The following is an 81,438-nucleotide window of genomic DNA, read 5'->3' on the forward strand; positions in this document are numbered from 1 at the left end:
CCCGGTTGATGGTGCGGCGCAGGCAGCTTTAACCAACTCCTGGATTAAATCATTATCAACATTTATGGTGTCTGCTTTAGCCTCAGGATTATAGTCCTGTACCAATAACCGCAGATCATTTTCCTGTAGCGGCAAAAACGGATTAGCCGGTACTTGTGAAATAAAAGGCTCCGGTATTTTATCTGCAATAATTTCGTCCAGGTCAACATAATACCTTCCCGAATCATGAAACTGATCAAGCAGGATCCGCCGGCATACATCGGCGCCTACAGCACCGCCCAACACAACAGAACTGGCCAGCTGAGGCCATGTATTAATGGTTTGCTCTACCTCAATCATAGATGCTTTTATACGTAATGAAACGTTTTCGATGCCCAGCATTTGCAAAACAATGGGTATTTTTTCTTCATTAGTTAAGCCTTTTATGGTGGTAGTATCTACATCCTCAACCGTTCCGTGGAGTATTGGCCTTAGTGGTGCCAGGTCAAACCGTTCCACATCCAGCATACCGCGGTCACTGGTATCCATTACTACCGGTATTTGAAGTTCCCTGGCTTTAAAACGCGATATTATTTTCATATCAAGCCCGTCGCATTCATCCACCAAAAGATCAAGCTTTCCATCTTTCAGGAAAAAATCGTCCATATTCTCCTCTGTCAAACCCTCAAAAAAGCAGGTCACATTTAAAAAGGGATCTATTTCAGCAATCTCACGGGCTGTAATCACCACTTTAGGAATACCCAGGTTATGCACCCCGGCCCTAATGCGGTTTAAATTACTCAGTTCCAATTCATCAAAATCGGCAAGGCGAAGCTCACCAAATCCACGCTCCATGGCTAAAGTTAAGGCAATGGACTGCCCTACTGAAAGACCAATAATTCCAATCCTCTTTGTGCTTAATATATTCCGTTCGGCCTTAGTTATCTTATATTGATTTCTGTTTGTACGCACCTCCGTAAACTCCTCTTTATCGAGCAAGTGCACCAAACGCTGGTTCCATGGATAATAAACCCATACGCCGTATTCCCGGATATCTTTCCCGGCTAAGTGCTTCTCAATAAGTTGCGGATATTCATCCTGCTTAATTTTAATTGATGGATTATAACACTTAATAAGTTCCTGCAACTGACCATAAATTTCATCACAAACGAATGTTATTTTTGAATCTTCAAATAGTTTTTGAAAGGTTGCTTTATCCGCCTCATTATTCAATCTAAGTATGATTGGTTCATGAACGTTTTTTGTTTCTTTAAAACTTGCCAGAAAATCTGCTATATTATTATCCATTGGTTAAGATTATAAACCTCTATACGAAGTGAAGTGAAAATAGTTAATCTTTTAGTAAAACTCAGGATCTTTTCTTTCCGCCTTTGCTTTTAAAAAATTTTCCTGGGCTGATGCTATAGTTGCCGATAAATCCCATTGGTCAAGATGCGGGATCTGCAGTTCAAAATGTATGGTTATTTCCTTTTGCTTTAATTCGTCAATCTTTAACGAATTGGGATGAGATCTCATGGCAAGCATAGAAAGTTTATCCTCTTCGCCGGCTTTTTCTAAAGAGGAAACATCTTTTAAAATCATAGCTGTAGCTACAAGGTCAATCTTTGGATAGTAAAAGGTTCCCTGATTACCAATGCTTGCTACCAATTCCATACCGCAATTAACTACTGGTTTTACGGTATACGGAGCGCATAATGCAAAAAGCGATTTTAACCCTATTTGAGATGAAATGGCGATACCGGTGCGTATCAATAACGGGGTTCCTATCCCATATCCAGAAAGTTCCTGCGAGTTCCACAAACCGCATATCTCGCCGGTACCATATTGTGCAAAATCATTAACCAGTGCAAACACCCTTGAGTCCATTGCCCCGGTAGCCTGTTCAATAGGTAATAGCTGCGATCCGCCGGCTACATGAACCCGGGCGCCACCATAAACCTTTTTGCCATCCAGTGATTCCACAATGATTACAAAAGCGGCGGGGTTAGTTGTCCATTCATTTTTGGACGATGTTACTTTTGTAACCCCAATGCTGGTTAACACATTGGTATGCCCTTCAATAAATAGTTCGCAGGTTTCAGGTTCGTTAATTGCCCTGAACGCTCTAAGTCTTACGTTCGGTACTTCTTTAGTTACACTATGCTCCATTAATAGCTTTTTTCACAATCAATAAATTTAATCTGATAAGATTATCATTTAATTAGGGGTGGATTGACGGGCGCAAATTTAGATAAATTATCGGTCGGTTTGACGTTTTTAGCTAAAGGCCTTAACTAAAAAGCTAACAAAATGACAGGGATGGGGTTCAATCATCGTAAAACAAATCGCGAACTAATTAATAGGAGAATATAATAACTCATACATTATCCCTGTCCATAACTGCCCTTTCGGTTAAGTTAAAATACACCCAATAACAAGAAGGCTTTACAGATTCTATATCCCAAAAAAGACCTTGAAATTTTAAACCAACACAGCGGGTAAACTGTTGCCGCCAATACAACCTATTACTGGCGGATAGTTACTATAGATGCAAACGGCAATATATCAGATTTGGGCACGTATAACTTTTTCGTAAAATAGCCCCGGAAGCTTTTGGCCTGGGCTGCGGCAACAAATTTTTCGTTAATTGACTAAAATAATCCTTTATAGTAATCATAATTAGCCTAAATGAACAACCTCTGGTTTTATCAAAATAACTAAAAGTTAATTTAATAAAGTTATTTTTAAGTTTCTTTAAAAAGCATTTTACTGCTTAAACATGCCTTTACGGCATTTGCAGAGGATATAAAATTAAAACCTCCACACATGCTTTTTATTTGAATTTGTTTTTACTGACTAAAAAAACATACAGGCACTTGCTTTGCAACTGGCAGGTACGATGAACCTCTTTATAAAAAACATGGTTAGCATCCGTTGCAAACGGATTGTTGAATCAGAACTTGCAAAAGTTGGAATTAAATGCACAATGATAGATTTGGGTCGGGTTCAGATAACCGGGAGCATTACACAACTGCAAACTCAAGAAATCGCGATAGCTTTACTTGACTACGGATTGGAGCTTTTAGATAACAAGAAAAGCATCTTAATTGAAAGAATTAAGCAGGTGATAGTTGATATGATCCATCATTCAGAAATCCCCCTGAAAACAAACTTCTCTGATTACCTGAGCAATAAACTAAACCTTGATTACACTTACCTGGCCAATATATTTTCAGATGTGCAGGGTATAACTATAGAACAGTTTATCATCCTGCATAAAATTCAATTTGTAAAGCAATTGATACGGCAGGATGAACTAAACCTTACCGAAATTTCCTGGAAAATGCACTACAGCAGTGTAGCGCACTTATCTACCCAATTCAAAAAAGTTACGGGCTTAACCCCCTCGCAGTTTAAACACTTTACTTTTCAAAACCAAACCGCGCTGGTAAATGTGTGAATTATATAATTTATAAAAAAAGTTATGTAACATACGGGCTACAATCTTGCACCACATTTGTACCATCCTGAAATCTGACCCAATAGGACCCCGGGAATAACAATAAATATTTCAAATACATATTCATGAAAAAAACTTTTACTATGCCTATGGATGTCACCGGTATGCGTCAAAGCAGCGGTTATTCCAAAACATTTAAGGCCATTTGGTCGCTCATATTGCTCATTACGGTTTTAGCCTCCGGTTGTAAAAAAGACGATTATAAAGGAGAGATCAAAGGCGTATGCCCGGTTGTTGTTTCAACCGATCCGGCTGATAAGGCTGCAGACATTGTTTTAAACAAAGCGATATCTGCAACTTTTAATACTAGTATGGCCCCATCAACCATCAATGCAAAAACATTTATTATAAAACAAGGTGCCACAGCTATAGCAGGAACTATAACTACTGCCAATAACGGTACTGTATTTACATTTACACCAACCCAGCCATTATTGCCTTTTGTAACCTATACGGGTACCATTACGGCTGCAGTAACTGATACCTTACGCACTGCCATGGTGAGCGATTATTCATGGACCTTTACAACCATTCCGCAGGTTACATTAACATCAACCCCTACCCTGGGCGGTGTAACTGATGGTGCAGGAACATTTGCACAGGCATCTGTAGTAACCGTAACAGCAACACCTAACGCAGGTTATATATTTACTAACTGGACAGATAATGGAGTTATTGTTTCAACAAGCTCAAGTTATCAGTTTACCATGGCCGGTAACAGAGCATTAGTCGCCAACTTTAAAGTTATACCTGTATCACAATTTGCAGTGGTACTTTTATCAAGCCCTATTGCAGGCGGCTCAACAGATGGTTCCGGAGCTTATAATGCCGGCACCAAAGTAACTGTAACCGCCGACCCTAACGCCGGTTATACTTTTGTTAACTGGACAGATAATGGCAACATAGCATCTACAAGTTCAAGCTACCAGTTTACTTTGGCCGCCAACCGCAAATTAGTGGCCAACTTTAAAGCAATACCTGCATCGCAATTTGCATTGATATTGTCTTCAAGTCCGGCAGCAGGTGGCACAACAACAGGGTCTGGCGCGTACAGTGCAGGTTCATCTGCAAGTGCAACAGCAACTGCAAATCCTGGTTATACATTTACATCATGGAGTGGCGATGCAACGGGCACCAACAACCCGCTAACCATTACCATGAATGGAAATAAGCGTGTTACCGCAAACTTTACGCTTAACGTAGTTATAATACCTCCTATTTTGGGTAATGCCGCAAAATTTGGCGCCTTTGGTGGCAATGCGGGTGTAACCAACCAGGGCTTAAACACCGTAATTAATAACGGAAGCATTGGTACAACGGCTGCATCAACCTTAGTTACAGGGTTTCATGATGGCTTAACTGCCGATATTTATACAGAAACACCGCTTAATAAGGGTAATGTAACCGGTGGAATATTTACAGCCCCTCCGGCTCCCGGCACTGCTACCTCTTTTGCAGTAGCTTCGCAGGGACTGCTTGATGCAACCATTGCCTATAACAGCATTTCTCCGGCTTCTAAACCAGGTGGTATTGACCCGGGTGCAGGTGAATTAGGTGGATTAACTTTAGCCGCCGGCGTTTATAAAGCGGCAAGCGGTACATTTAAAGTAACCAATGGCGATTTGACCCTTGACGCCAAAGGCGACCCTAACGCAGTATGGATTTTCCAAACAGCTGCCGGCCTTACAGTAGGCACCGCCGGACCAGCCGGAGCCAGGAATGTGGTATTGAAAAATGGCGCTCTTGCTAAAAATGTTTACTGGTATGTAGGAAGCTCGGCCGTAATTAACGGCGCAGGCGGCGGTATCATGACCGGTACTATCATATCATCTGCAGGCATCACCTTCTCTACAGCCGGCAACGCGGTACAAACGGTATTAAATGGCCGGGCAATTTCGTTGGTAGCTTCTGTTACCATGGTAAACACAACTGTTAACGTACCTCAATAAGCACAAATCGTATTACATCCCCTTCGGGGGATTTTACTACCGTGTATCACCTAAAATATTAAAGAAACATCTTATGTTACCAATCAATAAAATATTTCAAAAAGTCATCATCTGTTGTTTGATGATCATCATGGCCGGCACAACGGTTAAAGCGCAAACTACAATACCAACCTGGTGGTTCGGTGTATCTGGCGCCGCAAATTTTAACTTTAATGATGGCACAACCCAAAGGTTAAATAATTCACTAATTGCCCCCACTGCTTTCCATAAAGGCCATGATGTGCGCCCTTATGCATCCATACTTACTGAATATCGCCCGGCGGGTATTTGGGGCGTTTCATTAAATATAGCCTATGATGGCCGCGGCGGTAAATTTAAAGAAGTGGAAGCGCCTTGTAATTGCCCCGCTACTTTAGAAACCAACACCAGTTACATTGCTATTGAGCCAAGTTTACGCTTAACAGTGCCCTCAACAGGCCTCTACTTTTTTGCCGGCCCAAGGGTTGCTTTCAATATAAATAAGGATTTTGAATATACGCAGCTTAAACAACCTAACACCAATGGCGAGCTAAGCGCTATGCGCAAAACGCTTGTTTCGGGTCAGGTTGGCGCTGGTTATGATATTATGGTATCATCAGCAAACAGCACTACCAAGGTTAGTATTTCGCCATTTGTTTCTTTTCACCCATACTTTGGGCAGGAGCCACGTAGTATTGAAAGCTGGTCGGTTACTACAGTGCGCGCAGGTATAGCGCTTAAATTTGGTAAGGCATCAAAGGTTGCCCCTAAAGAAGTAACCACCACACCTGTACCAATGCATGATTTTGTATTTAACGTAACCGCGCCAAAAGCAGTGCCGGCAAAACGCCAGGTAAGCGAAGCCTTACCATTACGTAATTCTGTATTTTTTGATGAAGGATCAAACCAAATTCCGGGCAGGTATATAACGCTTTCAAAAGATGCGTCGGCAACTTTCAGGGAAGACCAGTTACAAAACGAGCAATCTGATAACATGACAGGTCGCTCTGCAAGGCAGTTGAGTGTTTACCATAATATACTTAACATTTTGGGCGATAGATTAAGATCAAACCCAGGTGCTACTATCTTACTTACCGGTGCTGCTGCTAAAGGCCCGGGCGAAGGTAAAGCACTGGCAGAAGCAGTAAAACAATACCTGGTTACTGAATTTGCAATTGATGCATCAAGGATAGCTATTGCAGGCCGTACCAGGCCGCTTATCCCATCTGAACAACCGGGTGGTACAAAAGAGCTTGTATTGCTGCGTGCCGGCGATCGCAGGGTAGATATTTCAAGTAGTTCGCCAGAATTATTAACAGAAGTAGGCGGCGATATGATGAAGCCTGTTCAAATAAACGCAACACAGGCCGATCCACTTGATAGCCATGTAATTTTTAATATCGACAGTGCCAAGCAACTGCTTAAATCATGGTCGGTTGATATTACTGATGAAAAAGGAACAGCTCAACATTTTGGACCATTTATAAACGACCAGGAAAGTATATCAGGAGCCACTATCTTAGGTAACAATCCCGGCGGAGATTATAAAGTTGTAATGACCGGCGAAACCAGGAAAGGCTTGCCTATCAGAAAAGAAAGCACCGTGCACCTGATACGCCAGGACGAAACAGTTAGCAAAGGATTGCGCTATAGTATCCTGTATGATTTTGACAAATCAAACTCTATTGCATCTTATGATAAGTTTTTAACAGATGTTGTATCAGCTTCAATTACCGATGGATCAACAGTCATTATCCACGGCCATACTGATAATATTGGCGATGAGGAGCATAACATGAAATTATCAACAGAACGTGCACATGATGTTCAGCATACTTTAGAACTTGCTTTAGCTAAAGCAGGTAAAACCAATGTTAAGTTTGAAACAATAGGCTTTGGCGAAGATTTGAGCAAAGCCCCTTTCGAAAATAATTTTGTGGAAGAGCGTTTTTATAACCGTACCGTTATAATAGATATTATCCCCGTTAAGTAGTAAATTTTAATTCAAGTGTAAAGGAAAAGGCGGGAGAGATCTCGCCTTTTTCATTTTACCCCCCTTAGCTTTTTAAATGATGGAGGCCAAAACCAATTTCACATTGCGGATTTATAACAATGCGTGGAAGATTCCGTTAAGTAAGTTATAACATTATAAAGCTTCAGGGTCGACGAAAATCTTTTATTTTTTTTGGAACAATGTTTATAGTTTTTTGTTATCTATAATTGCATGTTACTAAATAGGGTGCATTCTTTAGGAATATCCTAAGGAGCTCTTTTTTTATTCTTTTGTACTAATCCGGTTTTTTTAAGCTTAGCAACTCAAAATCAGCTTACGATAATTGTGTAGATCTGCCGTTCGGACGGTTATGATATACCCACTTAAAAATGATAATTGTCAAGCCGTATTATGGACAAAATGAATCTATCAGACCAATTAATTATTGCAAATAGAGAGTTGGTTATTCAAAATCAGGAAAAAGAAAAGCTTGCTGCCCAATTAAGCCATGCTAACAGCCTGCTGTTAATTCAAAATAAAGAAAAGGGAAAGCGCGAAGCGGAGTTAATTGTTGCCAACATCGAGCTTGATTTCCAAAACGAAGAAAAACTTAAACGTGCGGCAGAATTAATTAAGGCAAACGGGGAGCTGGATTTTCAAAACGAAGAGAAAGAAAAACGCGCCGCTGAATTGATTATCGCCTATGCTCAACTCAGTCTACAAAACGAGGAAAGGGAAAAACGTGCTGCCGAACTGATATTGGCCAACACCGAGCTGATATTCCAAAACCAGGAGAAAGAAAAACGCGCCGCCGAGTTAATAATAGCAAACACCGAACTCATTTTTCAAAATTTAGAAAAAGAGAAACGGGCTGCCGAGTTGGTAATAGCCAATGCGGAACTCATTTTTCAAAATTTAGAAAAAGAGAAACGGGCTGCCGAGCTGGTAATAGCCAATGGGGAACTCATTTTTCAAAACCAGGAAAAAGAAAAAAGGGCCGCAGAACTGGCAATAGCCAATGCAGAACTCATTTTTCAAAATCAGGAAAAAGAAAAAAGGGCCGCAGAATTAGGCATTGCAAACAAGGAGCTCGTATTTCAAACCCAGGAAAAAGGGAAGCGCGCGGCCGAGTTGATATTGGCTAATATTGAGCTTGATTTTCAGGATGAAGAAAAAGAAAAACGGGCTGCCGAATTAATCATAGCACTTAAAGAACTGGGCTTCCAGGATGAAGAAAAAGGGAAACGTGCGGCAGAGTTAATTATAGCCAATAGAGAAGTACAAATTCAGAAACAGGAAAAAGAACAACAGGCCGCGGCCGAAGCAAAGAAAAATGAGTTCTTTAACATGGTAAGTCATGAATTTAAAACGCCATTGACTAATATAAAAGCCATTAATCAACTACTGGAAAAAACCGCCGACAAAACCGACAAAACGTATGCCTTTATTTTAAACGCCAACAATAGCATTAAACGCCTGGAAAGATTAATAGAAGATTTGCTGGATGTAACCCGGATAAACGCGGGGAAAATAGAACTGGACATTTCTAAGTTTAATTTTTCTGACGCGCTTACCAATAGTATTTCCAAGGTACAACAGATGGTTTCCACAAACCATGAAATCCTCCTTGAAAACTCGGTTGATATGCCTTATACCGGCGATCAATTTAAAATAGAACAGGTTTTGATCAATCTCCTTAAAAATGCAATAAAATATTCGCCGGAGGCTAATAAGGTAATTGTAACAGCTAAAATTACTGCTGGGCACATTGTGGTTACTGTAAAAGACTTTGGAATAGGAATTGCAAAAGAGGATATGGGGCAATTATTTCAGCGTTTTTACCGGGTAAGTAAAATATCAATGCTTTACCAGGGCGTTGGCCTTGGGCTGTACATCGCATCTGAGATTATAAAAAAACACCAGGGAAGTTTCGCCGTAGAAAGCGAAACAGGGAAAGGAAGCAGCTTCAGTTTTAGTTTACCCCTAATTTCGTAATCATCAATTGATAAAACACTGTTTGCCCCAGGGGCTTAAAATTATGACAATCAATACAACAGTAATTACGTACCTTGTTTTCCAAACTTCCTCTTTCTCCAATTTCCGATACCTATGCCTTTAGCTTTAGCCTACCAGGAACACTCCATTCAAGTAACCCAGGATCATTTTAAGATAGCGCTTGATCAGGTACAGTTAGGTTTTTGGGAGCTTAACCTCAGTAACTATGCATTAAACTGCACTTCAAAATGTAAAACCAATATTGGTATTTCCATAAACGATGTATTGGACTATGATAAACTGCTGGAATGCATATTGCCCGAAGACAGACCTTTAATGCCCGACGAAATTATAAAAGCCACACAATCAACAGATGGTATTTATAGTTTACAGTACCGTGTTAGACATGCCGACCAAAGTATCCATTGGATTGATGCCAAAGGCACTGTTCTTTTTGAAGGAGCGGTACCTGTCCGCATTATTGGAACCATGGTTGATATTACCGAAAAGAAGGATTTGGAGTTGTTAAGGGACGAATTGTTTAACGTAACCACACACGAGCTTAAAACGCCACTTTCGGCAGTTAAGGGTTACTTGCAACTGTTGGATCGGTTTATTGCCAGCGTTGGTAACGAAAAGATAAGCCAGGTAGCTAAAAGAGCCTTAGGTTCCGTTGAGCGCATTACAAGGTTATTAAATGAAATGGCCGACCCGATTAACCTGTATTCCAATCAAATCCGTTTAGCCAAAGATTATTTTGATTTAAACGCGCTTGGTGAGGAAATAGCAGGAAACACCATGCTCATTAATCCTGACTACAGGATACAGGTACTAACTACCAATATTGATAGCCTGGTATTTGCCGATAGATACCGCATTGGGCAAGTTTTAACCAACCTTATTAATAATGCCGTTAAATATTCTCCGGAGTGTAAAGATGTAGAAGTATCCATAGGAACCTACAACAACGAGATTAAAGTGCAGGTTAAAGATTACGGCATTGGTTTACCCAAAAGCGAACATCATAAAGTATTTAAAAAATTTTACCGGGCCTCCTCCACGCCAAAAAACATCCCAGGATTTGGCATCGGCTTATTTTTAAGCGCCGAAATCATCATCAGGCACGGCGGACTTATCGGGGTAGAAGAAAATGAAAACGAAACTGAAAATGGAACTTGTTTTTATTTCACTCTTCCAATATATCCGTTCAGGTAACCCTGGCGTTAATAACTTATTTAATTAACAGCACAGCCAACCATTTGCAAAGTGGATGGTTTAATTTTTTTATAGCAAAGCTAAATGCATTCATTAATTTAGCTTTATCAACAACTAACACACCCAATAACGGATGCGAAATATATTTAAAGTCATTTGTATTTTTTTGATTTTAATACAAGCCTCAACCCTAACCCAGGATTGTTCTGCCCAGGTCAAAAAGAAAAAGGGCCATTTATCAATAAGAGACTCTTTACGACAAAAGGTTTTGCACAGGGATTCCGTGATCCGTTCCTTTAAAAACGCCAATGGCTCAGTAAATATCCTGCTTGGTAAAATTGAGGATTATACCACCGCATATGTAGAAACCAATTCCGATCTGTCTCGCGGTTTTGATACTTTAGATATCAGCGAACGCTTACCATCCTTAGAAAAGAGGATGGCTTTAATGCGCAATACCATAAACTCCTCCAGTACGCTGGGCAACCTGGTAACTATCCGCAGTATGATTGATCACCTAAAAGACCAATTGGGTGATTGGGAAGATCAGCTCACGATATACAATGACCAACTTGATAAAATGCGCGATCAGATATCTGAATTTAAAACAGATACGGCGCTGCGCACGGCTCCTGCCGATAGTAGTTTACGGGACAAGTTTTTTAGCCAGGTACAGATTTTAGATGCTAAATGGAAAACCCTGGACAAGGCCACGCAAAAATCAGTTATCAGGATAGGGCTTTTACAAAACAGGGTATCTTCACTGTCGGTATTAGTGATTGACCTTGATGACCGGATCGACCTGAAAATACACGAGTTTACCATTAAAGCCATGGATAATGAATATGGTTTTATATGGGAGATGAATGAACACGGCAAAACTGCCAGGTTAGATACCGCGGTTGTTAAAACCTACAAATTAAATTCACGGCTATACAAGTATTTTTTCACCAGTAAATCAAATTATTGGGCACATTTTGCAAGCGTGTTGCTACTCATTGCCTTTTTTACATGGATATATACCAGCAAAAGAAAAATCGCCCGGCTTAATGAAGGGCATGCAAGCATATTTGAGCAAACGCATTACATCATAAAGCACCCATATCTATCTGCCTTAACAGTTTTCAGCATACTATCGCCATACTTTTATGATCATCCGGCACAAGTGTTTGCAAATACAATGCTTTTGATCATGATGGGCAGCATTGGTCTTTTAATAAAAGACAACTGGCCTAAACCTTTATTCAACTTTTGGCAGATACTGTTTATTGCCGCTTTATTTTTCTGTTTAAGTAGCTTACTGATATTGATAACCTATGTTGACAGGATCGTTTTGCTGTTGATATCCGGATTTATCATTTATTACTCGTTTAAATTTTTAAAAACCTTAAAAAACGCTGCCGATAAATACCCTCCTTACATGGCAGTTATTTTAAAAGTATTTATTGGCTTGCACGGACTTTCTGTTTTATTAAACATATTAGGAAGGTTTAGTCTGGCTAAAATAGTGGGTACTACCGCAACCTTAAACCTTTGTTTAGCAATGGGATTTTATCTGCTTGTGCAGATATTGATGGAAAGTTTGTTTTTACAATTAGAAGCCAATAAAAACAAGGATAATAATACCGACATCACTTCATTTATTGATTTTAAGGTATTGCAAAAGAAATCCAAAAGCATCCTGGTTAAAATCACCGCTATATTGTGGTTGGTTGCTTTAACTAAAAACCTGGCGATCGACGATTATTTATATGATCAGGTTAATGATTTTTTAAATCATCCTTATAAATTTAGCAGTACTGCTTTCACCTTCCGTAGTGTGCTGGTATTTATTATTGTGATCTGGATCTCGGGTCTTTTAGCACGAATCATTAGTTATTTTTATGATTTTGCCGGCCAGCAAACTAAACTTACCCCGCAGGCTAAAAAAACAAGATCATCTATATTACTCATCAGGCTAACTGTTTTTGTTGTAGGTTTTTTTGTAGCCATAACTGCAGCAGGCATACCTATGGATAGGGTAACCATTATTATTGGCGCATTAGGAGTAGGTATTGGTTTTGGCTTGCAAAACATAGTAAATAACCTGGTATCGGGCATTATACTGGCGTTTGAAAAACCGGTGCAGGTGGGTGATATTATTGAAGTAAGCGGTAAATCTGGTACCATTAAGGAAATAGGTATCCGGTCAAGTAAAATAGAGTGTGGCGATGGATCGGAGCTTATTGTACCCAATGGCGACTTGATATCGCACCACGTGGTAAACTGGACCTTAACCAATAATAACCGCCGTGTAGAGCTTATTATTCGTGTTACTTACGGATCAGATGTGGTGAAGGTTGAAAATATACTTAAAACCATTATCCAGAGCCATGACGATATCATGAGCACTCCCGCGGCATCGGTTTTTCTATATAATTTTAGTGATACCGCCGTTGAATTCAGAGTATGGTTCTGGGCTGCGGAAATTACAAAATGGCTAAGTTTAAAAAGCAACGTAATGCGTGCTATATACATTGAATTTGCTAAAGAAGGCATAGAAATACCACAGGGCAAAAATGAGTTCCTTTTAAATTTCCCGGGTAATACTCCGCAGGAAGATAAACCCAGGGAGCCTTTAATTCCGGGCGATACGCCTGCTACAGAGAAGTAACGGCTCAAATGAAGTAAGTACCTGGTTATTGCATTTAGGGTTTGGCTCCGTTTGAAATTTAATTTTCATTCGTTGCCTCAACCCCATAGCGTATGGCCGCTTCAAGTATATCAATGTTTATATCTTTTAGCGTTTTAAACTTAATGCAATACCCGGTTACGCTCGCCTTGCCTATTGCTTTTCCATATGTTTGGGGTAAGTACGTCTTATCTTTGATACCCATGATATAGACAGAGATCCCGACGGTGTTTGCGCTCAAACCAATTTGAAAAAAATCCCTGGTCTTTCCGTCAGCATATTTTATGGTGTATAATCCATAGCCTATATTGGGGTTACTAACAGTTTTACCTTCGCTGTTTTTACCGTTATCGAACCATAATTTACAACCTGGTATTACTTGAAGTGTGCGATGGTGCAACTCTTGCATTTCATTGCGCTTTGGTTCAGGTTGGCTGGTAATATACTCGTTGATTTGTTCCTGTACGTTCATATGAAATATTGAATTAAGGATCATTTACTTTGGCTTTTCAAATTTCGCTTTATTTTTAGTCATCCACCAATTCTTCGAAAGTACTTTTTCTTGTTTTCAATGGTTCATCATTCAAACTTAGAGACTATAGCATTTAGTAACGATGTACTTATATTAAAGCCTGTTACCTATAGCAATATCATCTTTATCTATATATATCTTCAGAAACCCGCAATTGCACTTACCTTTGCCATTTAAGCTATCATAATATAATGGCAGGAATTGAATTTACAACTGTATTACAATTAGTTACATTCAAAAAGTAACAAATAAGTAACACTACTATAGAAGATTTATCGCGTGGGCTTTAAAATGAAGAATTAAATTTTAACTCGATACTATGGCATTCCTCCTTATTTTTACAACATGCCATTACACGTCAATATTGAAGATTTATCAAACGTCCGTTCTGTTGAATCAGAACGGCTCGAATTTAAAGAGGGATGGAATCCTGATGCCATATACCGTTCAATTTGTGCTATTGCGAATGATTTTCGGGAAGCAAGCGTGCCCAACCGGTTCTTTTTAAACTATTGCACATTTGGGTATACCATGCACTGGTGGAAATGGGAGGACTGGGAACATTTGATCGACTGGATGGCGCTTAAGGGTGTAACAATGCCATTGTCTATTACAGACCAGGAAGCGCAGCGCCAAAATCTATAGTAATTTGATGTGGTACTGTAGTTGAATCAGCACACCGGTAAATCTGGTTGTCGGCATAAAAAGCCATCGTTTTTGTATGGGTATCTATTTCGCTATCTGCATCTAATAATTTCCAATCTTTTTTACAATACCGAATGTTTCTTTTGCAACCGGCCCCTTTTCTTTTTTAGCGATAGCTACGTCTTTTACCTCCCCTGTAGCAATCTGTACAGAGCCTGTATATTTTTTTGATGTGGCATCAGGCTCAGTTCCATATGTTATATAATAAACTTCGGTTCCTCTGTTCAAGTTTGCCGTAGCACCTTGTCCGCGTTGTTTCGAATCAAACTCCTCTTTTTTGGCGATATGGTTACTGAACCGTTAATATCTCCGGCAAACTCCAGCTGAGGCGGTCTTGTGCGGTAATAATAAGCCCCTATGGTAGCAATGGTAGCTTTGCTATCAGTTGGTGCTACTGCAATTGTATTTTGCGGTTTTATAGCATCGCTCTGCACATTTGCATTCACATAAAGCAGGGCCATTAATGCTGATAGAATAATTATTTTTTTCATTTTGCTCTGTTAGAAATTAATTTGTGTTATTACAATGCCATGTCAACGATATACAATATGAGTAAAATGACATTTTACCTTATTTTGAACCAGATTAATGTGTTGATTAAACATCCGTTTAAAAATCAATAAGCGTATTCTGTCTACAGCCATTTCTATAAAAACGTGACCTTCTCCTTCCTTCATCTCTAATTAATTCCGGTTTGATAAAAAAGCAAATTTTTTTTAATATGCCTGATTAGGTGTGTAATGCGGAAAATTATCTCCCATCAAAATAGATTTTTTCTGAATTTGCAGCTTGCCATCTTTTACCCAGTTTTCTCCACGAACTATAAGTTCTGACGCAAGCGCGTCATACAGGTTTTTATAAATAGTAGTTACCGACGGATCGGATACAATATTATTCAATTCATAAGTGTCCTGTTGCAAATCGTATAGTTGCTCAAGACCTGTCAATGTATAATATATATATTTGTAACGGAAGTCCCTTATGGCTACCCACGCATTATCCGGCTCATAACACAGGCTATGCTCTAAGCACAAAGTTGTTCTCCAATTGCCAGTTCCGTTCAATATTTTCAAAATGCTTTCGCCGTCTATTTTGGATGGAAGGGTAAAATTGCAAACATCCGCAAATGTGGGGAATATGTCTCTTAACTCTACCAACTCGTTCTTTGTTTGCCCGCGTTTGTAATGAAAGTTGCCAATACCGGCAGGCCACCTAACCACCAACGGAACCTTGGCCGAAGGCTCGTAAGGTCTGGTTTTGCGCCACATATATTGGTCGCCCAACATTTCTCCGTGATCCGAGCAAAAAAGTATGAATGTATTTTCATATTGCCCTGTTTCTTTCAATGTTTTTATTACCCTTCCTATTTGTTCGTCCACAAAAGAAATAGAGCCTGCATAGGCAGCACGCGACGACTTTATTTCTTTCTCGGGAAAAATAGCCGAAGATGCCTCAGGCATTTGCTCCATCGAGACAGTTTTATCTTTATATTTTTCTTTAGCCCATTGGCTTACATGTGGCACAGGAATATCAATACTTTCGTAATAATCCATCCAGCGCTTTGGCGGATCGAACGGTGGATGCGGACGTTGAAAAGAAAGTTTTAATAGCCACGGGCTTTCTGATACACTTTTCTTTAAAAAATCAATAGCTCTGTTGGCCGTCCAGTGTGTAGCATGCAGTTCATCGGGATACGGAAAAGGGATACCCCCACGGTTATCATTATAGCTTAAATGTGTTGCATTGATGTCTTTCTCGGGAGCAACTCTTTTAAACCATGCTTCATAATCGCAGATAAAGCCATTTTTATTTTTGGAATACCACCCTTCTTCCAAATTAATGGTTTTATAGCCCTGGGTATTTCGCGGCGGCCCGAAATGGTTTTTTCCCGTTACAATAGTTTCGTAACCCATTTCCGAAAAAAACTGCGGCATGGTAAGCTTATAGTATTGCGCAATATTATTCATATACCCCAGCATGCCGTGGTTCCATGGGCTAAGGCCTGTAAGCAAACTGGTACGCGCAGGCGTACACGACGGAACTGCACAGTAAAAATTGGCAAATCTTGCGCCCTCTTTTGCCAACGCATCAATGTTGGGTGTCTTGATCCAGGACGCTCCGGCGCAACCCAGATAATCGCCCCGATGCTGGTCGTCCATGATAAACAGTATATTCGGGCTTTTTATACCTTTATTTGATTTTCGTACAGATGCAGTTACAGGGTTTTCATCCCAATCATCTTTGAAATTCCCTATCGGAGATATGGCTAACGGAAACATTGCAAAAGCTCCAAGCCGCCTGACCGCATCTTTGCGGGAGATTTTATTTTTATCGTCTTCTGGTTTCATAATTTGTTTTAATGCATTCTATTTGACCGGATTTTGTTTTAGGTTAATATTGATAAGAAGTTCCTGTAGGGGTAGCGGCTCTAAATAATATTTATCGTTCAGCCTGTAGCAGGATCGTTAAAGTATTTAACATAACCGGTAGCCAAACCTCCATCAAGGGTAAGTTCATTGCCATAATCAGCATTTTTAACAAAACGCCTAACGGGTAATTGTTAAGATAAGTTCCTTTATTCCATCGCTTTAAATCATTAAGGCGGAAACTATCGGCAAATAACCCGATCCTTCGTTCTCGTCGTCTCTCCCAAATAACTTGGGCAACAGATGGGTCATTGGCCGGATCAATTATTGTTAACATCCCGAATACATAAATCTACCCTACTCATCATCAAAAGTTTGAATTTACTGCTATATATAGCTTTTTTCTACATAGTTATCTTACACGAATATCAGCGGCATTTGTGGTGAAAGAAATACATCCCCCTGGTTTTGCGGTAATCTCCATAGTTCGGGGCTTACCAAAGCTTCTACCTGGGCGGGTAACCTATCGAAAGTTTTCTTTAATCCTTTTGCCAATACCTTCCATGCACTACCGGGGATGCTGGCTCGGCAGGGTTGTGCCACTGATAGGTTTGGGTGAAACAAAAAATGCTCAAACAGCTAAAAAAAATCGCTATGCCTAAATAAATTTCCATGCTTTTAGTGTTTTTAAAAAGTCCTGTCTTACTCATTGGTTATCTTTTAAAAGTTTTTTTATAATGGGCGCAATGGCACTTGCCCAAGCTTTATAACCTTCTGGTAGTAAGTGAATGCCATCTGTACCATATTTAGTTGAATCCAACTTGCCATCCGGTAATATGAAACCATCAGTCAGATTTAAATAAATAACAGATTTCAGGTGGCTTTTGGCCAGCAGTTGGTGTATCTCCTCATAGCTTTTCCTTTTGGGGTCATCTTTTTTTAACCCGGTAGGCAAGGGACCTAACAGGAGTAATTTGGTATGAGGCATATTTCTTTTTGCCCATTTTGTAATCAACAAAATCCCTTCTGTAATTTCCTGCGGACTATCGCCCGCTATAATATTGTTTACCCCAACTGTTACTACCATTACCTTGGGTTGAGCTTTAGCATAATTCCCATTTTGCAGGCGCCAAAGCAGGTTTTGGGTTCTATCACCAGAAATACCTGCACATTCCCATCTCAGATTTACAAATACGCTGTCAAAAGATTTTAGACCCGGTTTGTAGGTTACATAAGTTCTGTGTCCCCCGATTCCTTGTGTAATCGAATTGCCCAAAAATAAAATATCAAGTTTTCTCTCTACAAGCTGTAGGCTATCAATGTTTTCAAACTGTGCCCACCAGTCTTTTTCGGGTGTCCAGCCAGCGCCATCGCGATACTCGTTGCCGGCGGCAGGTATGGCCGCAAAATTGACTTTATAGCCGGTGTTTGACAGTATAAAATTGGTGATAGGCGTTGGGTTTGGTAAACTGTGCGGATGATGGTTTACACCGGGTTTATGTATAACTGTTATGTTTCCGCCTGCTGCTTTTACACGCTGTTCGAACAGCGTGGTATTTTCTGCAATAGGTACCACATCATCGGCATCGCCCACTACATGCAACATCGGGAAACCCAATTTTGCAATATCTTCGGCATGATCTAAGGGGCTATCCTTAAAGTTTATCGACTGCTCTTCCGTTAGGTTGTAGTCTCTTTTAAAGATCTCCCAATCCTCTTTACTACCTGCACTTTTTCCTTTACCTCCGGGCCAACTTTTCAGATCTAATACCGGGGCATCGGCATATACGCAGGCTACATTACCGGGATTGGCTAATGCCCAGTTGTACACATAAACCCCTCCCCGGCTCATGCCTTCTAAGGCAGCCTTTTTGGCAAGGCCGCATTGCTGCGTCAACGTGTAAAACTTGTTCCATAAGTCTATAGCGTCTGCATTGCCAAACAACTCGGCCACATCACAATACACTACATGAAAGCCTCTTTCTAACAAGGAGATATCTGTTTGAGGCTCATGCCCCCAAAACCTTGCCCGCCAAACCCAGGGCTTACCGGGAGCAGCTATTTTGGGCTTAACAACTTTGCACTCTCTGCCTTTAAACGTAAAGCTTGCACATTCAAAACCATAAAAACTACTGATGCGTTTTTCTTCCTTTATTTTTGAAAAAATATCGAATTTCTTATCACCCTTTTGAGTGATTGCTTCATATATACGCGATGCGATAATACCTGCACCGATAGAAGTGGGGTGTACTCCATCGGGCAGCAAGTCTGGTTTATCGATAAACAAAGGAAATAGGTTAATTACCTCCAATTTTTGCTCAAAAGCCACATGTTGGGTCATGGGGATAATGTTTTTTATCAACACCGGGTTGTAAATTTGGTTACTGTCAGTAAAAAATGAGGGCAATGGCAATAACACGATAACCCGCGGCTTGGTAGGCAAAGTGCTAAATGAATTAATCAATTCTTTATAAGTGCTTTCAAACTCATTGTACATAGGACGGGTGGGTGCTTTGCTATCATTGGTGCCCAGTTTTATAAGCACAATATTTGGACGGCTGGCCAATGCTTCGACGTACTCTTTCGTTTTCCAATAGGGATTAGTAGTATTTTTTAACAATGTGGCTCCACTATGGCCAAAATTCATTACTTCGTAATCATCACCCAGCATATTTTGTAATTGTGCCGGGTATGAATTTTTTTCCCGGTTCGCAATACCCAATCCGTAAGTTATGCTATTACCTACGCAAACTACTCTGATCTTTTGGGCTGACAGTGATAATGATATAATGCTAAATAGTAGAAAGATTACACTAATCCTGGTTTTCATATGCTGTTTTCATAGTTATTGATTTTTGAACGCTATTTATTTCAACCTGATCACCATTTGATATTTTTATCTATAAAAGAAATAAGATCCTTCGCCATGGTTTGTTGTTCGATGCGGTTTGGGTGTCCGGGTGTGTTTTTAAAAGGGAAAAAAAGTGTATGTATATTTTGGTCATTCAGATTTTTGACTGCCTGAGAAATATAACCAGGCCAATTTGAGCCGGCTTCTGTTGCATTCATATTACCCAGCACACAAATAATGGAGGCATGAGGGTATTTGCTACGGATGGTTGATATGAAGTTTTGATACGACTTAATTATAAACTCATCAGTGGGCGGGGTAGTACCAAATCTTATTTTAAACTGGGCCTTCTCGGGAAGTTTAACCAACCAATAGTCATACTGAAAAAGATTTACCACAACAATGTCCGGCGTGTAATTCGAAAAGTTCCATTTGCTTTGAGGATTTGTTGGGTCCAAGCGGTCGTATATGTCTGGCATGATCTCAGGAAAACCGCTTATCATAACACCAATACCGCTCCGGGCAATGCAGGAACACTGAGCACCGAAATGCCTCGCTGTTAACGCATCGTAAGTATAGTAATTGTTAAAATATTCTGGTGCGCCCGGATTCTGGACACCTGCCGGCGCATCCACACCATTCCCGGCAGTAATAGAATTACCATAGAACTCAATTTTACGGACCTGAGCTTTTGACCGGGGTAAAATCTTTCCTTTTCCTTCGATCTCAAATCCGTAGAACCTCGTTTCGGAGGTATTATTGGTCAATTTATAAATTTCGACCGAATGGATTGCATCAGTTAATCCGGATGCCACGATGAACCTCTTTTTAGTACTGTCGGAACTTATCTTTATAATTTTAGTTTGATCTCGGTCAACTATTGCATAGAAATAGTCTTTCTCCCGAAAAGATTGCATGGTCGTATTTAATCCAGTTCCCTTAAAATTAATGGTGACGGCAGAACCCGGCCAGTAAAGAGATACGGAATCTTCCGCTACCTTGGTACGTCCGGCATAAGATATATTGATATTAGAAACCTTGATCTGAACCTGACCATAACTTTTGACAGCAATCGTCAAGCTACTTATTAAAACTAATCTTAAATATCGTTTCATTTATTATTGCTTCTGGTATAATTTTTTTTCAGATTGTAGGTGATGTGGTTTAAAGGGCTGTGTTCTATCCAAAGGGTGACGACGTATCTCGTCAGTTCAAATTATCAGCCCCCAATAATTCTGGGCCGCTGGCTTTGCGCTTTTGCATTGAAACAGTCATTTGTACAGCACCTAAAAACCTTCACTTTTTTGTTTTCTCATCTGTTATATCATAATGTTAGAGCTCTTGCTGTGTGGCGATGTAACCGTTTGGCCTTACAACTGTTATGACTGCTTTACCTGTATAGTTTTTCTCCAATTGAAGGTTTAGCTTTTCTCCCGGGTGCAACGTTGGAAGCTCCTGTGGCTTTTGCATTGCGTAATTACTTGTACTGCTGGACATATATATTTTATAGCCCCGGCAAATGTGTTCTGGTAAGCCCACGCTACCAAAAATAGTTACCGGGATAGGTGCCATTTTGGTGGGGTTTATGACATTGGCCACTTGTACTTCAACCGGCGAAGAAAGTTCGCGGAGCACTTTCATAGACGGTTTTGGATTGCCATACATGTCATAAACACCATGTATTCTTCTTTTAAATTTGGTAGTATCACTGGTGCCTGGGTAATGGGTGCGGTAGTCGGTTAAATCAAAATAAATGGCCCCTTGTACAAATGGCTTGCTTTCAAAAACCGCCATATGATAAACCATGTCCCTGATCCGTCGTTCGTCACCTCCTGTAAAATTAGGCTCGCATAAACCAAACTCCGAAATAATAAGGGTTTTGTTAGGATAGCTAACGTGGATACTATCAAGGTAACTGCTAATCTTGGCTACTGGTACTTGCCACCAGCTACCGCCATATTCATTCATCATCAAATAATCGCCCTGGCTGGCGCCATCTGGTACAAAATTTGGCTGGTTTGAAAAACTGCTGGTTAAAGTGTTGCTAACATATGCCTTCATGCGTGTATGATCAAGCTCACTGGTACGTTTCATCAGGCTATCAATCATCGCCTTCACTTCATTATCGCGCCCACGCAATTCGTTGCCCACAGCCCAGGAAAAAATGCTGGTATGATTATAAAGATTATTAACCATGCGCTCCAGCTGTTTGGTGGCGATATTAAGAATGTCTTTATTGGCCGGTGTTTCAGGCCCCCAAAGGGGTATTTCCTGTTGTATTAAAATGCCGTTACGGTCGCAAAAATCGTAGAACACCTCATCTTGCTGAAAGTGCATTCGGGTGAAAATGGTATTCACCTCTTTTAGTAATTTGCAATGGCGAATGATCTCCGAATCGGGTTCGGCAAAGCCGTAGTTTGGGTTGGAGCCAGCTGTCCATTCTGTACCCATCAGTTTTACAGGCTCGCCATTTAAAATTATCTGGCCATTTTGCATTTTCAGGTCTTTAAAGCCAACAGTGGTAGTAACAACATCAACAGCTTTGTTGTTCAGCATCACTTTTACCCGCACTTTGTAAAGGTTTGGAAAATCAAAGTGCCACGGGTTTACTTTGGTAAGGTCAATATCGGTTACGGCTTCGGTGCCCTTCCAAATTGGGTTGTTTATTTTTGAATATACTGTATTATGCGTAGGTTGATTTTCTTCGGAGACGTCAACAGCGTAGCGTAAATTGTTCGACTGCTGATCGAAACCCAATTTTATTTTCAGGTGCCCGCTATCATTTGTTAAATCTAATTTAGGTTCTACATGAATATAATTCGCAGCGGGTTTGCCACTTACAATCAAAGCAACTTTTCTGATAATCCCCCCGTCATTCGGCCAATCGAAAGATGTGCCAAACGGAACCTTGTTTTTTGTATAGGCGTTATTAACCGCTACCGTGATCTTATTTTCAGCCCCATATTTAAGCTTATTATTAAGATTGATGCTGAACCTGTTAAATCCATCTCCTATGTTTTCAAAAACTTTTTTGCCGTTAATATAAATTTTTGAGGTATGGTTTACAGCGCCAAATTGTAATACTACGTTTTTGTTTTTCCAATTAACCGGCACTTTCAAGGTATAACTGTACCAGCCCCAGCCGTAATGATTTTGGGTTGCTTCATCTATATTCCAGGTGTGGGGCAGGTTTACGGTTTTGGCATTGGTCAGTTCTTTACTGAACCAATGCTTATCTATGCCTTCTCCCTTTATATCAATAGCAAATTTCCAATTACTATTGATGGGTATGGTATCACGTTGGGCAAAAAGGGTATTACTAAGTAGCAAGGAGTAAAATAGTGTAATCAGGCTGATTTTTTTTTTCATTTTAACTCAGTTCTTGTTGTTAACAATCTTTCGGTTCCTTATTTGTGGGACAATTTCTTTGCCGGGAACTCCCATTGTTTCATCAACATAATTTAATTGTTCTGGCGATTGACCTACCCAATTGCTGTTTCGCGCATCGATATGTATCATGCCGGATGCAGGACTAATGGTTAGGGTGGTAAATAAGGCATCCTGATATGGACACGTATAACATATATAGGGATGAGATTGATGAATTTCTTCTGAATAACTGTAGTGTTTGTGCTTATCCCCAACCCAGTAATAGGAGGCGGAATTGATATGAACGTAATTGATGTTTTTTATAAAAAGTTGGCTATCAATGTGTGAATGGCCGTTCATGGCCACTAATACCTTATCAGAATATGCACTTAATATTTCCTGAATTTCTTCTGCATTATCTATAGCTATAGCCCCGGCAAGTGGCTGGTGACTAAAAACAACTACGGGTTTGTTAACTTGTTTTAATTGTTGTTGTAACCATACTTTTTGCTCGTCGTTAATATAAGAAGGATACCCCCCTTTGCGCGTGGGAGATCCTTTATCGTTGCCATCCAAAACTATAAAGCACACGCCATTGATTTCTTTGGTGTAATATCTTGCCGGCATTTTCCATGAATTAACACATTGTTCTTTAGTATATCCAGCGTCGGTATCGTGGTTACCTATCATATGTAAAGCTATCTGATGCGCGTTATTAAAATCATCAACAAGTTCTTTGTTCTTATCATTGGGATAGGCAAAGTCGCCCATTTGCATGATAAAATCAGGCTTGATTTTTTTCATGTAACTTAAAAATGACTGTAACCGGTCTTTACCGTTATGTATTACGTCATGATGCAAATCGGTAATAAGCCCTGCTTTAATCTGCTTCGCTTTTGGCGGAAACATGGCGAGTGCTGTACGCGGGATTTGCAGTGCAACGCCAGTAGTTAGCATCCCGGTTATAAATTTTCGTCTGTTTATCATTTTTATATCTTATAGTATAGTTTAAAAAAGCAGGACTTTTTAAAAATTTGGGTATTTGTTTGCATTGATTTCTAAATACCTATAATTATTTCATCATTGAAAATATCGTTATTGATAAACCTTCACCCAATCTACGGTCATTTGTACAGGTAATTGACCTGGGTCTATTTCCCCAACCCAATTACCACCTAATTGCTGATCAATCATAATATAAAAGGGCTGGTCGTATGGCCACTGAATGGTGCCTGAATCCTGTTTGCGCGGATAAGTAAATGTTTCTTTTCCGTTTAATGTAAATATTAATTTATCCGGGTACCATTCCAGTCCAAATACATTAAAATCATTTATATTCAGTTTGGCTGTTCCAAAATGGGGAGGATTCTTGTCCTGCTTTAAATTAAGCGTATAGTAGGAATGAGTGGTTTGATAGATAATAGAATCTCTATTAAGATGCTCCATGATATCGATCTCCCCGTTCATTGGATATTTGCCATACTTGTTTTTTTCAGCAAGCATCCAGATAGCCGGCCATGCACCCTGTGCGCATTCCAGCTTTGCGCGAATTTCAATTTTACCATATTGAAAGGCAAACTTGCCTTTAGTATAAACGCCCCCAGTAAGGTATGGCCTATGATCGGCTAAAGTATCCGGGTTTTTAATGCCTTTTAGGTACAGCTTTCCGTCCGATTGTTGATAACAATCAGTATAACTACTCATGTGTTTATTCCAGTCGGCCGCCCCTGGCGCAATTTTGCTCCATTTATTACTGTCCAGAACGTCCCCGTTAAACTCATCTTTCCATACCAATTCCCATTTTTTGTTTACCCTTCCTTCTTTTTGCAAATAGATGTAATGACCATCTCTTCCCCGATGCAATATTTTACAAGAAGAAAATAAAATAGCGCCGAAAGCGATTGTCCACCTCAATTTATTCATAATAATCCTGTTTCACTGATTTGTTTTACATGCCGTTTTTTACATTTCACTTGCTTTAAACGGGCATCAAACCAATACTTAGAGAGCCGGGGTAAAGGGGAAGCCCTCAATGCTTCCCCTTGTATCCCGGAGATATGGTTCAGGTGAAGGTCTTCGACTAAATTTTTATCATTATTTAAATTTTGTTACAGATTACGTTCCAACTCAATCTGTTGAGTTCTTTGCGAAAACTTAACAGACTGGCAGAGAACCATGTCATTTTATTGACCAGTAATTCCTATTTTTTGGCAAATGATTAGGCGCGCACTATGTGGGAGCAGTGATTTGATGACATATTCTTTTTCAAAAACGCCTAACTTTTCTCCCGTCCATTTGTTGATGAGCTTATATTTACCTTCAGGCAGTTTTATCCGCCGTTCTACGGGCATATCGCCCCAATTAAAAACAGAATAGACTGTTTGATTTCGTAAACGGGTTATACCAATTTCAAATTTTTCATTTTTAAACCTTGCCGCAGTTCCGGTTGGAGGCATAAGTTTTTTTAATATTTTCAATCTTGCCGGTGTAATCTTAGTTAAATCATCACCACTTAATAACATGCCTCCAGATGCATATACTGTGGTCGCATGAAACAGATATTCATTTTCGCTTAATTTCGGAGTTTGATTTTTAACATCCGCAGCTTTCCCTGCCTGATCCATTATATCGGTAGCGCCACCATCTGTTAATAAGATACAATCAGGATCATTCCACCATAATCTTCCATTTTGCCATCCTCTGAGCAAATTTTCACGACCTATATTCCTAAATGATTCCCATTTACGCCAAGTATCCATAGAACTCCGTGAACCATGAATTAAACCTAAAGAAGCCCAAACCGGATGATTACAGCCTACTATAAATGCATCACCGGCCCCCTTTAGTATTGCCTGCATACCTCGACGATAAGCCTCAATACGGGTAGCCTTTTTATCGTAATGAACGCCGCCATGTATTGCTCCCCAATAGTTTGCATCCAGTTTAAAGTAGGTGCAGCCCCATTTTTGCCGCATCGTTTGGAAAAGTTCTGTAAAATACTTTTGTACCTCCGGATGTGTCCCATCCAGAACGTACCAGGGACCTAAACGCCAGCCTCCAAAACCCACTTTATCTGAACGAAGAGGTTTCCCAGCTTCATCTTTGACAAACCAATCCGGATGATTTTTAAATAACGCCGATTCTGGGCTGGCTACAAATGGAGCAACCCAAATAGCTGGCTCCAGCCCTTTGGCTTTAATTCCTTTTAGTACTTCTTCCACATCGCCACCGAATGCTTTACCTTTTTCCAGCCAATCTCCCATCCAGGGCTGATACCCATCATCAATTTGTATATATTTTAGTTGAGGCAGGTTACCGGCGATCCAATTTGTGTTATCGGCAACATTTTTTGCCGTAACCCCGGGACCGAAACAATACCAGGAACACCAACCCATAGGTACAGGATCATGCTTTAAGCGCGGGTGATGCTTGGCGATAGCTGCAGTCAATCTGTCATAAAGTATTTCCCGGTCATTTCCCGATATAGCCATAAACTCTTCAAGATTCCAGGATTCACCTGGCTGTAACTTAAGGTTTTCGCAATCTAAAGAAATGCGAAGACGTTTTGCATCGAAAGAAAATCTGGAAATAAATTTATTGCAGGAAGTGGTGGCCAGTAACACCCTGTTGTTATTTTGCAACTGTAGCGTAAACATGCCATAGGCGGTACGCATATCTTCTGGCTCCGGAATTTTGTAATGGTTGCGGTCCGTATATGTACCCCAATCTTCTGGTTTGCCAAGCGTTCCTCCCATTTGCCCAAGTTTCTGGAACCCTTCGCCATACAACTTAGTAGTATCTGGGAGCTGATGTTGAAAATCGAAAACAACAACTTCCCGAATAGTCACCGGCGACGTTGAATTGTTTTTAACGGATAGTTCACATAAATCGCCTTGCCATTTACGTTCAATAGCAATTAACGACGAAGCACTGGAACCATCAGACAAAATAACCTTGGCCGGCGCCTTTCTTAAAGCGGTCAAAAAACTATTATCTTTTTTTTGACCGTAACCAGATTTGTAAAAAAATAAGCAAGTTAACAACAGCAATGCGGCAAAAACGCCCGGAGAATATTTCCTTTTCAATATAAATGAATTATTTAACAACATGAGTCACGTGAACTTAAATATTAAAAAAACTAAAGAGAGTTTTAAGTGCAAAACTCTCTTTAGTAACAAGTTTTATAGTTTTTCCAATACCCATTGCTGGTTATAAGAACCATTTGCCGGATTTTGAACAACAGATGCACCAATCGCGGTAGAACTACCTAATATTTCGATAGCCTTGCCGCTATTTACACTGGTTATTACATAATTACCTAAATCATTCGGCGATAAGGTATACATTTGATTTAAACCTGAACCATAAGGCCATTGCGCCAGAGGGGCGTTATTAGCAGTTGAGGCACCGGTAACATCAAGTGCCTTACCGCTGTTCACATTCAGAATACTAAAGTTAGCACCGCTCACAAAGTTGATATTCCACATGTTTGCATTTGCAGGGCTGGCTGAACCTTGTACAACGGCAGCTCCATTTGTTAAAGAACCTCCCGAAACAGAAATGATATTACCACTGTTGGTATTGGCAAGTATATATTTGTCAGCCGGATTAAAACCATTAGGGTTAGCAAAACAATAGCTGATAAGTTTCAGTAAAGAAGTGCGGTCATCTTTTGTATCGCAGGTAAGATGAAAAAACATAACTCCTCCCAGGTTTTTAGATAACGCATATGCTATTTTCTTCCTGATAACAGGATGCCCGTCATAAAACCATTGTTCAGTAGCGGAAATTGTTGCATGGTTCACAAAGGCCAGATTAACATTAACTGCCACAGCAGAATTAAATCCAACCTGGTTTGTCGGCTGATTGTTTACATAGGTCCATGCATAGGCCGGGATACCGGCATTCATTTTGGCCGCGGGCACTTTGGTAAGAAAGAAATCCACATCGGATTGAAACTCGGCTAAAGTAGCATGAGATTGAGGGCTTCCCGGATGCGTATAATCATAAATCATAGGATTTAGGAAATCAACCCGTCCGTAGGCAGCGGTAGAGATCGAATTACCTTGGTAGCTGGCAATTGCCATCGATAACAACTTTGAGTGCACCTGAAGCGAATCAGATAACTGCACCACGAAGTCGTTATAGTTTGAGGTGATCTGGCTTCCCTCATAGTCAAGGTCTATTCCGTCAAAATTATTACTTACAAGATAGGTAACTAAATTATGAATATAATTAGGCCTGTTTGCCGGTTGCAGCAATGTAGCTCCATAAGTATAAGCACCGCCTATAGCTATAAAAGTACGAAGGCCTTTTAGGTGCGCCTTTGTAATAAACGTGGTAATACTTGGGGTTGTAGGTAACACGCCCTGGCTGTCATAAAGCTCGCCAATAATGCAAATATCGGTGATCAAATCCGTATGTGTAGAATCTATCCATTTACCATAATCATGATCGTTCTCGGCAAAGTAGGCAAAAACCCTTTTGCCGCCGGGTAGGGATGATAGCTTTAGGTTGCTTCCTTTTTTTGCGATCGTCAGCGACTCATTAAGGGCCTGGATAGATTTGTCTTTCTTGCATGCGCCAGAAAGAAGTACAGCAATAGCCATGCAGCTAAATACTGCGCAATTGAAAAGTTTGTTTGTTCTCATTTTATTTTGATTTTAATGGTTTCTTAAAACAGTTCTGGCAATCCTATTGACATTTTTTTGAATCAAAGAAATTAAATCGGCGCATATCTCTTAAGGAGAAAACGACCTGGTTACCTCTTTATTCAACTAATAGCCAAGTATTGCCGTTTGCAGGTATGGAAACCTGCAACGTAACATTACCTTGATTATCAAGTTTAAAAAGCTTCGGACTATCACCCTCAACCGCTATGCTGGCGTTATTTTTTAAACCAGTGTAATAAAGTGGTAGCTTTACTTCCCTGGTAATAGCAGTATCCAGCGGATTAAAAAACATTGCATAAGCTTTCTGTTTAAGCTGTGGATCTACATGTATAAATCCATCCCAGTCCCTTCCCGTTGGGCGTTGCAAATGAACAATGTCTGCATTCAAAATGTCACGGTATTTCTTGTAGTGCGTAATTTGAGCTGTTACCAGGTTGCGGGTGGCATCGGTGTCATATAACCTGTTACCGCGGTAACAAGCCTGTATACCCGCACCATAATTCTGAACCATATGTGCCTTATAGGTATCCAGGTGTTCAGAGAGCGGCTCAAGCGTAGCGGCTTTGCCCCCGCCATGGTATTCAACCAACGGTACAAATGTCCAGTTCATACTTGGCGTGCGGGTCCAAGTGCCATCATAATTATTTTGACGTCCTAAAACCAGTTGTTGTTCGCGCGGAAGTGACCAGTTAACTTCTTTGTAGCCAATACCAGTTTTGTTACTTCCTGAAAGAAAATAAAAATCAGGAAGGTTCATATAAATCCCCTTAGCTCGAAGAGATTCATAAAATATTATGCTTTGTTTCCACTGATTCCATTGCGAATCGCCGTAACCTTTATGACCCGGATGGTTTATAGAAGCACAAAAATCACCAGGATAGGGACCATCGTGCTCTAACATATCAAAGCCTGTATAAGAAAAGAAGTGGTTGAGTTTTTTGAGATAATCTATCCCCCATTTACTGCCTAAACAAGGCGCATTGCCAAATTTGGTACCGCCGGGCTTACCAGTATTAATGTTAATTGCATCGTTGTCCGCATCTATACTACGGCTGGAAAAAAGTGAATATCCGCCTACTTCAATTCCTTTTGAATGCGCATAATTGGTCAGTTCTTTAAATTTGTTGAGGTTGGCTGTTGTGGTGTCTTCCATATTTAAGCCACTCCCGAAACTAAAGATCACCATTTCATAACCGGTTGCCTTGCATTGATCTATAGCCTGCTTTACTACCTTGGGATCTGTTGAAGTAAGATGCAGGAATATAGGATTTTCGGTAGCCCATGGCGCAAGCGTGCGATACATTTTACGTTGACTAAGCCCATTTCTTTCCCGGTCGGTTCCATCAAGTGCAAGCACATATGTACGAAATGTATTTAGCGTTTCATTTTGGGCTAATTGTTGCTGAGGGCCAATTTTAGGCATACTTTTCACTACACATGGTGTTCTCATGCTATAATCAGCCTGTGAAGTATAGGTTTTATCGGTTTGCCAGAAAATAGATTGATCTGAGCTTTCATATGTAAATCCTCCAAAGGCGTATTCATTTTCAATATAAAAATTTGGTTTAAGCCATTCACCCTCTGCCATAGGGGAGTTCAAAGGTTCATGATAAGCTATGATTTCACTTTCGAAATGATTTACAGTAATTTTCGCCGCGCCCTTATTGGTTATTTCGAGCCATTTAGCTATTAGCGGTAACCCATCAAAAAGCTGGTAGTGAACACTTACTGAAATATTTTTCAGCGCAGGGTGTGTATAATGAAATATTACTTCTTTACCTGTAGAATGCCATTGGCTACTTGCCTCCCATCTTTTTACCGGAGAATACAGCTGTGGTTTTAAATCAATTGTTTCAAATGAGGTTAACACAAACGCATTTGGTATCGGACGCATCTTAGGAAGCCATTTCGGCAATAAGTAAGCCTTATCTACCTGCCCTGTAAGCCCACCAACCGGATAATTTATACTATCAATAAGCAAATTAGCCTCAGGCTCCACGTCCCGGAGATATTCCTCACCGCTTACTAAATTCTTTATGCTGGTACACGCCAAATTTCCCGAAAGGTAAAATGTACGGCTCACCAGCCCGTTGCTCATCACAATCTGGTTTTCATCAAAACGCGAAATTTGAGCTTTTTCGGCAGGTGGTTTAAGCAGCCAGTCTGTTTTTGTTACTGCCGGATGGTAAACAGGTAGCTTTAACAAAGCTGACGTTAGTTGTTTGCTTGCCATAGGCACGCTTTTGGTGTTACCTGCATAATTTTCATCTACCAGCGTAGGTTTAAAGTATTGTTTAACAGTAACTGATGCATTTGCCCAGTTCGCTACATCACCGCTAATACCATCACCAGCATCGGATACCGAAAAACCAAGTGTTTGTACACCCGATATATCAACATCAACATGTACGGCTTTTTGACCTTGTTTTATTACCCCGCTATTCCATATTTCCTTTCCATCTGCTTTAAGGATAAAAACTACACTGCCAGGTGAAATTTCTTTTAATGAGGTACCGATGCCTACCAATATTTTTTTATCGCCGGCTTTTTGCAGTAAATAATAGGTTTGTGTTCCATCGCTATTGGCAATTGATTGAATGTTTTTAGCGCTCAGGTTACGGTTTTCTTTATCATCTACCCCAACATCGGCCACAAACCTCAGCCCTTTTCCACCCAGATAAAGAAATCCGGAGAAAGGAGCATGCACGCTTATTCCATCATTGAAAACCTTACCGCCAATTTTCATTCCCTGGCCCGTCATGGATTGGTTAACAGCAGGCGAAAATACTTGTTGTGTAAGCACATCTGTATTTAATGCCGATAGTGGGAAATTTTGCCCTTGTGCCTTCGCTAAGTTTTCACTTATGAGCACGATAAACAATAGCAAAGCGTATTTTTTGATCATATAGATAATTTTCCAGGATAGATACCGGCAGCACCTGAAATTTCAGGCACTACCGGTATAAAAAATTTATTATTGAAGAGGATCAAAAGTTCCCCCATCCCAGCCATTGGTTTGCTGAAGATTCTTGTTTTGTTGCAGATGCGCTAAAGGGATAGCATAGAAATAATACTCATCTTTAAAATTGATTGCAAGGCTTTGATCAAGTAGCTTTGGTGTTTCGCTGAAGTAATCAAAATAATTGGTACTGAGATTAATCCCCCCAGCCGCATAGGCCGCAATAAAATCTGCAGCTTTACCATTATATTTGATCAAATTCACATCTATACCAGTACGTCTTTTTCCATTCAGTAACGATGCATACAATCTGCGTCTTCTCAAATCCTGATCTCTTTTACCTTCGAAAGCCAGCTCCAACCTGCGTTCTAACAGGACGGCCTCTCTCATTTCTGCCTGCGACATACCAGATTTAAGACCATATAGCCCGTTTGCCCCGGCATCTATCCCGGCACGCTTTCTGATCGCTTCAAGCATTGTATAGCTCAGCTGAGTGTTATTTACTTCATTGGCAGTTTCGGCGTAATTCAGCATTACTTCGGCCAGGCGTATTTCAATCCAGTCAGTTCCACTATGTTCGGCATCATACGGTTTGTATCCTTCAAATATTGTTTTACGGGTATAATAACCGGTAAAAGTTCCACCTACGGCCTCTCCTCCCTTAAATGTCCATTGTATTCTGCCGGTTTTTCCAGACAGTGCCCATGTATCACCATTATGTACAACAGTAGTTGCAAACCTTGGATCGCGGTTTAACCAGTATGCAGAAGCATTATATCCGGAACTTGGATCAGTAATAGATAACCCATTTTTCATAGGAAATGCGTTGACAAGTTCTGTAGATGGCTGATCTCCGCCAACAAAATTTTGCGATTCTTCCAGCGGTCGAACGGTAGCATCGTGGGTTTGTACACGACCGGGATTGTTGAAACGGGTAACTAAAATGGCCTCGGTATTGGCGCTACCCTCTACAAACCAAAGATTTCTGAAATCGGGCATCAGCGCATTGCCGTACTTTGTAAGTGAATCCATGGCTGCTTTGTTTGCATCAAAAGCAGTCTGCCACCTCGCTTGCTGCTGCGATGGATTGAATTGTTCAGATGCATAGTGCAGTAACACCCTGCCTTTAAAAGCTAAAGCTGCACCGCGGGTTATTCTGCCCGCGTTATCTGCATTCCAGGTGGTGGGTAGTAAAGTTATAGATTGGTCCAGATCTTTAAGGATCTGAGCAATACACTCTGAAGTTTTGTTCCGCTTTACATTCAAGTCGTCGGTAAGACTTTGAGGGGTAAGTACAAGAGGCACCCCACCATAGCGGCTAACCATTTGAAAATAAGTCCACGCCCTTAAAAAAAGCGCTTGTCCCTGAAGTGAGTTTTTATCACTTTGAGGATATGGGGCTCCGGGGACTTTTTGTAACAGCAGATTTATGCTTCTGATATTGGCATAAGGCCAATAATCTATAGAATTTACCGTCAGGTCGCCATACATTCCGGTGCCGCCAACGCCTTCCTCAGAAGCGTGGTTGGTAGCATCCGGCCATCCTGGCAGTGTATTAACATACAAAGCATTTAAAAAATTGGTGCTCAGGTTAACATCGGTCCAAACTAAATCTTCGGGTATGGCATTCAAATCGGGTTTATCCAATACCTTTTTACACCCTTGCAATCCGATAAAAGCCATCAGTATACACGATAGTATGGCAATTATATTTTTTTTATTATATATTATTTTGTTCATAACAGTTTTTGTTAAGAAATTTAAAGTGTAAAATTAACTCCAAAAGTGTAATTGCGGTTCAGTGGATAAGCCACTATAGAGGCTGCCTCAGGGTCATAATCCTTAATATTTCTCTTGAAAAAGAAAAGGTTAGAGCTGTTTAAAAACACCCGAACTTGTTTAAATCCGGATTTGCCAAGCAAGTGGGCAGGAATGGACCAGCCTAAATTGACATTTTTCAGACGTATAAATGAGGCATCCTGTAACCAAAAGGTAGATGTACTACCATCGGCATAGATAGGGTATTTACCATTTGGGGTTTCTGGTGTCCAATGATCTGCCCAAAATGCAGCGCTACCGGCTTCAGGTACTGCATACTGTGCAAAATTAAGCAAATTGGGCATTTTATAAAATTTACCTACTCCCTGTACAAGCACATCAATACTAAAAGATTTCCACACCGCGCCAAGGGTTAGTCCATAGGTAGACCGGGGTACTGAATTACCGATAAATTGCTGATCGTTGCCATCAATTTTTCCGTCCGGGGCATCGCTGGTGGCACCACGTACATCCTTATAATTAATCATACCAAGTTTCGGAATGGCGCCGTTGATGGTATATCCGGCTGGTAAAGCATTAAGTTCGGCTTGTGTACGAATGATACCTGTAGATACAAGGCCTAAGAAATCTCCTACAGGCCTGCCTACCTGATTAAGGTATGACCTGATGTTGGAAGCCTGGTTAATACTAAGTTGCTTGTTTATAGCATAACTATAGTTTACGCCAGCACTAATGGTAAGGTTATCATTCAATATTTTTCTGTAATTTACAGCAGCCTCATACCCATGCGATTCGACTGCCCCAAAGTTGACGAGCGGATAGATCCCTCCCCATGTATCTGGTACATTAGCGCCTATATTTCCTAAAATATCCGTTCTTTTGTTCATATAACGGGTGGCTGATACCGTTAAGGCATTATTTAGCAAACTGGCGTCAAAGCCGATATCAATTGATCGCTTTTTGGCCCAGGTAATATCTGCATTTGGATAGGTACCCACTGCTACGCCGTTTGTTACGCCTCCAAAAATTGCACCGGCAGCTGCACGATAGTATTGATTCCATTGTATTGCACCGCCATCCGGTTCTTCACCAGTAAAACCTAACGAAGCCTTGAATTTAAAATCATTGATAAACTTAATGTTGTCTTTAAAAAAGGATTCATCGCTGATGCGCCAGCCTGCAGATACCGCCGGAAAAGAAGCATATCTTTTATTGGGAATAAAATATCTCGAGCCTTCATAACGTAGTGAGGCCTCTAAAAGGTATTTGCCGTCGTAGTTATAATTTACACGGCCGAAACCTGCAAGCCGGCCGTCATCAAATTCACTTCCGCCTATACTATAATTTGTTGGGTCGCTGCTGGCCAGGCCAATTTGATCAAGCTGTGGCGACAACACGAACTGATTCTGCGCATTAAAGCTTTGGTTCTTTGTTTCGCTCTGTTCATATACCGCTGTTGCAGAAATATTATGCTTACCAAAAGACTTGTCATAGTTAATGGAAAAATTGAGCTGGTAAAAATTACTTGCCGTGTAGCTTTCACCAATCGTATTACCGTCGTTACGAATCTTCGTTTTAGTAAAATCGATCTGATCGCCTACTATATGATTGTTACCACCTGTCCTGTTAGAAACATAAAGGCTATACGGCAGGTTAAGAGCCTTTCTGAAATCGTGGCGGGAATAGTTTGCAAATGATCCATGCAATTTCAATCCATCGACCAAGGATGAAAGATTGTAATTTACATCTACCAAAGCCTGGTAATTGCTCCAGTTCTTACGGTTGTAACCATTGTCGCCATTAATAACCTCTCCCGGATTCCAAGCCAATAATGTGCCTGAAGGATATTCTTTACCATTATAATTGATATATGCCGGGGCCATTTTCCCTCGCGTGAGTAAACCTTGATAAAGGTTGGGCACATCGTCGTTATCATAATCGTACAACCAAAAAGGTTTTTGATCATTCCTGATATCGGTGGTTAGCTTAAGCGAAACATCTAAATTGTTAGTGATCTTTGCATCCACATTTGCCCTGATATTGTATTTTTTATAATCGATATTGTCGAATGATCCGGTACCTTTATAATAGGAGCCACTTACAAAATAATTAATTTTTTCGCTACCCCCTGAAACGTTTGCGGTTGTGCGGTATTCGGTTGGCGTTTTATAAAACTCCTTAAGTATATTATAATTAGTTGTTTTAAAGTAGGCCAGTTCATCGTCCGTATATCTCCTGGAATCTGTCAGGTAACCTGTAGGATTAGTTTGTTTTAAAATATCATTCGTAAATGTGGCCTCATCATAAGCACTAAGTGATTGGGGCTGTATAGTAGCCTTATCCGTACTATAACTGGATATAATATTGATTTTAGGCAATCCGTTTTGACCTTTTTTAGTAGTCACTACAATCACCCCATTAGCTCCGCGTACACCATAGGCCGCCGCAGATGCGCCATCTTTAAGCACAGAAATATTTTCTACTTCCGAAGCGTCGAGGCCATCAAATGCAAATTGATCCGAAATAATACCATCAATAACAAAAAGGGGGGGCTTGGCAGTACCAAATCCGTCATAGGCTCTCACCGTAATGGTTGATGATTTGCCTGGCTTTCCGCCAGATTGGGAGATTACCAAACCCGGAACACGCCCGGCCAGACCTTGAGACAAGGTAGCTGCCGGTATCTCTACAATATCCTTTGCCTTTACCGTACTAACGCTTTGTAAAATATTTCTTTTGGTGTTACTACCATAGCCAACAACTACAACCTCATTTAGGGCTGAATTTGATTCAAGCTGTACGATCAAAGAAGATTGTTCTGCTTGTTTAAGAATAAAATTATCAATGTTTTTGGTTTTGTACCCTACGTAAGATATTGTAATCAGATAAGGGGTTTGCGCATTCAAACCTGCAAAGAAAAATTTCCCCGCTTCATTTGTTAGCATCGCTTTTTTTTGATCGGGGTTTTTAGCTGTAACCACGACGGTGGCACCCACCATTGGCGCCCCCTTTTCATCTTTTACGATCCCGGTGATTTCTGCATTTTGCGCTTTTAATGTACTCCATGTACATAGTAGCAAAATGAAAAATAACATTCGTTGTGTAATTTTTTTTAACATAACTTGTTGTTTTAGTTGGTTTTTTTTGCAAATAGAGTCCCATACCAGTATTTACAGACTGGTTTAAAAAATAGTGGGTTGTCTTATTTTTTTATCAAGTACCCCTTGCGTGATTTAATTGTTGTGAGTTTGTTTAGTTCTGTAATTTCTGCCAATAGTGTATCAAGCGGCGTCTGTAAGTAAAGTGTTCCCGTAAAAAACTTGCCTTTAATGTCCTCGTCTTTAAAACTGATCTTTTCGCCATAATGCTTTTCGAGTTTCTTGAAAACTTTATCAAGAGAAACCTGAACAAGGTTTATGGATAATGCCGTTTCTTCAAAAGCATGCCTTTTACTGTCGGATATATTTAATGTATTATTAAGCTTATTTACCGTTAGTACATCCCCAGGCTTAAGGATGCTGCTGAATACAGGGGTTTCTCTATCAGAGGATATATTCCTTACCCACACTTTTCCGGTATGCAGCGCAACCTTTACCAAAGAACTGCCTTTTGTTGCGGTGATTGTAAAAGATGTCCCGAGCGCCGTGGTAGAAACCCCGTTTGCATATACAACAAAAGGATGTTTTTTATCTTTTGTTACATGGAAGTAGCTTTTACCATTTAAGAAAACTTCTCTTTTTTCTTTAATAAAGGGCTGTGCGTAGTATATTTCTGCCCCAGGATACACTTTTACTTCCGAACCGTCGGGTAAAACTATTTTTTCATAATTGTTGGCATAATTAACTGTCGACTTCCACTGGATTACGGGGGAGGGTGCATTTTGTTTCTTCTCATTTAGCGTAAAATTAGGTTTTGAATTGTTGGTGGTTAAGGCAAAATACCCTAACCCTACCGCCATGACAATAACCGCTGCCGCTGCAATATTTCTAACCCAATGTGTAAACGGGAATTTTGCAAAAGTTTTTGATTTTATCTTTCCAAAAAGTTGATCACTCTTTATTTGAGATAAATCTTCCTCCACTACGCTGTCCCACTCATTTTGCGTCAGTAAATGATCCGGAAACTCATCTATCTGGCTCAAAAAAATATTTACAGCGTTTTGCTCTTCCGGGGTACACTGGCTTTTAAAATATTTATCCAGCAACTCGTCGGTTATATTCATACTACTAATACGATTTGATTTGATGATAACCCGTAATCACTGAAAAATATTTTTTTAAGACAGCTGGTGAACTAAGCAAATGATGATTGCAGCACCGGAATACCCTCCCAATTGCTTTAATGCCAGCGAGATATGTTTCTCTACAGTTCTGGGCGAAATAGATAACTGTTCACCAATTTCACTATAAGTGTAGCCTTCAATTCTACTCAGGACAAATACTTTTTTACGGATGGGTGGTAAATGATCTAAAATTGTTACCAACTGCTGGTTTGTTTCGTAGGCAGAGGACAAGGCAACTTCATTTGAAACAGTTTCCTGATAAAAAGACCTTAAATTTCTTTCTTCTATAGCTACCTTTTTAAAATGATCCAGTAAAGTGGTTTTTGCAATCCTGAACAATTGTGTATGCAAACTATGCTGCAAGGCCAGTGTATGCCTAAAGCGCCACAATTTTATAAAAGCAAGCTGTGTTAGCTCATCAGCCAATTCTGTGGAGGCAGTTTTCTTTTTAAAATAAGCATAAACCTTTTTGTGACTTAGGTTAAATACTATTTCAAAAGCTACCTGATCACCCTCATTTATATTTTTAACGTAGTCCTCCATTTCCATTACAGGAGTTTTTATTTAGCTGATATTTATTATATATTGTCCGTTTGCAAAAGAAGTGTAAATTATTCGACTTGGCTAAACTTCTGTAATCTATTTCGCAGATAGACAATATATTAAAGGAAATTTAGCATCATATTTACCTTCTTTTAGCCCTTTTGACTTATACTTATTTGTAAACATCTATTTTCCATTCCATTGATCGGCGAGCCAAAAAGGATCAGCAAAAGAAATTTTCAAAACTGGTTTAAATAATAATTGGTTTCTGATTATAAAGTTATCTAAGGTAAGGATCAAACTTCTTTGTGCAATGGATTACAATCTTTTTTTAATGGATTATTCTATCATTGCCATTTTGAAACAATAAGTCATTTGATGTTAAAATGAGCACCTAATAAAGGTATATTTTAATAATCGGGTTTCTGAGTTGGTTTTATAAAGCTTATCACAATTACAGACAAAATACAAATGCCGCAAATCACCAAAAAGATACTGTCGGTGTGGTGTGTATGATCAATTACAAAACCTAATAAGGGCTCACCTAAGGCGGCAAAAACATAGCCGCACATATTCATAAAACCGATTCCAGTTCCCGTTAATTTGTTACCCAGCAATTCAGGACTAAGTGGCCAAAAACAGGCTTGTGGCCCGTAAACAAAAAAGCCAGCAGCAAACATTAAAGCACTAGCCAGTATCATATTTCCCGGTGGGGAAAAATAGACAACGATGGCGATGATGGCGCTAACCAGCATCCCGGAAACGATGGGTTTGACCCGGTTGTTATTGAACAGGCGCTGGGACAAGGTGCCAAAACAAAGCGCTCCTACAGCCATGCCGACGGGCAGCAGAAAGGTAACCCATATACTATTTGGGCTGTTTTTCCAGTTATTGCCCAAGTAGTGCACGGGCACCCAAAAGATCAACCCATAGCGCGCCATGCTCTCGAAGCCAAAGCTTAGGGAGATGAGCAGGAAATCTTTATTTTTAAATACCTGCCGGTAACGGGATTGCCAGGTTTCTTTTTCGGCTTCCATCACATCATTCCCGGTGTTTTGATAACCGATATCTTTGGGATGATCCCTGGCTACGATCAGGAAAACGGTTGCGCTGATCAATAAAAACAGCACCGGTACCCGAAATAACCATTGCCAGCTCAAACCTTGTTGTGTCAATACTATAGATATCAGATAGGTAGCGGCAGATGAAAGACCTGCGGCCATGGTATAAAAGCCGAATGCCTTACCGTTTTCTTCGCCCTTCCACCAGTTATTGATCAGCTTGCCGCCGGGGGCCCAGGCCATGGACTGAAAATACCCGTTCAGTCCCCAAAGTATCATGATTACCTGGGCGGTATGCGCATAACTGATGGCAAAATTGGTCAGTATGGATAAATAAGCCCCGGTGCTAACCATGATTCGGGCGCTGAAGCGGTCGGCCAGATTACCGTTGACCAGTTGCCCGATGGCGTAACCCACCAGCATGGCAAAACTGATCCAGCCAATGGTGGTATAAGGTATATGCAGGTCTTTGGCCATGGCTGTTGATGCCCAGCCAAAATTATGACGGCCGGTATAGAAGAAGAGGTAGCAGAACATCGTGACCAGTAACATTTTCCATTGCTGGAACCGGAATGATTTTTTCATGATTTTTAGGCTATGCGTATACCAACTCTCAGCGGCAAATGCGCCTTTGCGTATTCAAAGGCTTTTTGGGTATCGTTAAATGAAAATTCAGGACCAATCAATTCCTTAAACGGAAAGCTGTGATGGTGCTGGCTAATAAAATCAACTGCGGCCAGCAAATCCTCATGATTGTAATTGTGCAAGCCTTTAATGGTGATCATCCGGCGGATGACCTGCTCGGCATCAATGTTTACTTTTCGGTTGCTGAACACAGCACCTATCCAAACGGCGGTACCTCCGGTGGCCAGGCTTTCCAGCCCGGTTTCCATGGCGGCAGGCGCGCCGCTCATATCAAAAACAATATCGATGTTTTGTTCAGGCTGCGCTTTTGAAAGTAAAATTGAGGTATCCGCACCAAATAATAACGCTTCATCCAGCCGCTGCTGGTTGATATCGGCCGCGTTAACGGCTTGTGCTCCGGCCACCTTACACATGGCCGCGCAAACAATACCCAATAAACCCATGCCGGTGATCAGAATATTTTTACCGCTGATATCACCTGCAAGCCTGAGCGCACCGGCCACCGTAGCAACCGCGCAGTTAATGGTGGCCGCAACAGGCAGTGGTACATCTAAAGGGATTTTTAATAAAGTAGTATTCTCCTTTAAAATGCAGTACTCGCCCAAGCCGCCGTGAAAAGGGTTTGCTTCTGTAATTTGCGCGTGGCCGTACTTAAAAAGCTGATCTGATTTTTGCGGCATGCCTCTCTTAGCCAGCTCAGACAGCGGATTAGAAGAAAAAACACTCCAGGTGATACGGTCGCCGATCTTAAGATCGTTACCAGCATAATCATTACCCGGATGCGCTTCGCCGATGGCTATAATCTCACCCACAATTTCATGTCCCAATACGGTAGGTGTTTTTTCAGTGCGCAGGCCGCAGTAAGTATGCATATCGCTGCCGCATATCGTGGTATACAGATTTTTAACCAGTACTTCTCCCGGTTTAAGTGCGGGCACTTTCATATTCAGCAGCTGGAATTGCTGCCCGGCCCCGTTAAATGCAAATAATTTTCCTGTAGGTTCCATTAGTTCTTTTTGATAGTAAAGTTGGCTGCATTGATATCAAATGTCGCAGCCTTATGTTTAGTTGCTGTGCTACTCCGCAAGTTATCGACAAAACAATAAGCGTCCGTGAATTTGATTGGGGATACGGTTGCAATGTAATAACAGTTGCTTTTGATCTCCGTAAACCAGTCGCGGGTTAATATCTTCGCGGTAAAGCGCATATCTTCCTGGGCTTTGATCTCCGCAGCGGAAAGCCGGTCGCCGTTCTTGGAGGTGATATTGGGTGTAAGCAATTCCCAGGCTACAGGTTTGGTGCCGATTTGATTATTTTCCCCTTTTTCGATAACAATAGGGATATCTAAATTGGGGTAACCTACCATCGAAAATGTAATTCTTTGCGAACCTTCAGGCGGGAGCAGTGTAAAGGTGCAGTCCTGTCCGGTAGCTGCCTGTATTTTAACAGCGGCATCGCTGATGGTTGCATAAGGCAATGTTGAACTGCCATCGGTCACCGTTTCGCCAAGTAAGCCTTGAGCAAAAGCAATGATGCTTAAAAATAACAGTGCTGCTATCACGTAAAATTGTTTCATTATAACAGGAGGTTTTAATGATGGTTTGTTTAATACTCAAATTGAATATGCAATATTAGTAAACATTTGTTTATAAATATTAAACTTTTTTATACTTTTGTTAAGTATTTGTAAACAATTGTTCAATATTGTTTACTCTTCTATATTTGTATGATGGAAAGTAATATGCAGGGTGCATTTGTCATCGAGGTGAGTAAAAGGATCAAACTTAAGCGAATAGAAAAGCGGCTTACCTTACAGGAACTGGCTAACAAAAGCGGTGTGTCAAAGGGATTGATCTCGCAGATAGAGAATGGCCGGAGTATTCCTTCGCTGCCAGTCATGTTCAGTATCATCCAATCATTAGATACTGCGCTCAGTGATTTTTTTGTGGGTTTGGAATTAAATGAGCCAATGGTGATTATTGAGCGCGCCGGTGATTATGACAGCTTTGAAAAAGAGAACGCCACGGGCTTTTATTACAAGCGTATGCTGACACGTACCCTTAGTGCAAGTACAGTGGACTTCGTGCTGCTGGATCTGCACCCAAACTCACACCGCGAACAAGTGAGTACGGATGCATTTGAATATAAATATGTACTCAGCGGCAAGGTAGATTATCTGATCAACGGTGAAAATTATGCACTGCAAAAAGGCGACAGTTTGTTTTTTGATGGCCGCCTCACTCATGTACCGAAAAACAATACCAGCGAGATCTGCAGTATGCTGATCGTTTACTTCTTCGATCAAAAATTATAATTAGAAAAAAAAACTCTTACATCTTATACCCGAAAAATAATGTCTGATAAAATAAAAATGGTCGTGTTTGATATGGCCGGTACTACAGTTAATGAAGATAATATTGTTTATAAAACATTAAGAAGCGCTATCAATGAAGCTGGCTTTGCCTTTACTTTGAATGAAGTATTAGCAGAAGGTGCCGGTAAAGAAAAAAAGCAAGCCATCAGATCCATCTTAAAAGTATACGCAGGTGTGAAAGATGAAAAACTGATCAATATAATTTTCAATAATTTTTTACAAATGCTAACTCAGGCTTACCTAATTGCCGATATATTCCCTCAACCTAACGCGTTTAAGCTTTTTATTAAGTTAAAAGCGCAGCATATTATTACTGTATTAAATACAGGATATGATAGAGGAACGGCCCATTCTATTATTCGTAAATTGAAATGGCAAGAAGGCATTGATTTTGATTGCCTTGTTACGGCAACCGATGTAGATAAAAACAGACCCAACCCGGATATGATTTATTTTGCTATGAAGAAATTTGGCATATCTGATGGCGCAGAAGTGGTAAAAGTGGGTGATTCAATCATTGATATACAAGAAGGGCAAAATGCAGGTTGTAGGCTAAGTATAGGTATAACAACTGGCGCACATACTTTAGCGCAGTTAAGAACTGCAAATCCAGATCATATTATTGAAGATCTGGAAGACCTTTTATCATTTATTAACTAAAATATATTCCTGCATATTTCCCCCAAATAATAAAGACCGCTCCAATAGATGTAAGTTATTAATAATTTTACGGTATACCTCACGGCTATATAACTAAATCATTCGTTCTAAGCTCCATTTGCCTGTTTCATTTTTCCCTACTGCTCATATATTCTTCGTAATCTCCTTTGGAAGGTATACGTTTTAACTACCGCGCCACAGTTAAATGCCCGTGACTTCCGATGGATTTGTAGGGTTGCCTTGCAAAATGATATTACATGTCCGTTTATACTGTACGCAATCGTTTGATCTTAATATTAAAATTGTTTTTAATATTATTTTGATAAGTTTGGGTAATGAATATAATTATAGCCCTAATTTTAACTGTCATATGCTTCTCGTCGGTAAAAGCGCAAAATAAACTGGCACAAACAATCAGGGACGATAAAAGACTCGATACTGTGTATACCGAGGCAACATTATTACTTGGTAAAGGCTTTAATGCCGGCGATGGCTATCCGCAGGTTTGGATACGCGATTTTAACACCTTCATTGAAACTTCCTGCAAGGTTTACAGCAAGGATAGTATCCGTAAAAACCTGCTAACGTTTTTGAAATTGCAGCAGCCCAACGGCGAAATTGTAGATGGATATGTTTTAAAAGGGCACGTTACCTGGGATGATCCTAATATTTACACATCCGTAAACGACACCACACATGTTGGTTTTAAAAATACAGTTGAAACAGATCAGGAAACTTCGCTGATACAGGCTTTTTCAAAATACATAAAAATTACAGGAGATAAATCGATATTAAACGAACGTATTGCCGGACAAACGGCTCGTCAACGCCTTGAGCTATCTATACAATATCTGCTGAAAAGCAGGTATTCAAAAAAATACCAGCTTTTAACCGGTGCTACCACGCAAGATTGGGGCGATGTACAAATAGAAGGGGGCGCGGTTGTGGATATAGATGCTAACACACATTGGGCAATTGATATTTATGATAATGCCATGTTTGTGATAGCGCTTAAAAACATGGCCGGGTTTTATGAAGATAATGCATCAAGGCAAAAATGGCTCAGCTTAAAAAGCCTGACGGTTAAAAAGATACGGCAACATCTTTGGGATTCAAAAAAATATAAGTTTATACCGCATGTATATTTAGCTTCATCTCCGTTTCCGGCATTGTTTAATGAAAATGATATCTGTTTTCATGGAGGTACAGCTGTAGCTATCGAAGCTGGTTTGCTTAGCCGACAAGAAATAAAGTTAGTCAACCTACGCATGGTTAAAGATGTAAAGTTATCTGGCGCGCCATCGGTAGGATTAACACTTTACCCTATTTATCCTGAAAATATCTATAAAAACTCCACTGTATCAAAGCCATATATTTATCAAAACGGCGGCGATTGGGCCTGGTTTGGCGCAAGGATGATAACGCAGCTTACCGAAAACGGTTATATTGAAGAAGCATACGATGAACTGCAACCCATGATAACCAGAACATTGCGTGATAAACACTTTTACGAGTGGTACAGCAGGGACAATAAGCCCAACGGCTCATCAAACTTTAAAGGCTCGGCAGGGCAGCTTGCGCAGGCAATTCAAGCATTAAAAAGCTGGGCGCGGGCGCATTAAATTTGTAGCTACCTGCCTTGTGTTTGCTCTATTATACTTTTAACTGTTTCTTATATTCTGACGGGCTTTTGCATGTGATTGATCTGAAGAATTTATTAAAATTGCCGAGGTTATTATAGCCGCACTGATAACACACATCAGCTATAGAATACTCTTCATTTCGCAGCAATTTACAAGCATGCCCTATCCTTATTTCATTTAAAAATTGCGTTAGTGATTTTTGCGTACGTGCTTTGAAAAATCTGCAAAACGAATTTGTGGTCATATTACACAAATCAGCGACTTCTTTAAGCGTAACGTCGCGATGAAAGTTTTCCATCAAAAATTTATATACCCTGTTAATTCTATTGGTATCCTTTTCATCATAGGAGTTTTTAAAATTGAAACTGGCTAAATAATTATACTCCGTTGATGTTGACAAAATTTCAATCACCTGGAGGAAATGGATTATTTTTTTGAACCCTCCTTTTTCCGATATATTCGACAAGATCTTGATAACCTTCTTATTTGCTTCGCCGTAAAATCTCATCCCCCTTGCCGAGCGCGTGATCAGATCCTCTGTGGGGTTTAATATATTCTGTTCATCAGTTAAGCTTAAAAGGAAATCGGCAGGGAAATAGATCACCGTAGATTTAACAGGATTATGCGCCAATTCCTGTTGAAAAAGCTTGTCATTTAACCATATATGAGGTAGATTTGGCCCCATCAAAACAAGATCGTCTTCTTCAAAATTATCTATATAATCACCCACAATACGCTTGCCATGGCTTTTCTCTATCCATACCAACTCACAAAGATTATGAAAATGGAAAGGGCTAATCAAGTTAAACGTTTCCAGCTTCTTGATTTGAATTGTTTTCCGACCCGATAAATTGACATCTATTAGTTGTGGTTTCAATTCAATCTTCCTTTAAATGTGGATACAAAAATCTTCATGCTTAATCGAGCAACTAAATTAACCACCTTTTCAAAATAAACAGTTGTTTTATGGTAAAATAGTTTAAATACACGTTAAGTAGCTTTTAGAAAATAACTTCCATACCGTGTACCTTTAGCTATTGCAAACACACAACAGATGAAAGAAGATAATAATACAAAGGATTTACCAAAGCTCTGGGATACTGACGATGAGCTTTTCCATCTTGTTCGCAAAGAGCTGTACACCGCAGTAGTAGGCGATATCATGGATAAGCTGGGTCTTTTTAACCAGTTTTTACCCCCGCAAATAGTTCCGCTACAGGAAAATACATTTATTGTTGGCCGGGCCATGACGGTGTTGGAAGCTGATGTAAATTCAGTTTCAAGCAATTTTAACCCTATCTTAAATAAGCCTTTTGGATTGATGCTGGAAGCGTTGGATAATTTAAAGGAAAACGAGATATACGTATGTACCGGCTCCTCGCCAGATTACGCCCTTTGGGGAGAATTGATGAGCGTAAGGGCTCAAAAATTGGGCGCAGCCGGGGCCGTTGTTGATGGCTACTCGAGGGATACCATAGGCATCCGTAATATTGGCTTTCCGGTATTCTCACACGGTCGCTACGCCCAGGATCAGGCACCACGCGGGAAAGTGATAGATTACCGTGTACCCATAAAAATCAGGGCGGTAAGTATTAACCCCGGCGATATTGTTTTAGGTGATATTGATGGAGTTTGTATCATCCCCAAAGAGGTTGAAGAAAAAGTTTTTTCATTAGCGATTGAAAAAGCAAGGGGCGAAAAAATGGTAATGAAAAAAATAGAAGAAGGCATGAGCGCTAAAGACGCATTTGAAAAGTATGGGATCATGTAATTGTTTGTTCATCGGGAGCTAAAAAACGCAAATGAAAAATTTTTATAAAACACTTATAGGTTTACTGATTTTGAATTGCACTGCAAAGGCGCAAATTCAAAAGATCGATTATACCACTGCCGACAAGCAGGTTTTAAAACTTAACCGGGTATCGCCGGCCGGTTCATCACAACCCAACAAGCTATCGTTAGATGGTACCTGGCTTTTTTCTGAAAATATCAATACATCGCCCTGCGCCAAGAATATACAAGTGCCGGGCGAGTGGGTAATGCAGGGCTTCACGGTTGATAACGAGGCTTATGCTGGTTATCAAAAAAACTTCACCCTGCCTGAAAACTGGAAAGGCAAACGTTTAAAATTGCGTTTTGATGCGGTGTACAGCGAATCAGAAATCTGGCTTAATGATAAGAAAATCGCCAGCCATTTGGGTGGTTTCACCCCATTTGAAGTTGACGTAACCAATTTCGTTAAACAAAGTGGCGATAACCAATTATTGGTAAAGGTAAAATCAAGCAGCAAGGCTGATTCATTGGCAAGCGCCTCGCAATACGCGGTACATCCATTAGGCGGCATTTCCAGAAAGGTATATTTGATGGCTGTTGCTCCGGTGAATTTTGCCTATGTTGATATAAAGACCAACTTAGATAAAAACTATGAAAACGCCGTTTTAAATACGGATGTAATTATTGCCAACGAGCAGGATGCCAAAGCAGAAAAACTAAGCCTGAAAGCCGAGTTATTTAAAGCCGATGGCACTACCAAAGTTGGCGAGAAGCTGGTTTCCGTCGATGGCATTAACAAAGGCGGTTTTTTGCAGCAAAACATCAGTTTCGATGTATCAAAACCCCAGAAATGGGACCCGGAACATCCTAACCTTTACGTTGTAAAACTGAGTATTTTAGATGGGGCCAATGTTCAGGATGGGATTACCAAAAGCATCGGTTTCCGGCAGATAGAAGTTAGGGGGAATCGTGTATTTGTAAATAATATGCCTATTAAGCTGCGTGGCGTTTGCCATCATGAAACTATGCCTTTGCGTGGCCGTTCGGTAAATGATAACATGTGGGAAAAAGATGTGCAGCTGTTTCGCGAGGCCAACGTGAATTATATGCGCACATCACATTATCCGCCAGCCGAAGAGTTGATAGACGCCTGCAACCGCCTGGGTATGTTTTTAGAAGTGGAAGCGCCCTTTTGCTGGGCCGAAAATACCCAGGTAACTTTAGGTACCCCCATTTACCAAACCCTGATGGTTGATCAAACATTGGATATGGTAAACTATTTCAGATCCAACCCATCGGTGCTTACATGGTCAATAGGTAATGAATCTGAGAATTATAAAAACTATTTCAAGGAAACCGCCAAATTGATTAAACAATTTGACCCCACCCGACCGCGTAATTTTAGCCAATACGGGCCTGAAGCTGATGAAGGCGACCTGGAAATATGTAATCACCACTATCCCGGGCCTGGCGGACCAGAAGAATACCGCAATTATAAGCGCCCTATTGTTTTTGATGAATATGTGCACTTAAACGCCTATAACCGTTTAGAATTGGTTACCGATCCCGGTGTACGCGACGCCTGGGGAATTGGATTTGAAGCCATGTGGGAAAAAATGTATAAAACAGATGCCGTTTTAGGCGGTGCAATTTGGGCAGGTATCGATGATACTTTCTTTTTGCCGGATGGAAAAACAGTAGGCTACGGCACCTGGGGCCCTCTTGACGGCTGGCGCAGGGAAAAACCGGAATACTGGCATATGAAAAAAATATATTCGCCGGTTAAAATAAAATTGGTCAGCAATTGGCTAAATGGCAAGATTGCTCTTGAACTGGAAAACAGGTTGCTTTTCAGTAACCTTAACGAATGTAAAATAGAATGGAGCATAGCCGGCGAAACCGGTTTAATAAAAGCCGATTTAAAAAGAGATGCCAAAACAACAGCAGATATTGCCATCAGCAAAAAACCATCATCTTCTGATAAACTAACCATTAAAGTTTATGACCCGCGTGGCGTATTAATTGATATTTATCAGTTTTCGGTAGTGCCGGCTGTTTCGATTGTAACATCTTCCAAAACAAATGTGGATCCGTGGAGCTACCAGCAAAACCAAAATACCCTTATTGCCAAAACAGCAAACATGCAGGTTAACTTCAATTTAGCAAATGGTGATATTGAACAGGTTACCAACGAAGGAAAAAACGTTTGGACTACCGGAACAAGATTAATGGTTTTACCTTTAAATGGTGATGGCAACGGCGTACAAATGACGGGCGACAACAAAAAATTTGAGCCTTTTACTGATGTATGCAAAAACCGTGTGGTAAAAGAAATTAAGCTGGATAAAGCGCAAAATGGTTTTACTGTGAGCATTGCCGATACTTATAGTGAAGCTACCGGTGTAACCACTTATCATTTCCTGGCCGGTGGAACGGTAAAAATAGATTATAGATATACCATCAAAAAAGATGTGAACCCACGCCAATGGGGATTGGTTTTTGGCTTGCCTGGCACTTTCCAGGTATTGGATTGGGATAGAAATGCCCAATGGAATTACTACCCGGCAGACCATATCGGACGCCCTAATGGTAAGGCAATGCTGATGTCGGATACGAAAGTAGTAGGCCCGGCAGGCCCATCTGTTTTGCCAATGACACCCTGGAGTTTGGATAGGAATGATTTAGGGACCAATGATTTCAGGTCGACCAAAATGTATATTAACCGGGCAGCATTGACCAATGGCATCTCCTCATTTAATGTAATAGCTAACGGACAGCAACATATCAGGGCATGGAAAGACCAGCAAAATATTAAAACCTTAGTTGCCGGATATAGCAACATGGGCTCCGAAAGATTTTTCAGAGGCCACGCCGAAAAAATGGACAGACCTTTAAAATCCGGAGATGTGATACAGGACAGTATCAATCTTCTGTTAAAATAATAGCGCAAGCAATGCAGTATATCAATAGGTTCTTTTTTCTTTTTCTCATTTTTTTTAACATAAATTCCTTTGGGCAAAACAGCATTAACGGCTTTAAAACCCCTCGTTTATCCCCCTTGCCTGCTGGTGTTGCCGGCGTTAAGCAACCGCAAATTCCCTTAAATGGCACATGGAATTTCCAGGTAACAGGTTATAATAAAAAGCACACCATACTTGTACCCGGCGAATGGGAAATGCAAGGTTTTACCGTAAATGAAGGAGAAACCGCAGTTTATAGCAAAGCATTAGACATACCCGCCGACTGGCAAGGCAAAAGAATAAAACTACGTTTTGATGGTGTAAGCTCACATGCCGTAATTAAGGTTAACGGTACCGAAGTTTGCACACATGAAGGCAGCTTTGTGCAATTTGAGGCTGATATTACCGATGCGCTGAAAAGCGGCAGTAACCTGCTGCAGGTTGAGGTGCAGGCCAATACCATCAGCGATAAATTAGCCTGCACCTCGCAGTATGCTGCACATACGGTGGGCGGTATATTACGTAAGGTTGTTTTGTTTGTGTTACCCCAAACCAATATCGCCTCAACCACAAACACCGTTGTTTTTGACCGGCAATTCAAAAATGCTGATCTGAATATCCAAACGAACGTGGCCAATGAATCTGCTGATGCAGCGGTAACGCAAGTTCAGCATGTGCTCACAGATGAGGCAGGCAAAGTAGTTTTTGATAAGCTATCTGACAAGTCAAAAAATGGCGGTGATGTATCTACAAAGATCAATGTTGCCAAACCCCAGCAATGGAACCCCGAGCATCCATATCTGTATCACCTGAAAAGCACGTTACTGGTAAATGGCAAACCGGTTCAATCGGTTGAGCAACATGTGGGTTTCAGGCAGGTTGAAGTTAAGGGGAATGAGGTTTTTGTAAATGGGAAATCGATAAAGTTGCGCGGCGTTAACCGCCATTCCGTATACCCGCTTACCGGCCGCAGCATCAGCCCCGAGCTTGATCGCAAAGATGCAGAATTATTTCGCGATGCCAACTGTAACTATATCCGCACATCACATTATCCCCCGTCAGAAGAGTTTTTAAATGCAGCGGACGAACTGGGCTTATTTGTTGAAAGTGAAGCTTCCTTATGTTGGATTCAGCATGGCGCCTCACCCATCTGGCAAAAGTGGGATTATCAAGATGAAAAGTTTTTGCCTTACATGATTAATGCCGATGTTGAGAATGTACTGGCCGGACGCAACCACCCATCCATCATCATCTGGTCATTAGGTAATGAATCACGCTGGAGCCCGCTTTGGGAAAAGGTGTTATCTGTAGTAAAAACGCTTGACCCTTCACGGCCCACAACGTTTCATGATCAGTGCTGGGGCGGTTTCAATAATGCCCATAGCTCAGCCGATATTGCTGTTTATCATTATCCCGGCACCAACGGTCCTGCGGCTACCGATACCATGAAACGCCCGGTTCTGTTTGGTGAATACGCCCACATATCCTGTTACAATCGCAAAGAATTACTGGCCGATCCTGGTGTACGCAGCAGTTACGGGAAACCACTGGAAACCATGTATGATTCCATGTATTACCACAAGGGCTGCCTTGGCGGTGCTATTTGGAGCGGCATTGACGATATTTTTCACATGCCCGATGGCAGGCTTGTGGGTTATGGCCCCTGGGGATTAATAGATGGCTGGCGCAGACCAAAGCCGGAATATTGGGGCGTTAAAAAAGCATATTCGCCCATTAAAGTAACAGGTATAAAATGGCCTTCTATCGGTAAAAAGTACATGGAGCTTACCATCGAAAACAGGTATGACTTTACATCTTTAAAAGACATCAATATCACGGCGGTTATCAACGGTATCGCTCAAAATATTAAGGCTGATATTGCCCCCCGCAGCAAAGGAATAGTAAAGTTCCCGGCAAATGGTGTAAAAACGCTGGAGTTGACATTTAAGGATCCGAGAGGTTTTATTGCCGATGAGGAGCATTATGAAACATCAGAAAGCTTACCCGCAGTACCATCACCAGCAACCTCCGTTTCATTAACAGATAATGAAGCAGCTTACGTGGTAACCCAGGGCGAAGTAAAATACACCATCAGCAAAACAACCGGTATTATTATTTCGGTACACAAGGGTGATACGGAGATATTAAAGCAGGGCCCTGTTTTTAGCGTGGTGCCCATGAATGAGGACGACGGCGGCAAGCCTAACGTAGCGGGCGAAACTTATCAGAATGATATTTATCCGGTTAAAAACTATCCGCTTTATACCTTGTTTGCCAGCAACATTACTGTACAAAAAGTTGATGTGGGCTTAAAGTTTTCCATGGATATTACCTACCTTGAATGCAAAGGCAAACAAAGCTATTTATTTACCAACGACGGAAAACTGGTAACAGAATACGAGGTGCAATATTCAAAAGCCGATATATCGCCATACCAATACGGGCTAATGCTGCAGTTACCCAAAAGCTTTGATAAGCTTAATTGGAAACGTAAAGGAGAATTTACAACCTACCCGGCAAATGATGTTGCAAGAACGCAGGGAACAGCAATGCTTAGCGCCAAACACATTAAAAGTGTAGAAGAATGGGGGGTGGTGCCCAAAACCGATTGGAAAGATGATACCAATGACTTGGGCAGTACAGATTTCAGGGCGACCAAGCGTTATATTCAGCAGGCATCCCTTCAGGATGATCAAAAGAACACGGTAATTGTAGTTTCAGATGCAAGCCAGGCATCACGCAGCTGGCTGCAGGATGAACATATAAACTGGCTGATCGCAGATTATTGCAATAACGGTTCAGAGCCATATTACGGCTCTCCGCATACCGAGGGGCGAATCAAAATAAAAGATAACCTTTTAAAGGGGAAATTAACTTTAGTAATACAGTAGATTTGAGGATGAAGTCGCTTTTTAAGTAAGCCTGAAAGAATAAATAATAAAAGCATTGTTTGAATAATTAAGTATGAAAATAACAGATGTAAAGGTTTGGCTGGTAGAAGGAGTTAAATACAACTGGACACTTTTAAAAATATATACCGATACAGGGCATACAGGCGTAGGCGAAGCTACTAACTGGCCGGGCAGCCCTATAGTTTACAATGCCGCCAAACACGTTGGCGAACGCATCATCGGGCTTGATCCTATGCGTACAGATTTTATCTGGACAAAACTATACCGCGATCTTAACTGGATAGGCCCCTTTGGCGCAAGTATGTGCGCCATAAGCGGTATTGATATGGCATTGCTTGATCTGAAAGGTAAAGTGCTTGGTACGCCCTGTTATGAACTATTGGGCGGTGCTTTTCGTAAAGATATTTTATTGTATGCCAATTATTGGTTTACTGGCGGCGGTCACAATGCCGAAGATTATGCTGTGCAGGCAAAAAAAGTAAAGGAAGCCGGGTTTACAGGCTTAAAGTTTGATCCATTTGCGCACACCAATTATTTATATGGTGAAGACCTATCAAGCAATCTTACACTTACTGCCGGGCAACAGGATCTGGCATTTGAGGTAAGCAAAGCAGTAAGAGATACCGTTGGGCCCGATTTTGATATCATGATTGAAACCCATGCCATGCTCAATTACCGCGTGGCAGTAAAAATGGCCCAGCGCCTGGCTACACTGGATATAACCTGGTACGAAGAACCTGCCGGGCCCGAAAGTGCCGATACATTACGAGCCATGCGTGAGCGCATACCATCAAACGTATCCATCTGTGTCGGCGAGCGCCATTATACCCGTCATGGTATCCGACCGGTACTGGAAAAAAATATTTGCGATATTATGATGCCTGATATCACCCGCTGCGGTGGCCCTTCAGAAATGAAGCGCATGGCTACCATGATGGAAGCTTACAATGTGCTATTGGCTCCGCATAATCCAAACGGACCATTGTCTACCCTGGCATCTGCCCATGTTTGCGCATCTGTACCTAACTTTTTCAGGCAGGAGTTTATGTTTAATGATGTGGCCTGGCGCGATACCGTGATTACTCACCCTATTAAAGATATGATTACAAACGGTCACCTGCGTTTAAGCGACAGGCCGGGCTTAGGCGTTGATCTGGTTGAGGAAGAAATGGAGAAGCATCCAGGCATACTACAACCAAGGGCGGGTTTTTACGTTTAAAATTATGTTTCAGATAAATTTTTCAGGAAAAACAGTTTTAATAACCGGGGCGGCAACCGGCATTGGCCTGGGTATCGCAAAAATATTTACCCAAGCCGGTGCTAATATTGCAGGGTGCGGATTGGAGGAAAGTGCGCAAGAATTTATAAATGTTGCACAGGAAAATAATGTAAAAGCATTTTATGAAACCTGTGATGTTACCAATAAACATGACTTGGGTAGATTTGTTAAAAACACCGTCGACCAATTGGGTGGCATTGATATTTTAGTGACAAATGCAGGGCGTAATGTATTTGAAGGAGCCGAAAACTGTACCGATGAACAATGGTTTCAGAATATACAACTAAATCTTGAATCGCACTGGCAAACGGCAAAGCTGTGTAAGCCATATCTTGAAAAAAAAGGTGGTGTTATTATTGTTATTACATCCAATCATGCCTATAGTACAATTCCGGGTTGTTTCCCATACAATGTCACTAAAACTGCTTTAACCGGTCTGGTAAAAACTTTGGCAATAGAATGGGCACCACATATCCGCACTGTGGGCATAGCTCCAGGCTTTATAGACACCTCCGGTAACCAGCAATGGTTTAATTCATTTCCCGACCCTGCCGCCGAGCGGGCTAAAACAATTGGCAGCCACCCGGTAAAAAAGATAGGTACTACCGAAGAAATTGGCGGCTGGTGCGTTTTCCTGTCGAGTGATTACGCCGCGTTTGCATCGGGCGCTACCTATTTAATTGATGGCGGCAGAAACGCGTTGATGCAAGAGTAATTATACAAGATTGATATACACCGCTATTTAATGTTGTTTTATGCAAACGTGGACTGCAGAATTATTGTATGAATCAGACCTTATTTTGGGCGAGGGAGCCCACTGGCATTCACAATGGAAAAAATTTTTGTATATAGATATAGACGGGGGGAAAGTTGGCCGTATTGACACGGTAACAAAAATAACCGAAGAAATAGCTATAAATGAAAAGGTAGGTACGGTTGTACCTGCAAATGATAACAAACTGATAGTTGCTTTAAAGAGCACTATTGAAGAAATAGACTTTGAAACGGGCCAACGAAGGATACTTGAATCCATTGAAAGCGATATACAAGATAACCGCTGTAATGATGGTAAATGTGACGCCGCAGGCCGGTTGTGGATAGGCACAACTAACATGCCAGGCGGTTTAAATCAAGCTGCTTTGTATTGTTTTGATGGATCACTTCAAATGAAACTGGATAACGTGAGTGTATCAAATGGGATCTGTTGGTCAAAGGATAATACTATCATGTACTATATTGATTCTTTTGCCTATAACATCAAAGCATTTGATTTTGAAATTAGTACCGGCACTATCTCCAATGAACGTGTACTTATAAAAATAAATGAGCCAGGTTACATTCCGGATGGTATGACGATTGATGACGAAGGCATGTTATGGGTAGCTATATGGGGCGGGGCTTGTGTGAACAGATATGATCCGGGCAGTGGCAAACTTATCGGCAAAATAAAGGTAGCAGCACCAAATGTTACAGCTTGCGCGTTTGGCGGCGATGATATGAAAACAATGTTTATTACCACTGCAAGAGCAGGTTTGGAAGAGGACCAATTACAACGGTTCCCGCTGTCCGGCTCCCTATTTTATATTACAATTAACATAAAAGGAGCTGAAATGAATGATTTTTCATTGAAGTAAAATTGATATAGCCGAATTTAATCAAAATAAAAGTATAATGCTTTATAACGGAGTAAGTAAAATATTATCTTTCGGAGAACTTCTTTTGAGAATTTGTCCGGATAAAGAAAGTGACTGGCTTAATAAAAACACATTGCCTTTTTATATCGGCGCTGCAGAGCTAAACGTTGCAACTGCCATGGCGCGTTGGAAACTACCATCCAAATATTGTACTGTTCTTCCCGGCAATGGAATATCTTCTCAGTTAGTTAATCACTTAAAGAAGCTTCATATTGATACCTCTTCAATCCTTTATCTTCAATGACAGATTCATATTCGTTGCTCATTAAATATAGCTCGTTGGTAGTTCAATATTTTACCTAAGTCTTTTTGTTGTACCTCATCCCATTTTTCATTCGTTACTTTCGCAAGGTTGTCCTTTTGTTTTGACGAAAGGTTGGACAATTCCTGGTCTAAGAAGATGACATGTTGATAGAAGTAATTGCCTATTAGCGGCTCAAGCATACCGGCTTGATATGACTATGTTTTAACTGTGCGATTTGTTCGCATAAAATGCATGATTCCATAATTGGAGTAAGATATGTAATAATTATTTTGCCCGGTAAAATGAGTATTTTCTAAGTGCGGATTATTTTTTCTGATTTTTTTATTAGTAAAGTATAACTGAACATTATCATAATCAATTGGAAAGCTTATCAAAATATTAATATTTCACTTTGAGAAAATTAAGCTTTTATCTTAAAATCGTTGGTGTTTTTTTTCAATAATTTTCTTCGCAGCTACGATTGCCTCCATATCACGATGAAAGTTAGAACTTTTGCCGCTTCCCTCTACCAAACAGGCGAAAGCGGCAAAATCCAGATTTAATTCTGGTATGCCGCTTTTTTCATTGCTTATAAGTTGCTTAAAATAAGCAATATACAAAAACAGAAGATTTATTCGTTGGGTTCGAACTTCTTCTTTTTTCTTGCTAAAAGTAATACCATCTGGAAACACTAATGACTGGATCTTTTGCTTAACCACCTATACGGCCTGATCAATTTTTAAAAAGGAGAAATATAATGGCAAAAAATGAAGAAGTAAAAAACGGAACCATCTTCCCGATTGGTAATGAAAATGATGCCTATGCGAAGTATTTTGTAGGGCAGAGTTACCTTAAATCACTGATCGCTGATCCTGAAGTAAACGTCGGTGTTGGGCAGGTAACATTTGAACCAGGATGTAGAAACAACTGGCATATTCATCGTGGGGGCTTTCAATTATTATTGGTGACAGGAGGTGAAGGCTGGTACCAAGAAGATGGTAAGCCAGCTCAACATTTAAAAGTTGGAAACACCGTGGTTACACATGATGGCGTAAAACACTGGCATGGTGCTACAAAAGACAGCTGGTTCGCGCATATTGCGATCACTGCAGGTACGCCGAAATGGCTGGAACCAGTGGATGATCAGCAATTTCAATCTGCCGAATCATAAGACCCAGTGGAGTACTATTTGTGAAGGAAATGTAAATATGTTTTCCAGCCAAATTATAGAATATTTGAAGTCTTATAGTTCAGCAATGCTTTAGAGCTGGATCATATTTTATTGATGAATATAAAATATTACCTTAGTGGCATGGTCTGATAAGCATATTATTGAACCATTAACATTTAATATGAAAGTATTAGAAAATTGGAGCTTCATGTTGTTTATCTTATTAATGGTTACGACGTCCTGTAAAGAAAAAAGTGCCCACCAAGAATTAAGCGTTGTAGATTCTATTTCTGGCAAAGAATTAGAAGTGCCGGCGAAGGCACTTAGAGAAAAGGTATTGACTGCAGAAGAGCAGGCCGCCTTGACACCTGACCAGGTAATAGACAGTCTCAGATCAGGTAACCGGCGTTTTGTTCATAACGACCTGACGTTAAGAAACCATACCGAAATGGTACGAAAGTCAGCCTCAGGGCAGTATCCTAAAGCAGTAGTCTTATCCTGTATGGATAGCCGAGTGCCTGTGGCAGACATGTTTGATAAAGGAATTGGCGATATGTTTGTACTGCGTGTTGCCGGAAATTTTGCCAATACGGATATGTTAGGAAGCATGGAATATGGTTGCAAAGTTTCAGGTGCAAAGGTCATATTGGTGCTGGGGCATCAGTCATGTGGTGCTATTAAAGCAGCAATTGGTAACTATCAATTAGGGAATATTACGGCGATGTTAAAGAATATCAAGCCATCTGTTGACCTTTCAAAAAAATTTGAAGGTGACAAGACTGATAAAAATAAGGCCTATGTTGAACTGGTGACGAGGAACAACGTTCTGAATACAATTCAGGAGATCAGGAAAAGAAGCCCTATTTTAGATCAAATGGAAAAAAACGGCCAGATTAAAATTATTGGCGGCTATTACAACACAGAAACGGGGGTAGTTACCATTTTATAACGAAAAAGGCGATTAATATCGCCCTCTTCGTTATAGAATGTTTCGCTTTTAGTATTTTCTATTTTTGTTGAACTGAACACGATAGGCGGCATGTATACTAATAAAAGAAATATTTGTACCATCATTAACGTCCGAACTTTGATACTTTAAGGCCAGGTCTAATTTATCGATCGAGTGGCCTGCGGTTAGCGCGTCAGCAAAGTAAGTTTTTGTTTGTCCAGCCAGTTGAAAATTATTAAAGGCATATATCGTATTGATAGCTACACCAGCCTGTGATTCCAAATAGAAATTGGAGAAACGGTAACTGTAGCCGATGTATATTAGCCAGCTACGGTATTGTGCATGTATTTTTGCCGGTAACAGATCCTTTTTCACCCCGAAATGATTATAACCAACTTCAAAAGTAACTTACTGCGGCGCTTGACCGAACCCAAATAGCGTCTTTGCTGAAAATCCATAACCAAGCATAGCCAGATCGGATAATTGTCCTACAGGTATGGATAATTGTGCGCCAACTTGTAGCTCCTTATTGCTTTTTTGTGCATAAGCGGTTCTACAGAAGATACAAGCGGCTAATGGAAATAAAAATATTGCTTTCATAAGTAAAAATATTTAATGGGAGTCGGGAGAATTTTTGTCGTGGATATAGATATCGTGCTGCTGAAATGGAATTTGGATTTGGTTTACGCGGAACGCTTCGGTAAGGATCATGATCAAATCACTTTTTACAGCATTCGATTCTGAAAGGATCTTAACCCAGAAATAGATGTGCAGGTCGATCGCGCTTGAACTGAACTGATCATACTGGATAAGATAAGCCGGATGTTTGGCCAAGCGTTCTTCGGCCTCTAAGATATCGGTAACCACCTGCCGCACTTTTTGCAGGTCGGCATCGTAAGCAATGCCCACAACAATAACACTTCGTTTGTGGCCGCCAGCCAAGGTCCAGTTAGTCAAATGCGTGCTTAACAGGTCACCATTGGGCATGATCAGGTCTGCCCCATCCCAAGTGGAAATTATGCTGCTGCGGAAACCGATCGACTTCATGGTGCCGCCCTGCCCGCCAATATCAACCACGTCGCCGACGTTTACCGGTTTTTCGAAAGCAATGATCAAACCGCTGACCAGGTTATTCACCAAAGTCTGCAAGCCAAAACCAATACCAACGCCCAGGGCTCCCAATACAATGGTCAGCTTATCTATCGGTATGCCTGACGCTGCCAGCGCCAGGAACAACCCAATGCTTAAGATGGATATACGGATCAATAGCAGCCAGCTGCCCACCCGTTGTATACCTGTTTTTTCCATATGATCGGTTTTTTGTCCGTGGTCAGCAGCAAAAAAAGATACGATATGAGAGATGATCACCGCAGTTCCCATGATGGCGACAAATAAGGTCAGGTTGATGATGGTAAAGGTATAATCACCTAAGGTACGCTCGGCACTGAAAAAATCCCGTAGCGGCCCGGCAAATGACTCAAAGGCAAGAAAGTTTCGCCCAAAAAGTACCAGCCAGCCTATCACCATCAATACATAGAGTAAAGTGGGCGCCCTTTGCCCTACCTTCTCAAAATTGAGGTAGAATAGTTTTTTATCTTGTTTGGTATAGACATTATAAGCCAAGAAAAGCCCTTCGTTAATCAGTCTGACGATCCAAAGAAAAATGATGGCGATAACCACATTCATATACCCGCCGATCATCATTGACTTGGCCAAGTTATACCTGCCGAAAATGTTTGCCAGTATCGACCCAAATTCCAGGGCGGCCCCCAAGCCGATCGCATAAATGATCCATTTTTCGCGAAGCTTTTCTTTTTGCCCTGTGCGGAGTATGTTCACACTATAAACAAAACCTACTGCTGCCGTTAACAGCAGGAACCATCGCTCAGAACGGGATGCCTGTAAGATTAAGTTATCCAGGGAGGATAGAACAAAAAGCACCAGCATGACCAGCCACACTTTCATCCAGTAAGCGTTGATATATCCACGGAACAAGACCGTTAAAAACACCCCGGAAATGATATAAAATATGACACCCGCGATGAAAGGCTCCGAATAAAAGAAAAACTGATAAAGGTTGGTAACGATAAGTATAGCTGAAATGATGGGATAGCGTAATACTAACTGACCGTTAAAATCCGGGGTGATCAATCCATTTTCCAGATATATATTCTTTAACGAATTGAGATAAATAAAAGAAGTGAAGATCAACAGGAGCAGTAAACTCAATTTGCCTTTGTTGTTTTCTACGAAGAAAACGAAGGTTAGGGACGCTTTTCGTCCCGCTTGTTTTAAGATATCCTTGAAAGGGCGGGAAGAAACATCTGTTGTCCAGATATTTGGAAATTCGCGATCGAAGGTATTTTCAGCCAATTCTTTTTGACTGTGCGCGATCTCGTCAAGGTTTGATTGCAATTTAAATATGGTAAGATTAACATCATTGAGTAAAACAAGCACATTACCGCTCGCTTGCTTCAACACGCTATCTACCGGGTGCGCTTCATAAGCGACCACTACCAGTTGTCGCATATATTTTGATATTCCTACCGAGTCTTTAGGGAATTTAAAAATAGATGGTGCGCCAAGTAACGAATCCAGTTCATAGCGATAAGTATTTAACTGGTATTGGTATAGGTCCAATTTCGCCTTACGAGCAAGTGCCTTGTTCAATAACTCATTTAATATATTACCTGTTGCGGTCAGGTTCCGGAAGGTCTGCGCTGTTCCCTTATTGGTAAAAACGCCATCGCCGGCAGTTTTAAAATCTTCATCGATTAGTTTCAAGTCAGCCAACACCCCGGCAGTATCTACACCATGTTTAAGAAAGATCTTAGCTTTCTGCGTGTTTTTCTTTATTTCTTCAAGCGCTTTTTTTTGATCAAGCGTGGCCTTATCTGCATTGAAGTCGTTGACGCTTTCCTGCGCTTCGCGTTTTGCAAAAGCCTGCATCCGGGCTACATAGTCCAATTTTACGCTATCAGGTTTTCGTTTGGGGATATCTGGTTGCTGGGCACGTAAAGATAAACCTGACAGGCAGCATAAGGATATCAGGTAAAAAGGTAAAAACTTCAGTTCAGTCATAGCGTGATGTTCGTTATAAAGGTAATGATCAAATATTAAAAACAATAATCAAAGCAACTAGCCTTGTTCACCGTTCATCTAAATATTTCTAAATTGCGTAAAACTTAACTCGCACACTTATGAAACGTGTTTCTTTGATCATAATCACCCTGTTTATCGCGATTAACAACATCAGCGCTCAAACAAAAACGGCACCCAAACTCGATGTCATTATCAAAACGAACGGCGATGAGATGAAAGGTAAGATTACCAAGATCAATGATGACGGCCTCCAATTCATTTATGCAGGTGAAACTTTGGAGTATTCGGTAAAAAAATCAGATATCTTACGCATTATCCATTCCAGCGGAAGAGTGGAGATATTCAATCAACCCGTACAACCTGCCCCGGAACGGAAGAAAGACGAGGTGACCATGGCGGCTTCACCGGTTGATCATCATAACAAGATCGCCATATTACCATTCGGGTTTCTGATGGACCGCCAACCCGGCTCAGAGGAAGTGGGTTTCAAAGCGCAGGACGATACATATGCTTACTTAGTGCAGCATTCAGCTGGCTATAACATACTGGATACGCGTACCACCAATGCGCTGTTGATCAAAAACGGGATGACCGGTGAAAAAATGCGAAGCTTTACCATGAAGGAAATTTGTGATGTATTGGGTGTAGAATATTTGGTTAGTGGCACCGTGATCCAAAATAAAGGCGCGCAAACAAGTTCTTCAAGCGGCTATGGTGATACTAAAGTAAAACGCGACGGAGATAATAAAGTAAAAGGTGTAAGTACATATGGGTCTACAAATAGCTACTCCCAGCAGCGCTATGAAGTAAGCGTTGGCCTTGGTATTTATATGGATACCAATGCCAGTATCTATAATCAAACGCATAAAGCATTTTTTACCAATACAAATGGGTCTTACAGCAGCCCGCTCGAATATCTTTTAAAAAGATGCCCTTTGTATAGGAAATAGACTTTTATAGTAAACGGGGTTGAGTAAAAACCTTATCCCGTTTACTATAAAAGAATGGTTTTTTAAACACGCAATCACCTGATTATTATTCCGATAAGCAGTCGTTTTTTTGTTTGGCTTTTGCCAGAAGCGGGTCGGCTGAGTTCTTTGTAATTTCTTGGCAGGTAATTTTGTTTACGTAACCACTTTGCGTGCTTGCAACACTAATATAATTAGCCTGGCCCTCAACCACTGTTATAGTCAACGGTGTCGATTTTTTGCCATTGGAAATGCCACCGCTGACTACACTAATTGTATGTTTACCAACGCTTAGATCATGCACCGAATAAGATTTATTTTTCAGCTTGCAAACGAGCTTGTCATCCACATAAAACCGGTAATTGACGGCAGATCCTGTAAAACCGGTTGACCTGATCAAATAAACCTGCCCCATTTTTGTTTGCGAAAAGGCGTTTACAGAAAAGATTAAAAGAAAGGTTAGCAGTGTGAATAGGCTTTTTGTTTTCATAGCAATAGTTATAATAAATTTATGTCTATTATTTTTACACGAAAATAATGATATTTTATTTGAACCTGCGCGCTCCGCTATGAATAAAACTTTATACAAAATATTACTTATCATTATTTTATGCCCCGGCATGGAATCATTTGCACAAAATCTGCCACAAACAGCGTATAAAGCATCGCAAAAGATTGGGTTAACACTTAGCGGTGGCGGCGCTAAAGGTTTGGCTTACATTGGTCTCCTTAAAAAATTGATTTATTAGGAATAATAATATGCCGCTTTTTCTATTACCATAACCAGTTGTAAATAAACAACATACAAAAACACAAATTTATTCGAGAAGTTAAACACCCATCAATTTTTTTACTGTAACCGATGCGGTTGGGAATAGCAAAAATTAAATTACTTTCCAAATGAATAACTTCATGCAGGGAGTTGATCAAAAAAAACAATATCCACAGTATATAACGTATTAATGTTATAGCGGGATTAAAAAACTTCACCGGTTTTCAGATCAGTTATTTTTAAATTTTCAAAATGCCCTATCCCGGCAAACGAAACTTTAACGCCCATTATTTTACCAATGGGTTGCGTATATTTTGTTTTGAATACTTCCTTAGAGTTTATAAGTAACGTCACCTTTTTATTTTCTACATGAACCGTTACCACTGCCCCTGCACTCAAATCATACCCCAATGCCCGAAGATCATCTTTTTCACCATCTTTATGCTTTTCCGAAAATTGATAAACATTCCACACTGCACATTCCGGTTTAATAATTCCTAAATAATGTTTGTCATTTTCACCAAAGATGCTAATGTGGGTTTCTGAACACCTTACACCCGGTCGGCTTTTTGAACTGGTAATATTTACCGAAAGTTCAAAATCATCGCCATTAATATGGGTTGGTTTAATGTTTGCATAGTGAATAAAAAATGTACGGTTTGTATCAATGCCTGATTTAAAAACCTGGGCAGCCGAAATGTTCAGTGCCTTACTTTGTGCAAGGTCCGGATCTAAAACAGGATAAACCCTGGTAGTATCATTCCACAAAGATGCTGTTGCCGTCCATCCTTTTGTTTGTAAATAAACATAAGCGGTATCAATTGGCTTGTTTTTATAATAAAGCTGTGGGTAATACCTACCTGGTACCTCATAGTAATGACTAATAAGGCTGTCATTAAAGCTTTTTCTTTTTAATTTTTCATCACCAAAATCAATACAGAATTTGGATGCTGAATCGGGCAATATTCCCTTTACGTCCAGTTTAAAAAATGCGGAGTGTGGAGTTTGTCCAACAGGATTCAAACATTGTAAGGCAACATTTTTAACTTCAATACTACCTTTATCAAAGCCCTGTATTATAAAAAACGCTATACCAATACCTATAATAAACAATGGCACATATAACCAACCTTTATTAATTGTTTTGGCAACTACTATTTTTGGGGATGTAATTGTAACCCCAGCTAAAGGGCCTTTATTATTTTCAACAGGGTTAACTAATTCAAATTCATACCAATCGCGATAGCCTACAAACTGGGCAAGGGCATCACGCGTAGCTTTTTGAGGATAATAATAATCGGATGTTTTCTGTTTCCTGAATATTCTTTTCAGCGTGTTTTCACTAAGGTGGACTTTGGTTTTGCGTAATAATAAGCCACTTAATTTAATATAATCACTGTTTGTCCAATCGGAGATGGGTTTATCACCAACCTGTTCAGCTATTTTTTTGCAGCAAACACTAACCTGTTGCAGTGATATAGGATTTTGAACCTGATCAAAACGAATGTCCATTTGGTATAACTTATTGGTTTTCAGGCATTTGACTTGTCATTTTTTTGCTCAATTCTTTGCACAGGCTATAACTTAATTATGCCTTCACTAACGAATTAAATTTACATAAAGCTAACGAAATCTTTGTTGGGCTTGCAACAACCAATTATTCAAAACTAAATTAAAATTTGAAAAATGAAAAGAAAATTACTACTTCTCGTCGTGTTTTTAAGTCTGCAATATGTGGCATTTGCGCAGACTAAAAATGTAACAGGCATTGTAACAGATGCTCAAACAAATACACCTATACCTGGTGTAAGTATTACTGTTCCAGGAACCAGTATTGGAACTGTAACCAATGCAAAAGGCGAGTTCAGTATTCAGGTTGCTGATGCTGTAAAACAGGTTCGCGCTACATTTTTGGGCTATGAAGAAAAAACAATAACACTTACCGGCAATCTGCTTCGTATCGGTTTATCTGGCAGCAACAAAAGTTTAAATGAAGTTGTAGTAGTGGGCTATGGCACTTCAAAAAAGAAAGACCTGACAGGTTCCATATCAACAGTAAGCGGCAATGAGATAGCCAGCCGCCAAACTATTCAGGTTACAGAAGCATTGCAGGGAGCGGTACCGGGCGTATCTGTTACAAGAAGTAATTCGGCGCCGGGTGCGGGTTCATCTATCCTGATCCGCGGTATAACTACATTAGGTAACAGCACCCCGCTATTTATAGTGGATGGGGTACCGGTTGGCAATATTGATAATATCAATGGCACTGATATAGCTTCATTAACAGTGCTAAAGGACGGGGCCTCGGCAGCGATCTATGGATCAAGGGGTGCGGCAGGCGTTATATTAATCACTACAAAAAGAGGTGTGGAGGGCAAAACCAACCTGGAGTATAGCTATCAATATGGCCTGGAGAAACCTACTGCATTACCCCAGTATGTTGATGCACCAACTTATATGAGTTATTTTAATGAACAATCTACAAATGACGGGGCAGCTTCCGGGCCGTATAAACAGGATTATATTACCCATTTTGCAGATAGTTTGGCCAAAAACCCCAACAAGTTTCCCTTTGCAAATACCAATTGGCTAAAGCTTGTTTTAACCAATAAGTATGCGCCGCGGCAGGAACACAACCTGTCTTTTACCGGCGGTTCAAAAAATGTAAAAACCAGGGTTTCGATTGGCTATCAAAAGGTTGGCGCTTTTTATGATAATTATAATTACGAGCGCTATTTGGTAAGGGTAAGTAATGATGTGCAGGTAACTTCCCGTATCAGCGCTAATATTGATCTGGGCCTTAGGCGCACCAATACACTTGCGCCAGTGACCAATCCATTCAGCGGGCAAACACCTTTTTATGAAGCCGAGGTAATGCCGCCGGTATATGCGGCTTATTATACCAATGGGGCCTATGCCCTTGCCAAAGATGGCCGTAATCCATTGGCGCAATTGCAGCAAGGCGGTACTCAGGAAACTCATTTAAACCAAATGCAGGGCCGTCTGGCTTTAAATTATAAACCTATTGACGATATTACCATAACTGCTTTGGTTGCCCCAACCTTCGATCTTGATAAAAGTAAATCTTTTTCTAAAAAAATAACATATACCAATCCGGATGGATCACCTACTACCTTATCTAATACTGCATTAACTACGCTAAGAGACAGCAGTACTCAAAGTTACCAGCTAACCACTCAATTATTGATCAATTACAATAAGGTATTTGCCGGTAAACACAGTGTAACTGCGCTGGCAGGTTATGAAAGTCTGGATAATCAAAATGAATCGTTAGGCGCTTCGCGACAAGGCTTTGTGCTAACTGATTTTCCGTATCTCGATTCAGGATCGCAATTGTTGAGGGATAACTCCGGTAATGCCTCTGAAGTTGCCTTACACTCTTATTTTGGACGTTTAACCTATAATTTTGATAATAAATATTATGCGCAGGCCAATCTGAGGGATGATCAGTCATCCCGTTTTGCGCCAGCTTATCGCAAAGCGCTTTTTCCCTCATTTTCTGCCGGCTGGGTACTTAGCGAGGAAAAATTCATGAAAAATATCCCCTGGTTATCATTTCTTAAGTTAAGAGGATCATATGGAGAAGTGGGTAACGAGCGTATCGGCAATTATCCCTACCAGGCTACCATTGATTTTAGCACCGCGTTGTTTTACCAAAATGGCGCTGTAGTTCCCCTTAATGGGGGGGCACAAACGGTTTATGCGGTAAATAACATATCCTGGGAAACCACCCGCACAACTGATGTTGGGCTTGATGCAACCTTATTGAATGACAGGTTAAGCATTACGGCCGATTATTATAAAAAACGCACCTATAATATCTTACTGGGCTTAGATATTCCGCTTAACCTGGGTTATGATAAGCCGCAGCAAAACGCTGGTATCATGGATATAAAAGGCTGGGATCTGGCCCTTAACTGGCACGATAATATAAATCAACTGAAATATTCAATAGGATTTAACATTTCGGATGCTAAATCAAAGATCATTGATATGAAAGGTACACAGCTTTTAGGTGATCAGGCAACATTTTTAGGTTCGGAGTTTAATGAGTGGTATGGTTACCGTTCGGCAGGTTTATACCAAACAAAAGCTGATGCAGCCGCATCGCCAAGAACCAGCGCAGCTGTAACTGCAGGCGATATCAAATACATTGATCAGGATGGTAATGGTGTTATTAATGCGAATGACAGGGTGTTGCTTGGTGGTTCACTGCCGCGTTATCAATATGGCGGCAATATCAACCTTGCCTATAGCGCTTTCGATTTCGGAGTGAACTTTCAGGGTGTTGGCAAACGCTTAAGCCGTTTAAATAGCGATGTTACCCGCCCTTTCCTTGAATCGTTCGGAAGCTTCCCGCAACTGCTTGCCGGAAATTTCTGGAGCGTGAATAACACTGCCGACCAAAATCTTGCTGCAAAATATCCGCGTCTTTCAAATACCAGTGCAAATAATAATTATGCATTTTCTGATTACTGGCTTATCAACGGAGCTTATTTCAGAATAAAAAACGCCACGTTGGGTTACACCATGCGTAATACTAATTTCCTGAAGAGCGCCGGGATAGAATCATTCCGGATTTATGTGGCAGCCAATGATTTTTTCACCAGCAGCAAGTTTCCTAAATATACTGATCCCGAATCCGGAAATGCCTCTTATCCCATTGTTTCAACATTCCTGATCGGGGCAAGCGTAAAGTTTTAGTCTGAAATAAGATCAATAAAAAACAAAATGAAAAAGATAACCATCACTATATGCCTTATAGCTGCAGTTACGTCTGCATGTAAAAAGCTCGACCTTAGTCCTCCGTCTTCACCATCAACCGCAAGTTTTTACACCAATCAAGCCGAGCTTGAACTGGCAGTAAATGACCTTTATCGTCAGGTATTCTGGATTTCATCAAAAGAAAGTACCGGAACCTTTGAAGAGTTTTTTTCTGATAACTGCTACTATCGCGGCGGCGCGGGTTCAAACCCCATCATAGCCGGCACGCTATCTTCCAGCGATGCTAATACGCAAACATATTACCAAAATTGCTACAAGGCGATAGCGCGTGTCAACTCATTCCTTGAAAATGATAACAGGGCTGCTTCAAACACTCCGGCCGCCACAATTTTACGGCTGGAGGGAGAAATGCGGCTGATCAGGGCATTTCAGTACTCAAAACTGATATCACACTTTGGCAATGTGCCCTTGATCACCAAAACACAAACGCTTAGCGAAGCCGCTACGGTAGCCAGAACGGATAAAAACACGGTATATAAAGCAATTTTAGCCGATTTTGATTTTGCCGCACAAAACTTGCCGCAAACCTACGCCACATCGGAGGTTAAAAGATTGACCAAAGGAGTTGCCCTGGCATTAGAAGCAAGGGCGGCTTTGTATATGGGAGATTGGGCAACGGCTAAAACAGCTTCATTGGCTGTAATGCAGTTAACGGGTGCCGGGTCATATACGCTTAATAATTCATACAGCGCACTTTTTCAAAAAGCCGGAGAAATGAGCACCGAGATCATTTTCAGTATTGTTCGCGATCAAACCCAAAAGGTGTATGACGTACCTGATGATATACTTACCCGTAATGCCGGTGGTTTTGGGGCAACTATGCCTACGCGCGAATTTGTAGATGCTTTTGAGTGTACGGATGGTAAGCCAATAAATGAATCGTCGCTTTATGATTTTCATAACCCTTTTAAAAACCGCGATCCGCGTTTAACGGCGACAGTAGTAGAGTTTGGTACACAATGGCTGGGATACTCCTACATGCCACATCCAGATAGCCTGACCGTTTACAGTTCTAAACTAGGTAGACGGGTTACTAACAATGACACCCGCGGAGTGGCGCCATTTGCAAGCTTTACCGGTTTTGTTTGGCGGAAAGGGGTTGAACAAAGCTGGTCTGATCTTCATGTGGATGATAATGATGCCATTGTTATCCGCTTTGCCGAAGTGTTACTCACTTATGCCGAAGCTAAAATAGAGTTAGGCGAAGCCGATGCTACCGTTTTAGATGCCCTTAATCGGGTAAGGGCCCGGGCTTATGGTGTTAATGTAAGCCAAACAACGGCATACCCGGCCATTACAACTTTAGATGTTGCACAGTTGCGCACAATTTTACGAAGGGAGAGGAGAGTTGAGTTTGGTTTTGAAGGCTTACGCTATATGGATCTTATCCGATGGAAATTAGCTGAAAAAGCATTGACCCGCCCTATTATTGCCTTGCCAGATCCTGCCGCGCAAAACCGGGCAAAATGGCCGTTCCCGGGAGTTACACCGCTGGATGAAGATGGTATTGCCGATTATTCATCGTTTGGGACTGATGTTAAGGTGCAGTTTGTACGGGCATTTGATAAAAATAAACAATACCTATGGCCCATTCCAGATGTAGAAAGAAGAGCCGACCCTAATATTACTCAAAACCCCAACTATTAAATATCCGCGAAAGCAATTGCTAAGGGGGATAATCCCCTTAGCTTATTAAAAATACCGTCTAAATAATGAAAAATAAAATAATGATTTGTGCTGGCATTGTCGGCAACTTTCTTCTGAGTAATCCTATAAAAATTGTAGCCCAGGCCCCAGTCAAACACCTAAAAATAAGTGGTGTATATCCGCATTTAGCCACATTTAATGAAGGCTGGCCAAAAACAGAAAAAGACACTAAGGGGTTTGGCCAAGGTTTGGAAAATGGTATTGGGGCAATTACCCCCTGGGCAAACCAACTGTGGATGGTAACCTACTCCCCCCATCAGCCCAATGGAAGCGCAGATAAACTCTACAGTATAGATAATAACCTTAATGTAACCATTCATCCTGAAAGTATTGGTGGCACACCGGCAAACCGGATGATCCACAAAGAATCTAACCAGTTAATTACCAGTAATTATTTTATTGATGCCTACGGCAAAGTAAGAACTATTCCTTTTTCGGTAATGCCCGGAAGGATGACGGCAACCGCCCGGCATCTTACCGACCCGGCTAACAAGGTATATTTTTATGATATGGAAGGTAAGGTTTACGAGGTTGATGTACATAGCTTAGCCGTTAATAAGCTATTTGAAAAACCAGTACCCGGCTGGCATGGTAAGGGTGCATACACAGCTCAGGGTCAATTTGTTGTTGCAAACAATGGCGAAGACGCCATATTTAAATTAACCAAGGATGTACTTAAAGTAGGTGATGTACCAAAAACACCCGAGGAAAAAGGCGTACTGGCAAGCTGGGATGGTAAAGCCTGGAAAATAATTGAAAGGAAACAGTTTACTGATGTTACAGGGCCCGGGGGCATCTACGGTTCGCCAAATGATAAAAGCCCGCTTTGGGCTATGGGTTGGGACAGGCGTTCGGTTATATTAAAACTATTGGACGGAGGAAAATGGTATACCTACCGTTTACCTAAAGCCGCACACACTTACGATTCATGGACAGGTTGGTATACCGAATGGCCAAGGATACGTGAAGTTGGTAACGGAAAAATGCTGATGGATATGCACGGCATGTTGTATGATTTTCCCAAAACGTTTTCCAGAGTAAACAGTGGGGGTATTTCGCCGGTAAGTACACATTTACGTTATATACCTGATTTTTGCAGCTGGAATAACCAGATCGTAATATCAACTGACGAAACTACTGTACTTCAAAACCCAATGGCAGGCCGTGCCCAGTCAAACCTTTGGTTTGGTCAGTGGAGCGATCTGAAAACCTGGGGAGGCGCCACAGGCTGGGGAGGACCCTGGGATACGGATACGGTAAAGGCAAATACATTTTCTGATGCTTTCCTGATCAATAATTTCAACAAAAAAATACTGCATGTTGCCCAGTCATCTAACCAGGAAGTTAATTTCACGATGCAGGTAGATAAGGCTGGTAATAATAATTGGGTTAATTATAAGATTATTAAAGTGCCGGCCAATGGCTATGTCAATTTTATTTTTCCTGCAGATTTTAAAGCTACCTGGGTAAGATTTAAAACCGATAAAAATTGTATCGCATCAACATTTTTCCATTTTACGGGAATGGAGCACGAAAAACAAGACCCCATATTTAACACATTAAGTGATATTACCGATAAAGATGCCATTAGTACGACATTGATCCGTCCGGCAAACTTCAACAAGAACCTGCAGGTATTATCAACCGTTAATGGTAAAAGCAGCTATGCAGAAGTTGATGAAAAGCTAACATTTTCTACGGCTGGGGCAGATAGTACTGCACAAGTGAAACGTATCGCGTCGCTTGATAAAACCTATAAGGTTGATGATGCATCGGTAATTATAAAAGATAAAACCGGAACATTCCGTTTACCAAAATCGTCCAACGTTTACGAAAGTTTTCCGTATCGCGACCATCGTGAAGTGGAATCAGAGCGTTTTATGTTAAATATCCAGGGAACTTTTTACGAGGTAGGGCGGGATGCCGGATTTATAGCGCTTCGCCCAATTACTACACACCATAAAAAGATCGTGGATTTTTGTACATGGCGCGGATTGCTGGTTATGAGCGGCACAAAAACAAACGCAAAAGCTGATGGACATTACTTCGGCAATGCAACAAACGGCCTGTGGTTTGGCGCTATTGATGATCTGTGGAAAATGGGCAAACCCGTAGGTGAAGGTGGTGTATGGAAAAACTCAAACATCTTGGCTAATCAGCCTTCCCTGCCATATTTAATGACGAGTTACGATAAGAAAAAAGTTTCAATAACATCGGATAAAGATGTAAACATTAAACTGGAGATAGATTTTGATCTCAACGGTTGGCATACCTACAAAAGTTTCCATATCACGGCAGGTAAAATAGTTAATTATACCTTTCCGAATGGCTTTAGCGCCCATTGGGTAAGGGCTACAGCAGATAAAGACTGCAACGCTACCGTTTGGTTTAAATATCTGTAATAGCAATGAATGTGATAGATGCTCAGGGTCATAAAAACGCCATTCTTTACCTGTAAAGCACCACCGTAACTATAGCAGCTCTTGGATATTTTGTAAATATTTATGCCCTGCTTTTATTTGGCATTGTAAGGCTGCCAAGCCTCGCCGAACTGGGGTTAAGCGAACAAGCGAGATTCGTGGAAGGTGCCAATATATTGAACTGGCAAATGAGCGGCCTACCTATTGGGGTATTATATGGGGAATACTTGGAGATAAAAAAGGCCGACTGTCGGTTCTATCCGGGTCAATCATTACCTATTCTATTGCAAATACTGCCTGTACTTTGTTCATGATGTGGCTCTATATAAGCTATTCCGGTTTATTGCCGGGATAGGCTTGGCTGCTGAACTTGGCGCAGGCATTACTTTAGTTTCCGAAAGCCTGCCGCAAAGGTTACGGGCTATCGGCACTTCTGTCATAGCCGGGGTTGGGTTACTTGGGGCAGTGGTCTGTTATTTTACGATCAAGCTTTTTAGCTGGCGCAATCTTATTCACTTAAGGATTATTTACTGGAACATAAGGTAAGCACCGTAGGGAATGGAGGCAACGGGTGTTTACTGGTATGTGCTTTACGATATTATTTTGATACGGGTTTATATGCCTGACTGCTGCATGGTTGCCAAACGCGTCAGTTCTTTTTGTAAAAATAGAATATTAGGCTAAACGCAAAATCAGTATCAATGCGCTGCGGCAAAAAGATTTATAGAGGCCGATATCTGAATCATAGTGAGAGTATTTATATTACATCTAAAATCAGATACGAATTAAGATGTATTCACCGAACTTTATAAGTTTACAAATAATAAGTTTGAATTTCCTATTCAAAAAAATAAACGATAAGCATCACGCAGTTTTCTGTAGTGCTATTTTTAGGGACATGAGGAAGGCGTCCATCAAAAAACAAACTATCCCCCTCCTTTAAATTGTAAACCTGCCCATTAATTAGATAATCTATTTCACCTTTTAAGATATATTTATATTCAAATGCTTCTGTAGACACTTAATTTCTCCGAGCTTCAGGCTGAACCTATAACATGACAAAATCAACCGTACTTTCTTTCAGGCTGCGGGTGAATATTCGTTTGTAGATAAACCCGATTGTATTTTCCTTCTCAAAACTTTCGTAATCTTCTTTCCGCTGAACTATAACCATAGGCTCGGTCAGATTAAGTTTGACAAAAAAATCGCTGACACCGATTTCCAATGATTAAATAATATTAAATAGAACCGGCAGAGAAGGTATAGTTCTTCCATTTACTTTGTGAGATTAGTCCTTTTGTTACACCGCTTTTATCTGCTAAACCTTGCAAGGTAAGCCCTTTTCTGTCCGTTGGTTTTTAATTCGTTTACTAAGCTCTATTATTAATTCTCCCTGCATGTAATTTTATATTTCGACAAATAGACCTATCAACAAATAGTTTAACTGCTAATTCAACACTAATATTTATTATAGTTTTTTACCTCAAGATAGTCTTAAAATTAAACCCTACGGCTAACCTCCAAAACGATCTAATGCACAAGACATAAAAAACTTACCAGGGCAAAGAAAAAGTTTTTTCATGAGAAAAGCATTTATCGCTTCAACCACCCCTTCTTTGATCCCTAGGCCCGAATCTTTAATTCCCACAAATGGCTAATTTTCAATACGATAACCAGGCACCTCATTAATATTTACTGTTCCAACTTTTAGTTCCTTTACAAAACGTATCGCATGGGTCATGTTATTTGTTACTATTCCTGATGATAACCCAAATGCAGTTGAATTAGATAATTGAATGGCTAATTTTATGATACTTTGAAGCTTTGGCTGTATTTTTTCCATGATATGTTAAGGTTAGAGGCTTGCTTTTGCGTTTTCCGGCAACTAATGAGTACCGTTAACAGTGAAATCGAACACATCAAAATTGCGTGGGTCGCCTTGTGTTTTCATTTTATAGGCTTTGTTTAAAGGATGTGAAACAACCAGTGGCACCATTTCTTCATAACGTCCTCCATGCGAGCGTAAAGTTCCGTCAAGGGCCGCCAAATCATGATGGGCGGCGGTTTTACCAACTACAACATCCCGTGCCGATAGTACAAACAGATCACCGGTTCTATCCGCGGGTTGCTCTAATACGCGGCATCCTGTTTCCTTATCATAAACTTCGGTAACACCAGGCTGTACGGCCAGCCAGTTTTTAACTTCCTGAATTTTAATTGTATTTTCTATATGCACAACTACATACGAGCCTAAAGCACCATGATGTTTTACGTAAGGATCGGTTATTGGGCAAATTACCTTAAATCCCTCACCAAACTTTTCTGTAAGCATGGTTTCGATAAACAATACATTAGGGCTTCCATCTGCTTTAACCTTGGCGTTCATACCATGATCTGCCGTTGCACCAATAATAGCACCCAATTCAAGCATCCTGCCTAATTCGGCATCCTGAGCTTCGTAAAAAGCGAGCGATTCTTCGGTATCTGGCGCATAGGTATGCTGCATGCAATCAGTTAGTGATAAATATAAAAAATCGGCCATTCCCTTCTTCATCAAGGCTACACCTGCGCGTAACACAAACAAGCTGGCATCGGCACTGTAAATTTGTGGTGTTTTATGACCTAACGTTTCCTCTAAGTTACCTATACCATGGGTTTCAACGGTTGCCTGATCCACCTTTTCGGCCGAAAAGGCAATTCCGTTTAATTTGAACAAGAGGATATCTCTCAACTTTTCTTTTGCTGTCACAACCGCCATTTTACGGCCCGTATTAGCCGCAGCAGCCAAAAGTGTTTCGGCTCTAAGAGTCTGTCTAAAAACGGTTGGATAAAATTGATAAGTGTTGAAAAGTGAATAAAAAGGCCATCGCCCAATGGAAGAATAGTCACTAATTGTGAATAACGACAAACGCAGTTAGTATGACAAATTATCCAACCAATTTAAGCGATAGCCAGTGGCAATATATATCAAATTTTTTAGATACAAAACGTAACAGGAAGTATCCATTAAGAGAGATAGTAAATGCCATTTTATACGTTGTGAAATCGGGTTGTCAATGGCGGATGCTTCCGGGAGATTTCGCGCCCTGGAAACTGGTCTATTATTATTTTGATAGCTGGAAAAAGAACGAAATTTTTGAGTTGATAAATGAATGTTTGGTTGAACAAACCAGGCTAAAGCATGGTAAAAAAGAACAACCTACAGTAGGTATCATTGATGCTCAGTCGGTAAAATCAACGCTTGTAAGCAGCCAAAGCAAAGGATTTGATGCAGGAAAAAGAATAAAGGGGATCAAATGACATATCATCGTCGATACGCTTGGGATGGTGCTTGCAGTAATTATCCACGGAGCCTCGGTCCAGGATAGGGATGGTGCATTGGAAGTAATCAGTAAACTACTTGAAAACTGGAATAGGATTGTTAAAATATTTGCTGATAATGGTTACCGGGGAGCGTTGATCGAAAAGGTAAAAACCAAATTCAAAATAGGATTTGAGGTTATCAAGCGCACTGAATTACATGCCTTTAAAATATTGCCCAAGCGATGGATTGTGGAACGAACCTTTGCCTGGATTGACACCAATAGACGCAATTCGAAAAATTACGAACGTTTAAATAATACAAGTGTCGCTATAGTACATTTATCCGCTATAAGAATTATGTTGAACCGTTTTTAGACAGACTCTTAGATATTCAGAAGAGTTCATCATTACTTCCTGATCTTTTTCACAATCGTAAAAAAATTTCCGCAAATGCCATGTATTGCCGGGTTAACACCTGTTACAATCGAAGAATTATTAACATTGGTAAAGGAAGGTAGGGCGCCACGCACCATACCGCGATAACCTGCTAATGCCATTTTTTTTAAATTAGGCATACGATCATGGGCCATGGTAGTATCCAGATACTCGTCTGCAGAACCATCCATACAAATTACTACAATGGGTTTGGCAGGCGGGGTATAGGTTTTCCCGTTTACAGAAAATGATTTGGTTGAGATATTATTCATTCGTATTACGTTTCTCTAAATTATATTTCTCCATAGCATCCGAAGACTTGTTTAAAAATACAATGGGTAGCCAAACCACCATGCAGAGTATCGTCATTGGTTACCAGTGCGTGACCATATTTAAAGAGATTTTCTGCTTTTTGGGGCATCCCGGCCTTTGAGTTTGGCGAGTAATGATCTGAAGAAAAAATGCTCCAGGTTACTGTGTCACCTAAATTCAATGCTTTTCCAAGATAGTCTCTGCGTGTATGCGATTCAGAAAAAGCAATTATTTCACCTACAATTTCATGCCAGAGAACAGTAAGCACCTTTTCCTTGCGCAAACCGCAATAAGTATGAAGATCGCTTCCGCAAATAGTAGTATAAAGGTTTTTAACCAGTATTGCTCTTGGTTTTAAAGACGGTATGGTTTGTTCATTCATCGACATGGGCTGGCCATGTCCTCAAAAATGACTAAGATTGCTTTGTTCATCTTATTTTTATTGATACTATAGGTCATTAGGATGTGCTAATCAGCTTCTTTATTTTTATTAGCATCTTGTTTTTTAAGCTTGGTATATAGTTATACTAAACTTCAACCTTGTATTTTGGTGAAAATTAAATCACTGATAATATCAAAATCTTTCAGAAACAATATAAAAAGAATGGTGAGGCTTACGATTAACCATGTAAGATATCCGCTTGATAATGCAAATACAAATAATCAAAAAAATTAAATAAAGCCTACCGATCATTTAAATATGCCTTTGGGAATAGCGCCAGTCCAGCTATCCGGGATTTCCTTAACGCCAAATATCTTAGCTAAAATCAAAGCGGTATTCTCATTGCTGTTAAATTCGGTAATAAGTCCGCGTTTTTTGATCTGAGGACCTGTTACAGCCCAAGGCACCTGCATTTCGTTCATAGATATACCGCCATGACCTTTATTTATGCCACCATGATCCGTTATCAGTAAAAAATGAGTGCCTTTGTACAACCCGGCAGTTTTAAGCCGATCTAACAATTTACCTATGGTGATGTCGGCATCTTCAATGGCCTTGATATACGGAGGAGTCATCCAGCCGTAATCATGGCCAACATCATCCGTATACCCATTATATAAAAAAACCAGGGTTGGATTTTTCTGATTTTTAACGATAAAGTCATAAGCTTTAGCATAGTTAGCCTGGCATCTGTCGCTATCCTCGAATGAGATCTCATCTAAATATTTTTTATTGATCGGGTTGATCAATTCCTTCCAATTATAATAATAAGCTGTTTTAACACCTGGAACCTGATCCTTTAAAAGTTTAAAGATAGAGGGATAGTAACCTTCCTGGTCAGTATCTATAGAGGCCAGGGAATGTTTTTCTAATGTCCAATCATTACTTGTTATACCATGTTCCTCGGGGCCCGAGCCGGTTAGGTGACTGGTCCAGTTTGGCAAGGTTATAGATGGCATTACCGGCCTGGTTGTTAAAGATAACACACCATCCGCAATCATCTTATCCAAGTTAGGGTGTTTGGCCACTTTAAAACCTTCGGCGCTAAAACCATCGAGCCCAAATATCAAAACGCGGGTTGATTTCGTTTGCGCCTTTACGGCATCATAAGGAAATGTAAAAATCAAAAGAAACAGAACTGAAAATATACGTTTCATAGTAATATGTATAAATGATGAGTTTACAATTCAAATATAATATAAAGGTTTACCAATACTAAACATTAGTGATAATCTTATTATTAATCAAAGTCGGGGTCTCCTTAAATAATTTGATGGCTGTAATCTGCAAAAGATGTTTAACTCTCATTTATACTTTACGCAAAACCGCATTATTATGGAATTCTGAATTTTATAATCAAAAAGTCTTACCCGTTAATTACATACACAACTAATAACTCACTAACAGATATCATTTAATTTAAACGCTAAATTCATTAATCCTTTTATTGGTTTTCTTTTATTTTACCTTACTGGTATCAACTTCCCAGTTGTCTGTTCTAAAAGGGACAACAGGTAATCCTGCTTTACTAAAAAGGTTGCCTATCCCTGCATTACTAAATTGATAACGAACAGCAGTTGGTACTTTTACTTCGGTGCTTGACGCAATGATTTTTTTTCCTTTTATTTTAACCATCGCGGGATAAAAAACCTTATCGGCACCTGCTATAAATATTTCTTTTGGCTTTTCTCCTTTAAGCACTAACCCCGTTTCTGCATTATCAAAATCAATCACTATGCTGCTTCCATTGACTTTGAAGGATTTTAAAAGCGGACTTTTATAGGCATTTTTCTTTATGCCATAAGTTTCGCCCAAAGCCAAGTTGGCCAGGCGCAGGCCCACATCTTTTTTATTTGAGGGATGAACGTTTAAAGTATCGTTAACCAAATCAGAAATTACCACCATTCCCGTTTTTGCAGTGGAAAGGCTTTTGGTTTGAGCCTCTCTCAACAATGCACCTACATTGTATTTATCATATTTAAATGGGGCTATCTGCACATAATAAAATGGAAAATTCTTGTTCCAGGCTTTACGCCAGCCCATTATCATGGTGTTTATTAATTCCGTATAGCTTGATGACGCATCTCTGTTACTTTCGCCCTGATACCAGACGGCACCTGCAATGTTATAATTAACAACAGAATAGATCATTGTATTGTAAGCATAACCAGGATTTACAGGCCACCATGGGGTAGGTTTATTATTTTTTTCCGCAGCTTTTAGTATGGCATTATTTTCAATTAACTCTGCCGGCGTCCATACTTCGGCGGGTGTACCATCCCAACTGCTGTTGATAAGTCCGATGGGCACATTCAAATCTTTGTTCAGGTATTTGCCAAAATAATAACTCACAGCACTGAATATCTTGATAGTATTGCTATCGCATGCAGTCCAAGTACCATCACAATTATCCTGCGGTGTTTTAGAAGTATTTTTAGGCATGTTAAATAGCCTGATATTAAGCTTGCTCAGTTGTGTAAATTCATCCTTAATACTGAAAATGCCTTTTATGTAATTTCTATCCATATTTGATTGGCCGCTGCATAACCACACTTCGCCTATCAGAATATTTTCGAGTATAATTTTATTTTCACCTTGCAGTGTAATGCTGTAAGGCCCCCCTGCCTTTGGCGTTTGAATATCAATTTGCCAATTAGCATTTCCATCGGCTGATGTTTCTATAGTTTTATTGTCCCAGGACGTGGTTACTTTTATCTTCTCAGCAGGTACAGTAGCCCAACCCCATAGCTTAGCAGTTGATTGCTGCTGGAGCACCATATTGCTGCTCAATATCTTGGGCAAGCGAATGCTGGCGTTTAGCGATAAAGCGAAGAACAAAAGAATAAGGAAGAAAGGGTATTTTTTCATCTGTTTATATTTTTTATACTTTTTTAAAATCTGTTTTTCTTTTACATCCAATAAAAAGCGATTAGTTAATTTTAATATCCCACCAACTGATCAGCAATAAGAACTGTCACCTTCTTAATCTATACTTTGGGGATTTTCAGTGCCAGTGCCCCATCCAAGCCGCGTAAAAGTATTAGGCCCGATATGTATAAATGATATAAATTCGTTTTTTAAGGCATTAAGTTGATTGGCTGTTGGCACTGCATGCGCAGCTTTGTATATAATGGTAGCCTTACTATCGTTTGATGCTATAACAATTGTGTTTTCGATTTGATGCTATCGCTTTGCGCGTTTGCAGTTGCATAAAACATTGCCATTAAAACTGGCAGAACAAATATTTTTTTTATTGAGCTTATATAATATAGTGCCATGAAATTTATGACATCAACTTCTGATTTTTACAAAACTCCTTTTATTGCAAATACCTTGGTATGCTTATCTCCTGCTAATTCAGGTACATGGAATTGCAGTTTATCTTTATCCTGTTTAAATGAGATCTTTTTTGCGGAGCCCAATAATTTTATGGAAATGATCTTTTTTGAATTATAGGGCGACGACAATCCCAGACTGGGTAATTCAATCAGTCCGGCTGCGGGATTTAAAACAAAAACATATAAGGTATTGCTTTTGGTTGTAAAGCGAACTTCATCGTGCGGGTAGGCCGGGCTTGCAATAGTACGCTCGTTAAAGTCTTCGCTTTGCTTTTTTGCGGTCGCAAGATCAGTTTCACTGATGCCTTTTACAGGTTTATTTGCCGAAGCTAAATTATCACCATAAATTTTCCACGGTTTGCTGGCATAAATAGCCTCAGCATTGCGGTTCATCCACATGCCAATAGTATCCAATATCAATTTATGATCGTGCGGGATAGTGCCATCAGGCAACAACTCTACATTTAATAACAGGTTACCGTTTTTACTCATAATGTCTGTAAGTGTTTCAATAACTGTTCTGGCATTATGCCTTATGGGTTTGTCTTTTTTGTAAAACCAGCTTCCAAACGTAAGCGTGCCTTGCCATGGATAAGGCAATATTTTAGTAGCTCCGCCACGCTCTATATCTTTTACTGTAGATGGCTCATTGTTAAATTTGCCCGCTATCACCGCGGTTATTTTGCCGTGCTCCTGTAACTGATGATTAAAGAAATAAGTGCACACCTCCTTGCCATAGTCGCCATAAGGAAAACCATAGCCGTCAAACCAAAGCATATCCACATCATATTTACTTACCAGTTCGTCGATACGTTTTACATAAGTCTCTTTAAGGCTTTTTATCCATTCGGATGTGCGCTTTTCAGGCGGTAAACCGTATAGATCAGCAGGATCCAGTCCTTCCCACCATTTGCCTTTTCCATCGGCTTTCGTTATCCTTCCATCGTAAGGCGCGCCTTTTTTGGGTCCTGAGGTGTCTGCGCCAAAGGCAGGTAGCCACCAGCTAAGAAATCGATCGTCATGCGAGCTTACGCCAAACGGTATTTTATATTTTACCGCCGATTTTTTAAACAAGCCGATGATATCTTTCTTTGGCCCAACGTTTACCGAGTTCCACGGTTGGTAAGTAGAATTAAAATTGTCGAAATGATCATGATGATTAGCAAGGGCAACAAAATATTTGGCCCCTATACTTTTAAAATATTTTAACAGCGCATGGGTATTCAATTTTTCGGCTTTCCATTCATGTATCACATCCTTAAAGCCTTTTTTAGACGGATGCCCATAAGTTTTTACCTGATAAGAATAAGCGTTTTCCCCCAGTCTTCCTTGCCTACGTTTTGCATATACATGTGCCTGGCATACCAGCCGCCGCCATACTCCGGCTCTGTTTGTGCTCCCCAGTGTACCCAAATGCCAAAACGCGCCTCGGTGTCCCATTTTGGAAATTGATATACTTTTCGGAGTTCTTCCCAGCTATGTGTTTTTTGCTGGGCAGACGCTGATATAGCAAATGTGGTGGCAATAAGAAAGAGCCATGATTTGGCATGATTAATTTTCACAATTTTTAAGTTTTAGCCAATTGGTGATGGACAAGATACTATTTGCAATTTCCTGTGCATTGTCACCAGAGATAATATTATTTACGCCGATGGTTATTACCATTATTTTAGGTTGAGCTTTAACATAATTCCCGTGTTGCAGGCGCCAAAGCAGGTTTTGGGTTCTATCACCAGAAATAACTGCACATTCCCTTTTCTCCCGTCCATTGTTAACGAACTGATATTTACCTTAAGGTAATTTTATCCGCCGTTCTACGGGCATATCGCCCCAATTAAAAACAGAATAGACTGTTTGATTTGGTAATCGTGTTACACCAACCTCGAATTTTTCATTTTCAAACCTTGCCGCCATTCCGCTAGTACTGCTAATACGATTTGAATTGACGATTACCCGTAATCACTGAAAAATATTTTTTTAAGACAGCTGGTGAACTAAGCAAATGATGATTGCAGCACCGGAATACCCTCCCAATTGCTTTAATGCCAGCGAGATATGTTTCTCTACAGT

Annotated in this window: 65 protein-coding genes and 1 pseudogene (1 of these 66 cut by a window edge); 26 read left to right on the forward strand and 40 right to left on the reverse strand. The window is 40.5% G+C overall.

Features of this window, described 5'->3' with window-relative positions; translation table 11 throughout:
- Positions 1-1,287 carry the 5' portion of an Rv1355c family protein gene (locus Q0R88_RS04030; protein ID WP_295712592.1) on the reverse strand. Its footprint begins 1,020 nt before the window's first position, so 1,287 of the gene's 2,307 nt are visible here — the first part of the coding sequence; its start codon is at positions 1,285-1,287; its stop codon lies off the left edge, out of view.
- Between the two features lie 51 nt (positions 1,288-1,338).
- On the reverse strand, positions 1,339-2,148 hold the full coding sequence (locus Q0R88_RS04035) for a hypothetical protein (protein WP_295712595.1): 810 nt from the start codon (positions 2,146-2,148) through the stop codon (positions 1,339-1,341).
- An 817-nt stretch (positions 2,149-2,965) separates the two neighbouring features.
- Here Q0R88_RS04035 and Q0R88_RS04040 point away from each other — a divergent pair.
- The 6 genes from Q0R88_RS04040 to Q0R88_RS04065 all read left to right on the forward strand — a co-directional run bounded on the left by Q0R88_RS04040 (position 2,966) and on the right by Q0R88_RS04065 (position 13,322).
- The gene (locus tag Q0R88_RS04040) at positions 2,966-3,439 is read left to right on the forward strand and encodes an AraC family transcriptional regulator (protein WP_366086712.1); all 474 of its coding nucleotides are present in this window, start codon (positions 2,966-2,968) and stop codon (positions 3,437-3,439) included.
- A 125-nt stretch (positions 3,440-3,564) separates the two neighbouring features.
- Positions 3,565-5,448 (forward strand): ice-binding family protein, encoded by a 1,884-nt coding sequence (locus Q0R88_RS04045; RefSeq protein WP_295712601.1) that lies wholly within the window; start codon positions 3,565-3,567, stop codon positions 5,446-5,448.
- A gap of 73 nt (positions 5,449-5,521) precedes the next feature.
- Positions 5,522-7,459 carry an OmpA family protein gene (locus Q0R88_RS04050; protein WP_295712604.1) on the forward strand — a complete coding sequence of 646 codons (1,938 nt, stop codon included), beginning with the start codon at positions 5,522-5,524 and terminating at the stop codon, positions 7,457-7,459.
- A gap of 411 nt (positions 7,460-7,870) precedes the next feature.
- The gene (locus tag Q0R88_RS04055) at positions 7,871-9,454 is read left to right on the forward strand and encodes an ATP-binding protein (RefSeq protein ID WP_295712607.1); all 1,584 of its coding nucleotides are present in this window, start codon (positions 7,871-7,873) and stop codon (positions 9,452-9,454) included.
- A gap of 114 nt (positions 9,455-9,568) precedes the next feature.
- Positions 9,569-10,669, forward strand: a complete 1,101-nt coding sequence (locus Q0R88_RS04060) for a PAS domain-containing sensor histidine kinase (protein ID WP_295712609.1) — start codon at positions 9,569-9,571, stop codon at positions 10,667-10,669.
- A gap of 166 nt (positions 10,670-10,835) precedes the next feature.
- Positions 10,836-13,322 (forward strand): mechanosensitive ion channel domain-containing protein, encoded by a 2,487-nt coding sequence (locus tag Q0R88_RS04065; RefSeq protein ID WP_295712612.1) that lies wholly within the window; start codon positions 10,836-10,838, stop codon positions 13,320-13,322.
- 58 nt (positions 13,323-13,380) lie between these two features.
- Here Q0R88_RS04065 and Q0R88_RS04070 read toward each other — a convergent pair whose 3' ends face one another.
- Positions 13,381-13,836 (reverse strand): DUF1801 domain-containing protein, encoded by a 456-nt coding sequence (locus Q0R88_RS04070; protein ID WP_295712614.1) that lies wholly within the window; start codon positions 13,834-13,836, stop codon positions 13,381-13,383.
- 381 nt (positions 13,837-14,217) lie between these two features.
- On the opposite strand from Q0R88_RS04070, the gene Q0R88_RS04075 reads away from it, so the two are divergent.
- A complete protein-coding gene (locus tag Q0R88_RS04075) occupies positions 14,218-14,517 on the forward strand; it encodes an alpha-N-acetylglucosaminidase TIM-barrel domain-containing protein (RefSeq protein ID WP_295712616.1) in 300 nt (99 codons plus the stop codon).
- A gap of 102 nt (positions 14,518-14,619) precedes the next feature.
- Here the strand turns inward: Q0R88_RS04075 and Q0R88_RS04080 are convergent, their stop codons facing one another.
- The 20 genes from Q0R88_RS04080 to Q0R88_RS04175 form a co-directional block, all read right to left on the reverse strand.
- A complete protein-coding gene (locus Q0R88_RS04080; RefSeq protein WP_295712618.1) occupies positions 14,620-14,805 on the reverse strand; it encodes an FN3 associated domain-containing protein in 186 nt (61 codons plus the stop codon).
- Positions 14,802-15,068, reverse strand: coding sequence for a hypothetical protein (locus Q0R88_RS04085; RefSeq protein ID WP_295712620.1), 267 nt, complete (start codon positions 15,066-15,068; stop codon positions 14,802-14,804). The genes Q0R88_RS04080 and Q0R88_RS04085 overlap by 4 nt, the downstream gene beginning before the upstream one ends.
- A gap of 225 nt (positions 15,069-15,293) precedes the next feature.
- Entirely contained in the window at positions 15,294-16,925 is a 1,632-nt protein-coding gene (locus tag Q0R88_RS04090) for an arylsulfatase (protein ID WP_295712623.1), read from the reverse strand.
- A gap of 91 nt (positions 16,926-17,016) precedes the next feature.
- Positions 17,017-17,280, reverse strand: a complete 264-nt coding sequence (locus Q0R88_RS04095) for a hypothetical protein (RefSeq protein WP_295712627.1) — start codon at positions 17,278-17,280, stop codon at positions 17,017-17,019.
- Between the two features lie 80 nt (positions 17,281-17,360).
- Positions 17,361-17,546 carry a hypothetical protein gene (locus Q0R88_RS04100; RefSeq protein WP_295712630.1) on the reverse strand — a complete coding sequence of 62 codons (186 nt, stop codon included), beginning with the start codon at positions 17,544-17,546 and terminating at the stop codon, positions 17,361-17,363.
- 103 nt (positions 17,547-17,649) lie between these two features.
- The gene (locus Q0R88_RS04105) at positions 17,650-19,773 is read right to left on the reverse strand and encodes a GDSL-type esterase/lipase family protein (protein ID WP_295712633.1); all 2,124 of its coding nucleotides are present in this window, start codon (positions 19,771-19,773) and stop codon (positions 17,650-17,652) included.
- Between the two features lie 50 nt (positions 19,774-19,823).
- Positions 19,824-20,909 (reverse strand): electron transporter RnfD, encoded by a 1,086-nt coding sequence (locus Q0R88_RS04110; RefSeq protein ID WP_295712636.1) that lies wholly within the window; start codon positions 20,907-20,909, stop codon positions 19,824-19,826.
- A 217-nt stretch (positions 20,910-21,126) separates the two neighbouring features.
- A complete protein-coding gene (locus Q0R88_RS04115; RefSeq protein WP_295712639.1) occupies positions 21,127-23,163 on the reverse strand; it encodes a sugar-binding domain-containing protein in 2,037 nt (678 codons plus the stop codon).
- A gap of 6 nt (positions 23,164-23,169) precedes the next feature.
- Positions 23,170-24,150 (reverse strand): metallophosphoesterase, encoded by a 981-nt coding sequence (locus Q0R88_RS04120; protein WP_295712642.1) that lies wholly within the window; start codon positions 24,148-24,150, stop codon positions 23,170-23,172.
- 108 nt (positions 24,151-24,258) lie between these two features.
- Positions 24,259-25,086 carry a glycoside hydrolase family 16 protein gene (locus tag Q0R88_RS04125; protein ID WP_295712645.1) on the reverse strand — a complete coding sequence of 276 codons (828 nt, stop codon included), beginning with the start codon at positions 25,084-25,086 and terminating at the stop codon, positions 24,259-24,261.
- Positions 25,087-25,346: 260 nt separating this feature from the next.
- On the reverse strand, positions 25,347-27,146 hold the full coding sequence (locus tag Q0R88_RS04130) for a glycoside hydrolase family 36 protein (protein WP_295712648.1): 1,800 nt from the start codon (positions 27,144-27,146) through the stop codon (positions 25,347-25,349).
- A 198-nt stretch (positions 27,147-27,344) separates the two neighbouring features.
- Positions 27,345-28,814 (reverse strand): glycosyl hydrolase family 18 protein, encoded by a 1,470-nt coding sequence (locus Q0R88_RS04135; RefSeq protein ID WP_295712651.1) that lies wholly within the window; start codon positions 28,812-28,814, stop codon positions 27,345-27,347.
- A gap of 118 nt (positions 28,815-28,932) precedes the next feature.
- Complete coding sequence (locus tag Q0R88_RS04140) at positions 28,933-31,740, reverse strand: NPCBM/NEW2 domain-containing protein (RefSeq protein WP_295712654.1); 2,808 nt, start codon at positions 31,738-31,740, stop codon at positions 28,933-28,935.
- A 69-nt stretch (positions 31,741-31,809) separates the two neighbouring features.
- Positions 31,810-33,534, reverse strand: coding sequence for a RagB/SusD family nutrient uptake outer membrane protein (locus Q0R88_RS04145; protein ID WP_295712657.1), 1,725 nt, complete (start codon positions 33,532-33,534; stop codon positions 31,810-31,812).
- A 20-nt stretch (positions 33,535-33,554) separates the two neighbouring features.
- Positions 33,555-36,692, reverse strand: coding sequence for a SusC/RagA family TonB-linked outer membrane protein (locus Q0R88_RS04150; protein ID WP_295712660.1), 3,138 nt, complete (start codon positions 36,690-36,692; stop codon positions 33,555-33,557).
- A gap of 83 nt (positions 36,693-36,775) precedes the next feature.
- A complete protein-coding gene (locus tag Q0R88_RS04155; protein WP_295712663.1) occupies positions 36,776-37,795 on the reverse strand; it encodes a FecR family protein in 1,020 nt (339 codons plus the stop codon).
- A 54-nt stretch (positions 37,796-37,849) separates the two neighbouring features.
- Entirely contained in the window at positions 37,850-38,404 is a 555-nt protein-coding gene (locus Q0R88_RS04160; RefSeq protein WP_295712665.1) for a sigma-70 family RNA polymerase sigma factor, read from the reverse strand.
- A gap of 404 nt (positions 38,405-38,808) precedes the next feature.
- On the reverse strand, positions 38,809-40,044 hold the full coding sequence (locus Q0R88_RS04165) for an MFS transporter (protein ID WP_295712669.1): 1,236 nt from the start codon (positions 40,042-40,044) through the stop codon (positions 38,809-38,811).
- Positions 40,045-40,049: 5 nt separating this feature from the next.
- Positions 40,050-41,111, reverse strand: a complete 1,062-nt coding sequence (locus tag Q0R88_RS04170) for a zinc-binding dehydrogenase (RefSeq protein WP_295712672.1) — start codon at positions 41,109-41,111, stop codon at positions 40,050-40,052.
- The gene (locus tag Q0R88_RS04175) at positions 41,111-41,680 is read right to left on the reverse strand and encodes a hypothetical protein (RefSeq protein WP_295712674.1); all 570 of its coding nucleotides are present in this window, start codon (positions 41,678-41,680) and stop codon (positions 41,111-41,113) included. Before Q0R88_RS04175 ends, Q0R88_RS04170 begins: the two co-directional genes overlap by 1 nt.
- A 150-nt stretch (positions 41,681-41,830) precedes the next feature.
- Here Q0R88_RS04175 and Q0R88_RS04180 point away from each other — a divergent pair, with 150 nt between their 5' ends.
- The 3 genes from Q0R88_RS04180 (at position 41,831) to Q0R88_RS04190 (ending at position 44,760) form a co-directional block, all read left to right on the forward strand.
- Positions 41,831-42,418, forward strand: a complete 588-nt coding sequence (locus tag Q0R88_RS04180; protein ID WP_295712677.1) for an XRE family transcriptional regulator — start codon at positions 41,831-41,833, stop codon at positions 42,416-42,418.
- A gap of 39 nt (positions 42,419-42,457) precedes the next feature.
- Positions 42,458-43,138: an HAD hydrolase-like protein gene (locus Q0R88_RS04185; protein ID WP_295712680.1), complete on the forward strand. Its 681-nt coding sequence runs from the start codon at positions 42,458-42,460 to the stop codon at positions 43,136-43,138.
- Between the two features lie 335 nt (positions 43,139-43,473).
- Positions 43,474-44,760, forward strand: a complete 1,287-nt coding sequence (locus Q0R88_RS04190; RefSeq protein WP_295712683.1) for a hypothetical protein — start codon at positions 43,474-43,476, stop codon at positions 44,758-44,760.
- Positions 44,761-44,791: 31 nt separating this feature from the next.
- Here Q0R88_RS04190 and Q0R88_RS04195 read toward each other — a convergent pair whose 3' ends face one another.
- The gene (locus Q0R88_RS04195; protein ID WP_295712685.1) at positions 44,792-45,658 is read right to left on the reverse strand and encodes an AraC family transcriptional regulator; all 867 of its coding nucleotides are present in this window, start codon (positions 45,656-45,658) and stop codon (positions 44,792-44,794) included.
- A gap of 177 nt (positions 45,659-45,835) precedes the next feature.
- On the opposite strand from Q0R88_RS04195, the gene Q0R88_RS04200 reads away from it, so the two are divergent.
- From Q0R88_RS04200 to Q0R88_RS04230, 7 genes are all read left to right on the forward strand, one after another.
- Positions 45,836-46,552, forward strand: a complete 717-nt coding sequence (locus Q0R88_RS04200) for an RraA family protein (protein WP_295712688.1) — start codon at positions 45,836-45,838, stop codon at positions 46,550-46,552.
- 31 nt (positions 46,553-46,583) lie between these two features.
- Positions 46,584-49,496, forward strand: a complete 2,913-nt coding sequence (locus tag Q0R88_RS04205) for a glycoside hydrolase family 2 TIM barrel-domain containing protein (protein ID WP_295712691.1) — start codon at positions 46,584-46,586, stop codon at positions 49,494-49,496.
- A gap of 11 nt (positions 49,497-49,507) precedes the next feature.
- Entirely contained in the window at positions 49,508-52,405 is a 2,898-nt protein-coding gene (locus tag Q0R88_RS04210) for a glycoside hydrolase family 2 TIM barrel-domain containing protein (RefSeq protein ID WP_295712693.1), read from the forward strand.
- A 73-nt stretch (positions 52,406-52,478) separates the two neighbouring features.
- On the forward strand, positions 52,479-53,645 hold the full coding sequence (locus Q0R88_RS04215) for a mandelate racemase/muconate lactonizing enzyme family protein (RefSeq protein WP_295712696.1): 1,167 nt from the start codon (positions 52,479-52,481) through the stop codon (positions 53,643-53,645).
- Positions 53,646-53,649: 4 nt separating this feature from the next.
- Positions 53,650-54,420, forward strand: a complete 771-nt coding sequence (locus tag Q0R88_RS04220; protein ID WP_295712699.1) for an SDR family oxidoreductase — start codon at positions 53,650-53,652, stop codon at positions 54,418-54,420.
- Positions 54,421-54,460: 40 nt separating this feature from the next.
- Positions 54,461-55,339 carry an SMP-30/gluconolactonase/LRE family protein gene (locus Q0R88_RS04225; RefSeq protein WP_295712702.1) on the forward strand — a complete coding sequence of 293 codons (879 nt, stop codon included), beginning with the start codon at positions 54,461-54,463 and terminating at the stop codon, positions 55,337-55,339.
- A 37-nt stretch (positions 55,340-55,376) separates the two neighbouring features.
- Complete coding sequence (locus tag Q0R88_RS04230; RefSeq protein ID WP_295712705.1) at positions 55,377-55,643, forward strand: PfkB family carbohydrate kinase; 267 nt, start codon at positions 55,377-55,379, stop codon at positions 55,641-55,643.
- Positions 55,644-56,077: 434 nt separating this feature from the next.
- On the opposite strand, the gene Q0R88_RS04235 is transcribed toward Q0R88_RS04230, so the two are convergent.
- Positions 56,078-56,362, reverse strand: coding sequence for a hypothetical protein (locus Q0R88_RS04235; protein ID WP_295712708.1), 285 nt, complete (start codon positions 56,360-56,362; stop codon positions 56,078-56,080).
- 38 nt (positions 56,363-56,400) lie between these two features.
- On the opposite strand from Q0R88_RS04235, the gene Q0R88_RS04240 reads away from it, so the two are divergent.
- Together Q0R88_RS04240 and Q0R88_RS04245 are read left to right on the forward strand one after the other, a co-directional pair.
- On the forward strand, positions 56,401-56,814 hold the full coding sequence (locus tag Q0R88_RS04240) for a cupin domain-containing protein (protein ID WP_295712710.1): 414 nt from the start codon (positions 56,401-56,403) through the stop codon (positions 56,812-56,814).
- A gap of 181 nt (positions 56,815-56,995) precedes the next feature.
- Positions 56,996-57,763 carry a carbonic anhydrase family protein gene (locus tag Q0R88_RS04245; RefSeq protein ID WP_295712713.1) on the forward strand — a complete coding sequence of 256 codons (768 nt, stop codon included), beginning with the start codon at positions 56,996-56,998 and terminating at the stop codon, positions 57,761-57,763.
- Between the two features lie 48 nt (positions 57,764-57,811).
- Here Q0R88_RS04245 and Q0R88_RS04250 read toward each other — a convergent pair whose 3' ends face one another.
- The 3 genes from Q0R88_RS04250 to Q0R88_RS04260 are packed head-to-tail and all read right to left on the reverse strand — an operon-like array spanning position 57,812 to position 60,844.
- The gene (locus tag Q0R88_RS04250) at positions 57,812-58,138 is read right to left on the reverse strand and encodes a hypothetical protein (RefSeq protein ID WP_295712717.1); all 327 of its coding nucleotides are present in this window, start codon (positions 58,136-58,138) and stop codon (positions 57,812-57,814) included.
- A 33-nt stretch (positions 58,139-58,171) separates the two neighbouring features.
- A complete protein-coding gene (locus Q0R88_RS04255) occupies positions 58,172-58,363 on the reverse strand; it encodes a hypothetical protein (protein ID WP_295712720.1) in 192 nt (63 codons plus the stop codon).
- 12 nt (positions 58,364-58,375) lie between these two features.
- Positions 58,376-60,844 (reverse strand): mechanosensitive ion channel domain-containing protein, encoded by a 2,469-nt coding sequence (locus Q0R88_RS04260; RefSeq protein WP_295712722.1) that lies wholly within the window; start codon positions 60,842-60,844, stop codon positions 58,376-58,378.
- Between the two features lie 119 nt (positions 60,845-60,963).
- Between Q0R88_RS04260 and Q0R88_RS04265 the strand changes: the two genes are divergently transcribed.
- A complete protein-coding gene (locus tag Q0R88_RS04265) occupies positions 60,964-61,815 on the forward strand; it encodes a FlgO family outer membrane protein (RefSeq protein ID WP_295712725.1) in 852 nt (283 codons plus the stop codon).
- Positions 61,816-61,900: 85 nt separating this feature from the next.
- Here the strand turns inward: Q0R88_RS04265 and Q0R88_RS04270 are convergent, their stop codons facing one another.
- On the reverse strand, positions 61,901-62,323 hold the full coding sequence (locus Q0R88_RS04270) for a DUF2846 domain-containing protein (RefSeq protein ID WP_295712728.1): 423 nt from the start codon (positions 62,321-62,323) through the stop codon (positions 61,901-61,903).
- A gap of 79 nt (positions 62,324-62,402) precedes the next feature.
- Here Q0R88_RS04270 and Q0R88_RS04275 point away from each other — a divergent pair, with 79 nt between their 5' ends.
- Positions 62,403-62,582, forward strand: a complete 180-nt coding sequence (locus Q0R88_RS04275) for a hypothetical protein (protein ID WP_295712731.1) — start codon at positions 62,403-62,405, stop codon at positions 62,580-62,582.
- A gap of 227 nt (positions 62,583-62,809) precedes the next feature.
- On the opposite strand, the gene Q0R88_RS04280 is transcribed toward Q0R88_RS04275, so the two are convergent.
- The gene (locus Q0R88_RS04280) at positions 62,810-64,117 is read right to left on the reverse strand and encodes a hypothetical protein (protein ID WP_295712734.1); all 1,308 of its coding nucleotides are present in this window, start codon (positions 64,115-64,117) and stop codon (positions 62,810-62,812) included.
- Between the two features lie 174 nt (positions 64,118-64,291).
- Here Q0R88_RS04280 and Q0R88_RS04285 point away from each other — a divergent pair, with 174 nt between their 5' ends.
- The 3 genes from Q0R88_RS04285 (at position 64,292) to Q0R88_RS04295 (ending at position 71,520) form a co-directional block, all read left to right on the forward strand.
- Positions 64,292-67,330, forward strand: a complete 3,039-nt coding sequence (locus tag Q0R88_RS04285) for a TonB-dependent receptor (RefSeq protein WP_295712736.1) — start codon at positions 64,292-64,294, stop codon at positions 67,328-67,330.
- 27 nt (positions 67,331-67,357) lie between these two features.
- Positions 67,358-69,058, forward strand: a complete 1,701-nt coding sequence (locus tag Q0R88_RS04290; RefSeq protein ID WP_295712739.1) for a RagB/SusD family nutrient uptake outer membrane protein — start codon at positions 67,358-67,360, stop codon at positions 69,056-69,058.
- Positions 69,059-69,123: 65 nt separating this feature from the next.
- Positions 69,124-71,520 carry a hypothetical protein gene (locus Q0R88_RS04295; protein ID WP_295712742.1) on the forward strand — a complete coding sequence of 799 codons (2,397 nt, stop codon included), beginning with the start codon at positions 69,124-69,126 and terminating at the stop codon, positions 71,518-71,520.
- Between the two features lie 326 nt (positions 71,521-71,846).
- Here the strand turns inward: Q0R88_RS04295 and Q0R88_RS04300 are convergent, their stop codons facing one another.
- The 4 genes from Q0R88_RS04300 to Q0R88_RS04315 all read right to left on the reverse strand — a co-directional run bounded on the left by Q0R88_RS04300 (position 71,847) and on the right by Q0R88_RS04315 (position 74,287).
- Complete coding sequence (locus tag Q0R88_RS04300; protein WP_295712745.1) at positions 71,847-71,978, reverse strand: hypothetical protein; 132 nt, start codon at positions 71,976-71,978, stop codon at positions 71,847-71,849.
- Between the two features lie 398 nt (positions 71,979-72,376).
- Positions 72,377-72,559, reverse strand: a complete 183-nt coding sequence (locus tag Q0R88_RS04305) for a cupin domain-containing protein (protein ID WP_295712747.1) — start codon at positions 72,557-72,559, stop codon at positions 72,377-72,379.
- Positions 72,560-73,192: 633 nt separating this feature from the next.
- Positions 73,193-73,381 (reverse strand): aldehyde dehydrogenase family protein, encoded by a 189-nt coding sequence (locus tag Q0R88_RS04310; RefSeq protein WP_295712750.1) that lies wholly within the window; start codon positions 73,379-73,381, stop codon positions 73,193-73,195.
- 42 nt (positions 73,382-73,423) lie between these two features.
- On the reverse strand, positions 73,424-74,287 hold the full coding sequence (locus Q0R88_RS04315) for an alkaline phosphatase family protein (protein WP_295712753.1): 864 nt from the start codon (positions 74,285-74,287) through the stop codon (positions 73,424-73,426).
- A gap of 170 nt (positions 74,288-74,457) precedes the next feature.
- Here Q0R88_RS04315 and Q0R88_RS04320 point away from each other — a divergent pair, with 170 nt between their 5' ends.
- Both Q0R88_RS04320 and Q0R88_RS04325 read left to right on the forward strand, forming a co-directional pair.
- Positions 74,458-74,838, forward strand: coding sequence for a transposase (locus Q0R88_RS04320; protein ID WP_295712755.1), 381 nt, complete (start codon positions 74,458-74,460; stop codon positions 74,836-74,838).
- Between the two features lie 6 nt (positions 74,839-74,844).
- Positions 74,845-75,216, forward strand: a complete 372-nt coding sequence (locus Q0R88_RS04325) for a transposase (protein ID WP_295712779.1) — start codon at positions 74,845-74,847, stop codon at positions 75,214-75,216.
- A 32-nt stretch (positions 75,217-75,248) separates the two neighbouring features.
- Here Q0R88_RS04325 and Q0R88_RS04330 read toward each other — a convergent pair whose 3' ends face one another.
- The 6 genes and pseudogenes from Q0R88_RS04330 to Q0R88_RS27165 form a co-directional block, all read right to left on the reverse strand.
- Positions 75,249-75,548, reverse strand: a complete 300-nt coding sequence (locus Q0R88_RS04330; RefSeq protein WP_295712758.1) for an alkaline phosphatase family protein — start codon at positions 75,546-75,548, stop codon at positions 75,249-75,251.
- Between the two features lie 20 nt (positions 75,549-75,568).
- Entirely contained in the window at positions 75,569-75,976 is a 408-nt protein-coding gene (locus Q0R88_RS04335; protein ID WP_295712761.1) for an alcohol dehydrogenase catalytic domain-containing protein, read from the reverse strand.
- A gap of 302 nt (positions 75,977-76,278) precedes the next feature.
- Positions 76,279-77,187, reverse strand: a complete 909-nt coding sequence (locus Q0R88_RS04340; protein ID WP_295712765.1) for an ectonucleotide pyrophosphatase/phosphodiesterase — start codon at positions 77,185-77,187, stop codon at positions 76,279-76,281.
- Positions 77,188-77,488: 301 nt separating this feature from the next.
- A complete protein-coding gene (locus Q0R88_RS04345) occupies positions 77,489-78,898 on the reverse strand; it encodes a sialate O-acetylesterase (protein WP_295712768.1) in 1,410 nt (469 codons plus the stop codon).
- Positions 78,899-79,335: 437 nt separating this feature from the next.
- The gene (locus Q0R88_RS27160; RefSeq protein ID WP_366086730.1) at positions 79,336-79,767 is read right to left on the reverse strand and encodes an alpha-L-fucosidase C-terminal domain-containing protein; all 432 of its coding nucleotides are present in this window, start codon (positions 79,765-79,767) and stop codon (positions 79,336-79,338) included.
- Positions 79,768-79,803: 36 nt separating this feature from the next.
- Positions 79,804-80,930, reverse strand: a pseudogene (locus Q0R88_RS27165) (alpha-L-fucosidase); the annotation flags it as partial.
- Positions 80,931-81,438 lie beyond the last annotated feature (508 nt).

Origin of the sequence: Mucilaginibacter sp. (genome assembly GCF_025362475.1) — a bacterium.
Taxonomy (GTDB): domain Bacteria; phylum Bacteroidota; class Bacteroidia; order Sphingobacteriales; family Sphingobacteriaceae; genus Mucilaginibacter.

What these genes read in the sequence shown, in the direction of transcription:
- Q0R88_RS04255 (WP_295712720.1), bottom strand. Translation starts at nt 58,363, where the DNA reads ATGAAAGCAATATTTTTATTTCCATTAGCCGCTTGTATCTTCTGTAGA.
- Q0R88_RS04270 (WP_295712728.1), bottom strand. Translation starts at nt 62,323, where the DNA reads ATGAAAACAAAAAGCCTATTCACACTGCTAACCTTTCTTTTAATCTTT.
- Q0R88_RS04280 (WP_295712734.1), bottom strand. Translation starts at nt 64,117, where the DNA reads ATGGACATTCGTTTTGATCAGGTTCAAAATCCTATATCACTGCAACAG.
- Q0R88_RS04055 (WP_295712607.1), top strand. Translation starts at nt 7,871, where the DNA reads ATGGACAAAATGAATCTATCAGACCAATTAATTATTGCAAATAGAGAG.
- Q0R88_RS04260 (WP_295712722.1), bottom strand. Translation starts at nt 60,844, where the DNA reads ATGACTGAACTGAAGTTTTTACCTTTTTACCTGATATCCTTATGCTGC.
- Q0R88_RS27160 (WP_366086730.1), bottom strand. Translation starts at nt 79,767, where the DNA reads ATGTGGATGAACCGCAATGCTGAGGCTATTTATGCCAGCAAACCGTGG.
- Q0R88_RS04160 (WP_295712665.1), bottom strand. Translation starts at nt 38,404, where the DNA reads ATGGAAATGGAGGACTACGTTAAAAATATAAATGAGGGTGATCAGGTA.
- Q0R88_RS04050 (WP_295712604.1), top strand. Translation starts at nt 5,522, where the DNA reads ATGTTACCAATCAATAAAATATTTCAAAAAGTCATCATCTGTTGTTTG.
- Q0R88_RS04275 (WP_295712731.1), top strand. Translation starts at nt 62,403, where the DNA reads ATGAATAAAACTTTATACAAAATATTACTTATCATTATTTTATGCCCC.
- Q0R88_RS04200 (WP_295712688.1), top strand. Translation starts at nt 45,836, where the DNA reads ATGAAAGAAGATAATAATACAAAGGATTTACCAAAGCTCTGGGATACT.
- Q0R88_RS04330 (WP_295712758.1), bottom strand. Translation starts at nt 75,548, where the DNA reads ATGAATAATATCTCAACCAAATCATTTTCTGTAAACGGGAAAACCTAT.
- Q0R88_RS04185 (WP_295712680.1), top strand. Translation starts at nt 42,458, where the DNA reads ATGTCTGATAAAATAAAAATGGTCGTGTTTGATATGGCCGGTACTACA.
- Q0R88_RS04335 (WP_295712761.1), bottom strand. Translation starts at nt 75,976, where the DNA reads ATGTCGATGAATGAACAAACCATACCGTCTTTAAAACCAAGAGCAATA.
- Q0R88_RS04140 (WP_295712654.1), bottom strand. Translation starts at nt 31,740, where the DNA reads ATGATCAAAAAATACGCTTTGCTATTGTTTATCGTGCTCATAAGTGAA.
- Q0R88_RS04295 (WP_295712742.1), top strand. Translation starts at nt 69,124, where the DNA reads ATGAAAAATAAAATAATGATTTGTGCTGGCATTGTCGGCAACTTTCTT.
- Q0R88_RS04225 (WP_295712702.1), top strand. Translation starts at nt 54,461, where the DNA reads ATGCAAACGTGGACTGCAGAATTATTGTATGAATCAGACCTTATTTTG.
- Q0R88_RS04165 (WP_295712669.1), bottom strand. Translation starts at nt 40,044, where the DNA reads ATGAAAAAATCATTCCGGTTCCAGCAATGGAAAATGTTACTGGTCACG.
- Q0R88_RS04145 (WP_295712657.1), bottom strand. Translation starts at nt 33,534, where the DNA reads ATGAACAAAATAATATATAATAAAAAAAATATAATTGCCATACTATCG.
- Q0R88_RS04345 (WP_295712768.1), bottom strand. Translation starts at nt 78,898, where the DNA reads ATGAAAAAATACCCTTTCTTCCTTATTCTTTTGTTCTTCGCTTTATCG.
- Q0R88_RS04060 (WP_295712609.1), top strand. Translation starts at nt 9,569, where the DNA reads ATGCCTTTAGCTTTAGCCTACCAGGAACACTCCATTCAAGTAACCCAG.
- Q0R88_RS04245 (WP_295712713.1), top strand. Translation starts at nt 56,996, where the DNA reads ATGAAAGTATTAGAAAATTGGAGCTTCATGTTGTTTATCTTATTAATG.
- Q0R88_RS04150 (WP_295712660.1), bottom strand. Translation starts at nt 36,692, where the DNA reads ATGTTAAAAAAAATTACACAACGAATGTTATTTTTCATTTTGCTACTA.
- Q0R88_RS04085 (WP_295712620.1), bottom strand. Translation starts at nt 15,068, where the DNA reads ATGAAAAAAATAATTATTCTATCAGCATTAATGGCCCTGCTTTATGTG.
- Q0R88_RS04090 (WP_295712623.1), bottom strand. Translation starts at nt 16,925, where the DNA reads ATGAAACCAGAAGACGATAAAAATAAAATCTCCCGCAAAGATGCGGTC.
- Q0R88_RS04205 (WP_295712691.1), top strand. Translation starts at nt 46,584, where the DNA reads ATGAAAAATTTTTATAAAACACTTATAGGTTTACTGATTTTGAATTGC.
- Q0R88_RS04075 (WP_295712616.1), top strand. Translation starts at nt 14,218, where the DNA reads ATGCCATTACACGTCAATATTGAAGATTTATCAAACGTCCGTTCTGTT.
- Q0R88_RS04070 (WP_295712614.1), bottom strand. Translation starts at nt 13,836, where the DNA reads ATGATCCTTAATTCAATATTTCATATGAACGTACAGGAACAAATCAAC.
- Q0R88_RS04095 (WP_295712627.1), bottom strand. Translation starts at nt 17,280, where the DNA reads ATGTTAACAATAATTGATCCGGCCAATGACCCATCTGTTGCCCAAGTT.
- Q0R88_RS04220 (WP_295712699.1), top strand. Translation starts at nt 53,650, where the DNA reads ATGTTTCAGATAAATTTTTCAGGAAAAACAGTTTTAATAACCGGGGCG.
- Q0R88_RS04045 (WP_295712601.1), top strand. Translation starts at nt 3,565, where the DNA reads ATGAAAAAAACTTTTACTATGCCTATGGATGTCACCGGTATGCGTCAA.
- Q0R88_RS04230 (WP_295712705.1), top strand. Translation starts at nt 55,377, where the DNA reads ATGCTTTATAACGGAGTAAGTAAAATATTATCTTTCGGAGAACTTCTT.
- Q0R88_RS04175 (WP_295712674.1), bottom strand. Translation starts at nt 41,680, where the DNA reads ATGAAACAATTTTACGTGATAGCAGCACTGTTATTTTTAAGCATCATT.
- Q0R88_RS04135 (WP_295712651.1), bottom strand. Translation starts at nt 28,814, where the DNA reads ATGAGAACAAACAAACTTTTCAATTGCGCAGTATTTAGCTGCATGGCT.
- Q0R88_RS04340 (WP_295712765.1), bottom strand. Translation starts at nt 77,187, where the DNA reads ATGAAACGTATATTTTCAGTTCTGTTTCTTTTGATTTTTACATTTCCT.
- Q0R88_RS04290 (WP_295712739.1), top strand. Translation starts at nt 67,358, where the DNA reads ATGAAAAAGATAACCATCACTATATGCCTTATAGCTGCAGTTACGTCT.
- Q0R88_RS04040 (WP_366086712.1), top strand. Translation starts at nt 2,966, where the DNA reads ATGATAGATTTGGGTCGGGTTCAGATAACCGGGAGCATTACACAACTG.
- Q0R88_RS04180 (WP_295712677.1), top strand. Translation starts at nt 41,831, where the DNA reads ATGATGGAAAGTAATATGCAGGGTGCATTTGTCATCGAGGTGAGTAAA.
- Q0R88_RS04210 (WP_295712693.1), top strand. Translation starts at nt 49,508, where the DNA reads ATGCAGTATATCAATAGGTTCTTTTTTCTTTTTCTCATTTTTTTTAAC.
- Q0R88_RS04115 (WP_295712639.1), bottom strand. Translation starts at nt 23,163, where the DNA reads ATGAAAAAAAAAATCAGCCTGATTACACTATTTTACTCCTTGCTACTT.
- Q0R88_RS04120 (WP_295712642.1), bottom strand. Translation starts at nt 24,150, where the DNA reads ATGATAAACAGACGAAAATTTATAACCGGGATGCTAACTACTGGCGTT.
- Q0R88_RS04125 (WP_295712645.1), bottom strand. Translation starts at nt 25,086, where the DNA reads ATGAATAAATTGAGGTGGACAATCGCTTTCGGCGCTATTTTATTTTCT.
- Q0R88_RS04190 (WP_295712683.1), top strand. Translation starts at nt 43,474, where the DNA reads ATGAATATAATTATAGCCCTAATTTTAACTGTCATATGCTTCTCGTCG.
- Q0R88_RS04310 (WP_295712750.1), bottom strand. Translation starts at nt 73,381, where the DNA reads ATGGAAAAAATACAGCCAAAGCTTCAAAGTATCATAAAATTAGCCATT.
- Q0R88_RS04300 (WP_295712745.1), bottom strand. Translation starts at nt 71,978, where the DNA reads ATGACAGAAGTGCCGATAGCCCGTAACCTTTGCGGCAGGCTTTCGGAA.
- Q0R88_RS04285 (WP_295712736.1), top strand. Translation starts at nt 64,292, where the DNA reads ATGAAAAGAAAATTACTACTTCTCGTCGTGTTTTTAAGTCTGCAATAT.
- Q0R88_RS04265 (WP_295712725.1), top strand. Translation starts at nt 60,964, where the DNA reads ATGAAACGTGTTTCTTTGATCATAATCACCCTGTTTATCGCGATTAAC.
- Q0R88_RS04155 (WP_295712663.1), bottom strand. Translation starts at nt 37,795, where the DNA reads ATGAATATAACCGACGAGTTGCTGGATAAATATTTTAAAAGCCAGTGT.
- Q0R88_RS04105 (WP_295712633.1), bottom strand. Translation starts at nt 19,773, where the DNA reads ATGAAAACCAGGATTAGTGTAATCTTTCTACTATTTAGCATTATATCA.
- Q0R88_RS04240 (WP_295712710.1), top strand. Translation starts at nt 56,401, where the DNA reads ATGGCAAAAAATGAAGAAGTAAAAAACGGAACCATCTTCCCGATTGGT.
- Q0R88_RS04320 (WP_295712755.1), top strand. Translation starts at nt 74,458, where the DNA reads ATGACAAATTATCCAACCAATTTAAGCGATAGCCAGTGGCAATATATA.
- Q0R88_RS04215 (WP_295712696.1), top strand. Translation starts at nt 52,479, where the DNA reads ATGAAAATAACAGATGTAAAGGTTTGGCTGGTAGAAGGAGTTAAATAC.
- Q0R88_RS04035 (WP_295712595.1), bottom strand. Translation starts at nt 2,148, where the DNA reads ATGGAGCATAGTGTAACTAAAGAAGTACCGAACGTAAGACTTAGAGCG.
- Q0R88_RS04170 (WP_295712672.1), bottom strand. Translation starts at nt 41,111, where the DNA reads ATGGAACCTACAGGAAAATTATTTGCATTTAACGGGGCCGGGCAGCAA.
- Q0R88_RS04110 (WP_295712636.1), bottom strand. Translation starts at nt 20,909, where the DNA reads ATGAAACGATATTTAAGATTAGTTTTAATAAGTAGCTTGACGATTGCT.